A 94,886-nucleotide genomic window follows, 5' to 3' on the forward strand; every position below is an offset into this window, starting at 1 on the left:
ATCAACGCCCACTGATCATCCGAGAGCAACTGAAACCGCGACACACCTCGGAGCATCCCAGCCGCCAGCCGAAACTTTTGTCAGACACGCCCTAGGTGTACTTGGCCAGGACGTTGGTGGCGGAAGGCTCTGGTTGACGTGAGGAGAGCCTCCGGTTGAGGTGTGGCTTGTCTAGGACCCACGCCAACCGGAGGCTCTCGTGTCTCACCGTAACGCCCGGACCACCTTTCTGGGCCGGTTGCTGATCGTCCAGCGTCACCAAGCCGGATGGCCGCAAGCGCACATCGAATCTGCGATGGGGATTTCCCGCAAATGCGTGAAGACCTGGCTGGACCGCTACGCCAGCGAGGGCGAGCCCGGTCTGCGCGACCGATCCTCACGCCCGCATACCTCACCACGACGGACCAGCGACGAGCTCGAAGCGCGGATCGTCGCGTTGCGGCAGCGTGAACGCCGCGGACCGGCCTGGCTGGGCTGCGAACTGGGTGTCCCGGCACGGACGGTGTCACGGGTAATGGCCCGCCACCAGATCCCGCGGCTGGCTGCGCTGGACCCGATCACCGGGCAGGTGATCCGGGCCAGCAAAACCACGGCAGTGCGCTACGAGCGCGAGCAGCCGGGCGAGCTGGTCCACATGGACGTCAAGAAGATCGGCCGCATTCCCGACGGCGGAGGCTGGCGAGCCCACGGCCGAGCCCAGCGGGAAACCACCCGCGACCGCAGCACCAAGATCGGCTACGACTACGTTCACTCCCTGGTCGACGACCACTCCCGCCTGGCCTACTCCGAAATCCACCCCGACGAGAAAGGGCCAACCTGCGCGGCCTTCCTCACCCGGGCGATCGCCTACTTCGCCGGCCACGGCATCACCCGGATCGAACGGCTGATGACCGACAACGCCTGGGCCTACCGCTGGTCACTGCGTGCGGTCTGCGCCGAGCACGGCATCCGGCAGAAGTTCATCAAACCCCACTGCCCCTGGCAAAACGGCAAAGTCGAACGCCTCAACCGCACGCTGCAAACCGAATGGGCCTACCGCCAAGCCTTCACCAGCAACACCGAACGCACAGCAGCCCTTGCACCCTGGCTCGAGCACTACAACACTCAACGCCGCCACAGCGCACTCGGAGGCAACCCGCCCATCAGCCGACTGCCACCAACCTAATGGCCACATACACCTAGGGCCTGTCCTCGAAGCCGGATGAGCAGCGTCGCCGGATCGATCATGCCTCGGTAGGAGATAGCCACTGCGACCCGGCGTGGATCGCGCAGCAGCTGGAGTTCAGTGCGGAGGCCGAACACCCCGGTACCACCCGGGCGTGCGACCAGAGCTGGCTGATCCGCGACCTGCAGCGGCACAGCGGCGAGCCGCCGGCCCGGGTCGCCTACCGGTGGGCGGGCAACGGCTGGGCGAGCTTCGCCTCGGCCGACTGCGGCGGCTGCACCGAAATCCCGGCCGCCGAACCGGAGTTCCCCGCCGCTCCCTGCCAGAAGCTCGCCCCGGCGAGGTGACCTCGATCGCTGCCCGCACCCGCCTGACCACCGTGCGCGGCCGATCCGCGTGATCGCGGCCCCCGCGGTGGTGAATTCCGGAAAGCGGAAGCGGTTTGGAAGCCGGATCGCGCAGAATGCGGGGGAACGCGAAGGAGCCCATCGATGAAACGTGCTGTAGCTGCCGCTCTGCTCACCGCGGCCGCGCTCGCCGTGCTCGCCCCCGTGGCGTCCGCCTCGAGCGACCCCAACCCGGTGGGCGGGGTGGGAAGCGGTCCCTACATCGGCGACGTGCCGAAACCCGGTCCTGGGGGTCAGTGACCGAACCGCTTCTCACGGCACCAGAACGACACGGCCCGGGCGGCGCCACGCCCGGGCCGCGTCCTGCAGCGGGACCCGCTCGTAGCCGACCGTCAACGCCCCTCGCACCGCCTGGTCCACCACCGTGAGCAGCGCTTCCCGGCGTTCGCCCGCGCTGAGCTCGTTGTTCGTGTAGCCGAGGATCCGCAGAGACCGGCTGCGCAGCAGGGCCGACGGCACCGGGCACACCTCGCCGGCCGCGCTGCCCAGGTTGACCAGCCGCCCGCCCGGGCGCAGGGTCCGCAAGGCCGCCGCGGCCGGGAGCCCGCACACCGGATCGATCACCAGGTCGACCGGGCCGGCCACCGCGGACAGCCGCCGCGCCAGCTCGTCGGCGTCTTCGCCGTCCTCGAGCCGGACCGTGCCGTCCGCGCCGGACGAGCGAGCGCGGTCCAACGCCGCCTCGGAGCGCGCGCACGCGATCACCCGCCCGGCCCCGGCCACCCGAGCCAGCTGGACGGCCGACTGGCCGACCACCCCGCCCGCGCCGAGCACCAGCACCGTCTCACCCGCGGCCAGCCCGCCCGTGCCCGTCAGGCACCGCCACGCCGCGACGGCCGACAGCCCGAGCGCCGCGACCAGCGTGTGATCGGCCCCGTCCGGCAGGACGACCACGTCGGCGGACGCGGCCACCGCGTGCTCGGCCATGCTGCCGTCCCCGGGCCGCATGCCCGCTGCGGTGGCGAACCAGACCGGCGTCCCCGCCCGCTCGCCCACCCCCTGCACGCCCGGCACGTACGGCGTGGCCGGTGCGCCGAAGTAGGACGTGCCGGACGCGCACAGCAGATCCAGCGGGGTGATCGGCGCCGCCGTCACCCGGACGGCGACCTCGCCGGGTCCGGGGACCGGCTCGGCCCGGTCCACCACCACCGGGGGCTGCCCGGCGGTGCGGATCTCCGCCGCGCGCACCGGCGGTCAGACCGGCTGCAGGACGAAGTCGTAACGCGCCTCGAGCCACGGCTCCGCCGACGTGCCGCCGTCCGGCGTCGGCCCCGGCTCGCGCGGCTCGAAGGCGACCACCAGCTCCTGCTTGGTGCCGAACACCACGTCGCTGTCCAGGTACTGCGCGCCCTCCTGGAACAGGTGGGTGATCAGCGGCTCGTAGCCGGCCGCGTTGATCAGGAAGTGCACGTGCGCGGGCCGGAAGTGGCTGATGTCGGTGCCGCGGATGAGCGCGCCGACCGGGCCGTCCATCGGGATCGAGTACCCCTTCGGCGCGATCGTGCGCAGGCAGTACGTCCCGTCGGCGCGGCTGGTGTACTTCGCGCGCAGCCGGGCCTCGTCGATGTCCGGGATCTGCGACTCGTACGCGCCTTCCTCGTCGGCCTGCCAGACGTCGAGGACCGCGCCGACCACCGGGAAGCCGTCCAGGCCGCGGACCGTGCCGGTGATGTACAGCGGCGTGCCGGGCACGCCGTCGGACATGTCGCCGCCGAACTCCTTCTCCGGCGAGCCGTCGATGTGGAAGGGGCCGAGCACGGTGGCCGGGGTCGCCTTCGCGTCGAAGGCGTGGTTCATCTGCACCACCAGCATGCTCAGCCCGAGCACGTCGGAGGCGAGGATGAACTCCTCCCGCTTCTCGTCGCTGATCTGCCCGGTCTCGGTCAGCCACCGCATCGCGGCCATCCACTCGGTCTCGCTGAGCCGCACTTCGCGGGCGAAGGCGTGCAGGTGGCGCACCAGCGCCGCCATCACCTCCGCCGTCCGCGGATCGTGCGCGCTCGCCCAGCGCTGCGCGGCGAGCTCGGTGATGTTGTCCTCGGTGACCAGCTGCATCGGCGTTCCTCTCACGCGTGCGGATCCGGCGGGACCGACCGGTTGTTCAGGTCGACGGACAGGAAGACGTCGTTGGCGACGGGGTGCCGCAGCTCCTCGGCGAGCTGGCCGATCAGCCCGGCGGTCCTGGCCAGCAGCGCGAACCCGCGCAGCAGCTCCAGCGGCAGCCCGAGGTCGGCGAGCGCGGCCCCGCAGACGCCGGCCCCGTTGAGCGGCAGCGTCCGGCCCAGCACCTGCGGGTGCACCCGGCCGATCGCGGCGAACAGCTCCAGGTGCGGGCCGCGCAGCCCCTCTTCGGCGGCGATCGCGAACAGCCGCGGGGTGCGCGGGTCGCCGTCCTTGTGCACGTGGTGCCCGAGGCCGGGGACGAACTTCTTCGCCGCGCGGGCCTTTTCGACGGTGGCGAGCGCGAGCGCGTCCCACCCGGCCTCGTCCGACGGCCGTTCGCCGGCCTCGGTGAGGACGTCGTGCAGGAACCGGCCGCAGTCTTCGGTGACGCCGAGGAAACGCGACCCACCGCCCAGCAGGCCGGCCGCCAGGGCACCCTGGACGGAGTCCGGCGCGGACAGGTACGTCAGCCGCGTGACGATCGCGGTCGGGGTGAAGCCGTGGTCGGCCAGCGCGGCCAGCACCGCCTCGAAGACCCTCGTTTCCCCTGGGGACGGACGTCGCTGGGTCGCCAGCCAGAAAGCGAGCTCGCCGAACCCGACCTTCCCCATGACGTCCTCGGCGAGGTCCTGCCCGAGCAGGGTGATCTTGTCCTTCGTGGACGCACCGAGGGCGGTTTCGTAGACCGGGTCAGCCATCGGCGGGCTCCGTCAGCCACGTTCGCAGTTCGGCACCGTGCTCGTCGAGCTCCGGCGGCGGCAGCCGGTACCCGGCCGGGGTCGCGGAAAACCGGATGGGGTGGCGGGTCGTCGGGACCGCGCGGTCGCCTTCGCCCACCTCGACGACCGGGTCCAGCCCGAAGCGCTCGGCCATCGCGAACCCGCCGTCGATCGTGTTGATCGGTCCACACGGGACACCGACCTCGGTCAGCGCGTCGAACCAGTCCACCGCACCGCGTTTCGCCAGCCGTTCCACCAGGATCGGCCGCAGCTCCTCGCGGTTCTCGGTGCGGTCGGCGTTGCGGGCGAACCGCGGGTCGTCCGGGATCTCGGGCAGGTCGAGGACCAGGCACAGCCGGCGGAACTGCCCGTCGTTGGCCGCGGCGACGATCAGGTCGGCGTCGGCGGTCGGCAGCGGTTCGTAGGGGAAGACGCTGGGGTGGGCGTTGCCCATCCGGTAGGGCACCACGCCGCCGGCGGCGTAGGCCGAGCTGTGGTTGACCAGCCCGGTCAGCGCCGAGGACAGCAGGTTGACCTCGACGTGCTGGCCCTCGCCGGTCGCGTCGCGGTGGCGCAGCGCGGCCAGGATGCCGATCACCGCGTGGTTGCCCGCCATGACGTCGAACACCGAGATCCCGGCCCGGTACGGCGGGCCGTCCGGATCGCCGGTCAGGCTCATCAGGCCCGAAATCGCCTGCACCATCAGGTCGTAGCCGGGCACGTGCGCGCCTTCGCCGGCCCCGAAGCCGCTGATCGAGGCGTAGACGCTGCCGGGGTTGGCTGCCCGGACCGCCTCGTAGTCGAGGCCGTACTTGGCCAGCCCGCCGGGCTTGAAGTTCTCGATCAGCACGTCCGCGCGGGCGGCCAGCTCGCGGGCGAGGACGGCGTCGGCCTCGTCGCGCAGGTCCAGGGCGATGGAGCGCTTCCCGCGGTTGACGCCGAGGTAGTAGGTCGAGACGTCCCCGCGCACCGGCGGCATCCAGGTGCGCGTTTCGTCGCCCTGCGGGCCCTCGACCTTGACGACGTCGGCGCCCATGTCCGCCAGCAGCATCGTGGCGTACGGGCCGGCCAGTACCCGCGAGAAGTCCGCGACCAGCAGCCCGGACAGCGGGCCGGTGGGTGGTTCCACGCAGTGCCTCCACTCGTGTCCGCCTGTCGGACTAGTGTCCGCAGTCTGCTCCCGAGTGTGCCTGCGGTCAAGACACCGCCGGGACGGTGACGTGCGGGACCTCGTCGAGGCGCGCGAAGTCCGCGCTGATCTCTCCGGCGGTCTGCAGCAGCAGGGGCAGGTGGTGGTCGAGCAGCTTCTCCACCGGGGTCTCGGCGGCGTGGCAGTTGACGTTGACGCCGGCGATCACCCGCCCCGCCCCGTCGCGCAGCGGCGCCGCCACCGACCGGATCCCGAGCGTGAGCTGCTCGTCGGTGAGCGCCCAGCCGCGGGCCCGGACCTCCCGCAGCGCGGCGTCCCGCTCGGCGCGGTCCGGCTGCCAGCGCGGGACCAGCCCCGACCGGGTCGGCTGGGCCAGCACCGCCTCCAGCTCGTCCGGCGGCAGTGCGGCGAGCTGCACCTTGCCCAGCGACGTCGGCAACGCCGGGAACCGGGTGCCGATCTGCACGCTCAGCCCCACGATCTTCGGGACCGCCACCCGGGCGACGTAGACGATGTCGGAGCCGTCGAGCTGGGCGATCGAACACGATTCGCCCGTGCGGGCGACCAGGCGTTCCAGGTGTGGCCGGGCGACCTCCCACAGGCCCATCGACCGCACGTAGGCCACGCCGAGGCCGAGCACCCGCGGGGTCAGGGCGTAGCCGCGCCCGTCGGTGCGGACGTAGCCGAGCTCTTCGAGGGTGAGCAGGATCCGGCGGGCGGTCGGGCGGGCCAGCCCGGTCGCCGCGGCGACTTCGGCGAGCGTCATCTCCGGCCGCTGCGGCCCGAACGCGGTGATCACCTCGAGCCCGCGCGCCAGCGCCTCGATGAAGTCGGGACCGGTTCCCTCGCGTGGCATTGCGCCACCCCTCTCTCCGATCGGGTCCACCCGCAGCGTAGCCGCGGGGATTGACACCGGCGCGGCACTGGGCAAAGGTGACGGCACCCGGCGAGTGTCCGCTGAGCGGACAAGTGTACGCACTGACGCGTGACAAGTGGAGGCAGCCATGTCCGGATCGATCGTCCTGCGGGGTGGCACGGTGCTGACCCTCGACGACGCGCGCCGCGTCCTGCCCGGCGAAGACGTCCTGGTCGACGGCGACCGCATCGCCGCGATCGGACCGGCGCTGGAGGTCCCGGCCGGCACCACCGAGATCGACGCCTCCGGCGGCATCGTCATGCCGGGCATGATCGACACCCACCGGCATCTGTGGCAGACGGCCATGCGCGGCTACGGCGCCGACTGGACGCTGACCCAGTACTTCGTCTGGTACTACCTCGAGTGGGGCAAGGTGTTCCGCCCCGAAGACATCCACGCGGGCAACCTGCTCGGCGCCTGGGAGGCACTGGAGGCCGGCGTCACGACCACCGTCGACTGGTCCCACGGGCTGCGGACCACCGCGCACGCCGACGCGGCGGCCGACGCGCTCGAAGCCGTCCCGGGCCGGTTCGTGCTCGCCTACGGCAACATCCAGGACGCCCCGGCGAACTGGACGGCCACGCCGGAGTTCCGCGACTTCGTCGCGCGCCGCACCGGCGGCGGTCTGGAGGGCTTCCAGCTCGCCTTCGACGTCACCGGGGACCCGGCGTTCCCGGAGAAGCCCGCGTTCGAGGTGGCCCGCGAGCTCGGCCTGCCGGTGACCACCCACGCCGGTGTCTGGGGCGCGACCGGCGACGACGGCATCCGGCTGATGTACGACCACGGGTTCATGACCCCGGAGACCGTCTACGTCCACGGCGCGTCGCTGTCGGCCGACTCCTACCACCGCATCGCCGCCACCGGCGGCTCGGTGTCGGTGTCCACCGAGAGCGAGCAGAGCGCCGGGCAGGGCTACCCGCCCACCTGGGCGCTGCGCAAGTACGGCATCCCGGTGTCGCTGTCGATGGACACCTCGGTCTGGTGGAGCGGCGACCTGTTCTCCGCCATGCGCGCCACCCTGGGCGCCGACCGGTCTCGGGAGCACCTGGAGGCCCAGGCCAAGGGCGAGACGGTCACGCACGCGGCGCTGCGCGCGGAACAGGTCGTGGAGTGGGCCACCCGCGGCGGCGCGGCGGCACTGGGCCGCTCGGACCTCGGCAGCCTCGAGGCCGGCAAGCAGGCCGACGTCGTGCTGCTGAAGAACGACGCGTCGCCGGTGTCGTTTCCGCTGCTCAACCCCTACGGCCACGTGGCGTTCCAGGCCCAGCGCGCCGACGTGCACACCGTCCTGGTCGGCGGCCGGGTGGTCAAGCGCGACGGCCGCCTGGTCGGCGCCGACCTGCCCGCCGTGCGGCGGCACGTCGAGGCGACGGTCGGGTACCTGCGCGGGCAGCTGGGGGAGGAGGCGTGGCGGCAGGGGATGAACCCCGACGTCCCGGAGACCAAGATCCTCGACAACCCGTACACCTACACCGACTACCAGAGCGACCGCACCCACGGCGGCTGAGCTACCGTTCCCGTCCGTGGTCCAGGTCTTCGTGCAGCCCGCCTACGGCACCGCGGACGCCCGCCGCTACGGCGCGGAGTCCCTCGACCGGACCGTGTCCTTCCGCGAGTTCGCCGACCTGCTCGACCCCGCGGACCTCGCCCGTCTCGACGCGTTGCACCCGGGCGGGCGCGCACGGTTCTGGGGCGCCAAGGACAAGTACGACCGCCGGATGGACACCGTGACCACCGGCGACGTCGTGCTCTTCACCGGCCGGCGCCACGTCCAGGCCACGGCCGAGGTGGGGCACGGGTTCCGCAACCCCGCCTTCGCCCGCCGCCTCTGGCGCCCGGACCCGGGGAAGTGCCTGTTCAGCAACGTCTACAGCCTCCGCCGCTACCGGCGCGTCGGGCTGCCGTACGAAGCGGTCTGGGCGCTCCCCGGCTTCAACCCCGGCGACAACTTCATGGGCCTGCGGTTCCTCGACGCCGCCAAGTCCGCCGCGGTACTGGGGCTGCTCGCCGCGCACTGAGCTCCCGGGGACTCGGCAGCGCCCGGCTAGCAGTGCGGCATGACGTCGTCGAAGGACGCGCAGTTGTCCTGGTCCCACGGCGTCGTCTGCCACTGCTCGGCGGTCAGGATCCGGGACGTGTCGCCCGCGACGAACTTCCAGGGCCCGTAGTAGGCGTTGCTGAACCAGTAGTTGCCCTGGTCGTGCGTGATGGCGTCCTGGACGACCTTGCCCTGGTACGGCGACCAGGACGGGTAGGTGCCCCAGTTGGACAGCAGCGCCATCTTGCCGCAGGAGCCGTTCGTGCAGCCGACGCGGGCCGGGTCGAAGCGGAACGTGTTGTCGTGCACCTCGACCAGCTGGGTCTTCCACCGGCAGTCGTCGTACAGCGGCGGTGACGCGATCCCGGGTGCCGAACACCGCGTCCGGTCGGTGACGAGCTTGGTGCAGGTGTTGATCGAGGTGTTGGCCGGGCTGTTGCAGAACCGGTCGGCGTTCTCCCACGCGGTGATGCCGGACCAGTTGTCTTCGAAGGTGTTGTCGTAGACGTCGATCAGGTGCGTGCGGGCCGGCACCCGGGACTCGCCGCCGGACTCGGACAGGTAGACGCTCGCCACCGGGAAGTTGTCGCCCTTGTCCGCACGCCGCTTGCCCGCGACCAGGCTGTTGCGCCGCAGGACGTTGTCGCGGAAGACGAGGTTGTAGCTGATCTCGTAGAACAGCGCCTCGGCGTCGTTGTCCTCGATGAGGTTGTTCTCGACCAGGAAGTCGTTGTTGTCGGTGTCGGCCCAGAGCCCGGCGCCGTGGTTGTGGTGGATCCAGTTCCCGCGCACGTCGGCCTTGTCGACCACCCAGAACTTGATTCCGCCGCTGCACCCGCAGCCGGGACTGCGCGTTTCCCAGTCGTCGGTGTTGTTGCCCGAGATTTCGTTGCCCTCGATGATCAACGCGGTGATCGTGCTGTCCGAACGGTAGGCGTTCATGCCGTACTGGCCGTTGTTGCGCAGACAGCTGTGTCGCACCTCCTGGCGCGCGCCGGCCATGATTCCCGCGCCTTTGTTGTTCTGCACGGTGGTGTTTTCGATGATCCAGTGCTCGCCGGAATCGTGGTTCACCACGCCCTGGTCCTGCGGGGCGACGAAGTTCTGGACGGTGAGCCCGCGGATGACGACGTCCTTCGCCTGCTGGGTGAAGGCCGCGCGGTTGATGCCCTGCCCGTCGAGCACGGCGCCGGGCGCGCCGAGGTAGACGTCGCCGTCCTTGGGGATGACCTGCCCGAACGGGTCCGCCGCCAGCAGGTGCGTGCCCGGGGGCAGCCAGAACGTCGTGCCGGGCGGCGATTCCTGGGACTTGCGGTAGAGGTCGCCGGGCACCGCGGCGTCGACGGTGACCGCACCCGCGGGCGCTGTCGTGTTCGCCAGTGGCTGGTGGTCGCACACCGGTCCGGGCGACACCACGGCCGCGGCCGCCGGACCGGGCGGCACGAGGAACGCGGCCAGCAGTGTGGCAGCCAGAATGACCCTGATCGGCGACATGACGGGAAACCTACGCAATTAACCTCGTTGACTGCGTGGTCCGAACGAGTCCATTTGTGCGCTTTTCGGGTGTACGAGGTAACGAAAAATACAGTGATCAGTCAACGACTGTGAATACCGTGGGAACAATGAGTGGACGGTTCTGTTATCGTGGCCGGGTGCCGTTCACCGCCCGGAATTCCCCGGCGAGCGGGCTCCGGCGGCGTGCGGCGGGGTGGGCCACCTGCCGCGCGGCGCTCGGCCGGCCGGGCGAGCGCCGCCGGTCGCCCGATGGGGTGGCGGCGGGCCGCCAGGGCGGGGCCCGGCGCCGGGCCCGGGTTTTTTCCGTTAAACAGGGCACTACCTGAGCGAGTGATTTCACGCCATCCATTCCGATCGCTCCAGTGGTGGCGAACTAGACTGGTTCGACTCCATTCCGGATGTGTCCTCCACATGGCGGTTCCCGCGCACCGATCGGGTATTCGCGCAGGTCAAGGCGCTGTCAGTCGTGTGTCGGGGCGGTAACGTCACCTTTCGGACAGAGCTTCTGCCCCGGCTTCCGGGCCCCGAATGAAACCCGGTCGCCGCACCCAGGAAGGAACCCCGAGAAATCATGTCCACATTGCGACGACTGGCTGTCGCCGGCGCATTCGCGCTGCCGCTTTCCCTCGTCATCGCCGGTCCGGCGACGGCACACCCGCTCGATTGGCCGAACGACTCCTGGAGCGCCGAAAGCTCCAGCACCTGGGCCGGCATCGGCGGCGCGGGCACCACCGACACCGACGAAGGCGGGACCTGGTGGGGCCACCACTGGTCGGAGCAGGACTCCGCGGTGGCCGGCATCGGTGGCGCCTACGTCACCCACAGCGGCGAGTCCGGCGACCACGGCTGGCACCACACCGCGCACGACGGCTGGTACGGCGGTGATGACGACGGCGACTACGACGACTACGACGGCGACGACAGTGACTGGAACGACGGTGACTGGAACGACGACAACCACGTCGTGACCGAGCACCACCACGCCGTCAGCCACCCGGACCCGGTGTACCACGAGCCGGCCGGTGAGGTCGTGCGTCCGGTGTACGGCGCCGACGACAACGACGCCGACGACAACGACGACGCCGGTGACGTGGGCTACTACGCCGAGCAGCACTCGGCCGGCGTGGACGGCGCGACCTCCGCGCACGTCGTGAGCCACGCGGGTGAGCACCACGCCGTGTACGAGGCGGAGAAGCTGACGGCCGGCCCGTACGGCGCATCGTCGGAGGGTGCGCACGCCCTGGCCGTGCCGGACTACGCGGGCTACCACGCCTGGTACACCACGGCCGGCGTCGGCGGGGCCGCGGCGCACTCGGTCACCTCGGTGGCCGACGCCACGGACGCGGACGACGACAACTGGGTCGTCGACCACGACGTCGACTCCGAGCACGCCTACGACGAGGACTGACCTCCACCGTCGCTGCCGAGCGAGCCGGGTCCGCACCGCGCGGACCCGGCTCGCTCAGCAGGGGGCGTCCGGATCCGCGGCCGGGGTGAACTCCAGCCGCAGCGCGTCGGTGCGCGGCAGCACGAGGGCGGTCCCGTCGGCCTTGTGCCACTGCACCGGCAGCAGGAAGTACTGGCCGCCGGACTGCAGGACCAGCTTGAGACCGGTGTACCGGTAGCGGTAGGCGGTGTCGGGGTTGCGGCACGGGGTTTCGCGCACACCCGGCGCCGTGAGGTTGAGGCTTTTCGCGCTGTAGAGAACGGTCTCCGGTGGCGCAGCCAGCGCCGCCTCGATCTGGATGGCCCGGCCGACGCCGACCGAGGCGGAGTAGTCCGCCACGGCCCAGAAGAGCCCCACGCTGACCAGCGCGAACGCCGCCACCCACTCGGCGGTCGCCACCGCGGCCGGCAGTGGCCGCCCGGACCGGGCCGCCAGCAGGCGCGAGGCGGCCACCAGGAACAGGACGCCGAGGGAGAGCCCCGCCCCGGGCACCGAGTACGACGAGGCGAAGGCCTCGGGCCGCACGACCCCGACGGCGGCGACCGCGAGCCCGGCCAGCCCGCCCACGACGGCCGCCGGGGTGGCGACGCGCAGCAGCCGCTGCCACGCCGCGTCGGCGAGCCGGGCACGCAGGAAGCGGTACAGCCACAGGAGCGCGAGCACCGCGGCCAGCACGACGGCGATCGGGGCGAAGAGCCCGTCGGCGCTGCGGACCAGGTAGTCCTGCGCGGTGAGCCCCATCGTCGAGAGCGGGACGCCGAAGTAGTCGAGCAGCCAGTTGGCGTGCTGCCTGCCGAAGAAGAACAGCAGCCCGGTGAGCACGGTCGTCGGCGCGATCACCGAGCCGAGCAGCCGCAGCGCCCGCGACGGGCTTTCGGGCCTGACCTCCGCTGCCGGCGGCCGCAGCGACCGGAGCCGTTTCGCCATGGCCGCCGCTACTCGGTGGGCGGGGGCGGCTCGGTGAAGCCGCCGCACTCGTCGGTGAGCACGAAGGTGATCGTGTCGCCGCGGTAGATGGGCACCGTCTGGACGATGCGCTCGACCTTGCAGTCCACCTGCGGGTCCGGCGGCCCTTCGACCGTCGTCCGGAGCGTGACGCAGAGGCTGCCACCGCATTCGTCCGCGAGCTCGGCCTCGGTCAGCGGTCCGGTCTGGGCGTAGGAGCTGCCGACGATGTCGATCGGCGCGGTCCGCACGGGCGACCCCTTCGCCGGCGGTTTCGCCGTCGTGACCTTCGGCGGCGTCGGTGGCGTCGGTGGTTTCGCGGTCGGCGGCTTCCCGGTCGACGTCTTCGCGGAGGAAGAGCCGGTGGCCGCGGAAGCCGAATCCGCCGGTCCGGTGGTCGGGCCCGGGCTGGTGGACAGCCGGCCGGCGGAGGCCGTGGTCGCGGCGCCGGTGGAAACGGACGGCGGCGGTTCCGGCGTCCCCGGTGGTTCCGGGCTGCCGCACGCGGCCAGCAGGGCCAGGGCCGTCCCGATCGGGCCGGCGATCCGTCGCATGGGTGCCTCGCGTTCTCCCCACTCCCGAAGCAGTAGTCGCCCCGGCACCGGAGGCGGTTACAAGATCGCGGTGCTGCCCGTACGGGCAGCCGGGCGTACCCGAAGGTTTGCCGCTGCGCGGCTGGCCGGTCCGGGTTCCGCCGATCATCGTGGAAGCACCGCCAGTGCGAGGAGGTCCGCCGGTGATCCACGAGGTCGACGAGGCACTGCGCCGGCTGGTGAAGGACGAGGCGCTGCGCGGCAGCGAGGTCGACGTCGCCTTCGACGCACCCACCAAGGACTGGGCCGCCCGGCGCAACGCCCCGACGGTGAACATCTACCTCTACGACGTGCGCGAGGACATGCGGCGGCGGTCGCGGGGGCTGCTCAACGAATACGACCAGCGTGGCGAGGTCGCGGCGCGGCACCTGCCGCCCAAGCACGTCAAGCTGTCATACCTGGTCACCGCCTGGACGCAGCGGCCCGAGGACGAGCACCGCGTGCTCTCGGACCTGCTGCTCGGCCTGCTGCGCTACGAAGCCGTCCCGGCCGAGGTGCTCACCGGGTCGCTCGCCGAGACCGGCCTGCCGGTGCCGATGACCGTGGCGCTGCCACCGCCGGAGGACCGCGCGTTCGCCGACGTCTGGACCGCGCTGGGCGGCGAGCTCAAGCCGTCACTGGACGTCGTCGTCTCCGCGCCGATCCACAGCGGGCGCGTCTACCCGGCGGGCCCGCCCGCCAAGGAAGGCCTCAAGCTCGACACCGGCGACGGCGAGCTCGTCGGGCACCACGTGTCCGCGGCCGGCGCGGTCGACGGGCAGCGCCGGGTTGCGATGGCGCGCACCCACCGGAAGCCCCGGTGAGCCTGGAGTACCTGTTCGAGCGGCTGGCCCGGCTCGAACAGCGGATCCGCGACGCCGTCGACAGCCGCCGCGCGGCCGACCCGAACCCCGACGACCCCTTCCGCGGCCTGTACCTGTCCAACGAGACGATCGACGCGCTGCTGGAGGGACTCCGCGAGCCGTTCACGCCGTTCACCGACACCGCCCCGGACGGACGGCTGCGCCCGCTCGCCGAACGCGCCGGGCTCACCGGCGTCGACGTCGAGCTGCTGCTGGTCGCGCTCGCCCCCGACCTCGACAGCCGGTTCGAGCAGTTTTACGGCTACCTCAACGACGACGTGACCCGCCGCCGCGCCAGCGCCGGCCTCGCGCTGCGCCTGTGCGGCATCCCCGAGGCCTCGGCCGCCGGCCGCGCGCGGCTGGACGCCGACTCCCCGCTGGTCACCTGCGGCCTGCTCGCCGTGGGGGAGGAGGAGCGGCCGTTCCTCTCGCGCACCCTGCGCGTCCCCGACCGCGTGGTCAACCACCTGCTCGGCGACGACCGGCTCGCGCCCGAGCTGGCCGGCTGCGCCCGCCTGGGCACCGAGCTGGTCGAGGTGCCGGGCCGCGAGCGGCTCGCCCGCGCCATCCGCGGCCGGGCCGGGCTCGTCTACCTCAAGGAACAGCCCGGCGGCGGTGCCGAGGAGCTCGGCGTCGGCGCGCTGGCCGCAGCCGGGTACCCGGCCCTGGTGGTGGACGCGGCGCGCTGGCAGGCCGAGCCGGGCCACGCGGAGCTGACCGCGTCGCTGCGGCGCGAGGCGCTGCTGCGCGGCGCCGGGATCGTGCTGGGCCCGGTCGAGGACCCGCGGCTGGAGGACCTGGCGCACCCGGCGATCCCGCTCGTGGTGCACGGCACCGGCGCCTGGGACCCGCGCTGGAGCGCCACGCCGCCGTTGCAGCTGGACGCGACGCCGCTCGCGGGCGCGGCCCGCGCGGAACTCTGGCGCAGCCGCCTCGACGGACGGCTCGCCCCGGGCGTCGACCCCGGCGAGGCCACCGCGCACTTCGTGCTGGGGCCCGGGCAGATCGCCCGCGCGGCGCAGGCCGCGGCGGTGACCGCGCTGGCCGACGACGGGCTGGTCCGCACCGAGCACGTCCGGGCGGGCGCGCGCAGCCAGAACGCCGCCGGCCTGCAGCGGCTCGCGCGGCGGATCGAACCGGTCGTCGGCTGGGCCGACCTGGTGCTGCCGGCCGGTGTGCTGTCCCTTTTGGACGAACTGGCGGCTCGGGCGCGCTACCGCGACCAGGTGCTCGACGAGTGGCGGATGCGCCCGGGCGGCGGCCGCGGCCGCGGCGTGACCGGGCTGTTCGCCGGGGACTCGGGGACCGGCAAGACGATGTCGGCCGAGGTCATCGCCGCGTCGCTCGGGCTGGACCTCTACACCGTGAACCTGGCGACCGTGGTCGACAAGTACGTCGGCGAGACGGAGAAGAACCTGGAGCGGATCTTCACCGAGGCGTCCGGGGTCAACGGCGTCCTGCTCTTCGACGAGGCGGACGCCATCTTCGGCAAGCGGTCGGAGGTCCGCGACGCGCACGACCGGTACGCCAACATCGAAAGCGCGTACCTGCTGCAGCGGATGGAGACCTTCGACGGGATCGCCGTGCTGGCCACCAACCTGCGGGCGAACCTCGACGAGGCGTTCACCCGCCGGCTCGACGTCATCGTGGACTTCCCGCTGCCGGACGTCGAGCTCCGGCACCGGCTGTGGGACCGCTGCCTCGGCACCCGGATGCCGCGGGGGGCGGACCTGGACCTGGGGTTCCTCGCCGAAGCGTTCGAGCTGGCCGGCGGCCACATCCGCTCGGCCGCGGTCACCGGCGCGTACCTGGCGGCCGAGGCGGGCCGTCCGGTGGGGATGGGCGACCTGGTCGGCGCGGTGGCCCGGGAGTACCGCAAGCTGGGCCGGCTCTGCCTCGACCGGGAGTTCGGGCCCTACCTGGCGATGGTGACCGACGGCTGAACTGCCCGTCGGGGCAGCGTTCGCTGCCCGTCCGGACGGCTGCGGACCCTGGCGCTCGGCCCGCGGGCGCGGGAAGCTTTACGGGCGGTGGAGGGAGCCGAACATGCGTGGGCACAGTCACGAGAACGACCTCGACCCGACCCTGCGGCCGAAGGGCGACCGCATCGAGCGGGACGACCACGACCTGCTGGGCCGGGCCGCGGTGGCCGGCCGCACCGACGTCCTCGGCCCGGCGGGCCTGCTGGGCCTGCAGCGCGCGGTGGGCAACGCGGGGACGGCGGCCCTGGTGGAGGAGGAGCGCTCCCCGGTCCACGACGTGGTCGGCTCGGGCGGCGGCGCACCCCTGGACGCGGCGACCCGCGAAGACATGGAGGGCCGCTTCGGCGCCGACTTCTCCGACGTCCGCGTGCACACCGACGGCGCGGCCCACGACTCGGCGAAGTCGGTGAACGCCCAGGCGTACACGGTGGGCTCGAACATCGTCTTCCAGCGCGACAAGTACGACCCGGGCTCGGACTCGGGCAAGCACATGCTGGCCCACGAGCTCACGCACGTCGTCCAGCAGCGCAGCGGCCCGGTGGACGGCACGGACGCCGGCGGCGGGGTCAAGGTGTCCGACCCGGCGGACCGCTTCGAGCGCGAAGCGGTCGCGAACGCGGACCGGCTGATGTCGGCACCCGCGCCGGCTTCCGCCGTCCAGCGGTGCGAGGACGGTGGGCACGCTTCTTCGTCCGAGGAGGCGGCGGTGCAGCGGGAGGAAGCTCCCGAGGCCGCCGAAGGCGAAGAGGAGAAGATGGCGCAGACCTTCGTGCAGCGCGAGGAAGACACCGAAGAAGAGATGTCCTGACCCGCGGCGGTCAGTCCTGTTCGAGCAGCCGCTGCCACCGGGCGCGTTCCGCGGGCCGCAAGGTCGACAAGGACTCCTCGGCGGCTTGCTGCACGAGGGCGTCTTCACTCGCCAGGAGACGGATCAGCGCCTCGACCGAGTCCTCCGAGTCGTACCACCGAAGCTCTTTCGCCGCGTACCAGCGGGGGGACCGCGTGTGCCGGGCGCGGTCGGCCTCCCTGAGCAGCGTCCGGTGGATCCGGGGATCCCGATACGACTCCAGTGCCTTCAGCGCGTGCACGACGACGGATTCGGCCGGGTCGTGCTCGACCAGGTCGATCAGCAGCGGGACGGCGCGGGGGTCGTCGAGTTCGCCGAGACCGTAGGCGGCTGTCTCCCGCACTTCGGTGTCGGGGTCGCCGACCGCAGCCGCCAGGAGGTCGAACAGGCCGGGTCCCGCTTCCTCGATCGCCTTGTCGAGCCGATCCTCGCGGAGGACCGCGGCCGGGTCGCGGGACGTGCCCTTCATTTCGCTCGCTTGAGGTATTCGGCGGGGATCTGGCCTTCGATGAGAACTTCGTGGTTCTTGATCATAATCGCCTTGACGTCCCCTGCCAACCGGCGGATCTTGGGCTTGGCCTCGAGCATCATGGCGTGCACCGCCTCCGGGGTCAGGATGCGGATGACCCCCTCTTTCTCGAGCTCCTTCAGGGCGTCCCAAACAGCTTTCGCGATGTTGTCCTTCTTGGTGAACTTCGCCGCGCCACCCTTCTTGTCGCCGATGATCTCGGAGAACGAAACGTAGCGGCTGGTCATTTCGCCCTGCTTTTCGCGGACGTGCTCCCACGGAGTCTGGACGTCGGCCTCGTCCGCCGCTTCGCTGCCGAGGGGGAAACCCACCACGTCCCCTTCGCGCCACTGGTCGTCTCCCCGGAAGAGGAACTTCCGCCCGCCGGCCTCCTCGCTCGCCTTGCCCACTTCTTCGGCGAGCTTGATCGGCTCTTCCGACTCGACGTCCGCTTCGCCGACCTTTTCCTCCGCGCTGGCCGACGCCATGACCTGGAAGTGGCCGGGCTTGTCCCGGTCGGGCACCACGGTGAGCGTCTTGAGCCCTTCGGGGCGGAGCGTGCGGAGGATGTTGTCGGTCACCGCGCGCAGACCGTTCCGATCGTGGAACTTGGCTGCGGTGGGCGCGGTGAGCATGTCGTGGGCCTTCTTCTTCACCGCGCGGCTGCGCTCGTCGTCGGCGCCGCCCTTCTTCCCGCCCTTGAGCTTCGACCAGACCTTCTTGCCCGCCTTGACGATCGTCCCGACGACCGAGTCGATCACCTTCCCGACCGGCGCCTGGACCTTCTCCAGGATCGACTTGATCTTCTCCGAAATCCCGCCCAGCCCCAGCAGGCTCGCCAGGAACCCCAGCACCATCGGCAACGCCTTCGCGAGCGTCCGCTCGATCAGGCCGGCCACCGCGCCCGCGCCGCCGCGGGCGATCGACTCCACCGAGTCGAGGACCGAGTCCACGAACTCCTTGATCTGCGCGGCCTTGTCCACGAAGAACATGACGATGTCGTAGATCGCCTTGCAGGCCTTGATGAACGCCGCCGCCGGGTTGAGCATCGAGATGATCCAGGTGATGCCCGCCTTGACGATCTTCTCGATCACGAAGTCCTTGACCTGGCCGAGCACCATCTCCTTCAGGTCGCCCAGCTTCTGCACGATCCAGCGCCACAGGCCGGGGACGCCCTCGGTGATCAGGACCTTGACCACGTCCACGGTCTGCTCCAGCTTGGCCAGCACCGGCTCGGGGATGAACCGCAGGATCCGCGCGCGGACGCTCGCCCAGGTCAGGCCCAGCAGCGACAGGACCATCCGGAGGATGCCCTTGGCGTCCAGCGCCTCCGGGATCTCGATGCCCGCACTCGCCAGGTTGCCCAGCAGCCACCCCTTCAGGCCGTCCTTGAGGTGCTGGACGATGTTGGCCCCGAAGTTCATCACCCCGGTCTTGACCGCGTTGACCAGGTTGCCGAGGAATTCGATCGGCTTCGCGATGATCAGCCCGACTGCGTTCGCGGCCCGCGACAGCACGCCGAGCAGCATGTCCTTGAGCTTGAGGATCGTCTCGATCGCGCCGCCGACGGCCTCCTTCGCCTTGCTCCACAGGCCCTTGTTCTCCGCCTGCAGCGCCTTGATCTCCTCGTCGACGGCGCTGCGGGCCTCGCTGTATTTCTGGGCCAGGTCCTCGACCAGGGCATCCTGCTTCTCGTCGACGGACTTCTCGAGGTCGTCGAACTGGCCGCCGAACTCCTTCGCCGCGTCGCCGGCGATCTTGCGCAACGCCGGCGACTGGGACGCCACCTTCTGCTGCACGCGGGTGCGGCCGTCGGCGATCAGTTGCTTGGCCTCGCCCAGCTTCTGGCCGACGAAGTCCGCGATGTCGCCGATGACGGCCTGCATCTTCGCCTCGTAGACCTTCTTGGCCTCCAGGAACAGGTTGTTCGCTTCGGCGGGCAGGTCGGCGAAGAGGTCGTACGCCCAGCGCGCCGCGCCGGTGATCCCGTCGTAGCGCTCGTCCTTGTAGCGCTTCATCCGCGCCTGGTGGTCGGCGGTGAACGCGGCCTTCGCCTGCGCCTCACCCGCCTCGAACTTCTTCGCCACCTGGTCGTCGAGCGCGCCCAGCACGCCCTCGACCTTCGTCTTGGTCTCGTCGAAGATCGCCTTGATCTCCCCGGTGATCCGCGCCCGGTCCTGCTCGTCCTTCGCCTTCGTGGCCGTCTTCGCCGCCTGGCCCCGCTGGGTCGACGACGACCGCGCCCCGGTCATGCCCGCCATCGCGGCCTGCCCGGACGCCTGGGCCGCGCCGGTGACGGCGGCCAGCTGCCCGGCCTCTGACTCGCGGACCGCGGCCGGCGCCGAAGCCGTGTGCTGCTGTCCCGCCTGCTTCGCGGCCAGCGCACCGGTGAACTCCGGCTCGTTGGACTCGGCCAGCTGCCGGTCGGTGACGCCCGCCGCGGCCATCGCGCCCTGGGTCTCGCACTGGTCGGCCCGCAGGTCGGTCTGTTCGGGCGGCGCCTTGTCCGGCGTCGCCTTGCGCGCGTCCGGCGGCGCCGGCGCGGGCACGGCCGGTGCCGCCGGCAGCGGGGTGACCGGCTTCTCCACGGCCCGGCCGGGATCCGGGGGCTCCTTCGTCCGGTCCGTGACGTCCTTGGCCGAGGCGTCCTTGCCGCTGGTGACCTTGCCCAGCACCTCGGCCTTGACCTGGTCGGCCTTGCCGGAAGTGGCGAACTTGTCGGCCTCGTCGAGGTTCTTGGGTGCCTGCTTGGCGACCGCGGCGTTCACCGCGGCGACGAAGGCCGCCTTGTCGAAGCCGGCCGGCTTCGCCGCGGCCATCTTGTCCGCCTGGGCCGCCTTGGCCTGCGCGTCCTTGTCGTCGGCGGGGGCCACGGCGGCGTCCTGCGCCTGCTTGACCTCCGCGGCGGCGGGCGGGTGCGCCTTCGCCGTGTGCGCCTTGCCTTCGACGTCCTTCTTCAGCGACTGGAACTTCAGGTCGGTTTCGGGTGTCACGCCCGGCGGGGCGACCGGGGGAGCGGGGCAGCTCTGCCGCTGCAGCGCGACCAGCCTGGACACCGCCGCGTTGCCCGCCGAGGCCTGCAGGCGCAGCAACGCGGGCGTGGTCGCGCGGCGCGCCGTCCGGGCGGGCCGCGCGGCCTGCCCGGACGGTTCCGGTGACGCCTTCTCCCGCCCCGTTGGCATGGGTTCAACTGTCGGCCCCTCCGAACCGGTTGCCAACGGCCGCACGGGCAGGCACGGCTGCCCCGAAGGGCAGTTGCCTTTAAGGGCAGAGATCGGTTCCCGCGGGCCTAGCCGCACGGTCGTTCCGCGGGGAAACCCCCGGGCAGCAACATCACCGAAGACAAGACTTGTGCGTCGACAAGGGAGGCACGCATGCCCACCTATCTCACGCCGGGGGTGTACGTCGAGGAGATCGAGGCGGGCGCACGGCCGATCGAGGGCGTGGGCACCGCCGTCGCCGCCTTCGTCGGTTTCGCGGCGGACGGTCCCTTCAACACCCCCACGCTGGTCTCCAACTGGGGCCAGTTCACCCAGACCTTCGGCGACTTCCTCGAAGGCTGCTACCTGGCCCAGTCGGTCTACGGCTACTTCCTCAACGGCGGCACCAACTGCTACATCGTCCGCATCGGCGGCTCGCGCGCCGCGGACAACGGCTCCGCCCCGAAGCAGATCAGCGCCCGCCAGGCCGTCCTCGGCGGCTACCGCTTCGTCGCCAAGGAGCTGCCGGAGGGCAAGCCGGCCGGGGAGATCACCGTCGAGGTGGCCGACCCGACCGGCGAGAACCCGGCCGAAGACCGGTTCACCGTGCTGGTCAAGCAGGACGGCAAGGTCGTCGAGACGCACAACGTGACGACCAAGCGCACCAAGGAGAACGTCGTCACCGCGGTGCGGGAGAAGTCCAACCTCATCACCATCGAAGAGGTCGCCTCCGGCGGCGCGGTCACCAAGCCCGACAAGGGCACCGCGGTGCTCTCGGCCCCGCCGAAGGCGCCGTCGGCCCCGCCGGTCCCGGGCCGGGTCGCCGCGAACGACTACGTCGGCGACGTCGCCGACCGGACCGGCTTCGGCGGCCTGGAGGCGATCGACGAGATCACCATGGTCGCGGCGCCCGACCTGATGGCCGCCTACCAGCGCGACCTGATCGACCTCGACACGGTCAAGGCCGTGCAGCTGGCGATGATCGCGCACTGCGAGCTGATGGGCGACCGGATGGCGATCATCGACCCGCCGCCTGCGCTCAACCCTCAGGAGATCCGCAGCTGGCGGATGGACGCGGCCGGGTACGACTCGAAGTACGCCGCGCTGTACTACCCGTGGGTCCAGGTCCTCGACCCGGCCTCGGGCACCAACACGTACATCCCGCCGAGCGGCCACATGGCCGGCGTCTGGGCCCGCACCGACGCCACCCGCGGCGTCCACAAGGCCCCGGCCAACGAGGTCGTCCGCGGCGCGCTCGCGCTCGAGACGCACCTGACCAAGGCCGAGCAGGAGCTGCTCAACCCGATCGGCGTCAACTGCGTGCGGTCGTTCTCCGGCAAGGGCATCCGGGTCTGGGGCGCGCGGACGCTGTCGAGCGACCCCGCGTGGCGCTACCTCAACGTCCGGCGGCTGTTCAACTACCTCGAGGAGTCCATCCTCAACGGCACCCAGTGGGTCGTGTTCGAGCCGAACGACGACGCGCTGTGGGCGCGCATCCGGCGCACGATCAGCGCGTTCCTGGTGATGGAGTGGCGCAAGGGCGCGCTGTTCGGGCTCACGCCGGACGAGGCGTTCTTCGTCAAGTGCGACCGCGAGACCAACCCGGCCGAAGGCATCGACCTCGGCCAGGTGATCTGCGAAGTCGGCATCGCCCCGGTGAAACCGGCGGAGTTCGTGATCTTCCGGCTGGCCCAGATGTCCGGCGGCACCAGCCTGGTCAACGAGTGATGAAGGGGTTCTGACATGGCACTTCCCGATCTCGACAAGGCTGTCGGCCACTCCTTCGGACTCGAGATCGACGGCGTCCAGATCAAGCAGATCTCCGAGGTCACCGGCCTCAAGATGGAGCAGGACGTCATCGAGCTCAAGCAGAACACCGCCGACGGCAAGTACGTCATCAAGAAGCTGCCCGGCCGCCCCAAGGCGGGCGAGGTCACGCTGACCCGCGGCCTCACCGACGACAACAGCTTCGAGAAGTGGGTCAAGGACGCCCACTTCGGCAAGATGGCCACGGCCCGCAAGGGCGGCGCCATCATCGTCTACGACTACGAGGGCACCGCGCTCAAGCGCTACAAGCTCACCAACGCCTGGCCGAAGAGCCTGGAGATCGGCTCGCTGAAGGCCGGCGACACGAGCGTGCTCACCGAGAAGCTCGTCATCACCTACGAGCAGATGGAAGTCGAGTGAGCCGATGCGCAGGGTGATGGCCTCGGCGCCGGTCGAGGAGGCCCCCGTTTCGCCTGGCTCGCCGGGTACTCCGGGTTCGCTGGGTTCGCCGACCGAGCGGCCGAAGCTGCGGACGGAGTTCGCGTTCGAGCTCCCGCGCGGGTACGTCGACGACGAGGGCAAGGTGCACCACTCCGGCGTGATGCGCCTGGCCACCGCCCGCGACGAGCTGATCCCGCTGCGGGACGACCGGGTGCGCGAGAACCCGGCGTTCCTGACGGTGGTGCTGCTGGGCCGGGTGATCACCCGGATCGGCGACATCACCGACGTGCACGCGGGGATCATCGAGAACCTGTTCGCCTCCGACCTGGCGTTCCTGCAGGACATGTACCGCCGGGTCAACAGCGAGGGCCACACCCGGGCGGGGGTCGCCTGCCCGGAGTGCGGCCACAGCTTCGTCGTCGACGTCGCCGGTGGCCGCCTGGGGGAATCGTGACGTACGCGGCCGACCGGCTGCACGAGGAAGTCGCGTACGTCGCCTACCACCTGCACTGGTCGCTCGACGACATCCTCGACCTCGAACACCCCGACCGGTTGACCTACGTCGCCGAGATCGCCCGGATCAACACCCGGATGAGCCAGGGACGGTGACGCACGATGTGGTTCCGCAGGAAGGAGACGGGCGCGCCGCCTGCGCCTGCGCCTGCGCCTTCGCCTGAGCCGGTTGCGTTGCCGGTGACGCGGGGGGAGTGGCGGACGGTGGCGCCGATCCAGCGGGTGCTGGCCGAGCACCCACTGGTCAACCCGGTGCAGCGGTTCAGCTCGACGTTGACGTCGTGGCAGAGCCCGGCCTACCTCGAGCCGCTCGGCCACCGCATCGGCCCGGCGGAGCCCGCGGGCACCATCGGCGAACTGCTGCGCCCCGCGGCCGGGAGCCGCTCGGCTCCGGCGCCGGAGACGCGCTCCCCGGAGCCGGAGCCGGAGGCGCTGCCGCTGGTGCTGCCGGTGGTTCCGGCGGGCCCGCTGCCGGCCGGGCCGCTGGTGACGTCGTCGGTGACGCCTTCGGTGCGGACGCTGCAGGCGATCGCGTCCCCTGCGCCCTCTGCGTCCTCTGTGGACACCCCGGCGCCGCTGCCTGAACCGGCCCCGGCCTCGGTCGACCCGCCGCGGCCCGAGCTGCCCTTGGTGCAGCGGACCGAGCAGGCGGCGCCCCGGCGGCTCGGGCTCGGTGCGCCGATGCTGCCGGTGTCACGTGCGGCGGAGGGTGACGCACCGGTGTCGCGGACGACCGGATCGCCGCCGCTGAACAGTTTCCGCCCGCTCGAACCTGCGCAGACCACGGAGCCGCCCGGGACACCGGGCGGCTCGACGAGCGTTTCCGAGCCGTTGCCGGTCGCGTCGACGGCCGGGGAGCCGCTGGTGTCCCGGGTGGACGTGGAGGAAGCCTCGCTGCCGGTTTCGCGGGCGGCCGAGGCCGAGTCGCGGCCCGCGGAGCCATCGCTACCGGTTTCTCGGGCGGCGGAGGGTGAGGTGCGCGCCCCGGGGCCATCGCTGCCGGTATCGCGGGCGACGGAGGCTGAGCTGCGCTCCACGGGGCCATCGCTACCTGTTTCGCGGGCGGCGGAGGGTGGGTCGCGCCCGGCGACGCCATCGCTGGCTGTTTCGCGGGCGGCGGAGGGTGAGCCGCGCCCCGCGACGCCATCGCTACCGGTATCGCGGGCGACGGAGGCTGAGCTGCGCCCAGCGACGCCATCGCTGGCTGTTTCGCGAGCGGTGGAGGGTGAGGTCGCGGTGCCGTCGCTGCCGGTCCTGCGGGCGGCCGAGGCACCGGGGCACACTGCGGCGCCGCCGCTGCCGGTTTCGCGGGCGGTGGAGGAGCCCTTGCTGTCGGTCTCGCGGGCGGCGGACGGTGAGGCGGGCCCTGCAGCGCAGGAGCCGGCGATGTCAGTCTCGCGAGCGGCTGAGGCCGGGGCGCCGTCGCTGCCGGTTTCCCGGGCGGTCGAGGGGCAGGTGCCCTCTTCGGAGCCGTCGCTGCCGGTCTTGCGGGCAACGGGAGGGCAGCAGCCTTCGCTGCCGATCTCGCGAGCGGTGGAGGGTGAGGTCGCGCTGCCGGTCTTGCGGGCGGCCGAGGCGGAGGGGCCCTCGCAGCCGGTTTCGGGCGCGGTCGACACCCGGGTGATCTCCGGGGCGGAGGAGTCGATTTCGGTCTCGCGGGTGGCTGAGGATCCCGTGCGCCCCGCGGCGGGGCAAGCATCGCTGCCGGTCTTGGAGGCGGTCGAGACCCGGGCACCCTCCGCGGCGGCCGAGGGGCAGGTGCCATCGCTGCCGGTTTCGCGGTTGGCTGATGGAGGGGACCGCTCGGCGGCGCAGGAGCCATCACTTTCGGTCTCGCCGGCGGTGCGCCCGACGGTGCAGGGCTCCTCATCGCCGGTCTCGCAGCCGGCCGAAGTTGAGGCAGGCCCCGCGGTGCAGGAGGCTTCACTGCCGGTCTTGCGGATCGCCGACGGTGAGAGGCACCCAGGGGGACAGGGGGCATCGCTCCCGGTCTCGCGGGCGGCCGAGCAGCCATCGCTTCCGGCTTCGCGTGGGCCGGAGGCCGAGGTACGCCCCGTGATGCCGGAGTCGTTGCCGGTTTCGCGAGTGGCCGAGACCCCGCCATACCCGGCAGCGCAACAGGCAGGGCAGGCGCAGGAGTCCTCGCCAACGGTCGCGCGGCTGGCTGAAGATCCCGTGCGCCACGTGGCGGAGCAGCCGCCGCTAACGGTCGCGCGCCTGGCCGAGGATCCCGTCCGCCACGTGGCGGAGCAGCCACGGCTGCCAGTCGCGCCGCTGACTGAGGATCCCGTGCGCCAGGTGGGGGAGCAACCGCCGCTGCCTGTCCTGGCCCTGGTCGAGGATCCCGCTCGCCAGGTGTCGGGGCAGCCGCCGCTGCCGGTCGCGCGGCTGGTCGAAGAGTCCGTGCACCAGGTGGGGGAGCAGCCATCGCTGCCGGTCGCGCGGCTGGTCGAGGATTCCGTGCGCCACGTGGCCGCGCAACCGTCGCTGCCCGTCCTGGGACCGGTTGGGACTCAGGCGCCCTCCGCAAAGGCGGACTCGCTTTCGGTTTCGCGGGCGGCTGAGGCCTGGGCGCCCTCCGCGGCCCAAGGCCCCTCGCTGACGGTCTTGCGGTCGGTCGAGGAGCCGTCGCAGCCAGCAGTGGGTACCACCGATCTTCCGCTGCCGTCGACGGCCCACAAGGCGCCGTTGCCGGTGTCACGGGTGGCCGAGCCGTCTTCGGCGACCGGAAGCCCCGCACAGGAAGTGCTGCTTCCCGTGCTCCGGCTGGCCGATGCCCCGGCCACGACACCAGCGCCCCACGGCAGCTTCCCCCTCGCTCGAACACCCGAAACCCCGCCGCTCCGCAGTGAACCCGTCGAAGCGCTCCCGGTCGCGAGGACCGAAGAACAGGCCCCCACCTTCACCCAGGTCGTCCAGCGCGATCCGGCACCGGCACCAGTACCGCAACAACCCCAACCGCCACCCGTGGAGACCGAAGAGCTCGTCAAAAAGCTCTTCGACCCGCTCCTGCGCCGCCTCAAGACCGAACTCCGCCTCGATCGTGAGCGCCGGGGTGCGCTCACCGATCGCCCGCACTGAAGGAGGAACCGCCGATGCCGGACACCGAAGAGGCCGTTGCCGTGTGCTACGTCGTCAAGCTGGACGACAAGAACCTCGGCAACCTCGGCGCGTTCTCCAGCTGTGACGGCCTCGGCTGCGAATTCGTCATGGAACAGCGGGAAGAGGGCGGCAACAACGGCATGGTCTGGCAGCTGCCGACCCGGATCAAGTACTCGAACATCAAGCTCTCGCGGCCCGTCACCGAGGCCAGCTCGCAGATCACCAAGTGGTTCGCCAGCCTGGCGAGCGGGATCGAGCGCAAGACCGCCACCATCGAGGCCCGCACCCTCGAAGGCAAGGTGATCGCCAGCTGGGCGCTCGAAGGCGTCGTCCCGGTGCGGTGGAGCGGGCCGCAGCTCTCGCCCGACTCGCCGAAGGTCGCCACCGAAACCCTCGAACTGGCCCACCACGGCTTCCTCAGCCCGGCGAAGAAGGGCTGATCCCGATGTCCTCGCCCGTCACCTTCACCTCGGCCGGCTCGCAACCACCCGCCGCCTACGGGTCCGGGGCGCCGGCGCCCAGCAACCTGCAGCGGGCGCTGCTGGAAGTCCGGAAGCCGCCGCAGTCGGGCGGGACCGGGCAGCCGCCCGGGGAGAAGATGTTCGACATCAAGTTCCAGTTCAACCCCAAGGAACTCTCGGTCAGCAAGAACGCCAAGTGGGGCCGCGACGCGCAGCCCAACGCCAAGAAGAGCGCGCCGCCGCAGTTCAAGGGGTCCGATCCGGCCAAGCTCGCACTCGAGATGTTCCTCGACGCCACCGACAAGATGGACGACGCCGTCGTCAAGAAGGTCGAGCAGCTGTTCACCTGCTGCGTGGCCACCGAGGACAGCCGCCAGCACAAGAAGCCCTCGCCGCCGTGGGTGATCTTCAAGTGGGGTGGCATGACCGGCTTCCCCGCCTACGTCTCCAGCGTCACCGCCAAGTACACGCTCTTCACGCCGTCGGGGACGCCGGTGCGCGCGGTCTGCACGGTCAACCTCGAGGAGATCTCCGGCGAGCTGGGCGGCCAGAACCCGACGTCCGGCGCGCTCGCGGCGCGGGACACGCACGTGCTCGTCGCCGGGGACACGCTGCCCTCGGTGGCGTTCCGCGCCTACGGCGACGCCGGGCGGTGGCGCGACATCGCCGACGCCAACGACATCGACGACCCGATGCGGCTGCGGCCCGGCACCCGGCTCCTGGTGCCCGCGCTGGAGGAGCTCGATGGCTAACGAGACCTTCACGAACACCCTCATGGTCGAGGTCGAGGGCACCGCGCTGCCCGACGACGTCAAGGTGATGCTCGGCTACGCCTACGTCGACGACAGCCGGAACCTGCCCGACACCTTCGTGCTGCGGTTCCGCGACCCCGGCACCGTCGTGCTCGACAAGGGGAAGTTCAAGGTCGGCGCCAAGATCAAGCTCAAGGTCCAGACGTCGGACCCGGAAGCCCCGCAGGACCTGCTCTCCGGCGAGGTCACCGCGGTCGCGATCGACCTGGACGCCCACGGCACGTTCACCGAGGTCCGCGGGTACGACCACGCGCACCGGCTGTTCCGCGGCCGCCGGGTGGCGGCGTACCCGAACATGACGGTCGCGGACGTGGTGCGCAAGGTCGCCCAGCGGGCGAACATCCAGGTCGGGAAGATCGACAACGTCAAGGGCTTCGGCGGCCGCCCGAACACCCAGCTTTCCCAGGACAACGTCAGCGACTGGGAGTTCCTGTCCCGGCTGGCCGACGCGGTCGGTGCGCAGATCGCCGTCCGCGACGGGAAGCTGAACTTCGAACTCCCCGAGAAGCCCTCCGGCGCGCCATCGACCAGCACCAAGGCCACCGCCGACCCGCTCGTCCTCGAGGCGCACGGGACGCTGCTCAGCCTGCGCGCCAGCGTCACCGCGGCCGAGCAGGTCCCGGAGGTGCGGGTCAACGGCTGGGACTACGAGAACAAGCTGCCGATCACCGCCACCGCCACCCCGAAGAACGCCGGCACGGACGTGCCGTCGGTGGACCCGGTGGCGCTGGCGGGCAAGTTCGCGAGCCCGCCCTTCCTCGACGCCGCCGCGCCGCGGCGCAGCCAGGGCGAGGCGGACGCGACCGCGAAGGCCCTGGCCGAGCGGTTCGGCAGTGCCTGCACCGAACTCGACGGCGTCGCCAAGGGCAACCCCAAGCTGCGTGCCGGCACCGCCGTCACGCTCACCGGCGTCGGCCAGCCCTTCTCGGGCAAGTACACCCTGACCAGCACGCGGCACCTGTTCAACGACGAGGTCGGCTACACCACCGAATTCGCCGTGTCCGGCCGCCAGGAACGCTCGCTCTACGGCCTGGTCGCGGGCGGGGCGAAGACCTCGGCGTGGCCGGGGGTGGTGCCCGCGCAGGTCACCGACCTCAAGGACCCGGCGAAGCTCGGCCGCGTCAAGCTCACCTTCCCGTGGCTGGACAAGGAGTTCACCAGCACCTGGGCGCGCACGGTCCAGCCGGGCGCCGGCAAGGACCGCGGCGCGCTGGTGCTGCCCGAGGTCGGCGACGAGGTCCTGGTCGGCTTCGAGCACGGCGACTTCGAAGCGCCCTACGTCCTCGGCGGCCTCTACAACACCAAGGACACCGCGCCGTCGAAGTTCACCAAACCCGTCGTCGACGGCAACAGCGGGGAGGTCGCGCTGCGCGGGTTCGTCTCGCGCAAGGGCCACAAGCTCGAGTTCGCCGAGGACGACGGGATCATCCTGTCCTCCGGTGACGCGAAGTTCGTGGTCAAGATCGACCAGAAGAACCAGGTCATCGAGGTGACCAGCGGCAAGAGCGTCACGGTCAAGGCGCAGAACGGCGTGAGCATCGACGCCGGCACCGGGCCGCTGGAGCTCAAGGGCCAGAAGGTGACGGTGAAGTCCCAGACCGACGCCAGCGTCGAGGCGGGCGCGCAGCTGAAGCTGAACGGCACCGCGGGCGCGAAGCTCGAAGGCGCCACCGTGTCGGTCGCCGGCCAGGGCCAGACGGAGCTGACCGCAAGCGGTGTCGTCACCGTGCGCGGCAGCGTGGTCAAGATCAACTGACGGGGGAGTGCGCATGCCACCAGCCGCGAGGGTCGGCGACCCGACCGGGCACCCGGGCGTCATCGCCGGGCCCGGCGTGCCGACGGTGCTGATCGGCGGGATGCCCGCCGCCAACGTCGGGACGCTGCACACGTGCTCGTTCCCGCCGCCCGCGGTGCACCCGCCGTCGCCGATCGCGCCGCCCGGCTGCCCGACCGTGCTCATCGGCGGCATGCCCGCGGCCCGGATGGGCGACATGGCCGCCTGCGGCGCGCCGATCGTCATGGGCTGCCCGACCGTCCTGATCGGAGGTTGACGTGGATTTCCTCGGCCGGGGACTCGCCTTCCCGCTGCACACCGACGCGACCGGCTCGATCGCGCTGGTGGGAGGCGAGCGCGAGGTCGTCGAAAGCATCCGGCTCATCCTGGCGACCTCGCCGGGCGAACGCCCGATGCGCCCGGAGTTCGGCTGCGCGGTGCACGACCTGGTGTTCGCGCCCGCCGACGCGGCCACCGCCGGGCAGATCGCCTACGAGGTCCGGGTCTCGCTGGAGCGCTGGGAGCCGCGGATCACCCTCGACGACGTCGTCGTCAGCTTCGACGAGGCCGACCGGGGCACCCTGCTGATCGACATCCGCTACCGCCTGCGCGGCACCAACGACCCGCGCAACCTCGTCTTCCCGTTCTACGTGATCCCGCCGCACGAGTCCGCAGCGCTCGATTCCCCCATGGACGGTGCGTGATGACCCTGCCGATGCCCAACCTCGACGACCGCCGGTTCCAGGACCTGGTCGACGAAGCCAAGTACCTGGTGCAGCGCAACTGTCCGGAGTGGACCGACCACAACGTCTCCGACCCCGGCGTCACGCTCATCGAGACGTTCGCGCAGATGGTCGACCAGCTGCTCTACCGGCTCAACCGGGTGCCCGACCTGCACTACCTGCGCTTCCTCGACCTGATCGGGGTGCGGCTGTTCCCGCCCGCCGCGGCACGGGCCGACGTCACGTTCTGGCTCTCGGCGGCCCGGGACGTCCCGGTGGTCGTCGCGGCGGGCAAGCAGGTGGCCAGCGTGCGCAACGAGGTCGAGGACCCGGTGGTGTTCACCGTGGAGCGCACGCTGAACATCGTGCCGTGCTCGCTCGCGCACCTGGCGACCGCCACCGCCGAAGCCGGCGTGCCGCCGGTCGACCGCACCGACGAGCTCCTCGTCGGCGGCGGCCCGGCGGCCTTCACCGAGACCCCGGCCCCCGGCGACGCGGTCCTCTTCGGACTGTCGGACGCGGTGCCCGGCTGCGCGGTGCTGCTGCGGATCGACTGCGAGGTCGAGGGCCAGGGCGTCGACCCGCACGACCCGCCGTGGCTGTGGGAGGCGTGGGACGGCACCGGGTGGGCGGCGTGCGAGGTCGACCGGGACAGCACCGGCGCGTTCAACCGGGCCGGTGACATCGTGGTGCACGTCCCGGACGGGCACACCATGTCGGTGCTCGCGCGGCAGCGGGCAGGCTGGCTGCGGTGCCGGCTCGTCGAGGCCAAGCAGCACCAGCCGTTCTACCAGCGCTCGCCGCGGCTGCACGCGGTCGAAGCCTCGACCATCGGCGGCACGGCCGCCGCGGTGCACGCGGAGATCATTCGCAACGAGGTCGTCGGGACCTCCGACGGCACGCCCGGCCAGCGGTTCCCGCTCGGCAGGCCCCCGGTGGTGGTGGGGGAGGGCGAGCTGGTCGTCGAGGTCTCGGGCCCGGACGGCTGGCAGCCGTGGACCGAGGTCCGTTCCTTCGCCGACTCCGGCCCGGACGACCGGCACGTCGTGCTCGACCGGGTCGGCGGGCAGGTCGAATTCGGGCCCGCGGTCCGCCAGCCCGAAGGCGGCCTGCGCCACTACGGGGCGGTCCCGGCGAAGTCCGCGGCGATCCGGGTGCCGGAGTACCGCTCGGGCGGCGGGCGGCGCGGCAACGTCGCCCGCGAGATCCTCGAGGTGCAGCGGGACCCGGTCCCGTTCGTCAGCAGCGTGGTGAACCGGCGCCCGGCGATCGGCGGGGTGGACGGCGAGTCGGTCCGGGACGCGGCGGTCCGCGGCCCGCTGCTGCTGCGCACCCGCGACCGCGCGGTCACCGCCGAGGACTACGAGCAGCTCGCCCGCGAAGCGGCACCGGAAGCGGCCCGGGTGCGGTGCATCCCGGCGCACGGCGCCGACGGCCGCGAGACCGGCGCGATCCGGGTCCTCGTCGTGCCGGCCGTCCCCGACACCGGCGAGCTGGCCTTCGCGACCCTGATGCTCGAGCCGGGCATGCGCGGCCGGATCGAGCGCCACCTCGGCGAACGGCGGTGCGTGGGCGCGCTCGTGTCGGTGGAACCGCCGTTCTACCAGGGGGTCACGGTGGTCGCGCGGCTGCGTGCCCGCCGCCGGACGACGGCGGGCACGCTGGGCGCGCGGGCCACCCAGGCCCTGTACGACTACTTCAACCCGATCAGCGGCGGCCCGGACGGCGACGGCTGGCCCTTCGGCCGCCCGGTGCAGTCGGGCGAGGTGTTCGCGGTGCTGCAGCGGCTTCCGGGCGTCGAGCTGGTCGAGGACGTGCGCCTGTTCGCGGCGAACCCGATCACGCGCGAACGCGGCGAGCAGGTCGACCGGCTGGACCTGCCGCCGAACGCGCTGGCGTTCTCGTTCGGGCACCAGGTCCGGGTCCGGGAGGCGGGCGCATGAGCACGGGGACAGGCGGATCGCGGCGGCACGGGTTCGGTGGGCGGCCGAGCGGTTCTCTCCGGTGCCGGGTCGAGGAGGGCGGTTCCGGTCTCCGCGGCGCTCGCGGGGCCGGTGGGCCGGTCGCGGCGGCCGGATGGCCGGGGGCGGGCGCATGAGGACCGGCATCCCGGGGCTGACCAGCCCGCACCCGATCGGCGAGCAGCTGCCCGCGGTGTACGCCGAGGACCGGTTCGTGCAGGGCTTCACCGGTGCGCTCGACGAGGTCCTCGCGCCGGTCATCTCCACTTTGGACAACTTCGCGGGCTACCTCGACCCCGGCGTGGCCCCGGCCGACTTCCTCGGCTGGCTCGCCCACTGGGTCGCGCTGCGGGTGGACGAGAGCTGGAGCCCGGAGCAGCTGCGGCAGCTGGTGACGCGCTCGGTCGAGCTGCACCGGTGGCGCGGCACCCGGCGCGGCCTCACCGACCACGTGCGGCTGCTGACCGGCGGCGCGGTCGAGGTGACCGACAGCGGCGGGGTCGTCGCCGACCCGCAGCCCGGTGCGCCGCTGCCCGATCCCGGGCCGGCGTGGGTGCAGGTGCGGGTGCGGGTGCCCGACCCGGCGCGGGTCGACGTGCGGCGGCTGACCGCGACGGTCGTGGATGCGGTGCCCGCCCACGTGCGGGTCACGGTGGAAGTGCTGGAGGGCTAGCGGATGGTCATCTACGCGGAGTGCGGGCACCAGGGGCCCGCCGACGTCGAGTTCTGCGGCGAGTGCGGCCGCTACCTGAAGTGGGACGACGACGGCCCGGTGGCCGTGAAGTCGCCACCGGTGGTCCAGCAGCAGGTCGTGCAGCCCGCCGAGCCGATCGCCCCGGTCCGGCAGCCGGTGCAGCAGACCGTCGAGGAGCAGGTCCTCAACCCGGGCGACCTGATCTGCGGCCGGTGCGGCAAGGGCAACGCCCCGACCCGCAACTTCTGCAGCCGCTGCGGGGCGTCGCTGGCCGAGTCCCAGGTCGTCAAGACGTCGTGGTGGCGGCGGCTGTTCGGCCGCAAGCCGAAGGAACACAAGGCCGGGGCGCGGCCGGGCAAGGACGGCGTCCGGCGCCGGACCGGCCGGGCCGGGGCCGCGCGCCGGACCGTCGGCAAGGTGATCCGCCGGGCCGTCGCCGTCGCGCTCATCTTCTCGGCCCTGATCTACGCGCTCTACCAGCCGTTCCGCAGCGCCATCAACACCGCCGCGGTCGGGTTGTGGAGCCAGGTGACCGGCATCTTCGAGGCCAAGCTCAACCCGGTCCACCCGATCAAGGTGACCGCGACCGCGCAGACGAACGGGCACTCGGCCCCGCTGGTCACCGACAACGCCAAGAACACGTTCTGGGCCGCGCCCGGCGACCGGGAACAGGTGCTGGTGTTCACCTTCGACCACCCGGCGGACCTGCGGAAGGCGATCGTGTACTCCGGCGACGCGGCGAACTTCCCGGCCGCGCACCGGCCGCAGAAGCTGCACCTGGTCTTCTCCACCGGCAAGACCTACGACATGGCGCTGGCCGACACGCCGGACCCCCAGGAAGTCCCGATCGAGCACAGCGAAGGCGCCACGAGCGTCGAGCTGCACGTCACCGGGCTGTACCGCTCGCTCGACGGCACGGACGTCGCGATCTCCGAGATCGAGCTGTTCGAGGCCGGCTGAGCCGCCGGAAAGCCGAGCCACCGAAGTCACCTTGGGGAGGACCGACCATGCGCGCGAACCGAGCGGTGGCGGGGACCGCGGTCGTCGCGGTGCTCGCCGGCTGGGCGATCAGCGGCGCGCTCGCGCCGACCGAGGCCCAGGCGCCGGCCCCGGCGGCCGCGCCGTACCGCGTCGGGTACGTCAGCGCGGCCACCACCGGCCTCTACCAGGCGACCGGCGAAGGCGCCGAACCCGCGCTCCCCGGCGGGGCCGGCGGCGTCGACTCCGACGCGTCGGCGGGAACCGGCGGGATCGTGTGGGTGAGCCACCGCGCCGCCGCCGGCAGCGCCGAACGCGACGGCGAGCTGTTCTACCTCCGCGACGGGACCTCGGCGGCCGTGCGGCTGACCGACGACGACGCCGCCGACCTCCACCCGGCGCTGTCGCCGGACGGCCGCACGGTCGCGTTCGCCTCCGAACGCACCGGCAGCCGGAAGCTCTTCGTGATCGGCGTGGACGGCCGCGGCCTGCGCCAGGTGACGTCCGGCCCGGCGAGCGACGACTCGCCGAGCTGGTCGCCCGACGGCACCCGGCTGGCGTTCAGCAGCACCCGCGACGACCCGGCCGGGGACATCTACACCGTGCCGGCCGCCGGCGGGACGCCCACCCGCCTGACCGCCGACCCGGCCGCCGACACCCAGCCCGCGTGGGGACCCGCGCGGATCGCGTTCACCACCACCCGCTTCCACCCGGCGGGCGACGTGGCGCTGGTGGCCGAAACCGGCGGGGCGGTCACCCGCGCCGTCCCCGACCCCGGTGATTCGGCGGAGCCGGCGTGGTCGCCCGACGGCACCCGGCTGGCCTTCACGACCCGCGCGCAGGACCCGCTCGGCGACGTCAAGCAGGTCCAGGGCGGCAAGGTCTCGGTCATCTCGGCGCTGTCCGGCACCGGCGAGACCGAGCCGACGTTCCGCGCCGACGGCCGTCCGGTGTTCACCGAACTGCGCTCCGGCGGCAGCACGGACATCTGGAGCGCGGACGCCACCGGCGGCGACCGCCGCGACCTCACCAACCGCCCCGGCGCCGACGAGTTCGACCCGGCCTTCTCCGCCGACGGAACGCAGCTGGCCTACACCCAGGCCGGCCCCGGCGATGCGGTGGCGACCGCGGTCGTCGTGGCGAACGCCGACGGCAGCGCGCCCCGCGAGCTGACCGGCCGGGTCGACCGGATCAAGCGCGAGCAGCACCCGGCCTGGTCCCCGGACGGCACGATGATCGCCTTCACCAACACCGAAATCCGGAGTGAAACCCCGATCGACACCGTGCGGATCGCCCGCGTCGCGGACGGGAAGGTCCTCGGCGAGATCCCGCTGCCGCCGTACCTGTCCGGCAGCGACTCGCAGCCGGTGTGGTCCGCCGACGGCACGAAGGTCACGCTGACCCGCGCGGCCGCGCGGATCGCGCCGCCCCCTCCGTCCAGAGTGGACCCCGGGGTGGTCGACATCCCGGTCGGGCAGGGCTCGTCGGCGTCGATCCGCAAGACCGTGCCGACGGACAAGGTGCCCGCCCGGCCCGACATCGTGCTGCTGATGGACCAGACCAGCTCGATGGGGACCGCCCTGAAGGACATGCAGACCAACCTGACCCAGGTGATGGGCACCATCACCGCGGCGCAGCCGGAAGCCCAGTACGCCGCCGTGGCGTTCGGCGACCGCGACGACGTCGTCGACGCGAACAACCCGCACGGCCGCCTCTTCCAGGTGCAGCAGGACCTCACGAAGAACCAGGACGACGTCAAGGCCGCCTTCACCAGGATCACGCCGTTCGGTGGCGGGGACACCCCGGAGGACTGGATCTACGCCCTCGACCGGGTCGCCACGGGCGCCGTCACCTTCCGGCCGGACAGCAGCAAGATCGTCGTGCTGGTCGGCGACGCGCCGAGCCACGACCCCAGCGGCGTTCCCCAGCACCCCGACCAGGGCGTGACGCTCGCCCAGGCGATCGCGCACCTGAAGGCGCAAGGCATCCGGGTGGTCGCGGTGTCGGCCGCGGGCGGTGGCGGTGGCCTCGACAGCGACCCGGCGCACCAGGCGACCCAGGTGGTCGACGGGACCGACGGGGTCATCGCCAGCACCGACCCGGGAAACATCAGCGCCGTGATCGCCGAAAAGATCGGTGACCTGAAGGTGAAGGTGCTGCCGGTGCCGTTCTGCGACCCGGGGCTGACGCTGACCTTCGACCCCGAAGGGACGCAGCAGGTGCCGGGCGGCACGAACGCGAACTTCACCGAAATCGCCGCCGTCGCGCCGACCGCGCCCCTCGGCGCCGTCCTGCACTGCCGCGTGGAGTTCCGGATCGACGGCGAGAACACCGTCCGGCCCGGCTACACCGAGGACGTCACCGTCCGGGTGAAGGATCCGCGGCTGCCGCTGATCACCGTGCACGACAAGACCGTCACCGGCACCGCGCCGACGGTCGTCGAGTACCCGGCGACCGCGATCGACGCCGACCGCGAAACGGTGCTCACGCCGTTCTGCACCCCTTCGTCCGGCAGCCTCTTCCCGGTCGGCGCCACCACCGTGACGTGCACGGCGACCGGGCGCAACGGCACCGCCACCGAGACCGCCGTCATCTCCGTCGACCCGGGCGGGGGGTTCCGGCAGGAGCTCTGGCAGGTGGCCCTGACCTCGGGACCGGACAGCGTCACCGCCGGGACCCAGCGGAACCTCTCGCCGTCGTTCGGGACGCCGTGCGGCACCGGGCGCCAAGGCTCGGCGGACGTCTCGCCGGACGGCACCGTGCTCGTGTTCCACAACGACCGCCGTCAGCTCTGCGTCGCCCCCGCCGACGGCGGAGCCGCGCGCGTGCTGGTGCCGGACGCCGGAACCGTGGACGACCCGGCCTGGTCGCCGGACGGCACGCTGGTCGCCTTCGACAGCACGCCGTCGGAGTCCCGGCCGGGCATCCTGACCGTGCCGGCGGCCGGAGGCCCGACGGCGGTCCTGATCGCCGGGCCGGGCGGTGCTTCGCAGCCGGCGTTCCAGCGGGTCGCCGACCTCGGGGTGACCGCCACCGCCGTCCCGCCCGCCATCCCGTTCGACGGGCTGACGACCTTCGAATTCGTGGTCACCAACCACGGCGTCGCCGCGTCGCCCGGCGTCGGGCTGTTCGTCCGGCTGACCCCCGGGTTGCGCCCGCAGGCGCCGATCACCACCGCGGGCACCTGCACGCCGGACCTCGTCTGCGCCTTCGGCACGCTCGCGCCGGGTGCGAGCGCGCGGGTGCGGTTCAGCGCCACCGGCGCGGTGTCCGGGCCGCAGGCCGCGACCGGCACCGTGACCACCGCGGGCCCGGACGCCGACGCGCGGGACAACTCCGCCACGGCGGTGGTCACCGTCGCCGAGAAGCCGCTGCCCCCGGTCACGCCGGGATCGCTGTCGGTGGGGCTGGCGGTGTCGGCCGTCCCGCTGTTCGTCGGCGGCGACGACGTCGTGCTGACCTTCCTGGTGCACAACGGTTCCGGGGCGCCGATGCCGAACGTCCGCCTGGTCACCCAGCTGCCGCCGCAGCTGCCCGCGACCTCGGTGGCCACGGGCTGCACGCCCGACGGCGGCAGCTGCGCGCTCGGGACGCTCGCGCCCGGCCAGACCGTCGAGGTCCGGATCTCGCTGGCGGCCGGGGCCGCGGCCGACGCACCGGTGTCGGGCACGGTCAGCACGAGCGGGCCGGACACCGATTCCCGCGACAACACGGCGAGCGGGCGGGTGGTGATCCGCCGGCCGGTGGTCACCGTGGACCCGGGCGTCGGCCCGCTGGGATCCGTCCCGCGGGTGACGGGGACGGACTTCCCGCCGGGCGCCACCGTCCGGCTGGCCTGGTCGGCAGGCATCTCGCCGGACCCGGGCCTGGCCACCGTGGGCGTCGACGGGAAGTTCGAAGCGCAGTTCCTGCTCTTCCACCACGACCTGATCGGGCCGCGCACGGTGGCGGTGACGCCGGTGAGCGGGCCGAGGTTCGGGACGGTGCAGTCGAACCAGATCCTCGTGGTGCTGCGCACCGAACAACCCCCGTTCATCACCCGCGGCTGATCGGCTCCGGGCCGGTTGCCCGTACGGGCAACCAGGGACGTACGGCCGCACACCCGTCCGCTGGTGCCGGACCGGTGACACGAAAGGGAGACTTCGCGCATGGGAGCAACGGCGACGCTGTCCGAGGCCGGCCTGGTCGCGGAACCCGGCCAGGAGACGAGCTGCACGGTGACCGTCCGGAACGCCGGGCAGGTCGTCGACCAGTTCGCGATCGACGTCGTCGGCGACGCGAGTGGCTGGGCCACCGCGGAACCGGCGACGGTCAACCTCATGCCAGGGGAGACCGGGACGGTCACCGTGCGGTTCGCGCCGCCGCGGTCCTCCGACGTTCCCGCCGGGACGATCCCGTTCGGCGTCCGGGTGTTCTCCAGCGAGGACCCGGCCGGCTCGGTCGTCGAGGAGGGCACCGTCCAGCTCGGCGCCTTCACCGAGATGACCGCCGAGATCGTGCCGGCCAAGGTCGAGGGCAGCTCCAAGGCCGACTTCGAGGTCGCCGTGGACAACCGCGGCAACCGGCCGGTGTCGGTCGAGCTCAGCCCGCTGGACCCCGAGGACGAGCTGGACTTCCGGCTCGAGCGCGAGCGCGCCGACCTGGCGCCGGGCACCGCCGCGTTCGTCCGGATGCGGGCCAAGCCGCGGAAGCGCTTCCTGCGCGGGCCGTCCGTCCGGCACCGCTTCCAGGTGTTCGTCACCGCCGACGGCGCCGAGCCGCTCAAGACCGAAGGCACCATGGTGCAGCGGCAGCTGCTGCCGAAGTGGCTGCTGCCGGCGCTCATCGCGCTGCTCGTCGCCCTGCTCGCCCTGCTGACCCTGTGGTTCACCGTGCTGCGGCCGGCGGTGAAGTCGGCCGCCCGCGAGGCCGCGCAGGAGCAGAACCAGGAGATCGTGAAGGCCGCGCAGGACGCCGGGGCCGGCGCGGACCAGGCGAAGAAGAACGCCGACCAGGCCAAGCAGAACTCCGAGCAGGCGATGAAGGCCGTCGGCCTGACCCCGCCGGGCGACAACCCGGCACCGCCGGGCACCGGTCCCGGTGGCACGCCCCCGACCCGCGTCTCGAACGCTGCCGCCGACGGGACGCCGACGGACTTCCGGGTGGCCGCGGACGCGAAGATCGACTCGAACGTCAACCGGTTCGCCGAGTTCCCCTACACACTGCCGGACGCGGGCAAGACGCTGGTGATCACCGACCTGATCCTGCAGAACCCGCGTGGTGACACCGGAACCCTGCGGCTGCTGCGGGATTCCGGCGGCACCAAGACGGTCCTGCTGGAGGTCGGGCTGTCGAACTTCCGCGACCTGGACCACCACTGGCTGCAGGCCTGGCGGTTCCAGCCGGGGGAGAAGATCGTGCTCGCGGTCAGCTGCCAGAACCCGGCCGACCGGGGCCACTGCACCCCGTCGGTGTCCTTCTCCGGCCGGGTCGAGTAGGCGGTCGTGCTAGATCAGCCCTTCGCGCATGGCGAACGCCACCGCGTGGGCGCGGTTGCGGAGCTGGAAGCGGTTGGTGATGTCGTGCAGGATCGACTTCACCGTCCGCTCCGAGTAGCTCAGCTGGTCGGCGATCTCCTTGGTCTCGAACCCGTCGGCGACCAGCCGCAGCACCCGGGTCTCCCGCTGGGACATCCCGGCCAGGTCCCACCCGTTCGGGTGGAGCACGTCCCGCTGCAGCCGGGACACCCGCGACAGCAGGCGGCCCAGCAGGTCCGGCGGCAGCGCGCCTTCGCCGGCGGCCGCGGCCTTGACCAGCCGCACCAGGGTGTCCGGGGTGGCGTCGGCCCGGCGGATGATCGCCGACACCCCGTTGCCGACGACGTCGAGCAGCTCCGAATCCTCCACCTCCCCGGCGACCAGGACGACGCCGGCGTGACCGGCGCACTGGAGGCTGCGCAGCAGCTGCCGGGCCTCGGTGTTCAGCCGCTCCACGATGACCAGCACCACGGCGGGCTCGTCGGAGCCCTCGTCGGCGAAGCGGATCTCGGGGCGTGACCGCAGCGCGGCCGTGACGCCCGCGTGGGTGATGGTGTCGGTGGCGTGCAGCAGCACCGGAACCTGGTCGGTGATCATCGTGAAAGCCCTCCCTCGAACGACATCGGATCGCTCAACCCCCAGGATCGTGGTGCGGGCGCTCGCCGAACAGGGACATGGAGTCCCGACCTGTCCCGCTTTCCTTACTCCGATCGGGCAATGCCGGCCTCCCGGGCCTTCGCGATGGCCTGGGAGCGGTCGGTGACGCGGAGCTTGCGGAAGATGTGGGACACGTGGTTGCGCACGGTCTTCTGGCTCAGCACCAGTTCCTCGGCGATCGACGCGTTGCCCATGCCCAGCGCCACCAGCCGCAGGATCTCCTTTTCGCGCAGGGTGAGCCGCGGGAACGACTCGTCGCGCGGGGTCGCCGTCCCCAGCAGCGACAGCACCCGGGTGGCGATGGCCGGGCTGAAGATGGCCTCGCCGTCACCGATGACCCGGACCGCGCGGATGATCTGCTCGTTGCGCGCGCCCTTGAGCAGGTAGCCGCGGGCGCCCGCGCGCATGGCGGCGAACACCGCGGCCTCGTTCTCGAACATGGTCAGCATCAGCACGCCGGTGTGCGGACTGGCGCTCACGATCCGCCGGGTCGCTTCGACCCCGTCGAGGTCCGGCAGGTTCAGGTCCATCAGGATGACGTCGGGTTCCAGCCGGGCCGCGTCGGCGACCGCGGTCAGGCCGTCGGCCGCCTCGCCGGCGACCTCCATCCCGTCGGTGGCGTCGAGCATCGCGCAGAGCGCCGAGCGGAAGACGGGGTGGTCGTCGACGACGAGGACGCGCAGGGCTCCGAACACGCTTCACTTCCCCGCGGCGATCGGCAGCCACGCGGCGATCCGCGTGCCGCCGGAGGAGACCGGCTCGACCCGGCAGCCGCCGCCGAGGTCGCCGGCGCGTTCCCGCATCGATCGCAGCCCGGTGCCGCCGACCGCGGGCAGGGCCTCGCCGTCGGTGCCCACGCCGTCGTCGACGATCTCCACGTGCAGGTCGCCGTCCCGCGGCCACAGGTGCACGGTGCACTCGCGGGCCCCGGAGTGGCGGGCGACGTTCACCAGCGCCTCGCGGATGATCCGGTAGGCGGTCACCTCGACCTCCGCCGACAGCGGCGGCAGGTCGCCGCGGACCTCGACGGCCACGCTCAGCGGGCCGTGTTCGGCGGGCACCCGCGCGGTGAGCGTCGCGGCGTACCGGCGCACGGCCACCACCAGCCCGGCTTCGTCGAGGGCGGGGGGCCGCGCGTCGGCGACGATCCGCCGCAGGTCGGTGATCGCGCCGTAGAGCTCCTCTTCGAGCCGGGCCAGCAGGTGCTCGGTGCCCGCGCGGTCCCGCGCGATCAGGTCCCGGGCGGCACGCAGCCCGAGAACGGCGGCGGTGAGTGTCGGCCCGAGCCCGTCGTGCAAATCGTGGAGCACCCGTTTCAGCCGGTCTTCGTAGCCCGCGGGACGACCGAAGTCGGCGACGACGAATGTCCGGCGCATCTTCTCCCCGTCCGCCAGAAATGGTCCGGCCCCCTCGCGAACCGGGGGAACCAGCTCTCGTGCGGGTGGCCCAGCCCCCTGCTCCGTTTCCCGTAGCGAGATGGTCACCCGCTGTACTAATCGCCGCATAACGCCCGCGTGTTTCAGTCCGGAGGACCCCGGAAGGTCACGGTATGGTCCCGAAGCGGAAACGCTCGTAACGGCGCAGGTCGAGGTGATGATCCGTTCGGCGCAGCGGGTTCCGGCCGTCAAAAACGATTCATGAACTGGCCGGTGACCCGGTGGAAATTCGACAAACCCGAGACGCTGCACTTTCGGGAAGTCGCACGGCGGATGGAGCAGAACGGCGGCGGCAACCGGCCGAACAACGGTTGCGCCGATTCTGGTTTCGTTCTTCCGATCGAAATGTGTGGCTCTCGGGGCGTTTCGAGCTGGGACCGGGGGAGTGCACTCGGTGCCGTCCGGCGCGGTGCCGTCGCCGCCTGCTCAGCCGACCGAAGTCATCCGCGGCAGCCGCGGCGACGGCAGGAGTGGCGGCTCCGGCGCCGGGCCGGCGGCCCGGCCGGTGAGGAAGGCCCGCCTGGCGCCCGCGAACCCGTGCCGGTCGTCGAAGATGTCCTGGCTCATCTCGGCGAGCTCCCGGACCCGGTAGGTCTCCAGCGGCCGCCGTTGCTCGTCGGCCTCGCGCGCCGCCTGTTTGCGGCGGACCAGGGCGTCCGCTCGCCCGCCGGCGGCCAGCTCGGTGGCGTGGTCGAGCACGGCCGCGGCGAACTCCGCGCGGTCGCCGCCTGCCAGGTGGTCGACCAGCCCGAGCCCGGCCGCTCCGGCCGCGGTGATCGGCTCGCAGTCGGTGGTCAGCCGGTGGGCCTGCTCCTGGCCGGCCCGGCGCGGCAGCACGTAGGTCCAGTACTCCGAGCCGTACAGCCCCATCTTGCGGTAGTGCGGGTTGAGCAGGACACCGTCCCTGGCGATCACCTCGTCGGCGCCGAGGGCGGGCATGACGCCACCCGCGCCCGCGTCCCCGGCGAGCGCGGAGACCACCAGCTGGCCGGTGCAGTCGATGATCTCCCGGCACAGGTCGTCGATCGCGGTGATGTTCCGCCAGGCCTCCGCCGCGGGGTTCGGGTGGGCGTCGATGACACCCAGGTGGATCCCGTTGGAGAACACCTCGCCGCCGGCCAGGACCAGGACGCTGGTGTCCTGCGCCGCGGCGTGGCGCACCGCCGCGGCCAGCCGACGGCACTGGCGGGTGGACATCGCGCCGTTGTGGAACGCGAACTGCACCCACCCCACCCGGCCCAGCCGCCGGTAGCGGATCTCGCGGAGGCTCGGCGGGACGGCGGCCACGGGCACCTCGGGGACGCTTTCGCCGAGAGCGAGCACCGCAGGCAGCTTGACCGTCGTGCCCGGCGCTTCGGGAGCCAGCCGCCGCGCCTGCCCGATCCACAGCGCGCCGTCGCCGGTGCGGACCAGCACGGCACCCTGGCCGCGGGCCGCGATGGTGCCGGGCTCGCCGGGACCGGCCTCCCCGGGATGGGCGTCGAACACCGCCACCGGGACCCCGGCCAGCTCGGTGTGCACGCCGGGACGGCCGTCCGCGGCCCGGATGCGACGCAGGATCCGGGCGGTCGGCTCATCCCAGGAGAACGCCCGGTCGGCCTGCCGGACCAGCGGGCGTTCGACGCCCGCACCGGCACTCTGGCGCCGCGGCGCGAAGGCGGGGTCTCCGGCCTTGGTCACGACCTCGCCGATCAGGCTCATCGCCGCATCGGACACCTGGGTGTTGTAGAGGGTGCTCTTGCGCGGCGGATCGGACGGCATCCGGAACACCCGCGTGCCCCAGACAGGGCCGCCGTCGAGGTCCCCGGTCGCCTGCAGGGCGGTGACGCCCCAGGTGGGTTCGGCGTCCATGATCGCCCAGTCGAGCGCCGACGGGCCACGGTCCCCTTCGGGGCCGGGGTGGATGATGATCGTGCGGTGGCGCCGCCAGACCTCGTCGGGCACCCGCTGCCGCAGGAACGGGCAGAGGATCAGCTCCGGATCCGCGGCGGCCGCGGCCTCGGCGATCTCCCGGGAATCGCGCACGATCCGGACCGACACGCGGTGACCGCGATCGCGCAGGGCGAGCCAGGCCCGCTGGCTGAGTCCGTTGAACGCCGAGCACAACAGCAGGATCTTCAACGGGCCTCCGCTCGATCGGGTACCGGACAACAGGCGGCGAACGACCGGTCGACGGTACCCGAAACGGGGCCGGAACTGACGCGGCCAACAGGGTAGGCGCATTCCGCCAACCGGGCTGTCCCGGCCGAAGATCCTTGCCTGTCAGTGAATTCGGGCGGAAGCGGCGTCCGGGAAAAACATGCCCCGCGGCTTTCCCGAGATATTCCTCCGGTCATACCCACAAAGTGTATAACGTCCTATACCGCGGTCGACGATCTTGAAAAATCGGGACGCGACGAGCATCAAAACCGCCAGGACGAGGGGGTCGGCCGGTGATGCTGCCGCAGCGGCCCCGCCGGGGGTGTGAGCAGGCATTACGAAACTTTCGAAGCCGTGTGACCATGTAACTTTCACGGCGCGCGCGTCCTGTGTGGACGCTCCGCAGCGCGTTGAGGAGGCAAAGCGCCTTCGTCCGGCTTCGGCCGTGCGCGCGGTGGTGTTCGCGGATTGACAATGGCGCCGCTCGAAGTCCAGGCTTGCGCGACGAATGTTAGCGATAACAGTCGTGCTCGTGCGCATACCGATCTGGCCGTCCAACGGCGGGTAGCTGACCGGGAGAAGATCGTCATGAAGAAAAGAAATCTCAGCCGCAGGAGCCGGCACCTGATGGCCGTGCTGGCCGCCGCGGCGACGGTGGCGGTGACCGCGTTGTACGGGGCCGGTGCCGCACAGGCCGACACGACCGGGGCCCTGCGCGGTGTCGGTTCGGGTCGGTGCCTCGACGTCCAGAACGCCAGCCAGACCGACGGTGCCGCGGTGCAGATCTACGACTGCTCGGGCGGTGCGGGCCAGCAGTGGACCTCGACCGCGAGCGGGCAGCTGACCGTCTTCGGCACCAAGTGCCTGGACGTGGCCGGTTCGGGGACGACCGCCGGCACGCGGGTGCAGATCTGGACCTGTCACGGCGGTGCCAACCAGCAGTGGCGGCTGAACGCCGACGGTTCGGTGGTCGGGGTGCAGTCCGGGCTCTGCCTGGACGTCACCGGGGCCGCGACGGCGAACGGCACCGCGGTGGCGATGTGGACCTGCCACGGCGGGACCAACCAGCAGTGGACGGGCCTGTCCGGCTCGCCGTCGACCACGACGACGACCACCACGCCGACCGGCACCGGCTGCACGCTGCCGTCGTCGTACCGGTGGACGTCCTCGGGTGCGCTGGCGCAGCCGAAGAACGGGTGGCTTTCGCTGAAGGACTTCACGAACGTGGTCTACAACGGCCAGCACCTGGTCTACGGGTCCACCGTGAACTCGTCGGGTTCCTACGGCTCGATGGCGTTCAGCCCCTTCACCAACTGGTCGGACATGGCTTCGGCGGGTCAGAACGGGGCGAACTCCGGCACGGTCGCCCCGACGCTGTTCTACTTCGCGCCGAAGAACATCTGGGTGCTGGCCTACCAGTGGGGTCAGTGGCCGTTCATCTACCGCACCTCGAGCGACCCGACCAACCCGAACGGCTGGTCCGCGCCGCAGCCGCTGTTCACCGGCAGCATCTCCGGTTCGGGGACCGGTCCGATCGACCAGACGCTGATCGCCGACGGCTCGAACATGTACCTGTTCTTCGCCGGTGACAACGGCAAGATCTACCGGGCGAGCATGCCGATCGGGAACTTCCCGGGCAGCTTCGGTTCGAACTACACCACGGTCATGAGCGACACGCAGGCGAACCTGTTCGAAGCGGTCGAGGTGTACAAGGTCCAGGGGCAGAACCAGTACCTGATGATCGTCGAGGCGATGGGGTCGGGTGGCCGGTACTTCCGGTCGTTCACCGCCAGCAGCCTGAGTGGTTCGTGGACGCCGCAGGCGGCCAGTGAGAGCAACCCGTTCGCCGGCAAGGCCAACAGCGGGGCGACCTGGACGAACGACATCAGTCACGGTGACCTGGTGCGGACGAACCCGGACCAGACGAAGACGATCGACCCGTGCAACCTGCAGTTGCTCTACCAGGGCAAGGACCCGAGCGCGGGTGGCGACTACAACCGCCTGCCGTGGCGGCCGGGCCTGTTGACGCTGCGGCGTTGACCGCCTGAAGCACGGCCAGTGAGACGAGGGGCCCCGGCTGTCACGCCGGGGCCCCTCGTTTTCAGTGGCGTCCGGACGGCGGGGGTGAGTACGTCACGGTGGCGCCGTCGCGCAGGCAGGTCGCGGCCGGGGACGGCGGGGCGGTCGTCGGGGTGGTGACGTCGGGGCCGCACTTAGGCGGCGGGGGCGGGGTGTCGCTGCCCGAGGTGAACCAGGCCACGGCCGCCACCGCGCCCGCGGCGACGAGCACGCCGGCGGTGGCCCAGGCCAGGCCGTGCCGGGCCGGTGGTGGTGGTGGGGTGACCGGTGGGCGGATGACCTCGGCGACGTCGATCGGGAACGGTTCCGAACGTTCGGCGCGGAAGCTTTCTTCGTCGGCGAGGAACCGCTGGTACACCGTGAGCGCGGTCGCTTCGGTCCGGGCGAGGGCGGGGCCGGTGGTCACGGGGTCGCCGTCGGGGCTGAGGAGTCCGTGCAGCAGTACCAGCGGGCGGCCGTATTCGTCGCGTGGTTCGCCGTGGGCTTCCGCCTCGGTGAGGGGGTGTTCGGTCCAGACGAGTGTGCCGTACGGGGTGGCCGCGGTCCGGGTGGGCAGGTCGTCCAGCGGGGTCGCGGTGGCTTCGAGGAAGCCGTGTTCGCGGAGGAAGCCGGGGATGAGCAGGGCCGAGTAGCCGCGTCGCCGTCCGCGGGCGATGAGGAACGGCCAGGCGCGGCCGGTCACCAGGTGCCCCGGTGGTCGCCGCCGAGGCGGGAGACGGGCAGTTTCGCTTCGAGGACGGCGACCTGTCGTTGCAGTTCGCCGACCACGCGCCGCCGGGCTTGGACGTAGTCCTCGGCCAGGCGGTCGGCTTCGCCGAGGCGGGCCATCCGGGCGCCGTGCTCGGCCGGGTCGTCGTGCGGGTGCAGGGTGTCGAGCAGGAGCATGAGGCCGGATTCGGCGATGACGCCGGCGCCGACGGCGGAGGCGAGGGCGCGGGCGGCGTGGGCGGTGAAGTGGCTGCCGAGGGTCCGGAGTGCTTCGGCGGGGCCCATCCGCATGCGCCGTTGCGCGGCGGCGAGCAGTTCGGCGCGGGTGGCGCGGTCGAGGGCGAGTTCGGTCTGGCGGAGGATGTCCGGTACCACGACGGACAGGGGGGCTTCGACGTTGGCGGGGGTGAACCGGCCGCCGGGCTTCTTGCGGACGGTGCCGCCGGAGTAGACGGCGAAGTCGTGGCCGACGGCGGTCACCGGGATCAGCCGCACGATCCGCCGGGTGCTGTGCACGTGGACGAGGTCGGCGAAGCCGGGGGTGGCCAGCAGGCGGTCGCGGACGATCCGGAGCCGTTCGTTTTCGTCGGGGTGCAGGTGGTCGAGCAGGTCCCACTTGGTGATGACGAAGACGATCGGGCTGCGGACCGGCAGCATGGCGTTGATCATGGCGTCGAGGGAGGCTTCGAGCATCAGTGTGCCGCGTTGGTCGCCTTGTTCGGCTTGCAGGAGGCGGAAGCCGTCGATGATGCCGACGAGCGCGTCGGCGCCGGCGATGGCCTGCAGCAGGGTTGCTTGTGCGGTCGAGCCGGGTGCGTCGGGGTCGGTCAGCAGTTCGCCGGGGTATTCGAGGTAGCCGAGTTTGACGACCGGTTCGGTGGCGCCGCCGACGTCGGCCATGACGCTGAATTCGAATTCGCGCAGTTCGCCGCGGGTCGTGCCGCGTGGCCACTCTTCGTCGACGTCGGCGGCTTTGCGGTACCAGCGGTTCAGTTCGATCAGTTGTTCGTGGGGTACGCGCAGGTAGAAGCCGCGGTCGCCCGGGGTCTGCAGCCGGCGGTAGATGCCGGTCAGCAGCAGGGTTTTGCCGGAGCCCTGGAGCCCGAGGGTGACGATCCGGAACGTCGGCACCCCGCCGGGCGGTCCGGACAGGACCGCGGAGGTGTGGCGCGCGCGGCGGCGCCGGCGGACGCGCCAGAGCACGACCACGAGTGTCAACGCGAGGACGAGCAGCACGAGGCTCACGGTTTTCCCCTTCCTTCTCCGAATCGGAGTCGCGAAGTGTCCGGGAGATACGGCTGGTTGCCCGATGTATCTGTCCGGGTGGTCGCGGGCTCTGACCGGGACAGTTGTCGCAGCGGAAGGAACGACCATGCCGGAGCCGAGGATTTACCACGCCCGTGCCGACGCCTCGCGGGCGCGGTTGCTGACGGGTACCGCGTCCCCGTTCACCATCGCCGTCGAGTTCGCCGGTGGGCTGAGTCAGGCGCAGGAGGACGCGTTCGCCGCGGCCGCCGATCGGTGGGCGACGGTGATCGTGGGTGACCTGCCGGACGTCGTGCTCGACGGCGTGCCGATCGACGACGTGCTGATCGTGGCGCAGGGCGCGGACATCGACGGCGTCGGCCACGTGCTCGGTCAGGCGCACATCACCCACGTGCGGCCGGCCGGTCCGGAGGCGTGGGCGCTGCTGCCGGTCCGCGGTGAGATGACGTTCGACAAGGCGGACCTGGCCAGGATGGAGGAGACCGGTGTCCTGGGGGACGTGATCACCCACGAGATGGGGCACGTCCTCGGGATCGGTTCGCTCTGGGGTGCGAAGGGGCTGCTGGTCGGCAAGGGCACCAGTGATCCGTCGTTCGCCGGGCCGGCCGCGGTGGCGGAGTACCAGAAGCTGCGTGGGGCGGGCGAGGGGGTGCGGGTGCCGGTGGAGGACACCGGCGGGCCGGGTACCCGGGACGTGCACTGGCGGGAGCGGGTTTTCGGTACCGAGCTGATGACGGGTTTCGTCGGTCGGGCCGCGAATCCGCTGAGCCGGTTGACGGTGGCTTCCCTGGCGGATCTCGGCTACCAGGTCGACGTCGACGCGGCGGACGCTTACGAGCTGCCGGCGGCTCCGGTGCGGCCGGGCGCGGGGATGGCGGTGCACGCCTTGGCGGTCACGTCGGCGCCGGTCGAGCTGTCCCGGGTGGGGTTGCGCGGCTGAAGGGGGAGGGTGGCTGGTTCTGGAACTGGAACTGGACGCGTACCGAGTCGTCGAGGGGCACGATGATCGTGGTGTTGCTCGCCGACCAGTGGTCGGCGACGAGGAACATGCGGTCCTTGCCGTGGATGAGCAGGCGGAGGTTGCGGTACCGGTAGTGGAACGTCTGGCCTTCGGAGGGCGGCAGTTTCGTTTCCTGCACGCCGGGGCTGCGCAGGAAGAGGCTTTCCTTCGTGTCGAGGATGACGCTGGGCAGTCGGCCGAGGCGGTTGGCCTGGTCCATCGCGAGGCCGCGGCCGGACCACTGCGCGACGGTGGCGGTGGTCCAGAACGCGCTGACGGCGACGACGAGGTACACGAGCGTCGTCGAGGTGCGGCGGAACGGTGCCGGGGGCGCGGGTGGCCGCAGGAGGCGGCCGAGGGCCGAGCCGGCGCCGAGCAGTGTGCCGCCGGTGGCGATCAGCAGCGGGGTCACGAGTCCGTAGAGCCGCCAGTCGCGCAGGAACGGGTAGGCGAGGAGCAGCAGGAGGCCGGCGGCGAGGGCGGTCAGCCCGGCCACTTGCCCGGCTCGGGCCAGCCGGCGCATCCGGCGGACCGTCCGGGGGGAGGCCTCGGGGTGGATCCGGCGCCGGATCGCCGCGTGCGCCGCGACCGCGCCGGCGCCGGCCGCGGCGAACAGCAGCAACGGGGTCAGCAGTGGCTGCGGGCTGCGCATGATGTAGTCCTGGGTGCCGAGCCCGATCGTGTCGACGTCGACGCCGAAGTACTCGTACTGCGACCGGGCCGAGACGTAGCCGAAGTAGAACAGCAGTGCGCTGAGCAGGGTCAGCGGCGGGATGACGGCCTTGCCGGCTTCGACGAGGCGGTCGAGCCGGCTGTTCTCCTCCACCGGGTCACCCGGTCGGGCTGGGTGGGTCGGGCTGGGACAGGCCGATCGAGCCGGGGTTGATCCGGTTTTCGAGCTCCCGGCAGGAGCTTTCCCGTGCGGGAGTGCAGGGGAAGCCGCCGGCGAACTTCAGTTGCGCGCCTTCGGCGGTGCCGGGGCCGGTGATCGTGACGGAGCACTTGCCGTCGCCGGGGCGGAAGGTGTAGCCGGCGCACCGGGGCTTCCCACCGCAGGCGCCGCCGACGCGGAAGCCGTTCGGGGGGTCGGCCCAGACCCGGGTGACCGTCACGCCCGTGTCCGGTAGCGCGTCCGGTTGCAGCCAGCCGGCGATCGCGCACAGTGTGCCGGTCCCGGCGGGGTCGGCGTTCCCGCCGATCGGCAGTTCGGGGATCGAGATGGCGATGTCGTGGTCGCTGGTCCGGGGTTGTTCCGGGTCGCTCGGTTCGGTGCCGGGGGCCGTCGGTGCGGGTTCGGTGGTGGTGACGTCGGGGTGGGTGGTGGCCGGGGTGCCGGGGGTGGCCGGGGCCGAGCAGCCGGCCACGCCGAGGGCCAGCACCGCGATCACCCGGCGGGAACGGGACAGGTTCATGGGTTTCCTCCTCGGCGTGCAGAGCCGCCGGGGGAGTGCGGTGATACAGCGTGGTTTCCGGCCCGGTCGGTCCGTGTGGCGCGCTGCACGGTGTGCCGAGAACCGGTGGACGGCGTTGTGGTGACCGGAAAAACACGCCGTTTCCTGCCATCGGGGTTACGCCGATCGGGCCATCCGCGGCGGCGTAACTTGCCTTTGTATCTGTGGTAAAGCTCGTTGCCCCTGTAGCAGTGAGCTCAGCCATAGGGAGAGGGCATGGGTCGGCCAGAACGCCCGCTGGACCCCTCCGCCGGACCGATCGCCGCGTTCGCTCATGAGCTGCGGGTCTTGCGGAGCCGGGCCGGGAACGCCAGCTACCGGGAGCTCGCGCGAGCCGCGCACTTCGCGCCGTCGGTGTTGTCCAGTGCCGCCAGTGGGCGGCGGTTGCCCACACTCGCCGTGACGCTGGCGTTCGTGTCCGCCTGCGGCGGTGACCGCCACGCCTGGGAGCGGCGTTGGCGGAGCATCGCGGGGAAGAGCGGTGACGAGACACCGAAGACGCGCACGCACCCCGTGCGGCCGGCGCAGCTGCCGCCGGGGTCGAGGACCTTCGTCGGGCGGGAAGCCGAGCTGGCGGCCGCCGCCGCGGTGATCGGGGCCGGCGGGGCGGGGAAGGCGCCGGTGCTCGTCACCGGGCCGATCGGGGCCGGGAAGACCGCGTTCGCGTTGCGGCTGGCCGAGGAGGTCGCGCCGGGCTTCCCGGACGGGCAGCTCTACGCCGACCTGAGTGCCCGCGGGGCCGGTGCGCGCTCGGCCGACGCCATCGTGCGGGGTTTCCTGCGGGCGCTGGGTGTGCCGGCTCGTCTCGCTCCGGACGACCCGGCGCACCGCGTGGACCTGTACCGGTCGCTGCTGGCCGAACAGCGGCTGTTCGTGCTGCTGAGCGGCGCCGGCACCGAGGCCCAGGTGCGTCCGCTGCTCGGCCGGAGCGCGCGCAGCCAGGTCGTGGTGACCAGCCGGGCCCGGCTGCCGGCCCTGGAGGACGTGCACCGGGTCGAGCTCGCCGCCTTCAGCCGGGCGGAATCGCTGGCGCTGCTGGGGAAGATCGCGGGCGAACACCGGGTGCGCGCCGAACCGGCCGCCGCGGACGCGATCGCCGCGCTGTGCGGCGATCTGCCGTTGGCCGTGAGCATCATCGGGCGCAGGATGGCGGCGCGGCCGGAACGGACGTTCGCCGCCACGGCGGGCCGGCTGTCCGGCGGCGAACGGCTGCTGGCGAGCCTCAGTGTCGGGGACGTCGACCTGCGCGACCGGTTCGCCGCGGCCTACGAGGGCCTTTCCGCGGCCGGGCGTGCGGTGTTCCGCCACTTCGACGCGGACTGGACGACGCCGGCCGCCGTCGCGGCGGCGACGGGTGCCGCCCTCGAGACCGCCGACGAGCTCCTGGAGTCCATTGTGGACGCGGGGCTCCTGTACCGTGCCGACGTGGCGGGCCGCTACGCGATCCCCGGGTTGGTCAGGGTGTTCGCCGCCGGGCGGCCGGTGACGTCGGCGAGATTCCCGGCTCGGCGGGAACAGTTCCCCTACCCACCGGGAACCGGCCGAAATTAGCCTTTGCGCATCGGGCCGGCGGGCGTTCAGCGTCCACTGTGGACTTCAGCGCGCCGCCGGCCGTCGCGGATCCGTGACACGGAGGTGGCTGTGCGACCGACCAACGAGGTGGCGGGGTGACCGGCGCTGCGCGAACCGGCGTGTTCGCGGTGCTGCGGGCGACCCCCGCCCCGGTCAGGTACCTGCTGAGCGGCATGCTCATCAACCAGCTGGGCGCGTTCGTCCAGACGTTCCTCGTGCTCTACCTGACCTTCCACGGCAGCTCACCCGGCTTCGCCGGGGTCTGCCTCGCCGCCTTCAGCGTGGGCGCGATCTTCGGCGCCATGCTCGGCGGCGAGCTGACCCACCGGTTCGGCGGCCGGGCGACGATCGTGGCCGTGATGACCTGCGCGGCACCGCTCGTCGCGTCGATCCCGCTGGTCCGGGGCGTCCCGGCGGCGCTGCTCGCGGTGGTCGCGCTCTCCGGGCTGGCCATCCAGGCCTACCGGCCGGCGGCCGCGGTGCTGCTCGCCGAGTCCATGCCCGAAGAGCACAAGGTGATGGGCTTCTCGATGATGCGCATCGCGCTGAACATCGGCGCCGCCGTGGCGCCGCTGCTGGCGGCGGTGCTCATCCAGATCGACTGGGACCTGCTGTTCTGGCTGGACGGCACCACCGCCGCGCTGTGGGCGCTGCTGGCGTTCGCCCTGCTCCCGAGGCGAACCGAGACACCGCAGCCGGCCGAGCCCGGCGGCGCCCGCGCGAGGGCCGCCGGCGCCCGCGCGGTGTACGGGACGATGGTCCGCGACACCCGGTTCCTGTGCTACCTGGTGGCCGGCGTGTTCGGCATGATGGTCTACGCCGGGTCGGTCGCGGTCCTGCCGCTGAACATCGTCTCCGCCGGCTACCCGGTCGGGCTCTACAGCACGGTGCTGGTGATCTCCTCGGTCGTGCTGATCACCTGCGAACTCAAGATCACCACCTACATCGTCCGCATCCCCAAGTACGTCGCCGGGCTGACCGGCAACCTGGTCAGCGGCCTGGGGTTCACCCTCTACGGGCTCATCGCCCAGCACCCGTTCTTCGTCCTCGCCGGCGCGCTCTTCGCCGTGTCCGGGCTGATGATCCACGGGCCCAGCACCGCCGCGCACCCGGCGACCTTCCCGGTCGAGGTGCGCAGCCGCTACATCGCGACGAAGGAAACCCTCTCCGGCCTGGCCGCCACCCTCGGCCCGGTGCTCGGGCTGTTCGTCTGGAGCCGGTACGGCGGCCCGGTGTTCTGGGGCTGCTGCGCGCTGCTGTCGGTCCTCGCCGGCTCGATGCACATCTACGGCCTCCGGACGCCGCCCGCGCCGAAACCCGTCCCCGAACCCGAAGTCGTGGGAGAGCGATCATGACCGAACCCCAGGGCGTGCTGCTGGTCATCGGCAGCGGGCTGCGGACCTACCGCGAATACCTGGTCGCCTCGATCCACCGGTGCGCCCGCCGGGCCGGACTGGGCCTGGTGCTGCTGAACAACCTCAAGCCCACCTGGCAGCGCGGCTACTTCGACGAGATCGTCCACGTCGACGTGTTCGACGCCGACGAGATGCTCGCCGCCGCCCGGGAGGTCGCCGAACGGCACCGGGTCGTCGGCCTGATGTGCTGGGACGAACCCGTCGTGCTGGCCGCCGGTGAGCTGGCCGCCGAGCTGGGGGTGCCCGGCCTCGGCGTGGCCGGGGTCCGCGGCTGCCGCGACAAGAACCGCACCCGGACCGTGCTGACCGCCGAAGGGCTGCTGCAACCGGGGTACGCCCTGACCACCGGGCTCGCCGAGGCCCGCGCCGCGGCCGCCCGGATCGGCTACCCGGTCGTGCTCAAGCCGCGGGCCATGGGCGCGAGCATCGGCGTGGTGTTCGCCGGCGACGAGTCCGAGTTCGACGCGGCGTTCGGCGTCGCGATGGGCGCGGCCACGGTCGACCAGAGCCGCTACGGCGGGGCCGCCATCGTGGAGGGCTTCGTGAGCGGGCCGGAGATCAGCATCGACGGCGCCGTGCACAAGGGCGAGTACCTGCCGATGTTCGTCGCCCGCAAGCAGACCGGCGAACCACCCTACTTCGAAGAGGTCGGCCACGTCGTCGACGCCGCCGACCCGCTGCTGCACGACGCCGCACTGCTGGATGTGCTGGTGCGGGCCCACCGCGCGCTCGGCGTCGAAGACGGCATCACCCACACCGAGGTCCGGCTCACCGAGCACGGGCCGCTGATCATCGAGGTCAACGGACGGCTCGGCGGCGACCTGATCCCGTTCCTCGGCAAGACGGCCACCGGCATCGACCCCGGCGAGGTCCTCTTCGCCGTCGCCACCGGCAACCGGCCGGTCATCACCCCGACCCGGAACGCGGTCGCCGGCATCCGCTTCGGCTACCCGGACCACGATTGCCTGGTCGGCGAAATCACGGTTCCTGCCGATCCCGCGCAGGTGCCCGGGCTGGTCCTCGCCTCGCCGATGACCGCACCCGGCACCACCCTGCGGCTGCCGCCCGGCGGCTACCTCGCCCGCCACTCGTTCGTGGTGTGCGAGGCCGACGACCCCGAAACCTGTGCCCGCCGGCTGGACACGGCCGCCGCCACGGTGCGGGTCGACGCCGTCCCGGTCGGCCCACCCGAACCCGGTACCGCGTTCGAAATGCCCGCCGGGCTGCTCGACGTCGACGAACACGAGGGAGTTTCCGCATGACCATGACCGAGCCCGCCCGCACCGATGTGCCGCTGACCGGCGCGCAGATCCTCGAGAACGCGAAGGCGCTCGCGCCGGTCCTGCGCGAACGGGCCGCGGAGATCGAGGCCAACCGGAGCCTGCCCGACGACGTCGTCCAGCTGCTGCGCGACGCCGGTGTCTTCCGGATCGGGTTCAGCCGGGAGTGGGGCGGCCCCGAGATGACGTCGATGGAGCAGACCGAGGTGATCGAGGCGCTGTCCTACGGCGACGCGTCCGTGGGCTGGTGCGCCAAGCTCGGCTCCGACATCGGCCTGCACGCGAACTTCCTCGACCAGGACGAAGCCCGCCGGATGTTCACCAGCATCGACATGCACTCCGCCGGCGTGCTCCCGGTGACCGGCCACGCCGAACGGGTGCCCGGCGGCTACCGGCTCACCGGCCGGTGGGGCTTCGGCAGCGGCTCGACCCACGCCGAATGGGTGGCCTCCGGCGCCATGGTGTTCGAGAACGGCGAACCCTACGCCAGCCCGGACGGCAGCAACCCGCACGAGTCGCGGCTGTTCATGGTGCCGCAGGAGCAGATCCGCTCCCTGGACAACTGGTACACCCTCGGCCTGTGCGGCTCCGGCAGCAGCGACTACACGATCACCGACGTGTTCGTGCCGGAGAACCACACCCTGACCTTCGACAACCCGAAGGTCCCCAACGGGCCCCTCGTCCAGCCGGACGTCATCCAGCGCAGCATGTGCGGGGCCCCGCTCGGCGTCGCGCGGGCCGCCCTGGACTACGTCCGCGACCTCACCATCGAGCGGGTCGACATGCTCAAGGGCTCGCCGTGGCGGATGAGCGGCCTCGCGTGGAAGGACAACGAGCACATCCAGATCACCCTGGCCGAGTGCGAAGCCGACTACAGCACCACCCGCGCCGGCGTCTACCGCGCCCTGGAGCGGCAGTGGGAGGTCACCGCCGACGGCATCGGCACGCTCGACGACCTCACCCCCGACGAGCGGGTCGCGCCGGCCCTGACCGGCTGGCAGGCGTTCCAGATGGCCAAGCGGGTCGTGCTGCGGCTGTGCGACCTGCTCGGCACCGCCGCGATCCGCTCCGGCGACCCGATGAACCGGTGGCTGCGGGACGCGGTGACCATGGCCATGCACCCGACCGCCCGCGACCGCGTCACCCAGACCGTCGGGGCGCACCTGGTCGGTGCCAAGCCGTCCATGCGGTTCATGCTCGGCATCGTCGACAAGCCCAAGACCGAGTCCGACGCCGATGCCTGAGCGGCCCGTCCTGGTCGTCGGGTTCGTGACGCCGGTGCTGCTGGCCCTCACCGGCGCCGAGCCCGACGGCTCGGTCGTCCTCGTCGAAGAGCCCGACGTGGTCCGCAAGCGGGACCTGCGCCCGAAACTGGCCGGGTCGGCCCTGGTCCGCGAGCTGGTCGAGTGGGAGCACACCCGGCCCGGCTCGGCCGACGAGTTCCACGCCGCCCACCCGGACCTGGACCCGGTGGCGGTGGTCCCGCTGATCGAGTACGCCACCCCGTTCGCCGCCCGGCTCGCCGAACGCTACGGCGTGCCGGGCGCGAGCCTCGGCGCCGCGCAGATCCTGCGGGACAAGGCCGTGCTGCGCCGGGTCAGCGCGGCCGCCGGGCTGGCCAACCCGCAGAGCGTCACCGTGACCGGCCCGGCGGACGTGCGGGCGTTCCTGCGCGCCTGCCCGGGCCCGGTGGTGCTCAAGCCCGCCAACCGGCAGGCCGCCGTCGGCACCCGGATCGTGCACGACCCGGCCGAGGTCGAGCAGGCGTGGGCGGACTGCGTCGAGCAGGACGAAGGCATCTTCGTCCCGGACCGGCCGATGGAACTGCGCATGCTGGCCGAGCGGTACGTGCCCGGCGCCGAGTACAGCGTCGAGATGCTCGTCGGCGGCGGGCGGGCGCTGTTCGCCAACGTCACCGGCAAGCAGCTCTACCCGGGACCGCGGCCGGTGGAGCTGGCCCACATCGTGCCGGCCGGCATCCCCGGCGAGCTCACCGCGACCCTGGTGGACGTCACCCGCCGGGTCGTGGCGGCCACCGGCTTCGCCGACGGGATCGTGCACTGCGAGTGGATCGTCGGCGACGACGGCGTGCCGTACCTCGTCGAGTGCGCGGGCCGGATCGCCGGGGACGGCATCATGGAACTCATCGACCGCGCCTACGGGGTCAAGCTGCTGCGCGCGTACTTCGCCGTGATGCGCGGCGAAACCCCGCCCGAGCTGCCGTCGCGGGCGGCCGGCGGCGCGGCCGCCCGGTTCGTCACCATGGAACCCGGCGTGGTCGACGCCGTGGTGGGCCTGGAGCAGGCCCGCGGCGTGGAGGGCGTGTTCCTGGTGGACCTGCAGGTCGGTGCCGGGCACCGGTTCGACGGCCTGCGCAGCTCCTGGGACCGCGCGGGCCTGGTGATGGCCGAGGCGGACGACCCCGCCGAAGCCCTGCAGCGCGCCGAGAAGGCCGCGGGCCTGGTGCGGATCGAGCTGCGCCCGCAGTAGTGTTCCCGCGACGAGAAGAGGCCTTCGCCGGAGGATCGGCGAAGGCCTCTTCTCGTCGGGTGGGTCAGCGGCGCAGCCGGCGGCCCACCCCCACCGCGGCCGCCGAAAGCGCGGTGACGCCGAAGGCCTTCAGCAGCCGGTGCTGGCGCGTGGCCCGGTGCTGGGCCTGCAGGTACGGGATGGTCGTGTTGGTGACCATCGCGTGCAGCGGCATCCACCGGTGGCGCAGCAGCTTCTCCAGGACCGTGTCGCACGCCCGTTCCAGCCGGACGGCGGGGGACCGCACGGTGTCGCGCAGCTCGGCGAAGTTGCGGTGGGACATGGTGGCGAGGGCGTCGGTGTTCGGCTTGCGGCGGGCGTAGTACCGGGCCAGGGCCGCCGCCGGGTCGTCCGCGTGGGCGGCCAGGCTGTCGGTCAGCTCGAGCGCGTCCTCGAAGGCCGAGTTCATGCCCTGGGCCAGGAACGGGTAGACCGCGTGGCAGGCGTCCCCGATCAGCACCACCTTGCCTTCGTGGGTCCACGGGGCGGTGCTGACGGTGACGAGGTTGAAGGTCGGCCGGTTCAGGAACGCTTCGCCGAGGCCGGGGACCAGCGCGAGGACGTCGGGGAACTCCCGGCGGAACAAGGACTCCACGTCCGCGGGTGTCCGCAGCGAGTCGAAACCGGCGGGACCGTGGAAGGGCAGCACGCAGGAACAGGTGAACGAACCGTCGCGGTTGGGGTGGGCGAACATCATCGTGTCGCCGCGGGGCCACAGGTGGAAGACGTCGTCGGCCATCCGGTGGGAGCCGTCGGCCGCGGCCGGGATGTGCAGCTCGCGCCACCCCCACTCGAGGTAGCTCTGCGAGAACTCCGCGCGCAGCTCGTGGTGCATGAACCGGCGGACGGCGGAGAACGCGCCGTCCGCGCCCACCACGACGTCCGGCCGGACCGTGAACTCCCCGCCGTCTTCTCCCGCGAAGGTCGCCGACGGCAGGTCCCGGTCCACGCCCGTGCACCGGGTGTCGAACACGAACCGCACCCCGGGCTCCCGCAGGGCCGCGTCCACCAACACCGCGCTGAGGTCCTGGCGCTGGATGGCGAGGATGCCGCCGTCGCCGTAGGGCGAGAAGCGCAGGCCGGCGTCGGTGTTGTGCAGCAGCCGCCCGCGCATCGGCACGACGAACCGCTTGACCTCGCCCGCCAAGCCCAGCCGGTCCAGCGCCGCCAGGCCCCGCCGGGACAGCCCCAGGTTCATCGACGTCACCGCCACCGACGTCCCCCGCGGGTCCGGACGGCGGTCGTACACCGTCACGACGTGCCCCTGCCTGCCCAGCGAGAGCGCGAGGAACGCGCCGGCCATGCCGGCCCCCACGATCGTGAAATCCACTACACACACTCCTTGTCGGTCACACGGCCGAGGATTTCCCGGGCGACGAGCGGGGCGGCACCGAACCCGGAGCCACCGCAGGCGGACCGCACCCACACCGACGGGTGCACCCGGGCGAGGACGGGACCGCCGGTGACGGCGTCGGCCGCGTAGTGGCAGTCCTTCGTCCCCACCACGGCGTAGTCCTCGGTGCCGGCGAGGATCGGCTCGGCGAGCAGCCGGCCGGCCCACGGTTCGCCGTCGGGCTCCGCGGTGGTCTCGACCACCCGGCACACCGCGTCCGAGCTGATCTTGAGCAGCGCCCCGCCACCGGGCGGCAGCAGCCAGGCCCGCCGGTCGGCGCCGATCCGGCCGACGCCGGGAGCCGCCGCCCACCAGGCGGCCAGCCGCCGCGGCGGGCGCAGGTAGACCATGGTCTGCCGGTGCAGCACGACCGGCGGCCCGGCCAGTTCCCCGGTCCACGGGCCGCCGGCGACCAGCACGACGTCCGCGTCGACCGCGGCACCACCGGCCAGGAGGACCCGGTGGTCTTCGACGCCGGTGACGGCGCAGCCCGGCTGCAGCGTCACCGCGGGGTGCGCGGCGAGCCAGGCGACGGCGGCGCGGAGGAACCGGTCGGCCAGCAGCACGGCCCCGCCGGGATCGAGCACGCCGCTGGTGCCAGCCGGGAACAGCACGGGCGGCAGGGTTTCCGGCGCCGCGGCCGTCGCCGGCACGCCGGCCCGGCTCGCGGTCTCGAAGGCCTGCGCGAGCTCGTGCGGGGTGCCGGCGGTGACCACGCCGACGGGCCGGACGAAGCGGGCCCGCAGCAGTGATTCCAGTTCCGACCACCGGCGGCGGGCCTCGGCCATCCGCGCGGTGCCCTCGACGTCGTCCGGCCGCAGCACCCGCAGCGCGCGGTGCTGGTCGGACGACGTCGACGCGGGGTTGGGGAGCGGACCGCGGTCCAGGACGCGGACGCGGTGCCCGGCCCTGGCGCACCCGATGGCGGTGACCAGGCCGGTCACCCCGCCCCCGACGACGGCGACCGTCGCCATCAGCGCGCCGGCCCACCCGGTCCGGCGAGCCCGGCCGCGGTGCGCTCCCGGCCCACTCCGGCGGGCCCGGTCGCACCGGCCACCGGCGCGTCGGCTTCATCGATTTCTTCGGCTGAACGGACCGTCACCGACAGCCGCGGCAGGCGTTTCGGTGTCACGGTGTCGGCGTCCGGATGCCCCGGCAGCATCGTGTCCGGCAGTGCCGCCGCCGCGAGGTCGATCAGGATCGGTGCCGCACACCGCAGGAACACGTCCACCTGGTGGCACAGGTCGCCCGCCGTTCCCGACGTCACCGTCGCCGCCAGCCGGTCCAGCCGGGCGAGCTGCTCCGCGAGGGTCGAAGCCGCCGCCGTCAGGCTGAACCGCCGCAGGTCGTAGGAGTCGGCGAACCGCTCCGCCATCCGCCGGGCCGTGCGCCGCGCGGCCGCCGACACCGGCAGCGGGCCGCGGTCCACCCACCGGTCGACCGCCGCCGCCACCCGGTTCCACGGTCCGGTCAGCCGGGTTTCGCCGATCCGGAGCAGGGCTTCGCGGGTGAAGTCGGTGCGCTGGTACTCGGGGCTGGTGGCGCAGAGGTGGAAGCGGATGAGGTCGCGCGGGACCTCGGCGGCCAGTTCCCGCCCGGACACCACGTGCCCGCGGCTGGTCGAGAACTTCTCGTTGGCCAGCTCGTAGAACTCGTTGGTGAAGTACTGCGACGGCAGCACGTGCTCACCGAGCGCGGTGAGCAGCGCCGTGCCCACGATCGCGAACGGGTAGGTCGCGTCCAGGCCGAGGAAGTACACCACCGTCGTGCCGGAACCGGCGCGCCAGAGCTCGTCGTCGGCGGCCAGCACCGCACCGCGGCGCTCGGCGCCCAGCGCGGTGGTGAACATGCTCCACGGCATGCCTTCCATGTGCGCGTAGAAGACCTGGCCCGCCACTTCCGGGAACGGCGCCGGGATGCCCCACGACGCCGGCTGGGTGATCGGGAAGTCCGGCAGCGGCCGCGCCAGCGCGGACTCGATCAGCCGCGCCATGCCGGGCCGCATCGGGGTGCGGGCGAAGTACGCCTCCAGCTGCGCGCGGTACCGCTCCACCGGGAAGACGAGGATGTCGACGTCCCGGCGCTCCAGCGGCTCGTCCGGCCGGGTGGCCGACCGCGCGTCGATCAGCTCGCCCGGCGCGATCGGCAGCCCGCAGCTCTCGCAGATCCCCGCGCACCCCTGGGCGAGGCAGAACGGGCAGCCGCCGGTGACGTAGGCGTCCATCAGGTACTCGCCCGTGCTGGGCAGGTACGGGAAGGTCACCGACCGCAGCTCCAGCAGCCCGCGCTCGTGCAGGCGCTCGTAGAAGCGGGTGACCATCCCGGTGAACCGGTCACCGAGGCAGCCGAACCCGTCGATCTCGACCCCCATCGCGGAGAACGTCCGGCGGACCTGCTCGGCCGAGCGCTCCCGCAGCTCCTCCGGGGCCACGCCGAGCCGCTCGGCCGCCGCGACGACGTAGTTCTGCGTGAAGTGCATCCCGGTGCCGTACAAGGCTTCCCGCCCGGTCGCGCGGGCGTACCGGGTGCAGACGTCCGCGGCCAGGAACGGGCCCGCGAGGTGGCCGAGGTGCAGGTCGCCGTTCGCCGTGGGGGCCGGCGAAATCACCACCAGCCGGTTCACCGGAGTGCCTCGCGCTCGCCGGCGCCGCGGCGGGCGAGCAGGTCGTCGAGGATGTCGCGGGAACGGTGGGCCAGCACGCTGATCAGCGAGTCGGCGATGCCGTGCGTGGCCTCGTTGACGCCCTGCAGGTACACCGCGCCCCACGCGGACTCGCCGAGCTCGACCCGGTAGCAGCGGCTGACCGAGATCTCCGCCAGGCCGACGTGCTCGGCCAGGTCGCGGACCAGCGCGGGCATCCGGGTGTCGAACCCGGTGCCGAGCAGCACCAGGTCGCAGTGCAGCGGCTCGACCTTGCCGTTGGTGCGGTCGCGCAGGTCGAGCACGACCTCGTCGCCGTCGACCCTGGCCCCCACCACCTCGGTCAGCGTCCGCACCTCCGAACGCTGCTGCCCGATCCCGCGCTGCTGGTAGAGCGTGGTGTACATCTGGTCGAGGAACGGCGGGGCCGCCCCGGCGTAGTTGGTCAGCCTCATCTCCTCCAGCACCTGCTGGCGGACCTCCGGCGGGCTGTCGTAGAAGCGGTCAACGAACGACGGGAAGAACAGCTCGTTGACGAACTTGCTCGTCTGGTAGTTCTGCGGGCCCACCGACCGCACGATCATCGTGCGGGTGCTGTTGGGCAGGTTGTCGTGCAGCGCCATGAACATCTCCGCCGCGCTCTGCGCCCCGCCCACCACGACCGCGCGCAGGGGCGCGTCCGCGGGCAGCTGCGCGATCCGGCGGCGGTACTGCGCGCTGTGGATCAGCCGGTCGGCGGGCAGGCCGGCGAAGACCTCCGGCACGTGCGTGTCCCGGCCGCCGCCGACCACCAGGTCGCGGCAGCGGATGGTGTCGCCGTCGGCGAGGGTGGCGACCCAGCCGACGATCGACCCGTCGCGGTCGCGCGCGGGCTCGACGCTGCGGACCTTCGCGTCGTAGCGGATGCGGACGTGCTCCAGCGACTTCGCCACCCACTGCAGGTAGTCCGAGAACTCCCAGCGGAAGGGGTGGAACGTCCCGAGGTTGACGAACTCGTCGAGCCGCTGCTGGTCGTGGAGGAAGCTGAGGAACGAGAACCTGCTGCGCGGGTTGCGCAGGGTCACCAGGTCCTTGAGGAAGGAGACCTGGCTGCGCGCCCACGGCATCAGCAGATCCCGTTGCCACTTGATGTCCGGGCCCTGCTCCAGCAGCAACGTCTGCCGGGCCAGCTCCGGGTGTCCGGACTCCTCGATGGCCACCGCGAGCGCGAGGTTCGCCGGTCCGGCTCCGATCGCGAGCAAACCCACCTGTACTTCGGTCACAGATACACTCCGATTTCTGGGAATAGGTCGGCGTGCCGCGTGCCGCCGCAGCGATCGTAAGGAGCGCTGTTTCCCGGGTGGTAGGGACGTTTTCCCCTGGCTGCGGGGAATCTTGCCGAAGCCGTTCGGCCGCCGTCGCCCCCGCGGCCGCGAGTCGTGCGGGCGAATTGATTGCGATCAAGCGGATTGATTGCGATCAACAGCCCCCGACAGTGAGACTTCCCTGTCGGATAGGGAAGGCGTACGCGCGCTTTCACTGGGAGGAGCCGATCGTATGCGGATCGGCAGCAGTTCACTTTGGGGGAACGATGAGTCACGCCACCGGTTTCGGATACACCACCCGGCTGTGGCCGGTCGAACAGTTTGACCCGGCTCCGCTGACCGTGCTGCTCGCCGACACCCAGCCGTCGGTCCGCCACGGCGTGCGGGCCGCCCTGGAACAGGCCGGCGGGGTGTTCGTCGTCGGCGAGGCGGCCACGGCGAACGGGGTGATCGCCGAGACCGCCCGGCACCGGCCGGACGTGCTGGTCGTCGATCCGCAGCTCGGCGGGGCCGGGCCGGCGGACGTGATCGGCCGGGTGGCACTGGTTTCGCCGGAGACGAAGGTGCTCGTGCTGAGCGCGGCCGACGACGACACCGCCGTGCGGTCGGCCATCCACGCCGGGGCGCGCGGGTACCTGGTCAAGGGCGCCGACGCCGAGCAGATCGTGCGCGGGGTGCGGGTCGTGGCGGCGGGCGAGGCGATCGTCGGCCGCGCGATCGCCGCCCGGTTCAGCGCTTTGGTGCGGACTTCCGCGCCCGAACCGTATCCCTTTCCGCAACTGACCACCCGGGAACGGCAGGTGCTCGATCGGATCGCCGCCGGAAGGTCGAATGCGGTGATCGCGCGCGATCTCGGGCTTGCGTCCAAGACCATCAGCAATCGCGTGTCCGCGGTTTTCGCGAAACTCGGTGTAGCCGATCGGGCACAGGCGATAGTGCTCGCGCGGGACGCGGGCCTCGGCCGCGGTGAATTCACCGGCGATCGGGAACAGTTCCCCTATCGCGGGGAAACCGGCCGCACCTAGCGTCGATCGGCGTCGGACGCGGCGACCGGAGACGACGCTGATCGGAGTGGGACGTGACTGACCAGGACCTTGCCCTCGTGGACATCCGCCGGCTGGAGCCCGAGAACCTGACCCGGGCCTACGGGCTCGACATGAAGCTGCTCCACCCGTGGGACGGGATGACCGCGCCGTTCCGCGGGGCCTGGTGCGTGCTGCGCCCGGGCGACGCTTCGGTGGCCCACGCCCACCACGAGCACGAGATCTTCATCGGCATGGCCGGGCGGGCCGAGGTGGTCACCGGCGACCGGCGGCACGCGTTCGCGGCCGGGGACATCGTGTTCCTCAAGCCCGGCATCGAGCACCACCTGTTCAACGACCCCGAGCACGGCGAAGACTTCTCCTACTACGCGATCTGGTGGGACCGGGAGATGTCGGCCGAGTTCGTCGCGCACGACACCGCCGAGGCGGGTTCCCGGTGATCGACTACGACGGGCGCAAGTTCCGCAAGGCAGGCGCCGAAGCCGTGGCCGTCTACCGGCAGGAGGACGACGTCGTCTGGGCGGAGTTCGCCGGGGGCGAGGTGCGGCGCGGCACGCTCGCCGGCACCCAGCGGGAGAACGGCGTGCTCCACCTCGGCTACACGGTGGTGCTCGCCACCGGCGAAGTGATCTGCGGGCACACGGTGAACACGCCGGAGGTGACCGAGGACGGTCACCTCCGGCTGCGCGAGGTGTGGGAACGCTACGGCCCGCACGCCGCCACCGGCGTGTCCTACCTCGACGAGGTGAGCTAGTGTCCCGGCGCCCCACCGACGCGGACTGGCGCCGCCTCGATCGTGCGGTGACCGGCCGCGTGCGCCGGCCCGGCGAGACCGGGTTCCGCGCCGCGAGCACACCGTTCAACAAGCGGTTCGCCGGGATCACCCCGGCCGGCGTCGTTTCCGTCGCCGGCCCCGCCGACGTGCAGCGCGCGATCGAGTGGGCGCGCGAGACCGGCGTCGACGTCGTCCCCCGCGGCGGCGGGCACAGCTTCGCCGGGCATTCGGTGGGCACCGGACTGGTCCTCGACCTCCGCGCCCTGAACACGGTGACCGCCGACGGCTCGACCGGGCTCGTGACCGCCGGGGGCGGTGCGCTGATGGCCGACGTCTACGCGGCCCTCGAACCGCACGAGATGGCGTTCGCGCTCGGCAACAGCGACACCGTCGGCATCGGCGGGCTGACCCTCGGCGGCGGCTGCGGGGCCACCTCCCGGGTGTTCGGGCTCACCGCGGACGCGCTCGTCGCGACCACGATCGTCACCGCGGACGGGCAGCTGCGGCACTGCGACGCCGGCACCGAACCCGACCTGTTCTGGGCCTGCCGCGGCGGGGGCGGCGGCAACTTCGGCGTCAACGTCTCCTTCACCTTCCAGGCCCGGCCGGTGGCCGACTGCGCCACCTACGTGCTGCTGTGGGACGGCGCGGACGCGGCGAAGGTGTTCTCGGTGCTCCAGGACACCGTGCGGCTCGCCCCGGACGAGTTCGCGGCCCGGATCGGCGTCAGCAACGCCGGCGGGGACACCGTCGTGTCGGCCGTCGGGCAGCACCTCGGGTCCGCCGCGGAACTGCGGGACATCCTCGACCCCGTGCTGTCGGTCGCGCCGCCGGTCCGCACGGTCATCGCGGACCGGACCTTCTGGCAGGCCAAGGACGACCTGCGGCACGAGACCGCCGAAGGCGCGTTCGCGTCGCGGACCAACATCGCCACCGGGCCGCTGCCCGACGAGGCGATCGCCACCATGCTCTCGTTCGTCGAACGCCGTCCCGCGAGCGGCAACCCCGACGGCGGCGGCGCCGCCCTGTTCTCCTGGGGCGGCGCGATCAACCGGGTGGGCGCGACCGACACCGCCTTCGTCCACCGAGACGCGATGTTCCTGCTGGCCATGGACACCTCGTGGGCCGCGGACGACGGACCGGCCGTGGTCGAGGCCAACCTCCGCTGGCTGACCGAGCTGGCGGAGGCGATGGCGCCGTACGTGTCCGGCCACGCCTTCCAGAACTTCACCGACCCCGACCTCGCGGACTGGCGCACCGCCTACTACGGCGTCAACTACCCGCGCCTGCAGCGGATCAAGCGGCAGGTCGATCCGGACGGGTTGTTCACCTTCGCGCAGAGCATCGCCTCATGATCGGCGACGACAAGGTGCGCATCTGGACCGCGGCCGAGGTCGGGGCCGGCGCCGCGCCGCCCGAGCACCTCCCGCACCTGCGCGAAATCCTCGCCTGGGCGTGGCGGTACCTGGTTTCCGCGCACCCCGACCTCGGCCGCAACGGCCCGGTCTGCCCCTACACCCAGCCCTCACTCCACAAAGGACTGTTCCACCTGGCCGCGCTGACCGCCGCGGACGGCGACGTCGACGCGCACGCCGCGATCGAGAGCCTGCGCTCGTGGTACGAACGGCTTTCCGCGGGCATCCCGCCGGAAAACCGGGAACTGCTGACCATCCTGCTCGTGCTGCCGCAGCTGGACCACCACGACGCGGCCCCGCTGGACGACCTGCAGCGCGAGGCCAAGGACGGGTTCGTCGCCGACGGGCTGATGATCGGGCAGTTCCACCCGGTCTGCGACCAGCCGGGCTTGTGGAACGAGGAGTTCAAGGCGCTGCGCGCGCCGGTCCCGCTGCTGGCCGTGCGGAAGCTGGTCGTGTTCGACCTGCCGTTCCTGATGGACAGCACGGCCCACGCCGAGAGCTACTTCCGGCGCTTCGCCCCGGACATCCCGCCCCGCATCCGCGACCAGCTGGTCAAGCGGCTGGTGGGCACCGAGAAGTCGTTGCAGACGGCCTGATCACCCAGGAGAAACCACGTGCGGCACTACCTCATGGTCAGACCGGCGTACTTCGACGTCGAGTACTCGATCAACCCGTGGATGGATCCCGCCAAGCCCACCGACACCGGACTGGCGATCGCGCAGTGGGAATGGCTGCGCGACCTCTACCTCGACCTGGGCCACCGTGTCGAGCTGCTCGACCCGGAACCGGGCCTGCCGGACATGGTGTACGCGGCCAACGGTGCCACCGTGGTCGGCGGCCGGGCCCTGGTCGCGCGCTTCCGCCACCGGTTCCGCCGCCCGGAGTCCGCCGCGTACGCGGAGTGGTTCGCCCGGCACGGCTACCGCGACGTCCGGCAGGCACAGTGGGTCAACGAAGGCGAGGGCGACTTCCTGGTGGCCGGCTCCCGGATCCTGGCCGGCTCGGGGTTCCGCACCGACCCGCGGGCCCACCGGGAGGCCGCGGAGTTCTTCGGCCTGCCGGTGGTCGGGCTGACGCTGACCGACCCGCGCCACTACCACCTGGACACCGCGCTGGCCGTGCTGGCCGACGACCTGGTCGTGTACTGGCCGGAGGCGTTCACCGAGGACAGCAGGCGGCAGCTCGAGCAGCTGTACCCCGACGCCGTGCTCGCCGGCGCCGCCGACGCCGCGGCGTTCGGCCTGAACGCCGTCTGCGACGGGCGGCACGTCGTGCTGCCCCAGGCCGCCACGCGGCTGGCGGCGCAGCTGCGCGAGCGGGGCTTCGAACCGATCGGCGTCGACCTGTCCGAGCTGCTCAAAGGCGGCGGCAGCGTCAAGTGCTGCACGCTCGAACTGCGCAATGGGGGAGAACAGCAGTGAAAAGACCTCTCGTACTGGCCCTCGCGGTCCCGCTGTTCGGCGCGCTCGCCGTGCCGGCCACGTCGGCCCAGCCGCGGCTGTCCGGGCCCACCGTCGAATTCTCCGTCCTGGCCCGCGAAGTCGCCGGCGGGTACGACGTGGCGGCGGCAGGCAAGGCGGTCCGCGCGGCCGGCGGCACGGTCGTCGCGACCAACGCCGCGGCCGGCCTGCTCACCGCGACCGCACCCGCCGGCGGGTTCCTCGAACGGGTCTCCGGCGCCGGCGGGGTGTTCGGCGCCGGCCGGGCGAAGGCGATCGGCAGCGTGCCGAAGAGCGGCCCGGCCCGGCCGAAACCCGACACCGCCGAGACCGAGGGCGGCCGCCGCGGCGCGGGCCGCCCGAAGAGCCCGTCCGCCGGCCTCGACCCGCTCGACGACAAGCTCTGGGGCCTCAAGGCGGTGCGGTCGGACCTCGCGCGCACGGTCCAGCCCGGCGACAAGCGGGTCAAGGTCGGCGTCATCGACTCCGGGATCGACGCCACCCACCCGGACATCGCGCCGAACTACGACCTCGCCGACTCGCGCAACTTCACCAAGGACATCGTCGCCGACGAGAACGGCGTCCCGGTCGACGGGCCGTGCGAGTACCGCGGCTGCGTGGACCCGGTCGACGTCGACGGCACCGGGCACGGCACGCACCTGGCCGGCACGATCGCCGCGGCCGCCAACGGCTTCGGGGTCTCCGGGGTCGCGCCGAACGTGACACTGGTGAGCCTCCGCGCGGCCCAGGACTCGGGCTTCTACTTCCTGCAGCCGACGGTCGACGCGCTGACCTACGCCGGCGACGCGGGCATCGACGTGGTGAACATGTCGTTCTACATCGACCCGTGGCTGTACAACTGCACGGCGAACCCGGCGGACTCGCCCGCCGAGCAGGCCCAGCAGCGGACGGTCGTCGAAGCGACGAAACGCGCACTGAACTACGCCCACCGCAGGGGCGTCACGATCGTGGCCGCGCTGGGCAACCAGCACAGCGACCTCGGCCGGCCGCAGCCGGACGCGACCAGCCCCGACTACCCGTCGGACAGCACGCGCCCGCGCACGGTGGACAACGCGACCTGCCTGACCCTGCCGGCCGAGGGCCCGCACGTGATCGGCGTCGGCGGGTTCGGCCCGTCCCAGGCGAAGGCGGACTACTCGAACTACGGCCTCGAGCGGATCTCGGTGTCCGCGCCCGGCGGGTACAAACGCGACTACTTCGGCACCCCGTGGTACGACAGCCGCGACAACGAGATCCTCTCCACCTACGCCCGCAGCGTCGGCGTGGCCGCCGGCTACATCGACGCCGCCGGGGAGATCACCCCGGCCGGGGCCGCGGTCGGCATCGGGAAGGAGACGACCGCCGACGGCCGCGCCGGCTACTTCCGCTGGCTGCAGGGCACCTCGATGGCGGCCCCGCACGCGGCGGGGGTCGCGGCGCTGATCGTGTCGCAGTACGGCCACCCCACCCCCGGCGGGGGCTTCGGCCTGGACCCGGACGTGGTGCAGCGGATCCTCGAGCAGACCGCGTCGAAGATCGCCTGCCCGGTCCCGCGCACGGTCGATTACCTCGACGAAGGCCGGGACGCTTCGTACACGGCGACGTGCGCGGGTGACGCCTCCTTCAACGGCTTCTACGGCCACGGCGCGGTCGACGCCTGGTCGGCCGTGACCCACGGCCGTCCGTGAGAGCGAGCCGGGGTGCCGCGCCCGGCACCCCGGCCCTGCTACCGCTCGAAGCGGCCGTCGACGCGCAGCTGCGGGCTTCCGTGGCTCGCGTGGGCGGCGCGGGCGAGCGGGACGAGAGCCGCTTCCCGTTCCGGGGCGATCGCCATGAAGCGCACCCAGCCGTGGTCGAACAGGCCGATGCCGGTGGGCGTGCCGCGGAACGCCGTCCGGCCGTCGCCGGGATCGGAGCCGCTGCCGTAGGAGAAGGTCGCGACCTTGCCGGTGCCCAGGAGCGCGGCGGCTTCCTCGACGGTGATCCACCGGTGGTTCGTCGACGAGGGGCCGTCCCCGGTCTCGTCGTCGTAGTGGATCATCCGGCCGTCGGCGAGCAGCTCGTCCGCGGCGGCCACGAACACGAGGTAGTCCTTCGGAGCGGCCCGGCGTTGCCGCAGCCGGCGGCCCTCGTCGGAGAGGGGGTCGAGGGCCACCTCGAGCACGCCGTCACGCCGGACGAAGGAGTGCACGAGGCCGGCCCCGATCAGCTCGAGCACCTTCTCCCGGGGCAGAAGCCGGTTCGCGACACGGGACTCGCGGCGGGCGAACCACCACCCGATGAGCAGCAGCGCGGCGATGATCGCCGGGAAGACGAGCTGGAGGACCGTGCCGGCGACGAGGATCGCGCTCGCGCCGGAGACCAGGATCAGGACGACACCGCTCGCGCCGCCCACGGTCCCGGTCACCACGGCCGAGGCGCCCAGGACGGGCGTGAACAGTTCGATGTCGTTCCTGCCGTAGTGCTTCCGGATCGCGAGCACCGCCATCCTCGCGGCCAGCGCCACGACGTTCAGGACGCCGATTCCCCACAGGACCCACCACACCGCCATGCCGCCTCCCAGGTCGTTCGGCCCAGCATGCGCCGGACTCGGACACGACGTCAAGACACGGTGTCCGGACACCGTGTCCGGATTTGCTGTCCGGTTATGATCCGGACGTGCCTTCAGTGACCCGCCCGACCGGCCGCAAGCGCCAGGACCGCCGGGAAGAGCTCGAGCGACGCCTGTTCGCCGCCACCGAGGACCTCGTCGCGGCGGGCGAGGCCTTCACCGAGCTCAGCGTCGAGCGGCTGGCCGGGGCGGCCGGCATCTCCCGTTCGACCTTCTACGTCCACTTCGAGGACAAGGGCGACCTCGTCCGGCGCCTGGCCCGGTCGGTGCTGACCGAGCTGCGGGACGTGTCGAGCACCTGGTGGGAGACAGCCGACCCGGCCGGCCTCACCGCGGCCCTCACGGCGATCGTCGCGGTCTACCGGCGGCGCGCCGCCGCCTTCACCATCATCACCGAGACCGCGGCCTACGACCCGGCCGTCGCGGCCGAGGTGCGCACGCTGATGCAGGCGATCATCGACGCCACCCGCGCGGCGATCGAGCGCGGCCAGGATGCCGGCGTGATGCGCCCGGTCCGCCCGGCCGAGACCGCCGCCATCCTCACCTGGATGGTCGAACGCGCGGGTTACCAGCTCGTCCGCGCCGCCGAGCCGGCCCAGGACGGGCCCGTCGTCGAGGCCCTGACCGACATCATCCGGACCACCCTCTACGCCTGACTGCCTTTGCGGGCAGCCCGCGCTGCCCGCAAAGGCGGCTGCCGGACGGCGCGGAACCGGACACCGCGGACGTACCGTGAGGCCCATGGCGGAGCACCTGGAGGGCACCTCCCCACCGGTCACCCGTGCGCACCCGGCCGGCCCGCACCGCGACCCGGCCGGATCCGGCGACGGGGGACTCCTGCGGCTGCAGCGGCTGGCCGGCAACCAGGCCGTCGGCCGGTTCCTGCGGCGCCCGGGCGCGCTGGCGGTGTCCCGGCAGGTCGACACCAGCCAGGCCGCGCCGATCAGGAAAGAGCTCGACAGCCTCATCCCGTTCAACAGCACCCTCGAAGGCCTCTGGGCGAAGCTCGGCCTGCAACTACCCGAAGCCATCGCGGACCCGGCGTACCAGGAGCTGTGGGACCGGTCGGTCACCAAGGAGAAGATCGACCCGGTCGCGGCCGCCCGGCCGCTGCTGTCCGCGCTCGCCGCCGACACCGTTTCGCTCTCGCAGGCCACGCTCGGCTCGCAGGTCGTCCGGCTCGAAAACCTCGCCCAGGAGCTGCGGAAAGCCAAGGAGGACAAGGCCAAGGAGAACCAGTCCAGGATGCCGGCCGACCACAGCGGCCCGGAGGGGATCGAGGACAAGGAGCGGCTGGTCAGCCGCGGCACCGTCCCCAAGCCGCTGGCCGACGCCGGCAGCCTGGTCGACGCGGCGACGGTCGTCGACTTCCTGGAGAACTGGCCCGACATCCTGCGCGGCGCGCAGGTGGGCGTGCGCCGCACCGACATCAGCCTGCTCGCCCCGCCGGGACCGCCGGCCGCACCGGCGCCGACCCTGCTGCCCGGACCCGGTGGCGGGGACGCCGCCCGCACGGACGCGGGAGCACCGCCAGGGGAGCAGCTCTCGCCGGTGCTGTTCGACCCGAACCTCGACGTGGCGGCCGAACGCAAGCGGGGTGGCGACATCGACGACGTCGCACTCGGCGTGCTGCGCGACGTCCACCGCCAGTGCACCGAGAACGCCGGGACGTTCAAGGAGCTGATGGCGGCGATGCTGGCCGAGGACGCCAACCTCGCCGTGCTGCACGAGCGGCACGAACTGCGGTCGGTCAGCGCGCTGTCCGGGCAATCCGAGGCCGTCGCGACCGACGCGATCATCCGGACCGCGCAGCAGAACGCCGCCGACGCCAAGACGTTCCTCACCATGCTCGGCACCCCGGGCAAGGTGGACTGGAAGATCCTCGCCCCGTCGATCAGCCGCCTGCTCGGCGGCGAGCCCGGCAGGCGGGACTGGTCGGCGGCCGGCGTGAAGTACTTCGTCGACCTCTACGACAAGAAGATCACCGAGGCCGAGAAGGCGAAGGCCCAGGCCGAACTGGGGCTCGCGGTGGCCAACGTGGTCGCCATGCTGGCGCTGCTGACCCCGGCCGCGCCCGCCGCCGGTGCGTTCCTCGCGGTGATGGACGTGGCCGCCGCGGGCGGCGCGGTGGCCGACTCGGTCGCGGCGAGCCGTCAGGCGGACGTGCTGGGCGCGGCCGCCGCCGCCCGGATGGCGAGCAAGGACGCCGCCCAGGCGGCCCGCGAGCAGGCGGACGCCAAGCGCGCGGCGATGGTGTTCACGCTCATCACGAGCGCGCTGCCCTACGTGCCCGCCGCCGCGTCCGGGCTCGCGCGGACCGCGGGCCGGGCCGGTTCGGCGTTGCAGGGCACGAAGTGGACGGCGCTGCTGCCCGCCGGGCGCGCGGCCGGGCGGGCCGGGCAGCGCGGTGCCGTCGAGGTCGATCTCCTCCTGAACCTGGCCTTCCTCGGCCTGCCGGCGATCGCCCGCAACCGCGTGCAGGGCATGCTGGTGCTTTCGCAGATGGTGTCCCGGATCAAGACGATCAGCCGCACCCTGGACTGGAGCCGGGTCGCCGCCGCGCTCGCCCGCGGCGGCGACGAGTCGCTGCTGCACCTGGGCAGCAAGTACGGCCTGACCGACTACATCCGCTACCACATCCACGGTCCGGGGCTCGGGCGCGAGGCGTACCCGATCTTCCTGGCCCCGGAGCGGGCGAACCAGTTCGCCAACAACCACATCGAAGGGTTCATGCGCCGGGAGTTCAAGGGGGGTGCCGAGGTCGAGTTCTCGGTCGCGTACACGACCTTCAACGGCGAAGAGCTCTCGCCGTTCATCCGCGGCATGCTCACCAGCGGCGACAAGAAGATCATCACCCGGCTGGCCCTCGACCAGGGCCTGATCGAGAAGTTCCTCAAGTCCGCGGTGTACGACATCCGCGTCACCCGCGGCGGCGTGCGGCAGACCTACCGCGCGAGCGTCACGGTCGGCCCGCCCGGCTCGGGGGCGATGAGCCTCAGCCCGCCGACGCGCGTGCCGTGACTGTCGACGGATTGTCGACGGCACGTGCGACCGTCCGGTAGCGGGGACCGGCTCGTCCCCGCGACGGACGGGAGGTCACGTGCGCGTCAGACTGCTCGGCCCGGTCGACGCCGTCGTCGGCGGGGTGCCGATCCCGGTCACCGGACTGCGGCGGCGGGCGGTGCTCGCGGTCCTCGCCCTGCACGGCGAAGGGATCGCCGGCACCGGACGGCTCGTCCGGGCCGCGTGGGGTGACCGGGCCGCCGGGGTGTCGCCGAACACCCTGCAGAGCCACGTGTCCGCGCTCCGGCGGGTGCTCGGCGACCGGACCGCGATCATCGCCCGGCCGCCCGGGTACCTGCTCGACCTCGGTCCCGACGCGACGGACGTCGCCGAAGCCCGGCGCCTGGTCGGGCGGGGCGAGCGCGGGGCCGACCCGGCGGAGAACGCCGCGGACCTGCGTGCCGCGCTGGCGCTGTGGCGGGACCGTGCGCTGATCGACGTCGGCGGGGTGCCGTGGCTGGACGAGCAGGCCGAAGCGCTGGAGGGACTGCGCACGCGAGCCCAGCTGGCCCTGGTCCGGGCCAGGCTGGCCCTCGGCGAGCACGCCCAGCTCGAACCGGACCTGCAGCGGCTGGCCCTGGCACGCCCGTTCGACGAGCAGGTGCACGCGCAGCTGATGTTCGCGCTGTACCGCACCGGCAGGCAGGCCGACGCGCTCGGCGTGTACCGCAGGCTGCGCGCGGCACTGGCCGACCACCTGGGCATCGACCCGGACCAGCGGCTGCGCGAGCTCGAAATCGCGATCCTGCGGCAGGACCCGGCGCTGGACCAGCCGGCACTCGCCGTCCGGCTGCTGGCCGGCTGACCACCGGTTTTCAGCGCCCGATCAGGACCCGTTCAGCACCGCTGGGCAGGGTGGACGCGGGCCGGGGTACCGGCTTTCGCAGAACCAGGGGGATTTTCATGAGACTTCGACGGCTTTTGCCGCTCACCGCCCTGGCGGCGGTGGCGGTCGTGTCCGGCGCCGGGGCCACGGCGCCCGCGAACGCCACGGGACCAGCTCTCGCCTACGCCGGCAGCCCGGTCGCCGGCACGGCCCGGCACACCGGCGGGCTCGCGCCCGCGGTCGCCGGCCCGCTGGTCGAGGCGACTTCGCGGAACTGGGCCGGCTACGCGATCACGTCACTGGCCACCCCCGCCGCCACCTTCACCCGCGTGCACGGGTCGTGGACGCAGCGGCCGGTCACCTGCCCGGCCTCGGACGCCTGGGCGGTGTTCTGGGTCGGCTTCGACGGCTGGACCAACGGCACGGTCGAGCAGGGCGGCAGCTCGGCCCGGTGCGTCAACGGCACGCCGGTCTACCAGCTGTGGTGGGAGATGTTCCCGACCAACGCGATCCAGCCGGTGCTGACCATCAACGCCGGCGACTCGGTGAGCGCGGACGTCACCTACGACGCGGGCACCGGCCGGTTCACGATCACCGTCGCCGACGCCACCCAGCACACGAGCTTCACCACCACCCAGACCTGCGCCGCCGGCCTCACCTGCTCGCGCACCAGCGCCGAGTGGATCGCCGAGGACGTGGGCCGGTTCGGGACCGGCGACTTCTTCCCGCTGGCGAACTACGGCCGGGCGCTGATGGGCAACAGCGTCGCCACCGACGACGCCGGCCACAGCGGCTCGATGACCGCGAGCTCGACCTGGCAGCGGACCAGGATCCAGGAGCAGGACGCGACGATCACCTACGCCACGACCGAAGGAGCCAGCCGCAACGGGCAGAACTTCGCCGTGAACTGGGCGCACCAATGAGCCCGCTGCGCCGCGCCGCCGTCGTGGTGGGCGCGGTCCTGGCCGCCGTGGTGACGCCCGGGGCGCCGGCGGTGGCGGCCGACCCGATCACCATTTCGAACGGACTGTTCAACAACAGCGCCGCCACCGCCTGGTCCTCCGCGCCGGCCACGACGATGGGTGACCGGACGGTCACCCGGACCACCGCCGGCGTCCAAGGGCTGGTGGTGAGCGGCCCGACCGGGTCGGTGTTCCACCAGACCCTCGGCGTGTCGAGGTACATGTTCATCGGGACCCGCAACCACGTCCTGATCCTCGAATCGCCCACCGGCGCCGGAAACCGCTCGGTGTCCTCTGTGGACTTCACGACGACACCGCCGGTCGAGCGCCCGATCCTGACGGTGGGGGTCGGCTCGGCCGCGGTCGGCTCACCGGCCGTCCAGTTCAGCGTCGGGACCGGGGACGCGTTCTTCGTCTTCGCCCCCACCGGCACTTCGGTCGCCGGGCTCGGCATCCACCGCAGCGACAACGGCACGATCCTGTGCCCCGGGCCGCCGCCGCTGACCCCGACCGGACAGCTGTTCGGCGAGGCGACGGCCACCCAGCTGCGGATCAAGATGGGCGGCACCGTGCTGGCCGCGTGCACCCGCCCGCCCGGAACCACCGGCTGACCGGCTCGCCTGGCGCGCGGCTCAGGCGAGCGCCCGGCGGCGGAACTCCGCCGGGGTGAGGCCCGTGACGGCCTTGAACACCTGCCCGAAGTGGGACGGGTCGCCGAAGCCCCAGCGGGCGCCGATCGCCGCGACCGGCACCCCGCGGGCCGCCGGGTCCGCGAGGTCGCGTTTGCAGGCCTCCACCCGGCGGTGCCGGATCCAGCCGGCCACCGTGTGGCCGCTGTCGCGGAAGAGCGCGTGCAGGTGGCGCACCGAGACGAAACAGGCCGCCGCGATCGTCTCCACCCGCAGCTCCGGGTCGGGCAGCCGCTGGTCGATGCAGGCCAGCACCGCGTGCCGCCGCCGGAGGCGGTCGTCGGGTTCGGCGGGGCCGGTGAGCCCGGCGTGGGCGCGCAGCATGGTCGCCGTCATGTCGAGCACGTTGCCGGCCAGCAGGATCCCGGCGGGCTGGTGTGCCGGGGCCAGCGAGCCGAGGCCGAGGACGGCCGACCAGACCACGGGCGCGATGCCGTGCTCGGCGGAGAACTTCCGCGCCACCAGGTGGGTGAAGGCCGCCGCGTCGTGCGCGCCGACCGCCGCCTTGCGGAAGCGCACGTTCACCGACCGGTAGTCGTCGCTGACGTCGAGGGTCAGCGGCTGCTCGGAGTCGTAGAGCGCGAACTCGCCGGCGCGCAGCGTGGTGGCGCGGCCGTCCTGGGTGAGCTGCTTGGTCCCGGCCAGCTGCAGGGTCAGCAGGAAGGAGGCGTCGGCGGCGAGCGAGAGGTCGTCGGGACGGCGGTGGACGGTGTGCCGCAGGCAGGCGACGCCGAACAGGCCGAGTTCGCCCACCGCCCGGTGGGTGATGGAGCCCGCGAAGCTCTTCGGGTTGGCGAATTCGAAGCTGAAGTGTAGCGAGACCCCGGTGTTGACCTGCCGCTCCCAGACACCCGGACCGACTTTGGCCGCCGTGCGGGGCACGGCGTGCCCGGTGGGCAGCAGGCTCAACGCACCGGCCATGGTCGCTCCTGGGACGCTCGGGCAACGCGGCCAGGGTACGCCGCGGTCGTGCGCATCGGCGACATCGACGTGCACGTTTCCCCGATGCCGGGGCGGCGGCGGGCTCCTAGCGTTGGGCCGGAAGTGCTCGCAGCTCGACGAGGAGACGCCTGCCATGGCCTACATCGAAGGTTCCCACCACATCACGCTCTCGGTCGGCCGGGCGCAGGAGGACGTCGACTTCCACGTCAAGGTGCTGGGCATGCGGTTCATCAAGCGGACCGTGCTCTTCGACGGCTCGCTGCCGATCTACCACCTGTACTACGCGAACGCGAACGGCGATCCCTCCAGCGTGGTCACCACCTTCCCGTGGGCGCAGGCCGGGCTGTACGGCAAGCGCGGCACCAACCAGAGCCGCGAGGTGCTGCTGTCGGTGCCCGAGGGCAGCCTCGACCACTGGCACCGGCGGCTGACCGAGCACGACGTCGAGGTCCGCAACGTGGAGGTCTTCGGACGGCGGCGGCTGGCGTTCGAGCACCCGTGCGGCATCGAGTACGTGTTCGTCGCCAACGAAGGCGACGACCGGGTCGGCCACGCCGGTCACGGTGTCCCGCCGGAGTACGCGATCCACGGGCTGCACGGGCTCGGTGTCCACGTGCAGACCCCGGACCGGACGGTCGAGTTCGCCAACGACACCTTCTACGCCCAGTCCGAGCCGGCCGAGGAGGGCGACCGGATCGCGGTGCAGCTGGGCAAGCAGGCCCACGGCAACCACCTGGAGATCACCGTCAACCGCGCCGACGACCAGGGGACCTGGCACTACGGCGCCGGGACCCACCACCACTTCGCCTGGAACGCCGACACCCTGGAGAACCAGGACGAGCTGAAGTTCGAGGTCGAGGGCCGCGGCTACACCGACATCTCGGAGCTGAAGGACCGCAAGTACTTCAAGAGCGTCTACGTCCGCTCGCCGGCCGGAGCGCTGTTCGAGCTGGCGGTCACCCACGCCGACGGCGGCTGGGACTGCGACGAGTCGCCGCACGAGCTGGGCCGGCGCTTCCAGCTGCCGGAGCAGTTCGAGGACCGCCGCGAGGAACTGCTCGCCGCCCTCGAGCCGATCGACGGATGAACGCCCACCTCGAGCAGCGGGTCCTGACCTGGGGCCCGCCCTCGGCGCCGGTGGTGGTGCTCGCGGTGCACGGCCGCGGGCACCAGCCGGAGGCCATGCGCGAGCTGACCGGCCGGTTCGGCCCCCTGCCGGCCCGGTTCACCGCTCCGGCCGCGGCCGGGAGCAGCTGGTACCCCCTCCCGTTCCTCCAGCCACTGGCCGCCAACCAACCCCACCTCGACGAGGCTCTCGCGGCGACGGAGGCTCGCATCGACACGCTCCTCGCCACCGGAACGGCGCTGGGAGACGTGGTCCTGCTGGGGTTCTCGCAGGGAGCGTGCCTCCTGGCGCACTTGTTGTTGACCCGCCCCCGCCGGATCGGTGCGGCGGTGCTGCTGACGGGCGGGTTCATCGGCCCCGACCCGATCGAGCCACCGACGGGAGACGAGCTCGACGGCGTGCCGGTGCTGCTGCGGAGCATTTCGGAGGACCCGTGGGTCCCGGCCGGCCGGGTCTTGGAGACGGCCCACCTGTTCGAGGAGGCGGGCGCCCGGACCGACGTGGAGATCGAGCCGGGTGGAGAGCACATCGTGACGGACAAGGCCTGCCACGCGGCGGGCGAGCTCATCCGCAGCCTGCCCCACCCGGTGCGGTGAAGCGGCCGGGGCGGTCACGAGACGCTGAACTGCCCCGGCTCCGGATCCGGCTCCGCCAGGATCCACCCCGACGACCCCCGCCCCGCCCGCAGCTTCACCCGCGCCCCCACCGCCGCATCACCCAGCAACCGCCGGGGCACCGCGATCTCCAACACGTCACCGACCGCGGCCGCCAGCAGGTCGGCCTTGCCCTCCACCGGCGCCGAACCCGAGATCCGCAACCGCACCTCGTCGTGGCCGGGCAGCGCCGGGTGGGTGCGGCGGGCCTCGATCGTGCCGGTCAACGCGGTGAGGTTGTCCCTTACCTGCGACATCGTGCCTCCGTGAGCAGCTCGGCGAGCGTGCGGGCGATCGGCTGGCCGCCGCCGTCCTCGAAATAGCTGTACGCGGGCATCGGGTTGACCTCGAAACACACGTACTCGCCGTCCGGGCGGCGGCGCAGGTCGATCCCGCACAGGGCCAAGTCCAGCAGCTCCGCCAGCTCCACGCAGCCCTTGGCCACCGGGTCCGGCAACTCGGCCGCCGTGAGGTCCGCGCTCTGCCCCGACCGGCGCGCGTACCGGTAGTCCAGCGCCGGGCTGACGATCTCGGTCGGGAACACCGCCCCGCCCACGACGTGCACCCGGACGTCGACCCCCGGCACGTACTCCTGGAACTGCGTCGGCAGCGCCCGGACCAGCTCGAGCCGCGCGGCGGTGCGGTCGTCGAGCTCGGTGACGATCGAGCGGATCCCGCTCACGGACTTGAACACCACCCGCCCGTGCCGCTCGCGGAACGCCCTGACCTCGGCCGGGTCGTCGGTGACCAGGGTGTCCGGCACGGCGAACCCGGCCGCGGCGATCAGCCGCGCCTGGAACGGCTTGGACGTGTTCGAGTGCATCGCCGAGGGCCGGTTCACCACCAGCGCGTCGGTCAGGTCGAGCCATTCGACGAACGCCTCGTCGAACGCGGCCTCGTGGCTTCCGCCGGGCGGCAGCTCCAACGGCCGCGCGTAGACCGCCGTCACCTCGCCGAGGTCCAGGCGCTCGCCGCCGAGGACGACCGTGCCGACCGCGCCGTCCGGTCCGTACTGCACGGACAGGTCGTGGTGGCGCAGCGCCGTCTGGTCGATGAACCGGTGGTCCACGCCGAGCTCGGCGGTGGTCTCGGCGCAGCGGGTCAGCGGGGTGTCCTCGCCCCGGCCGTAGAAGAGGATCACGACGCCACCTCCACCAGGTAGCCCGCCACCACCGCCACGTCGGCGGGATCGTGCAGGGCAGGCCGCGGGTCCACAATAGACAACCGCACCGCGCCGGCCTCGCGGACGAACCGGAACTCCAGCAGCGGGCAGCCGGTGGCCCGGGCGACCTCGGCACAGCTTTCGCCGAACCGCCCGGCCTGGTCGCCGGCCACGTGCCGCCCGGCGACCAGGACCGAACCCACCGGAACCCGCTCCGGCGGCGGCGAATACCGGCCCGCGCGGGTACCGACCGTGTGTCCGGCGTGGACCACCGGCAGGCCCGCCCGGCGCGCCGCGAGCAGCCAGTACGGCAGGGCCGCCGGAGCCGCGGAACCGTTGCCGTTCACCGGGTTCACCACCGGGCAGGGCAGCCCGGCCAGCCAGCTGACGAACAGCGCGTGCAGCTCCATCGCCGCGTAGTCGCGGTCCCGGGCGCCGGCCCGCGCGAACCGCACCGGCGGGACCCCGTCGATCCGGGTGAGCACCGCGGACGGCGAACTCGGCACGCACCCGCCGTCGGCCAGCCGGATCTCCGTCGCGGTGGTGCCGTCCGGGGCGACGGTGTGCACCCAGCGTTTCGCCACGGCCAGCCGCCGCGGCGAGACGACGGTGACCGCGCAGGCGCCCCGGCGGGCGGCGACGGCCGAAGCCACCGCCGCCGCGCCGGAATCCCCGCCGCCGGCCAGGATCAGGACCGTCATGACCGCGGCGGCGAGTCGTATTCGCGCTTCGCCGCGGCGTCCCCGGCTTCCATGCGCTCGGCCGCCGACGTGGTCTCCCGGCCGTAGTCCGGTCCGCCGATCAGGTCCGGCCGCAGCTCCGCGCCGATGAACGGCTCGGCGGCCTGGCCCTCCAGCGCCGCCACGCGGGCGGCGAGGTCGGCCACGGCGGCCTCGAGGTCACCCTGCTCGCCGGGGGCGCGGCCGATCGGCGGCCACTCCTGTTCCTTGAGCTCCTTGAGGTGGTCCTTGCGGTCCTTGATCGGCTCCTTGAACTCCTTGCGGACGTCCTTGCGGTCCTTCCACGGTTCCTTCAGGTCCTTCGGGAGGTCCTTGCGGTCCTTTGGCCGGTCCTTGAGGTCCTTGAGCAGGCTCTTCCCGCACCGGACGGTCACCGACGCGGTCATCGTCGCCGCGGACGCCGAGATGCCGGTGACGGACACGCAGGTCTCGACGCCGGCGTAGGAGTCGGAGTTCGGGGTGGTCGTGTGCGAGAACGAGGTGGTGCCGGAGCTGCCCGGGTAGGGGTCGCCCGCGTCGCCGCGGTTGTGCTTGAGCTCCAGGTCGCGCCGGCCGTCGGCCTGCACCAGCCCGACCTTGTAGTGGTTTTCGTCGGTGTTGCCCGGCTGGGCGTCGTCGATGTGCCAGATCAGCAGGCCCTCGCCGGGCAGCCGGGCGTCGTAGCCGGTCTTCTGCCGGTTCTCGACCAGGAAGTACTCCGAGCCGGCCGCGCCGTCCTTCCACAGCCGCAGGACGTTGTGGCTCGTCTTGACGTCCGGGATGCTGACGGCTTGGTTGGTGGTCACGCCGGTGACCGAAACCCAGCCCTGGTTGGCCTTGCACCACGCCGACGGGTGCGCGGGGACGTCGCCGCCGCCGTTCCACGACCCACCCGCCATCAGGCACCAGTTGCCGATGCCCTCGGAGGTGTCGTCGACGTCGTAGAGGTCGGGGAACCCGAACAGCAGGTGCCCGAGCTCGTGGGCGCAGACGCCGAGTTTCGCGTCCTCGGGGATGGTCAGGTAGCCGTAGATCTTCGTCGTGTCGGCCTGGTAGGCGGCGGGCAGGACCCACTTGTGGGACCAGATGTCGCCGGGGCTGCCGGTTTCTTCGCCACCGCGGCCGGCGTGGACGATGACGAACGCGTCGACGAAACCGTTGCCGTCGTTGTCGTAGGGGCCGAAGTCCACCGCCGGGTCGGCGGCGACGGCGGCGTCGCGCGCCAGGTCGCGGGCGCGGGTGGTGCCGGTGGGGCGGCCGATGCCGAAGTTGCCGTTGGCGTACCAGGTGAGCGGCTGCGGCATCCGATAGGTGCCGACGACGTCGCCGTCGATGTCGACCAGCCCGTTGGTGACCTCGCGGTAGTACTCCTTGACGCTGCCGTTCGGCAGGACGCCGGTGGAGAAGAACAGGTCGTGGAAGTGCTGGGCGGTCGCGGTCAGCTGCTTGTCGGAGAAGTCCACCAGCACGACGATGACCCGGACGGTGCCACGCAGCGGCGCGCGTTCCATGGCGGCGTTGCGGATGACCGTCTCCGGCGTGCCCAGCGGGTATTCGTCGGGCGGGATGATCGTGCCGTCGTCCAGCCCGATCGCCCGCGGTTTCCGGACCGGGCCGACGTAGCCCGCGAGCGTTTCCGGCGCCTCGCTCCGCAGGCGGTCGAGGTCTTCCTTGAGCCGATCCGCCAGATCGGGGTGGGGCGCGACGAAGCAGTGTTCCGGTGTTCCCATGACTTGGCCCTCCTCGTGACCGCTGGTACGCCCTCCCGTGCGCCGGACCGGACGGCGGAATACATCGGACGCGGCCGAAGACGCCAAAAGTCATCGATTCGTGACGAAGAGGTCCGAAAACGGCGGAATTCACCGGACATCGGGGTGGGCGGACATTAATCGACCGTTCTCGGACCAGTGGTTGTTCCGCCGGAGCCGCAGGTGCTATACCGGCTGCAGCCTGGTGTCGCGACGGTGCGGTGCCACTAGCGAGCGGAGTCTCTGGTGGCGAACCGTGCGTTGCGCTCAGCCGTCCTGGTGGCCGCCCTCACCGCGCCGCTGCTCCTGCCGGGGGCCGCGACGGCGACGTCGTGGCGGCCGCTGACCATCGAGACGGTCTCCAACCCGCGGCCCGCGCTCGTCAGCGGCGGGCAGGTCCTGGTCAGGATCACCCCGGCGGACGGGCGGGTCACCGTCAGCGCGAACGGCCACGACGTGACCTCGAGCTTCCGCGCCCAGCCGGACGGCAGCCTGCTGGGCCTGGTGACGGGCCTGCGCGACGGCGTCAACGAGCTCAGGGCCGGTGCCGCCGGCCGGCGGGCGGACCTGCGCGTCACCAACCACCCGATCACCGGGCCGGTCTTCTCCGGCGCTCGGCAACACCCGTTCTACTGCGAGACCACGGAGTTCGGCCTGCCCGCGGCGACGCCGCCGCTGTGCAGCGCGCCGACCCAGGTGAGCTACCAGTACCGGACCACCGCGGGGACCTTCGCGCCGCTGGCGGACCCGGCGACCCGGCCCGCGGACCTCGCGACGGCCACCGTCGGCGGACACGCGGTGCCGTACGTGGTCCGCCTCGAGCGCGGCACCATCGACCGCGCCGTCTACGAGATCGCCGCGCTCTACGACGGCCCGCCCTCACCCGTCGCGCCGGACGCCGGCTGGAACGGGAAGCTGGTCTACACCTTCGGCGGCGGCTGCAACGCGGGCTACCACCAGGGCACCTCGACCGGCGGGGTGGTCAACGACCTGTTCCTGGCCCGGGGCTACGCGGTCGCGTCCTCGACGCTGAACGTGCTGGACACCAACTGCAGCCCGATCATCTCGGCCGAAGCGGCGATGATGGTCAAGGAGCACTTCGCCGAGACCTACGGCCCGATCGCGCACACCATCGGCTGGGGTGGCTCGGGCGGGGCGATCCAGCAGTACGACATCGCGGAGAACTACCCCGGCATCGTCGACGGGATCATCCCCGGCGTCTCGTTCCCGGACCCGCTGAGCACGGGCGGCCCGGTGTCGGACTGCCGCCTGCTGGAGCGGTACTTCGCCGGACCGGGTGCCTCGTTCACCGCGGCGCAGAAGCAGGCCGTCGCGGGCTTCGCCAGCTACGACACCTGCGTCTCCTGGGACAAGACCTTCGCCAGCCGCGCGACGGCGACCGGCAGCTGCAACGCGGCCATCCCGGTGCCGGCGCGGTGGGATCCGGTCACCAACCCGGGCGGGGTGAAGTGCAATTCGAACGAGCAGCTGGTCAACCAGCTCGGCCGGGATCCGCGGACCGGGTTCGTGCGCAGCCCCCTGGACACCACCGGCGTGCAGTACGGGCTGGCCGCTTTGACGGCCGGGACGATCACCGCCGCGCAGTTCGCCGACCTCAACGCCGGCATCGGCGGCCTCGACCACACGGGAGCGCCCGTGCCGCAGCGGATCGCCGCCGACCCGAAGGCGCTGGCCACGGTGTACGCCGAGGACATCGTGAACTCCGGCTCGCAGGGCCTGCGCGAGACGCCGATCATCGACCAGCGCACCGACCTCGACTTCGCCGGGTTCGGCAACGACATCCACACCACCGAGTGGTCCTACGTGATGCGGCAGCGGCTGCTGCGGGCCAACGGCACCGCGGCCAACCAGGTCATCATCGAAAACCACGCCACCGCGGCCGAAGCGGCGGCCGCCGGCGGCTACGAGCTCGACGCCATGGACCGCTGGCTCACCGCGATCGACGCCGACCGCTCGCACCGGAGCCGTCAGCAGAAAGTCCTGGCGAACCGCCCGGCCGACCTCGCCGACGGCTGCTACCTCTCGCCGACGGAGCGGATCACCGAGCCGCTGACGTACCCGGCGACCGGCCGGTGCGGCGCGCTGTACCCGGTGGCGGCCGACACCCGGATGGTCGCGGGGGAGAGCCTGGCGCTCGACGTGCTGAAGTGCCGCCTGCAGCCGCTGGACTTCCGCGACTACCCGGTCACCTTCACCGCGGCGGAACGCAAGCGGCTGCGGGCGGCGTTCCCGGACGGCGTGTGCGACTACAGCCGCCCGGGCGTGGGCCAGCGGGCCCCGATCGGAACCTGGCTGAGCTACGGCGACGAACGGACCGGCACCACCCCGCCGACCAAACCGCGGTGATCGCGGCCCGGCCGACGGGGGGCAGGGAAGAAGGCCGGTTTCACAGCAGCTTGTCGAGGGTGATGGGGAGGTCGTAGACCCGCTTGCCGGTCGCGTGGTGGACCGCGTTCGCGATCGCTCCCGCGACGCCGGTGATGCCCACCTCGCCCACGCCGATCAGCCCGAGCGGCATCGTCGGGTCCGGGTCGTCGAGGTAGCTGACGTCGATCGGCGGGATGTCGGCGTGCACCGGGACGTGGTACTCGGCGAGGCTCGGGTTCATGATGCGGCCCGTGCGCGGGTCGACCAGGGTCTCCTCGGCCAGTGCCATGCCGATGCCCATCACGATCCCGCCGCGCAGCTGGCTGGCCGCGGTCTTCGCGTTGATCACCCGGCCGACGTCGAACACCCCGACCCACCGCGACACGCGCACCTCGCCGGTGTCCGGGTCGACGCGCACCTCGCAGAACTGGGCTCCGCATGCGGCCTTCATCCAGCGTCGCTGGTCGCGGAGGAACTTCGCCATGAACTTCACCTGCCCGGCGACCCGGCCGAACCGGGTGTCGGAGCCGACGGCGGCCTCGACCGACGGCACGCCGGCCTTGGCCAGGATCGCCGCCGGGCTCATCCCGGCCGCGTCCGAGCGTTTCGCCAGTGCGTCCAGTTCCTTCTTCAGCTTCGCGCACGCGGCCAGCAGGCTGTTGGCGATGCTCGCCGTCTGCATGGATCCACCCGCCCCGGGGCTCACCGGCAGCGTGGAGTCGCCGTACTCGACCCGGACCGCGTCGAACGGCACGCCGAGCGCGTCGGCGGCGATCTGCGCCTGCGCCGTCGCGCCGCCCATGCCCATCTCCTGGAAGCCGCAGCGCACCAGGACGGTGCCGTCGACCGAAAGCCGGACCGTGACGCTGGCCGTGAACTGCCAGGACGGGTGGTACGCCGACGCGACGCCCATCCCGACCAGCCACCGCCCGTCGCGCATCGATCCCGGCTCCGGTGTCCGGTCGGCCCAGCCGAACCGTTCGGCGCCCTGTGCGTAGGCCTCGCGCAGCATCCGGTGGGCGAACTTCTTGCCGTCGATGGGGTTGACCGCCGGCTCGTTCCGCATCCGCAGCTCGATCGGGTCGACGCCGACCCGGTAGGCGAGCTCGTCGATCGAGGCTTCCAGCGCGTAGGTCCCGATCGACTCACCGGGCGCGCGCATCGAGGTGTTCGGGATCAGGTCCAGCTCGACGAGGTTCTGCTGGACGAGGATGTTCTCGGCGGCGTAGAGGTGCTTCGACTGCGACGTCACCTGTTCGGGTCCGCCGCCGACCCGGCCGGTGCGCGTCACGCTGGTGTGGATGAGCGCGGTCAGCCTGCCGTCGGGGCCGGCGCCGAGGGCGACGCGCTGGGTGGACGGCGTGCGGCCGCCGACCGTGCGGTAGACGCCTTCGCGGGTGAGCATCAGCCGGACCGGCCGTCCGGTCGCGCGGGCCGCCAGCGCGGCGAGGATGGTGCCGGGCCAGACCATGCCCTTGCCGCCGAAGCCGCCGCCGACGAAGGGGGCGATCACCCGCACGTTCGCGGCCGGGACGCCGAAGCGGATGGCGAGGTGCGTGCGGAGCCAGTCGATGTTCTGGGTGCCGTCGTGGATGGTCAGCCGGTCGCCGTCCCAGGCCGCGGTGGTCGCGTGCGGCTCGATGGCGTTGTGGTGGTGCGTCGGCGTGGTGAACCGCAGGTCGAGTGCCACCGGGGCCGCGGCGAGTGCGGCTTCGGCGTCCCCCTTCTTCGCCGTGCCGGACATGATCAGGTTGCTCTTCTGCGGCTTGGCGTTCTGCTCCTCGGCCGCGAAGTCCACAGTGGACGGCAAGGGTCCGTAGGTGACGGTGACCAGGCCGGCGGCTTCGCGCGCGGCCTCGAGGGTGTCGGCGACGACGACCGCGACCGGCTGGCCGTCCCAGTGCACCTGGTCGGTGTTGAGGTAGTCGACCGACGTGCCGGAGACCAGGGTGGCGAGGTTGAGCGGGCTCACCTTCGGGGCCGGGTTCAGCGGGGGAGCGTTCAGGTGGGTGAGGACCGCGACGACGCCGGGGACGGCGGCCGCGGCCTCGGTGCCGATCGCGGTGATCCGGCCGCGGCTGACCGTCGAGTGCACCAGTGCCGCGTGCGCCAGGTCGGGGAGGGCGTACTCGGCCGAGAAGCGGGCGGCGCCGGTGGTCTTGGCCGTGCCGTCGACCCGGTCGATCGGACGGCCGACGGCGGGGCCGGTGCCGGTCTCCGTGGCGGGCAGGGTCGTGGTCATGCCGCACTCCCGTCGGTGAGCAGGCGGCGCAGCGTCGCGACGATCGTGCGCTGGGCCAGCTCGATCTTGAAGGTGTTGTCCGGACGGCCCACCGCGGGCGCGAGCTCGGCCGCGGCCGCCCGGCGGAAGGACTCTTCGGTCGCCGGTGCGCCGAGCAGGATCCGTTCGGCTTCGCGGGCGCGCCACGGTTTCGCGGCGACGCCACCCAGTGCCAGCCGGACGTCGGTCACGACGCCGTCTTCGGTCTCCATCGCCGCCGCGACGGAGACGAGGGCGAAGGCGTAGGACGCGCGGTCGCGCACCTTGCGGTAGCGGGAGTGCGCGGCCACCGGCAGGGCGGGCAGCTCGACCGCGGTGATCAGCTCGTCCGCGGCCAGCGCGGTCTCGACCTGCGGGGTGGTGCCGGGCAGGCGGTGCAGTTCGGCCAGCGGGAGGCGCCGGACGCCGCGGGCGCTCTCGACCTCGACCTCCGCGTCGAGCGCGGCCAGCGCGACGGCCATGTCGGAGGGGTGGGTGGCGATGCAGTGGTCGCTGACCCCGAGGACGCCGGCGTTGCGGGCGAACCCGCCGATCGCGGCGCAGCCGCTGCCCGGGGTGCGCTTGTTGCACGCGGCCGCTTCGTCGTAGAAGTACAGGCACCGGGTCCGCTGCAGGAGGTTGCCGCCGACGGTCGCCATGTTGCGCAGCTGCGCCGAAGCGCCGTTGAGGACGGCCTGGGCGAGCACCGGGTAGCGAGTCCGGACGAGGGGGTGGGCCGCCAGCCGGCTGTTGCGGACGAGCGCGCCGATCCGCAGGCCGCCGCCGGGCAGCTCGTCGATCCCGGTCAGCGGCAACCGGGTGATGTCGACGACCACGTCGGGCTGCTCGATGCCCTCGCGCATCAGGTCGACGAGGTTCGTCCCGCCGCCGAGGAACTTCGCGTTCGGCTCGGTGGCGATCGCCCGGACGGCGGTCTCGACGTCGGGGGCGCTGAGGTAGGTGAACGTCCTCATCTCGCGATCTCCTGGATGGCGTGGACGATGCCGTTGTAGGCGCCGCAGCGGCACAGGTTGCCGCTCATGCGCTCCCGGATCTCCGTGTCGGTGAGTTCGCCGGCGGGGGCGGCGAGGTGTTCGGTGACCGCGCTGGGTGCGCCTTCCTTGTGTTCGGCCAGCATGCCGATGGCCGAGCAGATCTGGCCGGAGGTGCAGTAACCGCACTGGAAGCCGTCGTTGCGGACGAAAGCCCGCTGCAGCGGGTCGTCGACGCCTTCGATGGTGGTGATCTCGCGGCCGGTGTACTGCACGGCGAGCGCGAGGCAGGAGTTGATCCGCTCGCCGTCGGCGAGCACCGTGCACGCCCCGCAGGCGCCCTGGTCGCAGCCCTTCTTCGTACCGGTCAGCCCGAGCCGCTCGCGCAGCGCGTCCAGCAGGCTGACCTGTGGTGGGAGGTCGAGCAGCTCGTCGACCCCGTTGACCCGCAATCGCACCTCGACCACATGGACCCCTTCGCTCGTGGGAGTGCCCGCCAAGTTAACAGAACGCCATCCTCTTAACAAGAGAACGATGTTCTGTTAAGTGGACCGTATGATGGCTGAGAAATGTCTCAGTCGATGTTCATGCGGGCCAGGCGGCCCGAGCAGAAGGAGCAGCGGCGCACGGCCATCCTCGCGGCGGCCCGTGAGCTCGCGCTCGAATCCGGCGTGCGCAACGTGACCCTGGGCGGCGTGGCCACGGCCGTCGGGCTGGCCAAGTCCAACGTCACCCGCTACTTCGGCACCCGCGAGGAGATCTACCTCGAGCTGGCCGCCGAGTGCTGGCGCGAGTGGGCGGCCGAGGTCCCCCGCCGGCTCGCGGCCGGCGGAGACGTCGTCGACGTACTGGCCGAGACGCTCGCCGAGCGCACGCTGTTCTGCGACCTGATGGGCCACACCGCGACGTCGCTGGAGCACAACGTCTCGGTGGCCGCCGCGCGCGACTTCAAGCGCGTGGTGCTGGGCGCCGTCGCCGACCTCGGCGGGGTGGTCGCCCAGGCGCACCCGGCCCTGACCGAGGGCGAAGCGTTCGAGCTGGTCGCGGCGGCCGCCGGCCTGGCCGGAATGCTGTACCCGGCCGCGAACCCGCCACCGACGCTGCTCGAGGTCTACGCCCAGAACCCGGACCTCGCCGCGGCGTGCGTGCCACTGGCCCCGACGCTGAAGCGGGCGCTCGCCGCCCTGGCCGCCGGATTGCCGTCCCTGCGCTGAGGCCGGGGTGTGCCAGGCTGGAAGCGATCACCACCGCGAAAGGACCCCGATGCACCGGCTCACCGTGCTCTACCCGCCGCCCGCCGACGAAGCCCACTTCCGCGACTACTACGTCAGCAACCACCTGCCGCTGGTGGCGAAGCTGCCCGGCCTCGTGCGATCGAACTACTCCTTCGACGTAGCCGCCCGCGGCGGGGAGACCCGCTACTTCGCCGTGTTCCACGCCGACTTCGAGTCGGCCGAGGCGATGGCCGCCGCGCTGGGGTCCGAAGAGGGCAAGGCGGTGTCCGCGGACGTGCCGAACTACGCGACCGGCGGAGCCGAGGTCATCGACTACCCGCTCCGCTGAGCCCGGGGCCCGCCCCGGGCTGTCGTCAGCTGCACCAGGCGGTGAACGGGTGATCGGCCTGGTAGCGGAGGTTGACGGTGCGGGTGTTGGCCGGGAGTCTGATCGGGCCGGGCCGGTCGGGATCGAACACGAAGCCGCTGCCGACGGAGGTCACGCGTGACCCGGCGGAGTCGGTGGGGGTGTCGCCGATGGCCCAGACCTCGATCGCGGTGACCTTGCGGCCGAAATGGGAGGCGACGAACAGGCTGCCCATGCCGTTGCACGGGATCGAGATGTAGTCGTCGTCGGCGGCGGGAGCCAGCATGTCGAAACCTTCTTTCGAGGCCTTGGGTTTGGGGTCGGTGTCCACGCCGGGCCAGTGGTCGGCGACCGAGGAGATGTCGTAGCCGGGGGCGACGTTGGCGCGGTACTGCTTCGCGACGGCGCCGGCGGGGATCGCCGGATCACCGTCGAACCGGGCGATCCAGTAGTGGGGCTCGGCCACCCCCGCCGAGCGGAAGGCGCTGCGGACGGCCGGCCAGGTGGCGGTGTTGCAGTAGATCGTCGGATCGGCTCCGGCGGCGCGGCGCATCCGCACCCAGCCCGGGGCCTGCGCGGGCGTGGCGTCACCGGGTTCGACGTCGAGTACGTGCCCGGCGTTCGTCGTGGCTTTCTTGACGATCTGGACCTTCACCGCGTTCGGGAATCGCGCCCAGTCGGCGTCGGTCCAGGGTGCCAGCTTGATCCTGTCGATGTAGCCGGCGACCATGGCCGCGGTTGCGGGGATGTGCGCCGCCGTCACGGCGTCGTACATGGTGCGCATGCTTCCTCCGTCCGGAGTTCCGTGCCGGTCTTCATCGGACGGGAAGCCCCGGCACACGCCACACTCGCAGAGCGCGTCGACAATCCGTCGACACCGCGGCGACAGGATGGCCGGTCCGCCGGCGCTCGAGAGTGGACGGTCGTCCACCCGCTGCGCCGGGGCGGGTGGGCCTCTCCACAGTGGAATGGCGGGTGGATCCGGGCCGTCCGGCAGCATCAGACCCACGGAGCGGTGGCTCGGGGCGAGTGAGGACGGGGCCGTGATGCACGAATGGTTCGCGGTGCGGTGTGTCTTCCAATGGAACGAGGCTGGCCGCCGTCCGTACGAGGAACGGCTCACGATGTGGCGCGCGGCCGATATGGCGGGCGCGCTCGCCGCTGCCGAGGCGGAAGCCCGGGAGTACGCGGAGGCGATGGGGGCCACCTACCTCGGGCTGGCCCAGGGGTACGAGACCGGGCTGGTGGAGCTCGCCTCGGGGAGTGAGGTGTTTTCGCTGCTCCGTGACAGCCCGTTGCCGCCGGAGGAATACCTGGACCGCCACTTCGACACCGGCTCCGAGCACCAAAACACCACCTGACCTGAGGCCGCGTTCTCGCGCCGGCGCGGTAGCACGGTTTCGGCGGCATCCACGCGAAGCGGGCCAACGGCGCTCTGCCCGCCGTCCGCCGACGAAGCCCACTTCCGCTGGATAGTGAGCTATCCGGATCGCCGTATTACGGGACGGATTTCCCAGATAATTGCGGGACACTCGGACGGGTTGAAAAGGTTTACGAGCCGAGAAAGTGGGTTCCACCACGGCGTTCACTCGTCAAGGCGATCATGATCTTGTTCCGGTGGCAGGTCCGCCGGACCGTCGGTTAGCGTGACTCCCGGCCGGGGAAACGGCGCGCCACAAGCGCTTCGCCGACCGGCTTCCCCGAAGGCGTCCGATCAGGAAATCCGAAGAGCCTTCGTTTTCGAACCAGTCAGGTTGGCTGCTGAACCGGAGAAGGTCATGTCATTCGGAAATGGCGCTGTTTCGCGCTCGCCCCGGCCTGCTGCCGGGGTGCTGGCGGCCCTGCTGCTGGCCCTCGCCTGGGTGTGCCCGGTCGCGCAGGCCTACCCGGCGCGGGTGCAGGTGTTCGTGGCCAACAGCGGCTCCGACAACGTCACCGTCTACGACACCCGGATGCAGGAGGTGGTCGCCACCGTCCGGGTCGGGCACTCGCCGGTCGGGGTGGGCGCGGCGCCCGGCGGAGACCGGGTGTACGTCACCAACGAGCTCTCCGACACCGTGTCGGTGATCGACGCCCGCACGTATTCCACGCTGGCCACGGTTCCGGTGGGCCTGCACCCGTTCGGCGTCGCGGTGGCCGGCTCGCGCGCGTACGTGACGAACTTCGGGGCGGACACGGTTTCGGTGATCGACACCGGGACGAACACCGTCGTGCGGCAGATCCCGGTCGGCCGGTTCCCGCACAGCCCGGCCGCCAGTCCCGACGGGCGCCGGGTGTACGTGACCAACAACGGCGCGGCCACCGTGTCGGTGATCGACACGGGTACGGACCAGGTCGTGGCGACGCTGCCGGTCGGCCGCTTCCCGGCCGGCATCGCCACCAGCCCGGCCGGCGACCGCCTCTACGTGGCGGCGACCGGCGCGAACAGCGTGAACGCCATCAGCGCCACCGGCCCGACGCTGATGACGACCCAGCCGGTCGGCGAGGTCCCGATGGGGGTGGCGGTCACCCCGCGAGGCCAGGTGTACGTCGCCAACGCCGGATCCGACACGGTGTCGCTGCTGGGCCGCAACCCGCCGACATCGATCCCGGTCCAGGACGAGCCCGAAGGCGTCGCGGCAGCCCCGGACGCCAGCTACGTGTTCGTGACGAACTCGGCATCGGGCTCGATGTCGGTGATCGACATCGCGACGAACACGGTGGTGGCGACCATCCCGGTGGGCAGCGAACCGGAGGGGCTGGCCGTGACGTCCTGACCCTCCCGGCGGCGCGGGCCCGGAACGGTGCCTGTCCATCCACAGTGGAGTCCCTGGGCCGAAGGCGTACTAGCCCCAGCGCGTCGAGGCGTAGACGACGATGTTGTCCCGATAGGACCGTTTCGCCGCGTCGAAGCTGCCGCCGCAGGTGATGAGCCGCAGGGCGCTGCCCGGCGCCGGTCCGTACACCGCGTCGGTCGGGAACGCGTTCTTCGGATAGCGCTGGACGGCGTCCACGACGAACCGGGTCTCCTGGCCGTCCGAGCGCCCGACGAACACTTCGTCGCCGTCGCGCAGGTCGCGCAGCCGGAAGAACGGCGCCGGGCCGGACCGGGAGTCGACGTGCGCGGCGATCACCGCCGGCCCCGGGTCGCCCGGCACCGGACCGGCGGCGTACCAGCCGACGTCTTCGAAGCGCGCCGGTGCTTCGAGCTGGTGGTCCGCCCCCAGCCCGAGCGGCACGAGCGCCGGTGCGTCGACGCCGATCGCCGGGATCCGCAGCCGCACCGGACGGACCTCGGCCGCGGTGGGCAGCGGCTTCGGCCCGGTGGCCGTCTCCGCCGGGGTGGTCGCCGCCGAAGGTGGCGCCGCGGGCGGTGGAGCCGGGGCGCAGCCCGCCACCACCAGGACGGCGACGAGCAGCGCGCCGACGTCACCGCGCACGAGCCGCCCGGCGTCCCACGACGAGCGCGGCCAGCAGCCCGACCGCCGCGAAGGCCGGCCACAGCGGCGTCCCCGGCGGCGGAGCCGTGCCACCACCGCCGGTTTCGACGCCCAGCTTCGGCGGCTCGGGCAGCGATGCGCCGTCGGAGATCGGGTTCGCCTTCAGCACGCCGTTGTTCTCGAGGACGAACACGGTCGTCGAACTCCCGGCCTTGACGTCGACCTCGGGGGTGGTCTTCGCCGTCCCGCTGCGCAGCTGCAGCGGCCAGCGTCCCTGCGGCACGTCGACGTAGGGCGAGGTGAAGCCGTAGGGCGCGTCCTGGGCGAGCAGGACGCCCGGGCCGTCGACCGTGACCGGGGCGATCGCCGCCGACCCTTCGACGATCCGGAGCCGGCCCTTGCCCGCGGCGGGCGCGGTGAGGTCGTCGGTGACCAGGGTGCCCTTGAGCGTGCTGCCGGGTCCGTTGGCGAACACCAGCAGCGAGTAGGCGGACCGCTCGGCGATCTCGATCGTCGCCGAGAGCGCGGGCGGGGTGCCGGCCGCGGCGTCGGCGGGCCGCATCGACAGCGTGTACTTCCCGGGGTCGAGCGAGGAGTACGGCGTGACGGCGCCGTAGCCCGCCTTGCGGATGACGACCTTCTCGGCCTGGCCGAACGGCGCGAAGGAGATGTCCACCGGCGGGACCTTGGGGGAGAGGTGACCGACCCGGATCCAGCCGACGCCCGGGCCGGGGGCGGTCACCGCCTCGGCCGTGACCGGCGTCAGCGCGACGAGCAGGAGGGCGGCGGCGGCCGCCCCGCCGGGTCTGAGCAGGAGCTGGGGGAGGGTGCGCATCGGAGGGCCTCTTTCACCGGATCAGGGAGAGGAGAACGGGACGAGCAGTCCCGGGGGTGCGAACAGCAGGTAGGTGACGAGCACGCCGTCGCCGGTCCGGACGACCGACGAGGGGCGGAACGGGTCGCGCTGGCCGGTGTAGAACGCGGCCGCGCCGTCTTCGCCGCCGGTGAGCAGCACCCGGCGGCGGGGTTGCCCGGCGGGGTCTTCGCCGGGGACTTCGGGGAACGCCGCGACCCGGACCGGCTGCAGCGCCGCGAGCGCGGCGATCGTCGCGATCAGCCGGGAGTCGACGCGGCCCGCGCGCAGCGGGACGACGGCGTCCGGGGTGAAGGTGATCCGGGCCGACGCCTGGAGGGCCTCGCCCGCGCGGGCGCGAGCCGACGTTTCCGACGGCGCCGCCGGGTCGGCGGGCGGCAGCCCGAGGCGCGAGACGGTGACGCGGCCCTCCCCGGTCCCGAACACCGCGGTCGCGCCGGAGCCGTCGAAAGCCGCGTCGAGAGCGGGGTAGCGGTCCCGCAGACCGGTCTCGTCGGCGGCGAAGACGGCCCACTCGGCGGGCGGGCAGCCCGTCGCGCACGCGGCGGCCGCGACGAGCGCGCCGGTCGGCCAGCCCGCCTTCGCGAGCTCGGCCCAGGCACCGTCGTCGACCAGCACGCGGGCGCCGGAACCGTTGGCCCGCAGCCAGTCCCGCGCCTCGGCCAGCGGGCCGCCCCGGTCGGCCGCGGGCCGCTGCGCGGGGTAGCCGTACCCCCAGCCGACGGCGACCACCGCGACGAGCACGACCGCGGCGACCGCGGTCCCGCGCCGCCCTTCCCAGCGGTGGGAAGGGCGGCGCTGCCGCGTCACGGCCTGCACTACTCCGGCCAGCAGCAGCGGCGTCACCGGCAGCAGCAGCGCGAGCACGGCGGTGTCCGGCACGCCGGGGACGAGCAGGGCCGCGACGAGCAGCAGTCCGGACACCGCGAACGGCCGCAGCGCGGCCACGGCCGGTGCGGCCACCAGCGCGACGGTCGACAGCACCGCCCAGGCCGGGTCGAGCGCGACCCAGTCGGCGACCGAGGGACGGCCCGAAGCCGCCAGCTGCGGCCGCAGGAGCCCCGCCGCCGGGCCGAACGCGATGCCGAGCCCGAGGTTGAGCAGCACCGCCACGAGCGCGGCCCGCACGGGCGAGCGGCGCACCAGCAGCCAGCCGGCCGCGGGCAGGAAGACCAGCGCCAACGGCGAAGTGAGCACGGCCGCCAGCAGGCAGACCGCGGCCGGCACGTCGTGCCGGATCCGGGCGTCGGGCCGGGTGAGCAGCACCAGCGCACCCAGCGCCCACACCGCCGCCAGGTGTTCGACGACGACCAGCCGCTGCAGGCCGAGCGCCAGCGGGGACGCCGCGAGCAGCAGCACCGCGGCCGCCGCCGCCCAGCGCGTCAGGCCGAGCCGCCGGGCCAGGACCCACAGCAGCAGCGCGCCGAGCACGGCGACGAGGAGCATCGTTTCCCGGACCGCCACCAGCGCCGTGACCGAGCGCCCGAAGGCGTCCGAGACCGTGGCGCAGGCCGAAAGCTGCCACCAGCCGAACGGGCTGACCCCGGCGCCGCCCGCGTCGGTGAACGCCGTGAAGTGCCGGAGCGCGACGGCGTGCGCGACGTTCGCCGCTTCCGCGGGCAGGGCCGGTGTCGGCGCGGCGAGGTAGAGCACCCGCAGGGCGCCGGCCAGCGCCAGCAGCGCGAGCACGACGTCGAGCGACAGCAACCGGTGCGCGGCCACCGGTCCGGAGAGCGTCGTTTCCCGGCTGTGCTGGGCCATTGGACGGATCGTAGCCGCTCCCGATCACCCGTCCAGCTCAGGACGGTCACGTCAGCCGGTCGGCCCAATGGCCGGAAAAGCGTTGTCCCGCAAGATTTTTTCCGCCTGTCCGGAGTGGATCCGGAGACCGCACGGGCCGACGCGATCCCGTCTTCGCGGACCCCCGTCGGCCGGCGGCGCAACGCTTCGCGCAGGTCGGCGACGTACGGCCGGGCCGCATCGGCCGGCCGGTGGCGGGGTGAGGCCAGTTGGCCGATTTCGAACAGCCGCAGCCCGAGCCGCACCGCATCCCCCTCGTGGGTGAGGAAGGCGCGTACGGCCCGACGGCGGCCGGCTCCGCATCTCGACGTGGGTGGGGGGGGGGCCCCCGGGGGGGGGCCCGGCCCC

Annotated in this window: 84 protein-coding genes and 1 pseudogene; 49 read left to right on the forward strand and 36 right to left on the reverse strand. The window is 72.4% G+C overall.

Annotated features, from left to right (window positions below):
* The first annotated feature begins 199 nt into the window (after window positions 1–199).
* Both ABZX11_RS37615 and ABZX11_RS37620 read left to right on the forward strand, forming a co-directional pair.
* Window positions 200–1,165: an IS481 family transposase gene (locus ABZX11_RS37615; RefSeq protein WP_354922505.1), complete on the forward strand. Its 966-nt coding sequence runs from the start codon at window positions 200–202 to the stop codon at window positions 1,163–1,165.
* Between the two features lie 491 nt (window positions 1,166–1,656).
* Window positions 1,657–1,812 carry a hypothetical protein gene (locus tag ABZX11_RS37620; protein ID WP_176169521.1) on the forward strand — a complete coding sequence of 52 codons (156 nt, stop codon included), beginning with the start codon at window positions 1,657–1,659 and terminating at the stop codon, window positions 1,810–1,812.
* Between the two features lie 12 nt (window positions 1,813–1,824).
* Here the strand turns inward: ABZX11_RS37620 and ABZX11_RS37625 are convergent, their stop codons facing one another.
* The 5 genes from ABZX11_RS37625 to ABZX11_RS37645 all read right to left on the reverse strand — a co-directional run bounded on the left by ABZX11_RS37625 (window position 1,825) and on the right by ABZX11_RS37645 (window position 6,460).
* On the reverse strand, window positions 1,825–2,760 hold the full coding sequence (locus ABZX11_RS37625) for a zinc-binding dehydrogenase (RefSeq protein ID WP_354922508.1): 936 nt from the start codon (window positions 2,758–2,760) through the stop codon (window positions 1,825–1,827).
* 6 nt (window positions 2,761–2,766) lie between these two features.
* On the reverse strand, window positions 2,767–3,627 hold the full coding sequence (locus ABZX11_RS37630; protein WP_354922511.1) for a dioxygenase: 861 nt from the start codon (window positions 3,625–3,627) through the stop codon (window positions 2,767–2,769).
* Window positions 3,628–3,638: 11 nt separating this feature from the next.
* Window positions 3,639–4,433: a citryl-CoA lyase gene (locus ABZX11_RS37635; RefSeq protein WP_176169523.1), complete on the reverse strand. Its 795-nt coding sequence runs from the start codon at window positions 4,431–4,433 to the stop codon at window positions 3,639–3,641.
* The gene (locus ABZX11_RS37640) at window positions 4,426–5,583 is read right to left on the reverse strand and encodes a CaiB/BaiF CoA-transferase family protein (protein ID WP_354922514.1); all 1,158 of its coding nucleotides are present in this window, start codon (window positions 5,581–5,583) and stop codon (window positions 4,426–4,428) included. Before ABZX11_RS37640 ends, ABZX11_RS37635 begins: the two co-directional genes overlap by 8 nt.
* Before the next feature lie 67 nt (window positions 5,584–5,650).
* Complete coding sequence (locus ABZX11_RS37645; RefSeq protein ID WP_176169525.1) at window positions 5,651–6,460, reverse strand: IclR family transcriptional regulator C-terminal domain-containing protein; 810 nt, start codon at window positions 6,458–6,460, stop codon at window positions 5,651–5,653.
* 148 nt (window positions 6,461–6,608) lie between these two features.
* Here ABZX11_RS37645 and ABZX11_RS37650 point away from each other — a divergent pair, with 148 nt between their 5' ends.
* Together ABZX11_RS37650 and ABZX11_RS37655 are read left to right on the forward strand one after the other, a co-directional pair.
* On the forward strand, window positions 6,609–8,027 hold the full coding sequence (locus ABZX11_RS37650) for an amidohydrolase family protein (RefSeq protein WP_176169526.1): 1,419 nt from the start codon (window positions 6,609–6,611) through the stop codon (window positions 8,025–8,027).
* A 16-nt stretch (window positions 8,028–8,043) separates the two neighbouring features.
* Window positions 8,044–8,538 (forward strand): hypothetical protein, encoded by a 495-nt coding sequence (locus ABZX11_RS37655; protein WP_354922519.1) that lies wholly within the window; start codon window positions 8,044–8,046, stop codon window positions 8,536–8,538.
* A gap of 26 nt (window positions 8,539–8,564) precedes the next feature.
* On the opposite strand, the gene ABZX11_RS37660 is transcribed toward ABZX11_RS37655, so the two are convergent.
* Window positions 8,565–10,052, reverse strand: a complete 1,488-nt coding sequence (locus tag ABZX11_RS37660) for a right-handed parallel beta-helix repeat-containing protein (RefSeq protein ID WP_354922522.1) — start codon at window positions 10,050–10,052, stop codon at window positions 8,565–8,567.
* Window positions 10,053–10,644: 592 nt separating this feature from the next.
* Between ABZX11_RS37660 and ABZX11_RS37665 the strand changes: the two genes are divergently transcribed.
* Complete coding sequence (locus ABZX11_RS37665; RefSeq protein WP_354922525.1) at window positions 10,645–11,481, forward strand: hypothetical protein; 837 nt, start codon at window positions 10,645–10,647, stop codon at window positions 11,479–11,481.
* Window positions 11,482–11,535: 54 nt separating this feature from the next.
* Here the strand turns inward: ABZX11_RS37665 and ABZX11_RS37670 are convergent, their stop codons facing one another.
* Window positions 11,536–12,447 (reverse strand): hypothetical protein, encoded by a 912-nt coding sequence (locus ABZX11_RS37670; protein WP_354922529.1) that lies wholly within the window; start codon window positions 12,445–12,447, stop codon window positions 11,536–11,538.
* A gap of 8 nt (window positions 12,448–12,455) precedes the next feature.
* Entirely contained in the window at window positions 12,456–13,019 is a 564-nt protein-coding gene (locus ABZX11_RS37675; RefSeq protein WP_354922532.1) for a hypothetical protein, read from the reverse strand.
* A 182-nt stretch (window positions 13,020–13,201) separates the two neighbouring features.
* Between ABZX11_RS37675 and ABZX11_RS37680 the strand changes: the two genes are divergently transcribed.
* From ABZX11_RS37680 to ABZX11_RS37690, 3 genes are all read left to right on the forward strand, one after another.
* Complete coding sequence (locus ABZX11_RS37680) at window positions 13,202–13,861, forward strand: DUF4255 domain-containing protein (protein ID WP_176169532.1); 660 nt, start codon at window positions 13,202–13,204, stop codon at window positions 13,859–13,861.
* Window positions 13,858–15,843, forward strand: coding sequence for an ATP-binding protein (locus tag ABZX11_RS37685; RefSeq protein ID WP_354922535.1), 1,986 nt, complete (start codon window positions 13,858–13,860; stop codon window positions 15,841–15,843). Before ABZX11_RS37680 ends, ABZX11_RS37685 begins: the two co-directional genes overlap by 4 nt.
* A 103-nt stretch (window positions 15,844–15,946) precedes the next feature.
* Window positions 15,947–16,690 (forward strand): DUF4157 domain-containing protein, encoded by a 744-nt coding sequence (locus ABZX11_RS37690; RefSeq protein WP_176169534.1) that lies wholly within the window; start codon window positions 15,947–15,949, stop codon window positions 16,688–16,690.
* Window positions 16,691–16,700: 10 nt separating this feature from the next.
* Here ABZX11_RS37690 and ABZX11_RS37695 read toward each other — a convergent pair whose 3' ends face one another.
* Together ABZX11_RS37695 and ABZX11_RS37700 are read right to left on the reverse strand one after the other, a co-directional pair.
* The gene (locus ABZX11_RS37695; RefSeq protein WP_354922538.1) at window positions 16,701–17,198 is read right to left on the reverse strand and encodes a HEAT repeat domain-containing protein; all 498 of its coding nucleotides are present in this window, start codon (window positions 17,196–17,198) and stop codon (window positions 16,701–16,703) included.
* Entirely contained in the window at window positions 17,195–20,419 is a 3,225-nt protein-coding gene (locus ABZX11_RS37700; protein WP_354922541.1) for a hypothetical protein, read from the reverse strand. Before ABZX11_RS37700 ends, ABZX11_RS37695 begins: the two co-directional genes overlap by 4 nt.
* A 192-nt stretch (window positions 20,420–20,611) precedes the next feature.
* Here ABZX11_RS37700 and ABZX11_RS37705 point away from each other — a divergent pair, with 192 nt between their 5' ends.
* The 15 genes from ABZX11_RS37705 (at window position 20,612) to ABZX11_RS37775 (ending at window position 39,139) form a co-directional block, all read left to right on the forward strand.
* Window positions 20,612–22,165 (forward strand): phage tail sheath subtilisin-like domain-containing protein, encoded by a 1,554-nt coding sequence (locus tag ABZX11_RS37705; RefSeq protein WP_354922544.1) that lies wholly within the window; start codon window positions 20,612–20,614, stop codon window positions 22,163–22,165.
* Between the two features lie 15 nt (window positions 22,166–22,180).
* Complete coding sequence (locus ABZX11_RS37710) at window positions 22,181–22,624, forward strand: phage tail protein (protein ID WP_176169537.1); 444 nt, start codon at window positions 22,181–22,183, stop codon at window positions 22,622–22,624.
* Between the two features lie 4 nt (window positions 22,625–22,628).
* Window positions 22,629–23,099 (forward strand): hypothetical protein, encoded by a 471-nt coding sequence (locus ABZX11_RS37715; RefSeq protein WP_354922547.1) that lies wholly within the window; start codon window positions 22,629–22,631, stop codon window positions 23,097–23,099.
* Window positions 23,096–23,254: a DUF6760 family protein gene (locus ABZX11_RS37720; RefSeq protein WP_003098516.1), complete on the forward strand. Its 159-nt coding sequence runs from the start codon at window positions 23,096–23,098 to the stop codon at window positions 23,252–23,254. Before ABZX11_RS37715 ends, ABZX11_RS37720 begins: the two co-directional genes overlap by 4 nt.
* A gap of 108 nt (window positions 23,255–23,362) precedes the next feature.
* On the forward strand, window positions 23,363–26,239 hold the full coding sequence (locus ABZX11_RS37725; RefSeq protein WP_354922550.1) for a hypothetical protein: 2,877 nt from the start codon (window positions 23,363–23,365) through the stop codon (window positions 26,237–26,239).
* A gap of 14 nt (window positions 26,240–26,253) precedes the next feature.
* Entirely contained in the window at window positions 26,254–26,700 is a 447-nt protein-coding gene (locus ABZX11_RS37730) for a phage tail protein (protein ID WP_003098522.1), read from the forward strand.
* Between the two features lie 5 nt (window positions 26,701–26,705).
* A complete protein-coding gene (locus ABZX11_RS37735) occupies window positions 26,706–27,473 on the forward strand; it encodes a LysM peptidoglycan-binding domain-containing protein (RefSeq protein WP_354922554.1) in 768 nt (255 codons plus the stop codon).
* Complete coding sequence (locus tag ABZX11_RS37740) at window positions 27,466–29,289, forward strand: VgrG-related protein (protein ID WP_176169542.1); 1,824 nt, start codon at window positions 27,466–27,468, stop codon at window positions 29,287–29,289. The genes ABZX11_RS37735 and ABZX11_RS37740 overlap by 8 nt, the downstream gene beginning before the upstream one ends.
* 13 nt (window positions 29,290–29,302) lie before the next feature.
* Entirely contained in the window at window positions 29,303–29,584 is a 282-nt protein-coding gene (locus ABZX11_RS37745) for a PAAR domain-containing protein (RefSeq protein WP_176169543.1), read from the forward strand.
* 1 nt (window position 29,585) lies between these two features.
* The gene (locus ABZX11_RS37750; protein WP_176169544.1) at window positions 29,586–30,011 is read left to right on the forward strand and encodes a GPW/gp25 family protein; all 426 of its coding nucleotides are present in this window, start codon (window positions 29,586–29,588) and stop codon (window positions 30,009–30,011) included.
* Entirely contained in the window at window positions 30,011–31,972 is a 1,962-nt protein-coding gene (locus ABZX11_RS37755; protein ID WP_354922559.1) for a putative baseplate assembly protein, read from the forward strand. The genes ABZX11_RS37750 and ABZX11_RS37755 overlap by 1 nt, the downstream gene beginning before the upstream one ends.
* A 151-nt stretch (window positions 31,973–32,123) precedes the next feature.
* Window positions 32,124–32,663 carry a phage tail protein gene (locus ABZX11_RS37760; protein ID WP_354922562.1) on the forward strand — a complete coding sequence of 180 codons (540 nt, stop codon included), beginning with the start codon at window positions 32,124–32,126 and terminating at the stop codon, window positions 32,661–32,663.
* A 3-nt stretch (window positions 32,664–32,666) separates the two neighbouring features.
* Complete coding sequence (locus tag ABZX11_RS37765) at window positions 32,667–33,644, forward strand: zinc ribbon domain-containing protein (RefSeq protein WP_176169547.1); 978 nt, start codon at window positions 32,667–32,669, stop codon at window positions 33,642–33,644.
* Window positions 33,645–33,691: 47 nt separating this feature from the next.
* Window positions 33,692–37,711, forward strand: coding sequence for a VWA domain-containing protein (locus tag ABZX11_RS37770; protein ID WP_354922565.1), 4,020 nt, complete (start codon window positions 33,692–33,694; stop codon window positions 37,709–37,711).
* Between the two features lie 99 nt (window positions 37,712–37,810).
* A complete protein-coding gene (locus tag ABZX11_RS37775) occupies window positions 37,811–39,139 on the forward strand; it encodes a hypothetical protein (RefSeq protein WP_354922568.1) in 1,329 nt (442 codons plus the stop codon).
* A gap of 9 nt (window positions 39,140–39,148) precedes the next feature.
* Here the strand turns inward: ABZX11_RS37775 and ABZX11_RS37780 are convergent, their stop codons facing one another.
* From ABZX11_RS37780 to ABZX11_RS37795, 4 genes are all read right to left on the reverse strand, one after another.
* Complete coding sequence (locus ABZX11_RS37780; RefSeq protein ID WP_176169550.1) at window positions 39,149–39,775, reverse strand: response regulator transcription factor; 627 nt, start codon at window positions 39,773–39,775, stop codon at window positions 39,149–39,151.
* Between the two features lie 104 nt (window positions 39,776–39,879).
* Complete coding sequence (locus ABZX11_RS37785) at window positions 39,880–40,530, reverse strand: response regulator transcription factor (protein ID WP_354922571.1); 651 nt, start codon at window positions 40,528–40,530, stop codon at window positions 39,880–39,882.
* A 3-nt stretch (window positions 40,531–40,533) separates the two neighbouring features.
* Entirely contained in the window at window positions 40,534–41,211 is a 678-nt protein-coding gene (locus ABZX11_RS37790) for a sensor histidine kinase (protein ID WP_176169552.1), read from the reverse strand.
* 486 nt (window positions 41,212–41,697) lie between these two features.
* Entirely contained in the window at window positions 41,698–43,392 is a 1,695-nt protein-coding gene (locus ABZX11_RS37795; protein ID WP_354922575.1) for an enoyl-CoA hydratase-related protein, read from the reverse strand.
* A 606-nt stretch (window positions 43,393–43,998) separates the two neighbouring features.
* Between ABZX11_RS37795 and ABZX11_RS37800 the strand changes: the two genes are divergently transcribed.
* Window positions 43,999–45,450 (forward strand): non-reducing end alpha-L-arabinofuranosidase family hydrolase, encoded by a 1,452-nt coding sequence (locus ABZX11_RS37800; RefSeq protein WP_176169553.1) that lies wholly within the window; start codon window positions 43,999–44,001, stop codon window positions 45,448–45,450.
* A gap of 61 nt (window positions 45,451–45,511) precedes the next feature.
* Here the strand turns inward: ABZX11_RS37800 and ABZX11_RS37805 are convergent, their stop codons facing one another.
* Window positions 45,512–46,171 (reverse strand): hypothetical protein, encoded by a 660-nt coding sequence (locus ABZX11_RS37805; RefSeq protein WP_354922579.1) that lies wholly within the window; start codon window positions 46,169–46,171, stop codon window positions 45,512–45,514.
* Window positions 46,168–47,442: a hypothetical protein gene (locus ABZX11_RS37810; RefSeq protein WP_176169555.1), complete on the reverse strand. Its 1,275-nt coding sequence runs from the start codon at window positions 47,440–47,442 to the stop codon at window positions 46,168–46,170. Before ABZX11_RS37810 ends, ABZX11_RS37805 begins: the two co-directional genes overlap by 4 nt.
* 127 nt (window positions 47,443–47,569) lie before the next feature.
* On the opposite strand from ABZX11_RS37810, the gene ABZX11_RS37815 reads away from it, so the two are divergent.
* Window positions 47,570–48,403, forward strand: a complete 834-nt coding sequence (locus tag ABZX11_RS37815) for a leishmanolysin-related zinc metalloendopeptidase (RefSeq protein ID WP_354922582.1) — start codon at window positions 47,570–47,572, stop codon at window positions 48,401–48,403.
* Here the strand turns inward: ABZX11_RS37815 and ABZX11_RS37820 are convergent.
* Complete coding sequence (locus ABZX11_RS37820) at window positions 48,357–49,289, reverse strand: hypothetical protein (RefSeq protein WP_354922585.1); 933 nt, start codon at window positions 49,287–49,289, stop codon at window positions 48,357–48,359. The genes ABZX11_RS37815 and ABZX11_RS37820 overlap by 47 nt on opposite strands.
* Window positions 49,290–49,293: 4 nt before the next feature.
* Window positions 49,294–49,875: a hypothetical protein gene (locus tag ABZX11_RS37825; RefSeq protein ID WP_354922588.1), complete on the reverse strand. Its 582-nt coding sequence runs from the start codon at window positions 49,873–49,875 to the stop codon at window positions 49,294–49,296.
* A 255-nt stretch (window positions 49,876–50,130) separates the two neighbouring features.
* Between ABZX11_RS37825 and ABZX11_RS37830 the strand changes: the two genes are divergently transcribed.
* The 5 genes from ABZX11_RS37830 to ABZX11_RS37850 all read left to right on the forward strand — a co-directional run bounded on the left by ABZX11_RS37830 (window position 50,131) and on the right by ABZX11_RS37850 (window position 56,671).
* Entirely contained in the window at window positions 50,131–51,465 is a 1,335-nt protein-coding gene (locus tag ABZX11_RS37830) for an ATP-binding protein (RefSeq protein WP_254896610.1), read from the forward strand.
* A gap of 116 nt (window positions 51,466–51,581) precedes the next feature.
* Window positions 51,582–52,841, forward strand: a complete 1,260-nt coding sequence (locus ABZX11_RS37835; protein WP_354922591.1) for an MFS transporter — start codon at window positions 51,582–51,584, stop codon at window positions 52,839–52,841.
* Window positions 52,838–54,163 carry an ATP-grasp domain-containing protein gene (locus ABZX11_RS37840; RefSeq protein WP_176169560.1) on the forward strand — a complete coding sequence of 442 codons (1,326 nt, stop codon included), beginning with the start codon at window positions 52,838–52,840 and terminating at the stop codon, window positions 54,161–54,163. Before ABZX11_RS37835 ends, ABZX11_RS37840 begins: the two co-directional genes overlap by 4 nt.
* Entirely contained in the window at window positions 54,160–55,425 is a 1,266-nt protein-coding gene (locus ABZX11_RS37845; RefSeq protein ID WP_354922595.1) for an acyl-CoA dehydrogenase family protein, read from the forward strand. Before ABZX11_RS37840 ends, ABZX11_RS37845 begins: the two co-directional genes overlap by 4 nt.
* Window positions 55,418–56,671, forward strand: coding sequence for an ATP-grasp domain-containing protein (locus ABZX11_RS37850; protein ID WP_354922598.1), 1,254 nt, complete (start codon window positions 55,418–55,420; stop codon window positions 56,669–56,671). Before ABZX11_RS37845 ends, ABZX11_RS37850 begins: the two co-directional genes overlap by 8 nt.
* A gap of 64 nt (window positions 56,672–56,735) precedes the next feature.
* On the opposite strand, the gene ABZX11_RS37855 is transcribed toward ABZX11_RS37850, so the two are convergent.
* From ABZX11_RS37855 to ABZX11_RS37870, 4 genes are read right to left on the reverse strand one after another with little or no spacing between them, the layout of a single operon-like run.
* Window positions 56,736–58,040 carry an NAD(P)/FAD-dependent oxidoreductase gene (locus ABZX11_RS37855; protein WP_354922601.1) on the reverse strand — a complete coding sequence of 435 codons (1,305 nt, stop codon included), beginning with the start codon at window positions 58,038–58,040 and terminating at the stop codon, window positions 56,736–56,738.
* A complete protein-coding gene (locus ABZX11_RS37860; RefSeq protein ID WP_354922604.1) occupies window positions 58,040–59,077 on the reverse strand; it encodes an FAD-binding oxidoreductase in 1,038 nt (345 codons plus the stop codon). The genes ABZX11_RS37855 and ABZX11_RS37860 overlap by 1 nt, the downstream gene beginning before the upstream one ends.
* Window positions 59,077–60,726: a class I tRNA ligase family protein gene (locus ABZX11_RS37865; RefSeq protein WP_354922607.1), complete on the reverse strand. Its 1,650-nt coding sequence runs from the start codon at window positions 60,724–60,726 to the stop codon at window positions 59,077–59,079. Before ABZX11_RS37865 ends, ABZX11_RS37860 begins: the two co-directional genes overlap by 1 nt.
* Window positions 60,723–62,006 carry a SidA/IucD/PvdA family monooxygenase gene (locus tag ABZX11_RS37870; RefSeq protein ID WP_354922609.1) on the reverse strand — a complete coding sequence of 428 codons (1,284 nt, stop codon included), beginning with the start codon at window positions 62,004–62,006 and terminating at the stop codon, window positions 60,723–60,725. Before ABZX11_RS37870 ends, ABZX11_RS37865 begins: the two co-directional genes overlap by 4 nt.
* Before the next feature lie 167 nt (window positions 62,007–62,173).
* Between ABZX11_RS37870 and ABZX11_RS37875 the strand changes: the two genes are divergently transcribed.
* From ABZX11_RS37875 to ABZX11_RS37905, 7 genes are read left to right on the forward strand one after another with little or no spacing between them, the layout of a single operon-like run.
* A complete protein-coding gene (locus ABZX11_RS37875) occupies window positions 62,174–63,073 on the forward strand; it encodes a response regulator transcription factor (RefSeq protein WP_354922612.1) in 900 nt (299 codons plus the stop codon).
* Between the two features lie 53 nt (window positions 63,074–63,126).
* Window positions 63,127–63,531 (forward strand): cupin domain-containing protein, encoded by a 405-nt coding sequence (locus ABZX11_RS37880; protein WP_217709534.1) that lies wholly within the window; start codon window positions 63,127–63,129, stop codon window positions 63,529–63,531.
* Window positions 63,528–63,845 (forward strand): hypothetical protein, encoded by a 318-nt coding sequence (locus ABZX11_RS37885; protein ID WP_354922615.1) that lies wholly within the window; start codon window positions 63,528–63,530, stop codon window positions 63,843–63,845. The genes ABZX11_RS37880 and ABZX11_RS37885 overlap by 4 nt, the downstream gene beginning before the upstream one ends.
* The gene (locus ABZX11_RS37890) at window positions 63,845–65,221 is read left to right on the forward strand and encodes an FAD-binding oxidoreductase (RefSeq protein WP_354922618.1); all 1,377 of its coding nucleotides are present in this window, start codon (window positions 63,845–63,847) and stop codon (window positions 65,219–65,221) included. The genes ABZX11_RS37885 and ABZX11_RS37890 overlap by 1 nt, the downstream gene beginning before the upstream one ends.
* Window positions 65,218–65,880, forward strand: coding sequence for a DUF6875 domain-containing protein (locus ABZX11_RS37895; RefSeq protein WP_354922621.1), 663 nt, complete (start codon window positions 65,218–65,220; stop codon window positions 65,878–65,880). The genes ABZX11_RS37890 and ABZX11_RS37895 overlap by 4 nt, the downstream gene beginning before the upstream one ends.
* An 18-nt stretch (window positions 65,881–65,898) precedes the next feature.
* The gene (gene ddaH, locus ABZX11_RS37900) at window positions 65,899–66,705 is read left to right on the forward strand and encodes a dimethylargininase (protein ID WP_354922624.1); all 807 of its coding nucleotides are present in this window, start codon (window positions 65,899–65,901) and stop codon (window positions 66,703–66,705) included.
* Window positions 66,702–68,411 carry a S8 family serine peptidase gene (locus ABZX11_RS37905; RefSeq protein WP_354922627.1) on the forward strand — a complete coding sequence of 570 codons (1,710 nt, stop codon included), beginning with the start codon at window positions 66,702–66,704 and terminating at the stop codon, window positions 68,409–68,411. The genes ddaH and ABZX11_RS37905 overlap by 4 nt, the downstream gene beginning before the upstream one ends.
* A 38-nt stretch (window positions 68,412–68,449) precedes the next feature.
* Here ABZX11_RS37905 and ABZX11_RS37910 read toward each other — a convergent pair whose 3' ends face one another.
* The gene (locus tag ABZX11_RS37910; protein ID WP_354922630.1) at window positions 68,450–69,274 is read right to left on the reverse strand and encodes a hypothetical protein; all 825 of its coding nucleotides are present in this window, start codon (window positions 69,272–69,274) and stop codon (window positions 68,450–68,452) included.
* 107 nt (window positions 69,275–69,381) lie between these two features.
* On the opposite strand from ABZX11_RS37910, the gene ABZX11_RS37915 reads away from it, so the two are divergent.
* From ABZX11_RS37915 to ABZX11_RS37935, 5 genes are all read left to right on the forward strand, one after another.
* Window positions 69,382–69,990, forward strand: a complete 609-nt coding sequence (locus ABZX11_RS37915; RefSeq protein ID WP_354922633.1) for a TetR/AcrR family transcriptional regulator — start codon at window positions 69,382–69,384, stop codon at window positions 69,988–69,990.
* 85 nt (window positions 69,991–70,075) lie between these two features.
* The gene (locus ABZX11_RS37920) at window positions 70,076–72,355 is read left to right on the forward strand and encodes a hypothetical protein (protein WP_354922636.1); all 2,280 of its coding nucleotides are present in this window, start codon (window positions 70,076–70,078) and stop codon (window positions 72,353–72,355) included.
* Window positions 72,356–72,434: 79 nt separating this feature from the next.
* Window positions 72,435–73,202: a BTAD domain-containing putative transcriptional regulator gene (locus ABZX11_RS37925; RefSeq protein ID WP_354922639.1), complete on the forward strand. Its 768-nt coding sequence runs from the start codon at window positions 72,435–72,437 to the stop codon at window positions 73,200–73,202.
* Window positions 73,203–73,300: 98 nt separating this feature from the next.
* On the forward strand, window positions 73,301–74,146 hold the full coding sequence (locus tag ABZX11_RS37930; protein ID WP_354922642.1) for a G1 family glutamic endopeptidase: 846 nt from the start codon (window positions 73,301–73,303) through the stop codon (window positions 74,144–74,146).
* Complete coding sequence (locus ABZX11_RS37935) at window positions 74,143–74,796, forward strand: hypothetical protein (protein WP_354922645.1); 654 nt, start codon at window positions 74,143–74,145, stop codon at window positions 74,794–74,796. Before ABZX11_RS37930 ends, ABZX11_RS37935 begins: the two co-directional genes overlap by 4 nt.
* A gap of 21 nt (window positions 74,797–74,817) precedes the next feature.
* Here the strand turns inward: ABZX11_RS37935 and ABZX11_RS37940 are convergent, their stop codons facing one another.
* Window positions 74,818–75,795, reverse strand: coding sequence for a helix-turn-helix domain-containing protein (locus tag ABZX11_RS37940; protein WP_354922648.1), 978 nt, complete (start codon window positions 75,793–75,795; stop codon window positions 74,818–74,820).
* Window positions 75,796–75,949: 154 nt separating this feature from the next.
* Here ABZX11_RS37940 and ABZX11_RS37945 point away from each other — a divergent pair, with 154 nt between their 5' ends.
* Window positions 75,950–76,903, forward strand: coding sequence for a VOC family protein (locus ABZX11_RS37945; protein WP_354922651.1), 954 nt, complete (start codon window positions 75,950–75,952; stop codon window positions 76,901–76,903).
* Window positions 76,900–77,538, forward strand: a complete 639-nt coding sequence (locus ABZX11_RS37950; RefSeq protein ID WP_354922654.1) for a phospholipase — start codon at window positions 76,900–76,902, stop codon at window positions 77,536–77,538. Before ABZX11_RS37945 ends, ABZX11_RS37950 begins: the two co-directional genes overlap by 4 nt.
* Before the next feature lie 14 nt (window positions 77,539–77,552).
* Here the strand turns inward: ABZX11_RS37950 and ABZX11_RS37955 are convergent, their stop codons facing one another.
* Genes ABZX11_RS37955 through ABZX11_RS37970 form a run of 4 tightly spaced genes read right to left on the reverse strand, consistent with a single transcriptional unit; the run spans window position 77,553 to window position 81,206 of the window.
* Window positions 77,553–77,852 carry a hypothetical protein gene (locus ABZX11_RS37955; RefSeq protein WP_354922657.1) on the reverse strand — a complete coding sequence of 100 codons (300 nt, stop codon included), beginning with the start codon at window positions 77,850–77,852 and terminating at the stop codon, window positions 77,553–77,555.
* On the reverse strand, window positions 77,840–78,736 hold the full coding sequence (locus tag ABZX11_RS37960) for a RimK domain-containing protein ATP-grasp (protein ID WP_354922660.1): 897 nt from the start codon (window positions 78,734–78,736) through the stop codon (window positions 77,840–77,842). Before ABZX11_RS37960 ends, ABZX11_RS37955 begins: the two co-directional genes overlap by 13 nt.
* Complete coding sequence (locus ABZX11_RS37965; protein WP_354922663.1) at window positions 78,733–79,458, reverse strand: hypothetical protein; 726 nt, start codon at window positions 79,456–79,458, stop codon at window positions 78,733–78,735. The genes ABZX11_RS37960 and ABZX11_RS37965 overlap by 4 nt, the downstream gene beginning before the upstream one ends.
* Window positions 79,455–81,206, reverse strand: coding sequence for a M6 family metalloprotease domain-containing protein (locus ABZX11_RS37970; protein ID WP_354922666.1), 1,752 nt, complete (start codon window positions 81,204–81,206; stop codon window positions 79,455–79,457). The genes ABZX11_RS37965 and ABZX11_RS37970 overlap by 4 nt, the downstream gene beginning before the upstream one ends.
* Window positions 81,207–81,470: 264 nt before the next feature.
* On the opposite strand from ABZX11_RS37970, the gene ABZX11_RS37975 reads away from it, so the two are divergent.
* Window positions 81,471–83,591 carry a DUF6351 family protein gene (locus tag ABZX11_RS37975; protein WP_354922669.1) on the forward strand — a complete coding sequence of 707 codons (2,121 nt, stop codon included), beginning with the start codon at window positions 81,471–81,473 and terminating at the stop codon, window positions 83,589–83,591.
* A 40-nt stretch (window positions 83,592–83,631) separates the two neighbouring features.
* Here the strand turns inward: ABZX11_RS37975 and ABZX11_RS37980 are convergent, their stop codons facing one another.
* From ABZX11_RS37980 to ABZX11_RS37990, 3 genes are read right to left on the reverse strand one after another with little or no spacing between them, the layout of a single operon-like run.
* Window positions 83,632–85,854, reverse strand: coding sequence for a xanthine dehydrogenase family protein molybdopterin-binding subunit (locus ABZX11_RS37980; RefSeq protein WP_354922672.1), 2,223 nt, complete (start codon window positions 85,852–85,854; stop codon window positions 83,632–83,634).
* Window positions 85,851–86,846, reverse strand: a complete 996-nt coding sequence (locus ABZX11_RS37985) for a xanthine dehydrogenase family protein subunit M (RefSeq protein ID WP_354922675.1) — start codon at window positions 86,844–86,846, stop codon at window positions 85,851–85,853. Before ABZX11_RS37985 ends, ABZX11_RS37980 begins: the two co-directional genes overlap by 4 nt.
* Window positions 86,843–87,331, reverse strand: coding sequence for a 2Fe-2S iron-sulfur cluster-binding protein (locus ABZX11_RS37990; RefSeq protein ID WP_354922678.1), 489 nt, complete (start codon window positions 87,329–87,331; stop codon window positions 86,843–86,845). Before ABZX11_RS37990 ends, ABZX11_RS37985 begins: the two co-directional genes overlap by 4 nt.
* A 102-nt stretch (window positions 87,332–87,433) precedes the next feature.
* Between ABZX11_RS37990 and ABZX11_RS37995 the strand changes: the two genes are divergently transcribed.
* Complete coding sequence (locus ABZX11_RS37995) at window positions 87,434–88,078, forward strand: TetR family transcriptional regulator (protein WP_254896614.1); 645 nt, start codon at window positions 87,434–87,436, stop codon at window positions 88,076–88,078.
* 49 nt (window positions 88,079–88,127) lie between these two features.
* Entirely contained in the window at window positions 88,128–88,427 is a 300-nt protein-coding gene (locus ABZX11_RS38000; RefSeq protein WP_354922681.1) for an EthD family reductase, read from the forward strand.
* Between the two features lie 25 nt (window positions 88,428–88,452).
* On the opposite strand, the gene ABZX11_RS38005 is transcribed toward ABZX11_RS38000, so the two are convergent.
* Entirely contained in the window at window positions 88,453–89,229 is a 777-nt protein-coding gene (locus ABZX11_RS38005; protein ID WP_176169585.1) for a hypothetical protein, read from the reverse strand.
* Between the two features lie 259 nt (window positions 89,230–89,488).
* Here ABZX11_RS38005 and ABZX11_RS38010 point away from each other — a divergent pair, with 259 nt between their 5' ends.
* Together ABZX11_RS38010 and ABZX11_RS38015 are read left to right on the forward strand one after the other, a co-directional pair.
* Window positions 89,489–89,806, forward strand: coding sequence for a hypothetical protein (locus ABZX11_RS38010; protein WP_354922684.1), 318 nt, complete (start codon window positions 89,489–89,491; stop codon window positions 89,804–89,806).
* Between the two features lie 417 nt (window positions 89,807–90,223).
* Window positions 90,224–91,201, forward strand: a complete 978-nt coding sequence (locus ABZX11_RS38015; protein ID WP_354922687.1) for a YncE family protein — start codon at window positions 90,224–90,226, stop codon at window positions 91,199–91,201.
* 69 nt (window positions 91,202–91,270) lie between these two features.
* On the opposite strand, the gene ABZX11_RS38020 is transcribed toward ABZX11_RS38015, so the two are convergent.
* From ABZX11_RS38020 to ABZX11_RS38035, 4 genes and pseudogenes are all read right to left on the reverse strand, one after another.
* On the reverse strand, window positions 91,271–91,864 hold the full coding sequence (locus tag ABZX11_RS38020) for a class F sortase (protein ID WP_354922690.1): 594 nt from the start codon (window positions 91,862–91,864) through the stop codon (window positions 91,271–91,273).
* Complete coding sequence (locus ABZX11_RS38025) at window positions 91,854–92,699, reverse strand: DUF4397 domain-containing protein (protein ID WP_354922693.1); 846 nt, start codon at window positions 92,697–92,699, stop codon at window positions 91,854–91,856. Before ABZX11_RS38025 ends, ABZX11_RS38020 begins: the two co-directional genes overlap by 11 nt.
* Window positions 92,700–92,720: 21 nt before the next feature.
* On the reverse strand, window positions 92,721–94,499 hold the full coding sequence (locus ABZX11_RS38030; RefSeq protein WP_354922696.1) for a glycosyl transferase: 1,779 nt from the start codon (window positions 94,497–94,499) through the stop codon (window positions 92,721–92,723).
* Window positions 94,500–94,675: 176 nt separating this feature from the next.
* A pseudogene (locus ABZX11_RS38035) lies at window positions 94,676–94,795 on the reverse strand (IclR family transcriptional regulator); the annotation flags it as partial.
* Window positions 94,796–94,886: the final 91 nt, after the last annotated feature.

The organism is Amycolatopsis sp. NPDC004169 (assembly GCF_040610315.1).
Lineage (GTDB): Bacteria > Actinomycetota > Actinomycetes > Mycobacteriales > Pseudonocardiaceae > Amycolatopsis.

Coding starts and splice junctions, on each gene's coding strand:
- ABZX11_RS37910 (WP_354922630.1), bottom strand. CDS start 69,274: ATGGCGGTGTGGTGGGTCCTGTGGGGAATCGGCGTCCTGAACGTCGTG.
- ABZX11_RS37715 (WP_354922547.1), top strand. CDS start 22,629: ATGCGCAGGGTGATGGCCTCGGCGCCGGTCGAGGAGGCCCCCGTTTCG.
- ABZX11_RS37705 (WP_354922544.1), top strand. CDS start 20,612: ATGCCCACCTATCTCACGCCGGGGGTGTACGTCGAGGAGATCGAGGCG.
- ABZX11_RS37985 (WP_354922675.1), bottom strand. CDS start 86,846: ATGAGGACGTTCACCTACCTCAGCGCCCCCGACGTCGAGACCGCCGTC.
- ABZX11_RS37635 (WP_176169523.1), bottom strand. CDS start 4,433: ATGGCTGACCCGGTCTACGAAACCGCCCTCGGTGCGTCCACGAAGGAC.
- ABZX11_RS37650 (WP_176169526.1), top strand. CDS start 6,609: ATGTCCGGATCGATCGTCCTGCGGGGTGGCACGGTGCTGACCCTCGAC.
- ABZX11_RS38030 (WP_354922696.1), bottom strand. CDS start 94,499: ATGGCCCAGCACAGCCGGGAAACGACGCTCTCCGGACCGGTGGCCGCG.
- ABZX11_RS37695 (WP_354922538.1), bottom strand. CDS start 17,198: ATGAAGGGCACGTCCCGCGACCCGGCCGCGGTCCTCCGCGAGGATCGG.
- ABZX11_RS37710 (WP_176169537.1), top strand. CDS start 22,181: ATGGCACTTCCCGATCTCGACAAGGCTGTCGGCCACTCCTTCGGACTC.
- ABZX11_RS37790 (WP_176169552.1), bottom strand. CDS start 41,211: ATGCGCCGGACATTCGTCGTCGCCGACTTCGGTCGTCCCGCGGGCTAC.
- ABZX11_RS37955 (WP_354922657.1), bottom strand. CDS start 77,852: ATGTCGCAGGTAAGGGACAACCTCACCGCGTTGACCGGCACGATCGAG.
- ABZX11_RS37670 (WP_354922529.1), bottom strand. CDS start 12,447: ATGGCGAAACGGCTCCGGTCGCTGCGGCCGCCGGCAGCGGAGGTCAGG.
- ABZX11_RS37660 (WP_354922522.1), bottom strand. CDS start 10,052: ATGTCGCCGATCAGGGTCATTCTGGCTGCCACACTGCTGGCCGCGTTC.
- ABZX11_RS38000 (WP_354922681.1), top strand. CDS start 88,128: ATGCACCGGCTCACCGTGCTCTACCCGCCGCCCGCCGACGAAGCCCAC.
- ABZX11_RS37700 (WP_354922541.1), bottom strand. CDS start 20,419: ATGCCAACGGGGCGGGAGAAGGCGTCACCGGAACCGTCCGGGCAGGCC.
- ABZX11_RS37895 (WP_354922621.1), top strand. CDS start 65,218: ATGATCGGCGACGACAAGGTGCGCATCTGGACCGCGGCCGAGGTCGGG.
- ABZX11_RS37765 (WP_176169547.1), top strand. CDS start 32,667: ATGGTCATCTACGCGGAGTGCGGGCACCAGGGGCCCGCCGACGTCGAG.
- ABZX11_RS37800 (WP_176169553.1), top strand. CDS start 43,999: ATGAAGAAAAGAAATCTCAGCCGCAGGAGCCGGCACCTGATGGCCGTG.
- ABZX11_RS37760 (WP_354922562.1), top strand. CDS start 32,124: ATGAGGACCGGCATCCCGGGGCTGACCAGCCCGCACCCGATCGGCGAG.
- ABZX11_RS37945 (WP_354922651.1), top strand. CDS start 75,950: ATGGCCTACATCGAAGGTTCCCACCACATCACGCTCTCGGTCGGCCGG.
- ABZX11_RS37965 (WP_354922663.1), bottom strand. CDS start 79,458: ATGACGGTCCTGATCCTGGCCGGCGGCGGGGATTCCGGCGCGGCGGCG.
- ABZX11_RS37690 (WP_176169534.1), top strand. CDS start 15,947: ATGCGTGGGCACAGTCACGAGAACGACCTCGACCCGACCCTGCGGCCG.
- ABZX11_RS37980 (WP_354922672.1), bottom strand. CDS start 85,854: ATGACCACGACCCTGCCCGCCACGGAGACCGGCACCGGCCCCGCCGTC.
- ABZX11_RS37970 (WP_354922666.1), bottom strand. CDS start 81,206: ATGGGAACACCGGAACACTGCTTCGTCGCGCCCCACCCCGATCTGGCG.
- ABZX11_RS37845 (WP_354922595.1), top strand. CDS start 54,160: ATGACCATGACCGAGCCCGCCCGCACCGATGTGCCGCTGACCGGCGCG.
- ABZX11_RS37770 (WP_354922565.1), top strand. CDS start 33,692: ATGCGCGCGAACCGAGCGGTGGCGGGGACCGCGGTCGTCGCGGTGCTC.
- ABZX11_RS37930 (WP_354922642.1), top strand. CDS start 73,301: ATGAGACTTCGACGGCTTTTGCCGCTCACCGCCCTGGCGGCGGTGGCG.
- ABZX11_RS37995 (WP_254896614.1), top strand. CDS start 87,434: ATGTCTCAGTCGATGTTCATGCGGGCCAGGCGGCCCGAGCAGAAGGAG.
- ABZX11_RS37830 (WP_254896610.1), top strand. CDS start 50,131: ATGGGTCGGCCAGAACGCCCGCTGGACCCCTCCGCCGGACCGATCGCC.
- ABZX11_RS37740 (WP_176169542.1), top strand. CDS start 27,466: ATGGCTAACGAGACCTTCACGAACACCCTCATGGTCGAGGTCGAGGGC.
- ABZX11_RS37645 (WP_176169525.1), bottom strand. CDS start 6,460: ATGCCACGCGAGGGAACCGGTCCCGACTTCATCGAGGCGCTGGCGCGC.
- ABZX11_RS37735 (WP_354922554.1), top strand. CDS start 26,706: ATGTCCTCGCCCGTCACCTTCACCTCGGCCGGCTCGCAACCACCCGCC.
- ABZX11_RS37850 (WP_354922598.1), top strand. CDS start 55,418: ATGCCTGAGCGGCCCGTCCTGGTCGTCGGGTTCGTGACGCCGGTGCTG.
- ABZX11_RS37840 (WP_176169560.1), top strand. CDS start 52,838: ATGACCGAACCCCAGGGCGTGCTGCTGGTCATCGGCAGCGGGCTGCGG.
- ABZX11_RS37730 (WP_003098522.1), top strand. CDS start 26,254: ATGCCGGACACCGAAGAGGCCGTTGCCGTGTGCTACGTCGTCAAGCTG.
- ABZX11_RS37815 (WP_354922582.1), top strand. CDS start 47,570: ATGCCGGAGCCGAGGATTTACCACGCCCGTGCCGACGCCTCGCGGGCG.
- ABZX11_RS38025 (WP_354922693.1), bottom strand. CDS start 92,699: ATGCGCACCCTCCCCCAGCTCCTGCTCAGACCCGGCGGGGCGGCCGCC.
- ABZX11_RS37745 (WP_176169543.1), top strand. CDS start 29,303: ATGCCACCAGCCGCGAGGGTCGGCGACCCGACCGGGCACCCGGGCGTC.
- ABZX11_RS37935 (WP_354922645.1), top strand. CDS start 74,143: ATGAGCCCGCTGCGCCGCGCCGCCGTCGTGGTGGGCGCGGTCCTGGCC.
- ABZX11_RS37665 (WP_354922525.1), top strand. CDS start 10,645: ATGTCCACATTGCGACGACTGGCTGTCGCCGGCGCATTCGCGCTGCCG.
- ABZX11_RS37860 (WP_354922604.1), bottom strand. CDS start 59,077: ATGGCGACGGTCGCCGTCGTCGGGGGCGGGGTGACCGGCCTGGTCACC.
- ABZX11_RS37950 (WP_354922654.1), top strand. CDS start 76,900: ATGAACGCCCACCTCGAGCAGCGGGTCCTGACCTGGGGCCCGCCCTCG.
- ABZX11_RS37940 (WP_354922648.1), bottom strand. CDS start 75,795: ATGGCCGGTGCGTTGAGCCTGCTGCCCACCGGGCACGCCGTGCCCCGC.
- ABZX11_RS38015 (WP_354922687.1), top strand. CDS start 90,224: ATGTCATTCGGAAATGGCGCTGTTTCGCGCTCGCCCCGGCCTGCTGCC.
- ABZX11_RS37780 (WP_176169550.1), bottom strand. CDS start 39,775: ATGATCACCGACCAGGTTCCGGTGCTGCTGCACGCCACCGACACCATC.
- ABZX11_RS37825 (WP_354922588.1), bottom strand. CDS start 49,875: ATGAACCTGTCCCGTTCCCGCCGGGTGATCGCGGTGCTGGCCCTCGGC.
- ABZX11_RS37620 (WP_176169521.1), top strand. CDS start 1,657: ATGAAACGTGCTGTAGCTGCCGCTCTGCTCACCGCGGCCGCGCTCGCC.
- ABZX11_RS37775 (WP_354922568.1), top strand. CDS start 37,811: ATGGGAGCAACGGCGACGCTGTCCGAGGCCGGCCTGGTCGCGGAACCC.
- ABZX11_RS37920 (WP_354922636.1), top strand. CDS start 70,076: ATGGCGGAGCACCTGGAGGGCACCTCCCCACCGGTCACCCGTGCGCAC.
- ABZX11_RS37675 (WP_354922532.1), bottom strand. CDS start 13,019: ATGCGACGGATCGCCGGCCCGATCGGGACGGCCCTGGCCCTGCTGGCC.
- ABZX11_RS37755 (WP_354922559.1), top strand. CDS start 30,011: ATGACCCTGCCGATGCCCAACCTCGACGACCGCCGGTTCCAGGACCTG.
- ABZX11_RS37630 (WP_354922511.1), bottom strand. CDS start 3,627: ATGCAGCTGGTCACCGAGGACAACATCACCGAGCTCGCCGCGCAGCGC.
- ABZX11_RS38005 (WP_176169585.1), bottom strand. CDS start 89,229: ATGCGCACCATGTACGACGCCGTGACGGCGGCGCACATCCCCGCAACC.